Origin of the sequence: Archangium lipolyticum (assembly GCF_024623785.1) — a bacterium.
GTDB classification, from domain to species: domain Bacteria; phylum Myxococcota; class Myxococcia; order Myxococcales; family Myxococcaceae; genus Archangium; species Archangium lipolyticum.
Map to the genome: position 1 here is coordinate 229,158 of NZ_JANKBZ010000011.1, position 115,343 is coordinate 344,500.

The window sequence follows — 115,343 nt, forward strand, 5'->3', positions numbered from 1 at the left end:
ATGGAGAAGATCCCAGGCACCCAGGAGTTGCGGAACATCATCTTCGTGAACCATCCCACGTCGTATCCCGGAGTGCTGTCCATCGGAGACACGAACAGCTCCGCCCTGGCCCTCCCCTGGAGCCAGGCGGGATTGATGAGCGAAATCTCGGGACGGAGCTTCGTGCACGTGAATGACGCCAACCGCGCGCGGCTCAGTCAGCACTGCACCAGCACGCCCCGATGGCCCGACGAGCAGTCCGTGCGCGTGGAAGGTGATACGGTCGTCGTCTGCTTCTGACCTGCTCCAGGTCAGCGCGCCGCCGCATCCACCAGCCGCTGGCTCACCAGCCACTCCAGACACTGCGCCTCTGTCGCCCCCGGCGCCAGGGGCGTGATGTCCCGCGCGTCTCCCAAAAACGAGGTCCTGGCGACCATCACCCGTGCCTCGGGCAGCATCCGGCAGAGCTCCTGCTGCGCCTTCAGCTCGTGATGCGTGCGGAGGGAGGAGAGGTTCGTCACGTAGGTGACGCGCGGGCAGGCCACCGCCTCCGGACACGAGAACTCCTTGGCGAACGATTTCGCCGCCCAGCCCGCGGACATGAAGCTGGGATCCACCCAGTCCCCCATGCGGCTCTCGATGATCCATCGCGGCACGAAGACCACCACGTCGCGTGACTGCCCCTCGCGGGCGAGCTGGCTGCCCATCGCACGCACCTCGCGCTGAAGGGAGAAGACGTCCGTCAGCTCCGCCCGGCGCGCCTCGACGTAGCTCAGCAGCCGGGGGAGCCGCTGATCCAGCTTCCACACGCCGAACCCGGCCAGCAGCACGGCGAGCACGGCGCGCGGCCACGCACGTTGGAGCAGCTGCGTCAGCGCCCCAGCACACCACAGCGAGCAGGCCGTCAGGCCCAGGCCCGCGAAGGCGAGGTGCCGCTCTCCGGCCCACATGTAGCTGAGCCCCGCCAGCACGATGAGGCCCAGCGCCGCGGCGAGGAAGGCGCCCCCCGCGGACAGGGTGATGAGGAAGCGCCGCACGCGGCCGCCCGGCTCCGCGCGCCACACGCTCAGCGCCACCACCCACACCAGCAGGCCCACCGCCAGCACCAGCTCGGAAATCCAATACTCCTGGAAGGTCCGCACGGCGAACGACACCGCGGCGAGCAACCCCGGTCCCGTGCTGTGCTCCAGCAGGTTGAGCGGGCGCGGGAAGAGGAGCTTGTTGAGCAGCCAGTAGCAGAACGGCCAGGCCGTGGTGGCCCCCAGCCAGCGCCAGTCCAGGCGCCGCTGCAGCGCGAGCGAGAACCCGAGTGGGAAGACCACCAGGAGCCCGATCTCCGCGAAGTGGATGCAGCTGATGGCCAGCAGCGACCAGCGGGCATGGTCCCGCCAGGTCAGCGGCCGCTCGGAAGCGGCGCGTTGCCAGGACAGGGCCACCAGCCCCGCGCACGTGCCGAAGCAGAAGAGGAGGTAGCCCGCCGTCTTGAACTCCATGGTGGACCAGACGTACGTCGACACCATCAGGGAGGAGAACAACAGCCAGGCTCCGCTCCAGACGCCGGCCCGCCGCGCCAGGGGCCGGCACAGCAGCACGCCTCCTCCGAGCACCATGGCCAGGGTGAGCAGGTAGAGCGCGTTGACGGCCGTGCGCGACTCGAACCACCAGCGGAAGACCGGTAGCAGGATGAGGTGGTGGATGAAGGCGAAGCGCACGTGCGGCGTGGTGCGCGTCGTGACGATGTCCCCCAGCACCTCCCCCATCGGACGCGAGCGGATGTGCTCGACCATGTAGAAGTCGTCGAGCTTCAGCCACTGCGCGTCGATGAGGGAGAGGAACAGCACGGACAGGGCGCCGATCCCCACGAGCACGCACCCGCGCGCCGCGGAGGTCCCCAGACGCGCGAGCCGTGACGGCGAGGCCGGCTCCACGCGCGGAGCGGAAATGGGGGCGCCCTCATCATGGGCCGGGGCGGCCGGAGCCGTGTCGTTGGAGGCGCTGACAGGTGTCGTGGAAACAGTCATGGGTCGTTCGTGTTCGTCGGTTCAGGCGCGCGCGCGGCGGCGCAGGAGCACCAGCAGGGCCAGGGCTCCGGCGCCCTGTGCGCCGCTCGCTCCACAGCCACACCCCTGCCCCTCGGAGCCCGGGCGCAGGTCGATGGTCACATCACCCGAGCCGGCATGGTGGATGCGGAGCTCGAAGTCATCGGCGTCCAGGGGCCGCAGCGTGTAGCCCTCCTGGCTCAGGTCCTTCACGAGCTGGAGCTCGCGACCCCCGGCCAGGATCCGGCCCGGACGGGTATCCAGGCGCAGCACCTCGGTCGCGTCGGCTTCGAAGGTCGAGTACGAGATCTCCTCGGCCCCATAGGAGATGTGCTTCACCACGGAGCTGGTGCCCAGCAGGTGGCTCTCGCCGGGAGGCGCCCACTCCGGCACGGCGGCCATGCCCGAGAGGTAGTGGCGGATGTAATCGCCGTAGCCGTCGGTGAACCAGGTGTCACCCTCCCCCACCCAGGTCGAGACGAGCCCGGTGCCGTCATTCATGTACGTGGCCCAGTTGAAGGAGCGGAACGCCTTCTCCTTCGCCGCCGTGTCTCCCGTCCGGTCGGACCAGAGCGCGTTGACCGAGGCGTACCGGGCGGTGTGGCTGCCCATCTTGAAGGGGAAGAAGAGCTGCTCGGTGAGGACCTGGGCGCCCCATTGAAGGCCCTTCTCGGTCTCCGTGTCGGCGGCGAAGACCCGCTCGGAGAAGTCGAGCAGCTGCTTCGCGTGCTCCTTCCACTTCACATCGAGATCCGGCCGCTGGAGGAGATAGCGCGCCGTCTCCAGGGCAATGTATTGGTTCGGGTTCTGGTCCGGAGAGGACATGATGGGGATGTCCTCGAAGTACCCGCTCCAGTGGTTGTTGCTCATGGGGACCCGCATCATCCAGGTCCATGCGGTCTGCCGGGCCTCCAGGTAGGCCCGCGAGTCACCGAGCCGCAGCCGGAGCAGCTCGTCGAAGAGCCGGATGGGGCCGATCACATTCGCCCCGTACTCCTCGCGCACCTCGCCCGTCTCGGCGCGGACGCGCATGGGCCAGGGAGACTTCAGCGCATCCCCCGGCCGCACGTGGGCCGCGAGCGCATCGGCGCAGGCGATGGCCACGTCCCGGTAGCGAACCTCGCCCGTCACCTGGAAGAGCCGGAGATAGGCCAGCCCCGACTCGCCCACCTTGTCGGGCTCGAGGACCCCGAGGCCATCGCCCCGCCCGCAGTTCGTTCCGCCCTCGCAGGCCCAGGCATCATCGCCCCCCTGGAAGGTGGTCGCCCCCGGCATGGACGAGGAGAAGGGCACGTTGCCCCACACCCACCCGGACGGAGTCATGCCGTGCTCGAGCTGGTAGTCCATCAGGGAGCGCGGCAGCTCCACCGCCGAGCGGTCACCGGTATAGGCGTGGATGGCGAGGGCGGTCTCCAACAGCATCGCGTTCAGCCCCGCCGGATGGTGCAGCCACTGGAACGCCACCCGCGAGACCGGTGAGAAGCCCGGATAGGTGAAGTAGGTCTTCAACCCGTTGGCCTCGGTGGGCACGCGGGTGTTCAAGAACTCCCAGGCCGTGAGCGCGGTGCGGGAGTAGGCCGTCTCCTGGGGCTGCATCCAGGAGAGGAGCTTCCCGCTCGAGTCGAGTACCACGGGCTTGCCCGCCAGGCTCCGCGGATCCGATTCCTCGGCGCAGCTCACGGACGGCACGAGGAGACAGGGCAACAGCCCCAACAACCCTACGAGGTGACGCATGAGGATTCCCCTACGTGCCAGAACGGCGGGAGCGCTAACCGTTCCCCCGCTCGCTCCCCTCCGGGAGCCACGAGCTCCAGGTCATCGAGGAGGACTGCGCGACGCCGCCCAACCTCCACCAGGTCCTCTGGACGGCGAGCTGCTGGAGCTGGGTGACCACTTCCACGCGTTCCGCCCCGTGCTTCCAGGCCTCTGCCAGCCCGGCCTGCACGAGCGTCCGGTAGATCCCCCGGCCACGCCAACGCGCATCCACCGCGTTGAGGGGCACCTTCGCCACGCCCTCCTTGGGGAGGACCAGGGTCAGGAAGCCCGCCAGTTCCCCCTCCTCTTCCACGACGAAGGTGACGTCCGCGGCTGGACCGCCCATGGAGGTGCGCGCCCAGTACGCGTACACCTCGCGCACGCCCTCCCTCGGCAGGTACGGATCATTCAGGTAGCGGTTGTACGAGTCTCCAGGCGTGCTGAAGCATCGGGCGGAGAGCTCCGCGAGCCGATCCGCGTCCCGCTCGGTGGCGCGGCGTACCCCGGCGGGGAAGGGCTCGGGCCGTGACGGGCGCGTGATGGCCAACGTCACCAGCAGATCCCTCAGGGTGAAGCCAGCCCCCTGCAGCGCGGCGGCACCCGTGTAGTCACGGCTGTCCAGACGGCACGTCAGATGGCGGAGCCCCTGTGCCCTCGCCTTCTCCACCGCGCGGAGGACCAGCTCACGGCCCCCCTGCTCGGAGCGCGCGAGCAGCACTTCCAGCTTGCCCGCCTCGAGCCCCAGCCGATCGCAATCCCACGCCTCGCGGCGCACGGCCACCACGCCGCCCTCGCCCTCGACGAGCTGCCCGGCCTCCCGCCGCCGCTCCAGCTCGCGCACGAGGCGCTCCGCCGCCTCACGCCGAGAGCCTCCCGGTGGCACCGGAAGACTCGCCCACCCTTCCAACCACTCCACCCAGCCCTGGCCGCTCATGATACCGAATCAACCCGGCCGGCCGGCTTCTGCTCCCCTGCCCGCGACCGCTCGACGAGCACGGGACCCGCCCCTCCCGAGGAGCGGATCCAATCCTGTCCCCGTGCGTTGAGCGAGACGTACAGCCGCCCCAGGTAGGTGCTGATGACGCCCAGGAAGGCGAAGAGGAGGCTGAAGAGGAACGTGAGCGCGCAGAAGAGGGACAACCAGCCCGGAGGCGCCTGCCGCTCCAGCAGCACGCGCACCATCTGCCCCAGTCCCAGCAGCAGGCCCAGGCCCGCCGCGGCGAACGAGCCCCACGTGGCGATCTGCAGGGGCAGCACCGTCAGGGTGCTCATGTGCGAGAGCCACAGCCGGAACAGGTCACGGATGCGATAGGTGGACTGCCCCTCGTCGCGGCGGCGGTGGGGCACGGTGACCTCGCCCACCCGGCGGGTGCAGCGGAAGATCATCGAGTCGATGTACGGGTAGACCTGCTCGGACTGGCCCAGCCTGCGGGCCAGGTCTCCGCGGATCGCGCGCACGTTGGTCACCCGGACACCGGTCCGGTTGCCCATGGTGTGCTTGAAGATCCACAGGTTGAGCCGCGAGGCGAGCCGGCGCGGCAGGCTCTGCTCGGTGGTCTGGAAGCGGCCATACACCACGTCATGGCGGCTGCCGCGCAGCGCCTCGGCCACGGCCAGTCCGGCGGCCGGCGGGTTCTGCCCGTCATCGTCGACCGTGATGACGACGTCGCCCCGCGCGATGGCGAAGCCCTTCAGCGTGGCGGCATGCTGCCCGCGGTTGCTGCCCAGCTCCAGGAAGCGCACGCGCGCGTCCTTCTCGTGCAGACGATCGATGACCTGCTGGACGTCATCCGGGGAGCCGTCGTTGACGAGGATGATCTCGAAGGGCCCCTTCGGCTCGAGCGCCTCGATGAGCTCCGTCACCGTCCGCTCCAGATAGGCCTGGGAGCGGTAGCACGGGATGACGACGGACAGCAGACCTTCAGAGGGCACGGAGGAACTCCTGCGTGCGTCCGATGACCTCGTCGCGCTCGGCATCGGTCATGTTGAAGTACAGCGGCAGGCGCACCAGGCACCCCGTCAGCCGCTCGGAGACGGGCAGGCTGGAGCCATCGTGGAACTTCTGCCCCATGGGCGACTGGTGCAGGGCCACGTAGTGGAAGGGCGTGATGATGTCGTGCTTGCGCATGTGCGCGATGTAGCCGGTGCGGTGCTCCGGCGAGCGGAAGACGATGGCGAACAGGTGCTGGTTGCCGGAGATCCGCGGGGAACCCTTGACGATGTATCCGCCCATGCGCTCCACCGGCTCGGTGAGCGCCTCCTCGTAGGCGGAGTAGATCTGCTTGCGGCGGGCCTGGATGCGCGGGAGCGCCTCGAGCTGCGTGCTGAGGTAGGCCGCGTTGAGATCCGACAGCACGTAGCTGGAGCCGATGTCCACCCACGTGTACTTGTCCACGATGCCGTTCTGGAACTTGCGGCGGTTGGTGCCCTTGTCGCGGATGTACTCGGCCCGATCGATGAGGTTGGGGTCGCGCAGGGTGAGCGCGCCGCCCTCGCCACAGCCGATGTTCTTCGTCTCGTGGAAGCTGAAGGCCGAGCACACGCCGAAGGTGCCGAGCGGCTTGCCATCGAAGCTGGCCGCCAGGGCCTGCGCCGCGTCCTCCACGACCGGCACATCGCCGCACAGCTTCAGCAGGGCTTCCATGTCACACGAGTTGCCCGCGTAATGGACCACCAGCACGGCCTTGGTCCGCGGATTGAGCAGCTTCTCCACGTGCGCCAGATCCAGGTTGCCGTGCGCGTCCACGTCCGCGAAGACGGGCTTCGCCCCGCGCAGCGCGAAGGCGTTGGCCGTGGAGACGAAGGTGTACGAGGGGACGATGAACTCGTCGCCCGGCCCCACCTCCAGCAGCAGCGCCGCCATCTCCAGCGCGTGCGTGCAGGACGTCACCAGCAGCGTGCGCAGCCCGAGCATCTGCTCCAGCATCGCCTCGCAGCGCTTGCCGAAAGGTCCGCCGCCCGCGACGTGGCCGTTCTTCAAGATGGCCTCGGCCATGGCGGAGAGCTCGGTCCCCAGATGGACCGGTTTATTGAACGGGATCATGAAACCCTCTCGTGGGCAGACAGAAGAGCAGGCTAGCTAACAGAGCAGCGGGGACTGCGTCAAAAGGAGCAAGGCCTCCTGGCGGGTGGTTGCTCAACCTCGCTCGCGCCGCCAATCCTCATGGAAGCGGGCGAGCGATTCGGCCAGCCCCAGGGGCCGGGCCGCCAGCTCGCGGCGGACCTTGTCCACCCGCAGTCCGGAGCGCAGGGGGCGAGGGGCGGAAAGCTTCAGCTCCGCCATCTTCGTAGAGATCAGGAGCCCCGGGTCGAAGCCGAAGACCTCACACACGGCCTGGCCGAAGCGCACCCGGTTGACCACCTCGGCCCCACAGGTGTTCCAGACGCCCCCCAGCCGGCGCACGGCCAGCTCGGCCACCATGGCGGCCACGCTCGGTGCATGGCTGGGCGAGATGAACTGATCCTCGAACAGGCGGACGGGCTGCCCCTTCTCCAGGTTGCCCACCAGCCAGGCACCGAAGTTGAGCCGTCCCGTCACGGGAGGCCAGCCGTACACCACCGCCGTCCGGGCGATGGCACAGCCGGGCGCGAGCACCCGCGCGGCCTGCTCGCCCATGTGCTTGGTGAGCGCGTACACACCTCGCGGGTTGGGAAGGGCCTCCTCGTCGTAGGGGCCGGCCTCGCCGTCGAAGACGTAGTCCGTGGACACGTGCACCAGGTGCGCCCCGGCCCGGCGCGAGGCCCGGGCCACGAAGGCCGTCGCGTCCACGTTGGCGGCGAAGGCCGACTCCGGCGCCCGCTCGCACGCGTCCACCTCCGTCATGGAGGCGCAGTGGATGACGGCCTCGGGAGAAGCCTCCGCGAAGGCGGCGGACACCTCGGCGTCCCGGGTGAGCTCGCAGGACACGTACCGCCAGGAGCCGGTGGCGCGGCGCTCACCGCGTCCGAGCCCCACCACCACGTGTCCCTGCTCCACGAGCAGCCCGCACGTCCGGCTGCCCACGAGCCCGTTGGCCCCGGTCACCAGGATCCGCATCGGCTCACCCGGCCTGGAGGCGCGTGCTGTACTGCGTGTCGAAGTAGTCCCGGTAGGCGCCGCTCATCACGCGCTGCCACCACTCGCGGTTGTCCACGTACCAGCGCACCGTCTCCGACAGACCCTGCTCGAAGGTGTGCGCGGGCGTCCAACCCAGCTCGGCCTTGATCTTCGAGGGATCGATGGCGTAGCGCCGATCGTGCCCCGGCCGGTCCTTCACGTAGCGGATGAGGGACTCGGGCTTGCCCAGCAGCGAGAGGATGGCCTTGACGATCTCGATGTTCTTGCGCTCGGCCCCGCCACCGATGTTGTAGACCTCGCCGCCCCGGCCCTTCTCCAGCGCGAGCAGCAGCGCGTGGCAGTGGTCCTCCACATGGAGCCAGTCGCGCACGTTGGCGCCGTCGCCGTACACCGGCAGCGGCTTGTCGTGCAGGGCGTTGACGACCATCAGGGGGATGAGCTTCTCGGGGAACTGGTAGCGGCCGTAGTTGTTGGAGCAGCGGGTGACGACCACGTCCAGGCCGAAGGTGTGGTGCCAGGCCAGCGCGAGCAGATCCGAGCCCGTCTTCGAGGCCGAGTACGGGCTGGAGGGCTGGAGCGGCGAGCTCTCCGTGAAGGCGCCGGTGGGGCCCAGCGAGCCGTACACCTCGTCGGTGGAGACCATGAGGAAGCGCTTGATGGTACCGTGCTGCCGCGCCGCCTCCAGCAGCCGCTGGGTGCCGAGCACGTTGGTCTGGACGAAGACCTCGGGGCCGAGGATGGAGCGGTCCACGTGGCTCTCGGCGGCCAGATGCATCACCGCGTCGATGGAGTGCTCACGCATCAGCCGCTCGACGAACTCCCGGTCGAGGATGTCCCCGCGGACGAAGACGTGACCCTTGTCGGACTCGAGATCGATGAGGTTCTCGAGGTTGCCGGCATACGTGAGCTTGTCGAGGTTGACGACCTTCCACTCGGGCCGGACCCGGCGCAGGTACCTGACGAGATTGGAACCGATGAAGCCGCAACCGCCTGTGACGAGGACGTTCATGAAACCTGCCGAAACGACGAAGAGAGGCTCCCGAGTAGCGGAGCCCCCATCGGCCGTCAAGGAGGCCGTACCTCCGCGGAGCTTGTGTGCCGTATGGCCCGGGTTGTAAGGGAGCAGGCGTCTTGAGCCCACCGCGACGAGATATGCGCTCCGCCGCTCCCCCGCTTCGTGCCGTCCATCAACTGGTCCCCCGGCTCGCCTGGGGTGACGCGGTGGGCAACCAGGTCCGCTACCTGCGCGAGCTGCTGCGCGGCTGGGGCCATGCCTCTGAAATCTACGCGGAGCAGTGGGACGAGGAGTGCAGCGCCCAGGTCCGCCCGGCCCGGGATTATCCCCGTGAGGCGGATGAGGACTCGCTGCTGCTCATCCACCACAGCTACGAATCGCGGCTCGTCCCGCTCGTCCGGCGCTCGCCCGGCCGCAAGGCGCTCGTGTACCACAACGTGACGCCCGCCCGGCTGCTCGAGGGCTTCGAGCGCAAGGTGGCGGCCGGCTGCGTGGCGGCGCGCGAGGAACTGCTCGCCCTCCGGCCGCTCGTGGAGTGCGCGTTCGCCTACTCGCGCTTCAGCGCCGAGGAGCTGGTGGCCGGCGGCTTCCCGAACGTCTCCGTCATCCCCTTCGCGGTGGACTGGCGCGCCTTCGACGTGGCGCCCGACCCCACCCTGCGTGCCGAGCTGGACGACGGCCACACCAACATCCTCTTCGTGGGCCGCGCGGTGCCTAGCAAGGGCGTGGATGACGTGCTGCGCGTCTTCACCGCGTACCAGCGTCTGTATCAGCCGCGCAGCCGCCTGCTGGTGGCCGGTTACCTCAATCGCGACTCGGCCTATGGGGCATGGCTGCTCGGGCTGAGGGACGTGCTCGGACCGGAGCGGGTGCTGCTGCTGGGCCGGGTGAGCGCGGCCCAGCTCTCCGCCTGCTTCTCCGTGGCCACCGCGTACCTGTCCATGAGCCGGCACGAGGGCTTCGGCGTGCCCCTCCTCGAGTCCATGTACCGGGGCGTACCGGTGGTGGCCTACGGTGCGGCGGCCGTGCCCGAGACGATGGCCGGCGCGGGGCTCGCCACCTTGTCGGGAGACCCGGTGGAGGTGGCCCAGCTCCTCGCGGTGTTGGAGCGCAAGCCCGATCTGCGTGCCCGGGTGGTGGAGGCCCAGCGTGCCCGGCTGCGGGGTCTCGAGCAGGACTCGGTCGCCACCGCCGTGCACGAGGCCCTGCGCCCGCTCCTCGAGGGAACGTTCACCCGCCCCGCCCCATCCACCACGGGCCATACGGTGGAGCTGGTGTGTCCCGGCTTCTCGGCGGAGCCGGAGGCGCCCATGTCCCAGCTCGCGCGGCGGCTGATGGAGCGGCTCCCGAGGGCTCGCGTGCTGTCGCTCCAAGCGGGCGCGCTGCTGACCGCCACCGCTCCCGCCGTGGACCTCGTTGGAGGGGACGAGGTGTGGCGCTTCAGCCCCGACCTGCCCCTGCCGCGTGGAGCCTCCGGCGAGCTCCCAGGCTCCTCGTCCCTGGAGACCGCCGTGTGCAGCTCGGGGGCACCGGCCCTCTTCCTCGGCGCGGACACGCGGGTGGCCCGCGACACGGTGCCTCGGATCGGCGAGCGCGCGTGGGGTGTCACCTTCTCCTCCGAGCGCCCGGCCGGAGTGCCGGACTACGGCGACCGGTTGATCACCCTGGATGCCGGCCGGCACGACGAGGCCGCCGAGCGCATCATCCATGTCCTCGACACCCGTGGAGGCCTCCGTGCGCGCTGAAGACCTGTTGACCCAAGAGCCCTCCGCCGAGGCCGTCGCCGCGGAGACCGCCAGACTCCCCGCCGCGCCCGAGGCCACGCTGGATGAGGTGCGGCGCCTGCTCGAGGTGTCCGAGCGCGCTCCCTCGTCCCCGGAGTGGCCGCCCGTCCTCCAGGCGCCGAGGAACAAGAAGGACACCCGCTACGCGGATCCGCCCTCCTCCCACCGCCCCGTGGTGGGCCCGGTGCTGGTGACCGCCAAGCGCGCCTTCCGGCTCGCCTTCCAGCCGTTCATCAACGAGATCATGCGCCGGCAGGTGGAGTTCAACGAGGCCATCCTCGAGTCGCTCGCCGTCATCTACGAGCACCAGCAGGAGAGCTCGCGGACCCAGGCCCTCTGGCGGCAGGAGATGGAGCGCCGGCTGGCGCGGCTCGAGGCGGAGCGTGGCGTGGCGGACGCGAAGCCCTCCGACGACAAGCCTCGCGCGTCCCGGAAGGCGAAGAAGCCCAAGGGCGGGGCCCGATGAAGATCGCCTTCCTGGCCGGCGACGTCGGCAACATCTCGGGCGGGGCCAACGTCATCATCGAGTACGCATGGAGGCTGCGGGCGCTCGGCCACGAGGTGGTGCTCGTCACCCACCAGCCGGTGCGCATCTCCTCGCCCCCCTGGCACCCGAGGCTGCCGGAGCTGCGCTTCCAGACCTTCACGGAGGCGGCGCACGAGCGCTTCGACTTCGTCTTCGCCACCTGGTGGCTCACCTGGTTCGACCTGTGGCGCCTGGACAGCGCCGTCTACGGCTACCTGAACCAGAGCCTCGAATCGCGCTTCCGGCCGGAAGGCCACCTCAAGCACCTCAACCGCATCACCTACTCGCTGCCGCTGCTCTTCGTCACCGAGGCGCGGTGGCTCGCCGAGTTCATCCGTACCGTGCAACCGGCGGGACAGGTGCTCTACGTCCGCAACGGGCTGAGCCGCGAGCACTTCCCCTGTGTCGAGGCCCCCGCGCCGCGCACCGGTCCGCTCCGGGTGCTCGTGGAAGGCCCCTGGGGCATCGACTTCAAGGGAGTGGCCGAGACCTTCGCGCTGCTCGAGGAGGCCCGCGCCAGGGTGGAGCTCCAGGTGGGTTGGCTCTCGTCGAGCAGCGGCGGGCAGGTGCCGGTGGTGGGAGGTCGGCCCGTCCAGGTGCACGAGCGCATCCCCATCGACCGCGTCCACGAGGTGTATCAGCGGTACGACGTGATGCTGAAGCTCTCCCGGGTCGAGGGCATGTTCGGCCCGCCGCTGGAGATGTTCTCGCAGGGCGGCACGGCCATCACCTACACCGTCACCGGCTCCGACGAGTACATGGTGCACGGCGAGAACTCGCTCCTGGTGCCTCCGCACGACCGGCGGCAGCTCCCGCGCTACCTGGAGGCGCTGTCGGCCTCGCCCGCGTACCTCGACCGCCTGCGGGCCGGGGCGCTACGCACCGCCCGTGCCTTCCCGGACTGGGAGACCAGCATCGGGCAGTTCGAAGGCGAGCTGCGACGGCTCCACGGAGAGGGCCTGCGCAACGAGCACCTCCGCCCCGCGCTCGCCGCGATGGCGACGATGAAGGAGCACTGGCTCGACGAGGTCCGGCACGTGGCGGAGGTCTCGCTGGACGCCGGCCCTGGCGAGCGGCTGCTGCTCGAGCGCTACCGGAAGCTCAAGAGGAACCCGGGCATCGAGGCCGTGAAGCGGCTGGTGCCGGACGCCCTGAAGCACTCCGTGCGCGCGTTCTTCACCCGGAGGTTGGAATGAGGGTCCTCCCGCCATTGGCACGGATGAAGGTGGCGTTCCTCGGGCGGCCCGTGTTCGAGCCACACGTTCCGCGCACGGCGGAGTGGGCCGAGTTCCGGTTCTTCGCCCTCGGCGGGGACGGTGGAGTCTCGGCCGCGGACGAGGTGCGCGCCTGGGGCGCCGGGGCCTGTCTCGTCTTCGAGCCGCAGCGGCTCGATGGGGCTGTCGTGGCGCGGCTCCCCGGGATGAAGGTCGGCATCGTCCCGGCCCCGTTCGATGGGGTCGAGTCCCTCGCGGTGCTCTCGGAGTTCCGCTGGCTCACCTGGCCCGAATCCCCCATCCCCGCCGGGCTGGCCTCGCTCCCCTGGCTCCAGACACTCCCGCTGCCCGTGGACACGCACCGCTTCACCGGGGGACCCCGGCTGCAACGGACCGGACTTCTCGTCCCGGAGTGGGCCTCGCCTTCCGCTCCCGTGCTCGAGCGGATTCGCGAGCGGGTCCCCGTCGAGCTGCTCCCCAGGGGACTGGAACCCTCCGCGCTGCTGGAGCGACTGGAGGGCGCTGGGGTGCTGCTCCACAGCTCCCACGAGCCGCTCGGCCGGAACGATCCCCTGCCCATGCTGGCGCTCTCGCGGGGCCTGCTGCTCATCGCCGACACGCCCTTCCCCGCCGATTGGTACGTGGAGCCCGAGGACGAGTACCTCCTCCGGAAAGGAGAGGAGCAGGTGCGAGCGGTCGATGAGCTCGCTCGCATGCCCGGATCCTTCTTCGCCGTGCGCGTGCGTGCCTGGCAGAAATCACGCGAGGCCTTCGATGCCTCCGCCGCCTTCCAGCGGCTCTTGCACGATGCCTGTCTGCTGGATGACGTGGAGGGACACCTCGGGCGGATGTCCACGATGGGTCCGGTGAGCGACCCGGCGAGCTGACCGGGCCCCCCCAGAGGGCAGATGGTCGTCACATGGGACAGGCAACACCCTCCCTCCCAGCAAGAATCACCGGTCGACGCGGCAAGCCGTGAGCGGCGGACCGGTGACATGGGAGAGAGACGACATGGCACTGGAGCCCTCGCGAGAGATACACCTGACGGGCGTACACGCCTACGCGGAGAAGAGCGTCTTCGCGGGTGACACCCTCCACTTTCGCGTCAGCAGCAGCGTCCCCTACCGCATCTCCGTCGTCCGGCTGGGCACGAACCCGGACGGCACGTCGGAGGATGTCGAGCTGCTCCCGGCCCAGGATGGCGGCCCGAATCAACAGCCCATCCGCCCTGGCTCGTACGTGAACGTGGACACCGGCCTGCCCGACAAACCCTTCAAGGCCCTGACGCTGGAGTGTTGGGTGCGGCCGTGGGATCTCGACTCCTGGCAGGGAGTGCTGACGCAGCACAGGTTCCCCGATGCGTCCGGCATCGGCCTGTTCCTCACGCCGGCCGGGTACGTCCTCCTCTATTTCGGCCAGGGAACGGACTTCGACGGCTCACGGCTCGTGCGCAGCCCCAGGCCCCTCACGAGATTCCACTGGCACCACCTCGTCGGCGTCTGGGATGGGAGCCAGGTCTCGCTCTGGATCGACGGCCAGCGGGTGGCGGGCCCCTTTCCGCTGACAGGCCCGGTCCGGCCGGGAACCGCGCCGCTGCGCCTGGGCGCCTATGGCGAAGTCATCGACGGTCAGCCGCGGACCTGCAAGTTCCTGAATGGCGATCTGGCCATGCCCGTCATCTACGACCGCGCGCTCTCCGCCGGGGAGATCCAGCAGCGCTACGCGGACAAGGGATTGCACCCGCCCCCGCTCAAGGGGGTGCTCGCCTGCTGGCCCCTGTCCGAGGAGAAGGGGAGCGAGGTCGCGGACATCAGCGGGAACAAGCGTCATGGCCACATCATCAATGAAGGAACCTGGATGATTGGTGGGCCTGGCTTCGATGGCGCGAACGGCTCGCGCTTCAAGAAGGGGTACAATCCCGCGAAGGATGCGACGCGCGGGCACGCCCTGCGCCTGGCCTCCGACGACCTGTACGACTGCTACTGGCAGGAGTCCCACGCCTTCGCCCTCCCGCCAGACCTGACGCCGGGCATCTACGTGGGACGGGTGCGCCACGGGGACGCGTTCCAGCACATCTATGACGTCACCTTCGTGGTCCGGAGAGCCAGGGGTCTGCCCAAGGCTCCCATCCTCGTCCTCTGCGCCACCAATACCTGGCTGGCCTACTGCGGCACGCCGTTCGCGCCCAACCACACGGGGAACGATCCTCGCCAGTTCTGGGGAGTCACGGGACAGGAAGACCCCTCCGAGGCTCCGAAATACAACTTCTACAGCAACCACCGGACCGAGCAGCCCACGTACAAGATGGGGTTGAACCTGCCCTGGCCGGCCGCGTCCCCCTACACCTATTACAGCTCCGCCAACACCTGCTACAGCCACCTGTCCCGTGCCGAGCGCTTCACGCACCTCTGGCTCGAGAGCAACGGCTACGACTTCGACGTGGCCACCGACTTCGACCTGCACCAGAACCCGGAGCTCCTCAAGGGCTACCAGGTGGTGCTCATCAACGGGCACAGCGAGTACTGGTCCATCCCCGCCTACAAGGGAGTGGAGAGCTACCTGAAGCAGGGAGGGAAGGTCATCGCGCTGTCGGGAAACACCATGTTCTGGCGCGTGAGCTTCGACGGCAAGCTGACGACCATGGAGTGCCGCAAGGCCGAGCGGCTCGGGGCCGCGGGAGGGCTGTCCCACGCCATTCCCGGGGAGCTGTACCACAGCAACGACGGGTTGCTCGGCAGCCTGATGCGCGAGAGTGGCCATTCATGCTGGCGCCTGCTCGGACTGGAGAGCGTGGGCTACATCAACAACGACAACTACCTCGCATTCACCTGCGACAAACCGGAGCATCCCTTCTTCGAGGGGACCGAGCTCGTCCAGGGAGCGAAGTTCGCCAGTGACGCCGTGGGCCACGAGTGGGACGTGCGCATCGACCTGCCCCAGCAGCGCATCAACGGGCTGATCCCCAAGCAGGATCTGCCCAAGGGCGTCGTGACGCTGGCGCACTGTCAGGCGACGCGAGACGAAGCCGAGACCAAGGGTGACACCCTCTGGGACTACAGCGGCCAGGAGCTCTCCGCCGAGAGCAAGCAGCAGATCCAGCAGCTGCTCAACAGCCAGATGATCTACTGGAAGCGCCCCGCGGGTGGAGAGGTGTTCTTCGCCGGCGCCATCGGCACCGGCTGGGCCCTGATGAAGTCAGGTGCGGATCCCCGATGGGGAGTCATCCTGCGCAACGTCTTCCAGCACTTCGGCGTGCGGCCCGCGGCCACCCCCATCGTGGAGGAGCACGAGCCGGCCCCCGCGCACGTCTAGCGCACCAGCCGACCCGCGAGGGACTTCAGCGCGCCGTGCAGGCCCGGCACGCGCTCGCGCAAGCGGCTGTTCAGCTCGTCGAGGAATCGATGCCGGAGGCCCTTCGCGCTCGCGCCCTCGGCCCGAGCCCGTACCACCCGCTCCTCGACGGTGCCCAGCGAGGTGAGCATCCGAAGCTCCGGCGGTAGCGCCACCGGCTCCTGCGGGTCAGGGCCGGTGAAGCGCTGCTCGCAGGAGGCGATGCCGCCCAGGAAGGTGGGCTCGAAGAGCGCCGCGAGGCGCAGGGGCAGCTCGGAGGCACGCTCGGCGGCACGCTCCAGGGAGAAGGGCCCCAGCCGCGAGCGATCCACCATCAGGGCGAACAGCAGGGACGGCTCCTGGTACAGGTGTGCCGGCTCCAGGTGCTCACCCAGCGGCAGTGGCCGCTTGTGGGGGACGAACCGCTCGGCGCCCTCCAGGGGCGTCCGCCGGGCGCGAGACACCGCCCATGCGGCCGGACCATCCCGCAGCGTCTGGACGAGCTTCACGTAATGGTCCGGGTAGACGACGCACGCCGCATCGAGGAACGCCAGGTACTGTCCCCGGGCACGGCGGAGCCCCTCGACGAACGCCGCCGGGGCCTGCGCTTCGACGAGGTCGAACGTGTAGCCACCGATGGCCTGGTAGCGCTCCAGCAGCTCACGCGCCGCCTCGTCCCGTGAGGGAGTGACGAGGAGGATCTCCAGGGGATGCTGCTCCTGGCACGCGAGCGAGAACAGGGCCTCGTCGAGCAACGAGCGAGCCTGGGCATCCCCGGCCCACAGCACCACGCTGAGCAGCCCGGGAACGCGCGCTGGCGCGGCCGGCTCTTCCCGGTCACCGGAGGACGTGAGCGCGTAGAACAACACATCCGTCTCCGTCGCCGGGGAGAGCTGGGCGAGGAGGCCCCTCAACGCGGTCTCCGTCCCGGCGGCGAGCGCCGTCGTCCGGGGCTGACAAGGAACCGCGCGCCGCGCCAGGACCTTCAGCCCGAGCGCGGAGAAGCAGCGCGACAGGGACGCCTCGGTGGCGCCGAGGACCGCCGGAGCCTGACCGGAGAGCGTCTCCAACAGCGCGGTCGAGGAGGCCGCGTTGCGCGCGCCCACCAGCAGCGTCGCGGAAGGCACGGCCTCGACGAGGGTCCGCAGCGTCTCCTCGAGGACTGGAGAGGGACCGTCCCCGGAGAGCACCACGTGGCTCGGTGCCAGCCAGCCCAGCATCTCCGCCAACGGGCTGTCCGACTCCGAGGCCCCGGCCATGTCCAGGACGGTGCACCCGGCGGCCACCAGCCGCTCCGCCAGCACCTCGTCGCGCGCGAGCAGCAGCACGCGCGCTCCCCTCCCGACCTGTTCGAGAACCCAGGCGTGCAGTGGCACCTCTGACTCCATGTCGGTGGGCATCTTCACCAGCGCGACCCCGCGAAATCGAAGCCCTGGGAGAAGTCCGCCACCCGGGCGAGCTCCCGGGACGGACGCTCCACGGTGGGCCTGGGGAACGGCGGCCCGCCCAGCTCGCCGTACGCCTTCAGGCAGAGCTCGGCGAACGCCGCGTCGCCGTACTTCGCGCCGAGCAGCGCACCACTGCGGCGCACGCTCTGCTCCCGCCGGGGGCTCACCTCGCGTGTCACCGTGTAGTGGTGGGCCAGCGCCAGGGGCGCCACATGCGTGGAGAAACCCGCCGCCCGGGCACGCCAGGACAGATCCACGTCCTCGCAGTACATGAAGAAGCGCTCATCGAAGCCGCCCACCGCCTCGTACAGCTCCCGGGTGATGAGCAGCACGCAGCCCGAGCACCAGGGCGTCTGGTGCGTGATGGGATCATAGGGCTTGGGGTGCTCGTCCGGGAACATGCGGGCCTCCACCAGGCCCGTGCGCGCGTGGCGGCGCGTCTCGGCCACCAGCTCGCGGACACAGTCCGGGTGCAGCACCGCGTCGGGGTTGACGCACACGTAGTGGCCCACCCCGGGCTCGGCGAAGGCTCGCGCCATCATCCGGTTGTGCGCGATGCCGAAGCCGAAGTTGCCGCCCGAGTGCCGGTAGTCGCTGCCCGGCGCCAGCTCCGCCAGTACCTCGCGCAGCGACTCGTCCGGCGAGTTGTCGAGCCACATCACCTCGAACGGAGGCGTCCCCGGCGAGCGCCGGCCGAGCCCGAACGAGGCCACCAACCGCGACAGCTCGTGATGGGAGTTCCGGTACAGCACGACGCCCAGGCGGACGCCATCGGCTTGCCGCTTCACCTGTTCCTCCCGCCGAGCCTCACGAGGCCGTGTTGAGCAGGGGCTCCGCCTGCTCGATGACCCACCGGTGCGGTGGGCGAACCAACCCCTCGTCCGCGATGGGCGAGCGCACCTCGAAGACACTCGGCTGCCCGCCGGTGGCATGCACCGCGCCATTGGCCGAGCGGGCCGACACGGCCAGGGTGTACCGGCCCGGGGTCAGACCCACGCGCTCGATGACGAAGCGCACCGTCCCACGCTCCGGCAGGGGGCTCGGCAGCTCCACCTTCTCGAGGAAGGTGTTCGTCCCGAACACCTGGGTGCCGCCCTCGCGCCGGATGTCCACCGCGAAGCCCACGTCCGACACGGGCGTCCGGGTGGAGAAGCCGATGCGCACCTCCAGACCCTGCTCGGTATCCACCACCACGCCCGTATCGCCCCGGGTCGCCACCAGGTCCACCGCGTGCAACTCCACCAGCGGAGCCACGGGGGCCTCGTTCCCCGAGGAAACCACGGGGATTCCCGTCGGAGCCGTGTCGGCGCCCTGGAGCGAGGGGAGCGCGCCTCCGCCCGGGCTGAGCGCGGGGGCCAGGAGCGGAGAGCCCTGGGCCTCGGCCAGCCGCAGCGCCTGCTGGTAGTGGCGGATGACCCTCGCGGGCTCGCCCACCTCGCGGATGCGCCCGCCGTCCAGCCACGCCGCGCTGTCGCACCACGAGGCCACCGTGCCCAGGTCGTGCGTCACCAGGACGATCGTCTTCCCCTGCCGCTTGAACTCCGTCATCTTGGCGAGGCTCTTCTTGCTGAAGTGCTCGTCGCCCACGGCGAGGATCTCATCGATGATGAGGATGTCCGGGTCCACGTGCGTGGCCACGGCGAACGCCAGGCGCATGTACATGCCGCTGGAGTAGGTGCGCACCGGCTCGTCGATGAACTCGCCCAGCTCGCTGAAGGCGATGATCTCATCCATGCGCGCGCGTACCTCCGCGCGGCTCATGCCCAGGATGATGCCGTTGATGAGGATGTTCTCCCGCCCGGAGAAGTCCGGGTGGAAGCCGGCGCCCAGGTCCAACAGCGCGGAGATGCGCCCGTTGATCTGGATGGAGCCCGACGTGGGCGCGTAGATGCCGGTGATGATCTTCAGCAGCGTGCTCTTCCCCGAGCCGTTGCGCCCGAGGATCCCCATGGTCTTTCCCCGGGGGATGGTGAGATCGATCCCGCGCAGCGCGGTGATGAGCCGCGCCTCCTCGGACTGGCGCTGCCCGCGCATCCAGCGCAGCAGCTCGGACTTGAACGTCGTGTACTCGCCCCGGATGGTCCGCTTCCGGAAGCTCTTCACGACGTCACGGATGACGATGGCGTCCATGGATTCCTGCATTGGCGACTAGATGGACTCCGCGAATTCCTCGCGGCGGGCCTCGAACAGCTGCGAGGCACCCCACAACAGCGCGAGCGACCCCAGGGCCAGCCCCAGCAGGGGCAACCCGTCCGGGAGCCGGTGTTCGTAGAAGATGGACTGGTACGAAGTGATGAGGATGGCCACGGGATTGACCAGCGTCACCAGCACCCGCATCCGCGGATCGGCGATGGTGCTGGCCTGGTACAGCACCGGCGTGCAGAAGAACCAGAGCGTGAGCAGGTTCTGCACGATGTGCTGCAGGTCCCGGAAGGTCACGTTGATGGCGGAGATGATGTAGACGAGCGCCAGGGTGAAGACGAGCTGGATGAGCACCACCAGCGGGAAGGCCACCACGTGCCACGTGGGCCACACGCCGTAGAAGGCCCCCAGCACCAGCATCAGTGGCAGGGACAGCACGTAGTTGATGAGGTTGGTGGCCACCACCGTGGAGGGCAGCACCTGCGCCGGGAAGCGCACCTTGGTCATCAAGTCCCGCCGGTCGCTGATGGTGCTCGCGCCGGCGCCCACGGAGCTGGTGAACCAGATCCACGGCAGCAGGCCCACGAACATGAAGAAGGCGTACCTCGGGATGTTCTGCCGCATCACCACGGTGAAGAGCAGCGCGTACACCAGCATGTGGAGGGTCGGGTTCAGGAACGTCCAGAAGAACCCGAGGACGGAACCGCGGTAGCGCGCCTTCAGCTCGCGTTGGACGAGGCTGATGAGCAACCCCCGGTATTGGTACAGCTCTCGGAAGTGGCGGAACATGGGGCGGCCTTCATATAGCAGGCCAGAGCCGGTACGCGAGGCAGGCGGACATACGGGGCCCCGCTCCTCGCGATGGCCGGTTCGCTGTCCGAGCCAGGGGCCGGACCTGGAAAAAACAAAGGCCCCCTGGTCTCCCAGGGGGCCTTCTTGTTGGAGCGGGAAAAGGGATTTGAACCCTCGACCCTCGCCTTGGCAAGGCGATGCTCTACCACTGAGCTATTCCCGCATCAGGTCGGAGTATTGGAGCGGGAAAAGGGATTTGAACCCTCGACCCTCGCCTTGGCAAGGCGATGCTCTACCACTGAGCTATTCCCGCTTCTCTCGACTCCTGAAGCCTCTCGCCGGTGCCTCGCGGCGCCGTCGAAAGTGAGGGGGGATATACAGTCCGCTCCCAGGTGCGTCAAGCCTTCTGTGCGTCCGTTCCGCTCCCCCGTCTGGCCAGCATGGCGAGGAAGGCACGGAAGTACACGACGGCGCTCCACACCGAGAACGCCCCCGACAGATAGACCAACAGCTGACCCACCTTGTTGAAGTCCACGGGCGCCGAATAGAAGCCCACGTCGATCAGGTGCTCGTAGTGCACGCAGAGCGAAATGATGCCCACGAGCTGGAGGGACGTCTTCCACTTGCCCTCCTGCCCGGCGGCGATGACCATGCCCTCGCTCGCCGCGATGGTACGCAGGCCGCTGACGATGAGCTCGCGCGCCAGCAGCACGATGACCACCCAGGCCGCGATGCGCCCCAGCCGCACCATCATCACCAGGGCGGCCATGACGATGAGCTTGTCGGCCAGCGGGTCCATGAACTTGCCCACCACGGTGATGAGGTTCCACTGGCGCGCCAGGTAGCCGTCCACCACGTCCGTGATGGCGGCCACCGCGAACACCGCCGCCGCCAGCAGCGAGGAGTACGGGTCCGCGTCGTAGGTGAGCCACACGAAGACGGGGATGAGGAAGATCCGCCCCAGCGTCAGCATGTTGGGCAGGTTCCAGAACTCCTGCACGAGCACGCTGGGCTCGCGCGCCGCCCGACGCCGCGCCCGCTCCTCCTTCTTCTGCCGCTTCCGCAAGGCCCGCTGCTCAGCTCGATCCATGGTGCCGCCTTCTATCGGACTGGGAGGGCGATGAGGGCAAATCCTTCACCGGTCAGCTCCACGGCGATCCGGGGCGGCTCGCCCCCCGGCGCCGGCAGCGGCACCACGCGGGGGGTCACCCCACCCTGCCAGCCCACCAGGTGGGACAGGGGGATCGTCACCGGCGCCTCCTCGGCGACGCGCACCGAGCGCAGCGTCCCGGTGAGGCTCAGCAACACCCGCCCCTGCCCGCGCAGGTGCACCAGGCTCAGGTCCGGCGCCACGTCCGAGGGCACCTTGCCATTCTCGAAGGCCACCGGCTCCTCGAAGGCGAAGACGCACTCCTCCCGGAGGTAGGCGCCCTCGTCGCCCACGTCCACCGCCAGGAAGGAGCACTCCTGCGCCGGCTCGAGGAAGAGCACGCCCGAGCCGCTGACGCGCACCAACTGCTCCGCCCCCTCGCCGAAGGCCTCCTCCGTGGGGAGGCCCCGGTAGCGCTTCATCTCCGGTTGGAACCCGAGCTGCCCGGTGAAGGCCACCAGCCCCTCCAGCCGCGTGAGCAGCTCGCCGTCCACGCGCACGGAGAAGCTGCCATTGCCCACCCGGAAGGGGTTGGCCTGGCTCGCCCCCGCCAGCGCCACCGCCGAGACCAGCTCGGCCAGCACCGGCACGTCCGCGCCCGGCCGGAAGGCCACCTTCGACGGCAGCTCGGGGGTGGCCCCCTCCAGCGTCTGCGGCAACGGCTCGCTCGTCTCCACCGCCGCGGACGTCTCCGCGAAGGTCTCCTCCGTCCGCGCCTCGGCCTCGTCGGACGGGCCCTGGCTCCCCGCGAGTGCACCCGGCCCCTCGTCATCGGTGAAGCGCAGCTCCTCCGAGCTCTCCTCGCCGGCCGGGGACGCCGCGGTGGAGGGGGACTCGTCCAGACCGAACTGGGCACCCCACTCCCCCTCGGCGGGAACGGGAGCGGGAGTGGAGGCGGAACGCGCGGCGGGCGCGACCGCCGGAACCGCGCTCAGCGAGAGCCTCGAGGGCCGGGCGAACGTCTCCCCCGCGATGGCCCTGGCCATCTTCTCCACCATCACGTCGCTGCCGGCCTTGACGAAGTGCTCGCGGGCGCGCCCGTACTCCCCGGCCTGCGCCAGCGCCAGCCCCAGGTAGTTGTGCGCCTTCTTGTGGTCCGGCTGCAGATCCGTCGCGGCCTCGAACTCGCGCATGGCGCGCTGGAGGGCGTTGGTCTTCAGGTACACCAATCCCAGGTTGACGCGCAGCGTGGCGTCCACCGGGTTGTCGCGCACCAGCGCCTCGTAGAGCTCGGCGGCCCGGTCGAACAGGCCCAGCTTGAAGTAGGCCAGCCCGAGCAGGTTGCGGCCCTTCTCGTTCCTCGGTTGGAGCTGATGGGCCCGCTCCAGCAACTGCCGGGCCTCGGTGACCCTGCCCTGCGCCAGCAGCTCTCCACCCTGGTAGAGCTGCTTCAGGAACTCCTCGTCAACGGGGCTCTTCTGCCCCCGTCCCGACACGCGCGTCGTCGCCATCCGGATCCGTCCCGCGAGGCTCGTTCTTCGTGAGCTCTTCGCGCTCTTTGTAATGGAAGTAGAGCTGGAGCACCTTGCGCACGTAGGCCTGCGTCTCAGGGTACGGCGGCACCTGGCCACCGTACTTGCGCACCGCGTCCGGGCCCGCGTTGTACGCGGCCACCATCTTGACCATGTCCCCGTTGTAGAGGTTGGCCAGCACTCGCAGGTAGCGCACCCCGCCCTCGATGTTGTCCCGGGTGTCGAAGATGTCCTTCACGTACATCTCCGAGGCCGTCCCGGGCATCAGCTGCATCAACCCGCTGGCCCCCTTGGGGGAGAGCGCGTTGACGTTGAAGTTGCTCTCCGCGTGCATGATGGCCCGCACCAGGGCGGTGGGAATGCGGTAGCGCGTGGCGGACTGGACGATGTGCGGCTCGAGATCCTCCGGGGTGCGCGCCCGGCCCCTCACGGGGGCGTTGGGCGCGGGCGCCTGGGAGAAGGTGCCCTTGAGCTTGTTCGCCTTCTTCGAGCCGGGAGGTGGAACGTTCGTGTAGACGATCGTTCCATCCTTCTCCACGTACCTGTAGATGCCCTCGGACGCATGAGCGCCCAGGGGGGCAAGCAGCAGCACGGTCAGCAGCAGGACGGGAATGGCTCGCATATCGGCCCCTCAACCTTAGATCCCCGCCCGAAAGTCCTCAAGAAATCGCCTTGTTTCCGGCACTTACAGCCATTAAGGCTCTGACACATGGCCCATAGGTTCGACTTCCTGGTTTTGGGTGGTGGTGTAGCGGGCCTCTCGTTCGCCCTGCAGGCGGCGCGCCACGGAACGGTGGCCGTCCTCACCAAGCGGGAGCGGTACGAGAGCAACACCGCCTACGCCCAGGGCGGCATCGCCAGTGTTCTGTCCCCCACCGACACGTTCGAGTCGCACATCCAGGACACCCTGGAGGCCGGTGCCGGCATCAACCACCTGGACGCGGTGGAGGTGACGGTGCGCGAGGGCCCGGACCGCATCCGCGAGTTGGTGCAGCTGGGCGCGGACTTCAACCGCCGCACCACCGGCGAGTTCGATCTCACCCGGGAGGGCGGCCACTCCGAGCGGCGCATCATCCACTCCGGCGACATCACCGGGCGCGAGGTGCAGCGCGCCCTGCTGGAGGCCTGTGACGATCAGCCCAACATCACCTTCTTCCCCAACACCTCGGCCATCGATCTGATCCTCGACCGGCGGCCGGTGCCGGGGGCCCCCGGACGGTGCCTCGGGGTGTACGCGCTCATGCCCACGGGGAGCATCGACCGCTTCCTGGGCAAGGTGACGGTGCTGGCCACCGGCGGAGCGGGCAAGGTGTACCTCTACACCTCCAACCCGGACGTGGCGACGGGCGACGGCGTGGCCATGGCGTACCGGGCGGGCGCCGAGGTGGCGAACATGGAGTTCTACCAGTTCCACCCCACCTGCCTGTACCACCCGGAGGCCAAGAGCTTCCTCATCAGCGAGGCCCTGCGCGGCGAGGGCGGCAAGCTGCGGCTGCGCAACGGCCAGCAGTTCATGGACCGCTACCACCGGCTGGCGGAGCTGGCCCCGCGCGACGTGGTGGCGCGCGCCATCGACGCCGAGCTCAAGCGCACCGGCGACGACTGCGTCCACCTGGACATGACGCACCTGGGGCGCGCCTTCCTCATGGAGCGCTTCCCCAACATCTACGCCACGTGCAAGGCCTTCAACATCGACATGGCCGTGCAGCCCATCCCCGTGGTGCCCGCGGCCCACTACATGTGCGGCGGCGTGGTGACGGACCTGTACGGGCGCACCAGCGTGCCGGGCCTCTACGCCATCGGCGAGGTGTCCCACACGGGCCTGCACGGCGCCAACCGGCTCGCCTCCAACTCGCTGCTGGAGGGGCTCGTCTTCGGCCACCGGGCCGCCGCGGTGTGTGCCGAGGAGGCGCGTGCGAACGGCAAGCACCATGACGAGCCGCCCGCGTGGGACGAGGGCAGCGCGGTGGCCTCGGACGAGAGCGTCGTCGTCACGCACAACTGGGATGAGATCCGCCGGTTGATGTGGAACTACGTGGGCATCGTCCGCACGGACAAGCGGCTGATGCGGGCGCGCCGCCGGCTGGAGCTGCTGCGCGAGGAGATCCGCGACTACTACTGGCGCTTCAAGGTGACGCGCGACGTGATCGAGTTGCGCAACATCTGCGAGGTGGCCACCCTCATCGTGGACTGCGCCAGTCGGCGCAAGGAGAGCCGCGGCCTGCACTTCACGCTGGACTACCCCAACACGGACGAGCACCACTGGAAGCGTGACACCGTCGTCCGTCGAGAGATCTGACCACCGGATGACCTCCCCCAACGACGAGCCGCGTGACACCTGGGAGCCCGCGGGAGCTCCTGGCCCCGAGCAGCGGCCCACCGAGGCCCCTACCCCACCCGTGCGCCAGCCGTGGCCCCCGGTGTGCGCCACCATCCTCGTGGGCGCGGTGGCCCTGTACCTGCTGGATGCCTTCCTGAGCCCGGAGCAGGGCGCGCTCCTCGTGGGCGCACGGGGGCCCGTCTTCCAGTGGGCCACCCTCTACGGGCCGTACGTCCAGGAGGGCCAGTACTGGCGCGCGCTCTCCTGCATCTTCGTGCACGGCGGCCTGCTCCACCTGGGCTTCAACATGTCGGTGGTGTACTCGCTGGGCATGCCCCTGGAGCGGGGCATCGGCAGCGCGCGGTTCCTGATCATCTCCCTGGCCACCACGCTGGGCGCGTCCGCCTTCGCCCTGCTCTTCAACTTCGAGGTGCCCACCGTGGGGGCCTCGGGGATGATCCTCGGCTGGGGCGGCGCGATGATCCTCATCGCCACGCGCGAGTTCCGCCGCAGCCTGATGTTCTGGCTGGCCCAGGTGCTGGTCATCAGCATGCTGCCGGGAGTGAGCTGGGCCGCGCACCTCGGAGGCTTCCTCTTCGGCCTGCCCATGGGCTTCGCCCTGCGCCTGGGGCCCCGGGTCTTCGTCCGCGCCGCGCCATTGTTGCTCGCCATCACCGTGGCGGTGGTCTACATCGCCGCGAATCCGGAACGTTTCAGGGGAGTACCCTAGATGAGCATCCAATCGGTCTGCGTCTTCTGTGGCTCGCGGATGGGAGCCCGTCCCGAATACCTCGAAGGAGCCAGGGCCCTGGGCGCGGAGCTCGCCCGGCGGGGGCTCGCCCTCGTCTACGGGGGAACCAGCGTGGGGCTGATGGGCGCCATGGCGGACGCGGTGCTCGCCGGAGGTGGCAAGGTGGTGGGCGTGCTGCCCCACGTGCTGGGGGACAGGGAGATTGCCCACCGGGGCCTCACCGAGCTGCACATGGTGGACTCCATGCACACGCGCAAGGCGATGATGGCCTCGCGCGCGGACGCCTTCATCGCCATGCCCGGCGGCGTGGGCACCTTCGAGGAGCTCTTCGAAATCACCACCTGGGCCCAGCTCGGCATCCACCACAAGCCCATCGGCCTGCTGAACGTGGCGGACTTCTACGGGCCGCTGCTGGCGCTGATGAAGCGCGCGGTGGACGAGGGCTTCATCCCCGAGACACGCGCCCAGCCCTTCGCCTGCGAGGCCTCGCCGGCGGCGCTGCTGGATGTGCTCCAGAAGGCCGGACAGCCGCTCGCCCCGGACAAGCAGGTGCTCCGGCCGGAGCAGACCTGACGCGAGCGCCGGGTGCGCGCGTCAGTGCGCGTGCACCCGCATCTCCACCTTGCCGAGCGAGGAGGCCATGCGCAGCACCACGCGCTCGGTGTTCGGGAGGATGACGGGCTTGCCGTCGGGGAACGTGGTGGGGAAGCGCACGCGGTAGCCCACCCAGAAGGTGCCCAGGTACGGGTAGAAGGCCCGCATGTCCTGATCCGCCCGGCCCAGGCGCTCCACGCTGAGGGGCCGGACCTCTCCCTGCGGCGTCACCAGCACCACGTTCCAGATGGACGAGGGCCGGTCGAAGTCCTCGTACCGGTAGTTGTAGACGTGGACGCCGAGGAAGAACTCGTGCGTCTTCACCGCCTCCGCCATCTCCTGCGTGAGCAGCTCCCGGACGCGATCCTGCGTCAGCGCCTTGAAGGTGCCCGTGCGCTGGATGCGGGCTTGGCGGAAGGCCTCCGTCTGCAGGGTGGCCGCGGCGAAGAGCACGGTGTCGAAGCCGCTGTAGAGCTCGTCTCGAGCCGTGTACCGCTCCAGCACCTGCTGGTAGGCCAGCTCCTCCCGCTCGTCCTTGAGCGCGGGAGGGGGATCTCCCAGCGTGGGAGGCGTGGAGACACAGCCCGTGAGCGCCATCAGCAGCGCCCCGAGCCGCAACTGCGTCTTCATGGAATGAAGTCCTTGCGGGTGTACAGGGTGAAGAGCCGGTGTCCGGCGGCCTCGACCGCCTCGCGACCACCCTCCAGTCGGTCCACCAGCGCGAACGCCCCAAGTACCCTCAGTCCTTCCAGCTGCGCCCGCTCGATCGCCTTGAGCGTGGACGCTCCCGTGGTGACCACGTCCTCCAGGATGGCCACCGGCGCACCGGGAGAGAGGGCCTTCATGCCCTCGATCCACTGGCCCGTCCCGTGGCCCTTGGGCTCCTTGCGGACGATGAAGGCATGCACCGGCGTGCACGCCAGGTAACTGGAGAGGCTGACGGCCGAGGCGAGCGGATCCGCCCCCAGCGTCAGGCCTCCCACCGCCACGGCCTCCGAGGCCTCCCGCCGCACGGCGTCCAGCAGCAGCCGGCCGATGAGGAAGTGCCCCTCGGCCAGCAGCGCCGTGCGCTTGCAGTCGATGTAGAAGTCCGACTCCTTGCCGGACGAGAGGACGACCTTGCGCCGCTCGAAGGAGCGCTCGGTGAGCAGCTCCAGCAGGCGGGCCCTGTCACGCGCGAGCGTGTCCACCTTCACAAGCTCTCCAGCCAGGCCACGAGATCCGAGGAGTAGCGCAGCTGCGTGAGCAGCTCCTGCTTCCGCGTCTCATCGAGGTCGGCGAACACGTCCGCCAGCAGCGCCAGATCCTGGTTGAGATCCACCAGCCGCTGGGTGGCCTCCGCGGCCAGCTCGTCCGCGTCGACCTCCTCTTCCACCATCTCCGGCGCCAGCGACTCGTCGTCGGCCAGCGCCTTCTCGAACATGTCCCGGGCGATGGGCGTCAGCCGCCCCTCGGCCTCGAGCTGCGCCCGCTTGGCCTCCAGATCCTCCCGGCTCACCGGCGAGGCATGCATGGCCGAGGCGAGCGCCATGAGCAGCGCGTCCTCGTCCGAGAGATCCGTGTGCAGGCGCGCCAGCACGCGATCCCTCTTGAGGAAGCGCAGCGCCGCCACCCGGCGGAAGCCGGAGATGATCTGGAAGCGATCGGGCGGCTTGAAGCGCACGTCCACGGGGTAGAGCTGCCCCAGCCGGGCCAGATCCGTGGCCAGCGCGGACAGATCCCCCACGGGGCGGATCTGGAAGGTGGTGTCCTCGTCGATCCGCTCCAGCGGAATGTGGGCGGGAGCCACGTGCCCGCGGCGGCGGGGCGCGACGGCCTCCACGACCTCGGCGGGAGTGGCGGACGGCTGGGCCGCGGCGGCCCCGGACGTCCCCTCACCCGCGGAAGCCTCCGCCGCCCCCTCCTGCACGGAGGGAGAGGCTGCGGACCCGGACGCGGCCGACTCGGGAGGGGTCGTCCCAGACGACTCCTCCCCCGGGGTGCTCGGCTTCGCGTCCACCTCGTCGATTCTGTTCTCGGCGCTCATGGCGTTCATCGGCACCCCTGGTATCGACCCGTCCTAGCGCCGCGACGGCGGTGCGGCGGCGCGACGGAACCACCACAACGCTTTAACGGCCCTTCTTCTTCACGACGACCTTCTTCCTGGCCGCCTCCGCCACCGTCGGCGGGACTGGCGCGGCGGGCGGCGGCCGGGGAGGCTCGGGCCGGGCAGGCGGCTCGGCGGCCCTGGAAGCGGGCGGCGCGGGCGGTGCCGGACGAGCAGCGGCGGTCGCTCCCGGAGCCGGCGGCGGTGCCGGACGGGCGGTGGGCGCCGTGGCGGCCGAACGGGTCGGAGCAGCGGCGGCGGGCGCCGTGGGACGCGCGGCGGGCAGCGCCGGACGGGCGGGCACGTTGGTGCCCGGACGCACGGCGGGGCGCACGGCCGTCGGACGCGGCAGCGCCGGACGATCCGCGGGCACGCGGCCCGGCTCCACCTCGCCCATGTCCACGCGGCCGCGGAAGCTCGCACCATCGACGATGATGACGCGCGGGGCATGGATGTCGCCCACCATGCGGCCCTCGCGGGTGAGCTCCACGCTCTCGGTGGCGTTGATGTTGCCCACCACCACGCCGCTGACGATGGCGTTCCTCACCGCCACGTTCGCCTTCACCACGCCCGTGGGCTCCACGATGAGGGTGCGGCTCAGCGTGAGCTCGCCCTCCACGCGGCCGCGCACGGTCAGATCCTCGTCACCCGTCAGCTTGCCGCTGATGAGGATGGACTGACCCACCACGGTGTTGTTGACGGTGGCCCCTGGGGCCAGTTCCTTCGCGGTGGCCAAGGATCAGCGCTCCTTCGGGATGTCCATGTCGACGTTGCCCTTGAAGGAGGCGCCGTCGGCGATGAGGATGCGCGGGGCCTTGATGTCGCCCACCACGCGGCAGTCCGTCTTCAGCTCCACCTTGTCGGTGGCCGCGATGTTGCCCGTGACGCGGCCGGCGATCTCGACGTTCTGCGTCTCGATGTCCGCCTCGACGACGCCGCTGCCCTCGACGTACAGGCTCTCCTTCAGGGAGATCTTCCCCTTCACCGTCCCCTGGATGACCAGATCCTCGTCGCCGGAGATCTCACCGTCGATGACAATGCTCGAACCAATGACCGTATTCGCCATGAGTGTTGTCCACCCCTCCCGGAGGGTTCTGCTGGCCCCAAGGCCCGTTTAGATGTCGTCCGGCAGCTTCACGTCCATCTCGATGGACCCGTTGAAGACCGCTCCGTCCTCGATGACCACGCGCGGCGCCTTGATGTCGCCCGCGACCTTCGCCGAGGCATTGATGGCCACCCGGCCCGAGGCATCGATGTTGCCGCTCGCCTCGCCGTTGATGGTCAGCTCCTCGGCGCGGATGTCCGCCTGGACCTTGCCGGTACCCTCGATGGTCAGGTGGTTCTTCAGGGAGATCTGCCCCTCCACCCGCCCCTCGATGATGAGATCGCCGCCACCCGTGAGGTTCCCCCGGATGACGATGCCCTTGCCGATGATGCCCGTCTGCTCGCCCTGTGCCATGCGGTGACCCTCGGAGGCGTCCTCGCCCATCGAAGTTTGCGCTGTAAGGAATTGGAACCTACGTCAGAGATGCGAAGAGATCCAGTTGCTGATGTCACCCTGGACCTCCTCCTTGCCGAGCTCGTTGAGGGGCTCGTGGCGCATCCCCGGATACACCTTGTACACCTTGTCCTTCGAGCCCACGGCGTCGAAGAAGAGGCGTCCGGCTTCCACGCTCGCCACCCGGTCCTCCGCCCCGCAGAGCTGGAAGAGCGGCACCTTCACCTCCGGAGCGATCGACATCACCCGGGCCTGGGCCTCGGTGGCCTCGATGAACCAGCGCGGCGTCACGATCTGATTGTAGAGGGGGTCCTGACGTGCCGCCTCCTGCACCGCCTCGTCCCGGCTGAGATCCTCCATCGACAGCTCGGTCTTGATGGGCATCCACGGAAGGACCCTGCCCACCGCCCGGGCGGCCACCAGCTTCAGCGCCGGGGGAGTGATGGCGAGCTTGAAATAAGGCGCGGACAGCACAACGCCGCTCACGCCCTGAAGCCCGCCACGCCCCAGCAGGTGGACCGTCATGAGCGCGCCATGGCTGTGCGCGAGCACGAACATCTTCCGCCCCTCGGCCGCGCGGCGTACCCGCTCCCAGAAGGCGGCCAGGTCGTCCAGGTAGTCCGGCCAGGAGGCGCAGAAGCCGCGGCGCCCGTCGGCGCGGCCATGGCCGCGATAGTCGAAGCCATGGACGGCGTAACCCTGGGCCGTGAGGGCGTCGAAGGTGGTGCGATAGCGGCCGATGTGGTCGCCGTAGCCGTGCACCACCGCCACGTGGGCACGGGGTTGCTCCGGCTGCTCGGACATCCAGAAGAGCCGCAGCCCGTCCTTCCCAGTGAAGAAGCCCTCGTCGAGTCGCGCCATGGTCACTGCCGAGGACATTAGCGATCCGCCGCACCGGTGGATAGCAACTTCAGCTTGCGCTCGATGAGGGCCCGTTGCTCGGGCGGCTCGGCGGCTTCCGGATTGAGGGCCAGCAGGTCCAGGGCGCGCTTCCAGGCGCCGGCGGCCTCACCCGAGCGTGACACACGGTGGTAGGCGTCGCCCAGGTGCTCGAGGATGACGGGCTCGTCGGGCTCCAGCTCCGCCGCGCGCTCCAGGGCCTCCACGGCGCGGGGGTAGTCACCACGCTGGTAGTGGATCCACCCCAGCGAGTCGAGGAAGGAGCCGGTATCCGGGCGCAGCTCCAGGGCGCGCCGCACCAGCCGCTCCGCCTCGGTGAAGTCCCGGCCGCGCTGGGCCAGCACGTAGCCGATGAAGTTCATGGCCGCGGCGTTGTCCGGGTCCAACTGGAGCACGCCACGCATCCAGGTGAGGGCCCCGTCCTCGTCCCCCTGCACCAGCAGCACGTTGGCCATCGTGTAGCGCAGGGCCGGCTCGCGAGGGTGCTGCTCGATGGCGTCGCGCAGCAGGGTGAGGGCCTCGGAGGCGCGTCCCTGGCGCCGCAGGGTGGAGGCGAGCGCCTCGTAGAGGTCCGGCTCCTGCTTGCGGCCGAGGGCCTCCTTGAGCACGGCCACGGCGCGCTCGGGCATGCCGCCGCGCTCCAGGGCCCGGGCCTGCTGCACCCACAGGCCCATGTCGTCGGGACGCTCGGCGAGCGCCTCGCGCAGCAGGGCGAGCGCGGTCTCGTGGTCGCCCACCTGGGAGAGGCAGCTGGCGCGGCGCACGCGCGCGTCGAAGAAGAGCTCGGAGGAGACGGGCACCTCGGCATAGGCCCTGGCGGCCACGTCGAAGTGATGAAGCCGCTCGTGCACCAGGCCGGAGTAGAAGGAGACGCGGGGGGAAGCCCCCCTGCCCTTCCGGGCACCATCCAGCACCTGCATGGCGGAGGACATGTCCCGCGCGGAGAGGAAGGACAGGGCCACCCGCACGGCGAGCTCCGGATCGTCGGAGAGCGACAGCAACCGGTCGAAGTACGCCCGCGCCCGCACCGACGAGCCCTGAAGCAGCGCGAGCCGGCCCGCGTTCATCAGCACCGCCTGGCTGTCCGGGTCTCGCTCCAGCGCGCGGGCCAGCGACTCCTCGGCCTCGGAGACGCGGCCGGCCTTCTCCTGGAGCTGCGCGAGCGTGGTCAGCGCCTCCACGTCCCCGGGGTCTCTCTCGATGGCCTTCGCCAGCAACACACTGGCCCGGGCACCATCACCGCGCTCGGCCAGGGCCAGTCCCAGGCGCCGGTAGCCGACGGACTCGCCGGGCAGCGCCGCCGCCAGTTCCTCCACCACCTTCACGGCCTGCTCGTTGGCGCGGGAATCCAGGTAGAGCTGCGCGAGGACGAGGTAGGCCTCGGGCTCGCGGGGCTGGAGCTGGATGGCGCGGCGCAGGTGCAGCCGGGCCCGCGAGGGCTTGCGGGACTCCATCAACACGCGCCCCAGCAACAGCCGGCTGGCGTAGTAGTCGGGGTGTCGCTCCACCGCGCGCCGCAGCTCGCGCTCGGCCCGCTTGAGCTCCCCCAGGCGCGCGTACTCCTCGCCGAGCCGCGTGAGGAGGAGCGGCTCGTTCTCGTCGGTGGCCAGCGCCAGGCGCAGCTCGTCCACCGCGCTCCGGTGGTCCCCCGAGAGGCTCGCCAGCTCCGCCCTCAGGTAGTGCGCATAGCTGGCGGGCGAGGCGGTGCCGACGTCATTGGCCGCCGCGCGGATGGCCTCGCTCATGGCCGACCGGTCCACCGCGGGCCGGCGCGAGGCGGGGGCCGCGGCCGCCCCCAACCCGACGAGGGCCAGGAGGGACACGGCGCGGGTGAGGGTTCGGCTCGGGCGCACCCCCCGAGTCTAACCCGGGGCTACAGCTTCGGCACGGGGGCGGGCGCTCCCAGCCGCTCCAGGATGCGCTCCGCCGGCTCGCTGTCGTGGCTCACGTCCGCCACCGCCGAGCGGTACTCCACCCCTGTGTGCTTCTCGACATCCGGCAGCAACCGGCCGATGACGTTGCGTCCTGCTTCAACATTGCACTCGGGCAGGACGACGGCGAGCACGCCCTCGCCCAGGTGGCCGAGGATGTCCTGGGTGCGCAGGCGGGCGCGCATCACGTCCGGCACGCCGCGCAGCGCGTCGTCGAGCACGTAGCGATCCGGGCGGAGCACGGCGAGGCTCACCGGCCGGCTGTAGCGCCGCCCGCGGCTCACCTCGTGGTCCAACCGCAGCATGAGGCCGCGCCGGTCATAGAGCCCGGTGATGGGATCGTTCCCGCTGCGCCGCATGAGCGTCGAGGAGGCGCGCTCCAGCTCCGCCTCGGCCTTGCGCAGCTTGAGGGCGCGCTCGGTGCGGCCCAGCAGCTCCATGGCGTTGAAGGGCTTGCTCATGTAGTCCACCGCGCCGAGGTTGAGCGCGCGGACCTTGTCGGCCACGCCCTGGTGGGCGGACAGGAGGATGACGGGGATGCTGGCGGTGTCCGAGGAGGACTTGAGGGCCACCGCGGCGTCCAGGCCGTCCAGCTTGGGCAGGAAGACGTCCATCACCACCAGGTCCGGCTTGGAGGTCCGCGCCCGGGCCAGCCCCTCGGCACCGTCGCGTGCCACGTCCACGCGGTAGCGCGAGCGCAGCACCTCTACCAGCACGGCGGCGATCTCCGGCTCGTCCTCCACCACCAGCACGCGCGGCTGCTCGGCCGTCTCCTTGTTGGGGAGGTTGCGCACCGCGCGGCTCACCTCCTGCGCCAGCGGCAGGGTGAAGATGAACGCGGCGCCGCCCTCGGAGGGGGCCTCGGCCCAGATCTCCCCGCCATGCAGCTCCACGAACTCCTTGCAGATGGCGAGCCCCAGGCCCGTGCCACCGCCGCCCTTGGCCCCGCTGCGGTAGCGGTCGAAGACGAGCGGCAGCTCCTCGGCGGGAATGCCCTTGCCGTCGTCCTGCACCACGATGCGCGCCACGTCACCGTCCGGGCGCACCAGCCGCGAGGCCTTCACCACCACCTCGCCCGCGTCCTGCGCGTGGTGGATGGCGTTGGTGATGAGGTTCTGCAGCACCTCGTGCAGCTTCAGCTCGTCACCGATGAGCATCAGGCTCTCGGTGGTCTCCGCCCTCAACGCCACCCCGCGCTCGGCGGCGAGGATCTCCAGCTCGGTGACGCTCTCCTTGCAGAGCACGGAGATGTCCAGCACGCGCGGCTCGATGGACAGGCGCGCCACGTCGCCCTTGCCGCGCTCCAGCAGCGATTCCATCAGGCCGAGGATCTTCCGGCCCTGGCGGATCATCGCCTCGGCGGACTGCTTCTGCTGAGGATCCAACCCGCCCTCGAGCAGCAGCCGGCCATGGCCCAGCAGCACCTGCAGCGGGGCGCGCAGGTCGTGACTGCACACGGCGATGATCTCGTCCTTGAGCCGGTTGAGGTCCTTGAGGCGGCGGTTGGCCTCGCTCAGCTCGCGGTAGCGCTCCACGTAGGCCAGCTCGAGCTCGTCGCGCTTCTTCTTGAGCGCGGTGTGCAGGCGGGCGTTGCGGATGCAGTTGGCGAGCGCCGCCGCCACCGCCTGGGCGAACTCCTGCTCGTCCCGGCCGAAGTTCTCCGAGCCCCGGGAGATGCGCAGGAAGAGGGCCCCGAGCAGCTCGTCCTGGCACACCAGCGGCTGCACGAGGATGCAGCGCACGCCCAGGGACTTGAGGGCGGGGCGCACCTCCTCCATGAGCGGATCCCGCTCGGGCTCGTCCACCAGCACCGCCTGCCGGGTCTCCAGGGCCCGGCGCAGCTCGGGGTAGCGGGCCAGGTCCACATCCAGCGACAGGCCGGGATCCTCGAGCGTGGCCACCACGCTGGCGGTGCGGGCGTTGATGTCCTCCACCAGCACCACGGAGCAGCGGTCCGCGTTGATGACGGAGCCCACCTTCTCCACCGCCAGCCGGAGGATCTGCTCCAGCTCCAGCGAGCTGGTGGCCGCCTGGGTGATCTCCAGCAGCCGCTCCGTGCGGTTGCGGGTGCGCTCCATGAGCTTGCGCTCGCGCAGCACCGACTCCAGCCGGGGCGCGAGCTCCTGGAGGTTGCGCACCCAGTCATCCACGGGCAGCTTGCGCAACACCTCCGAGCGCGAGCGGGTGAGATCCGCCAGCACCCGCACATCCCGAAGCCGGGCATCCTGGCGCACGGCGGCGAGCGCCTCGGCGGCGCGCTTGCCCGTGGTCGCCACGAGGATGGCGTCTGGCTGGAGTGACTCCGCCAGCTTGGACAGCTCCGCCATGTCCTCGGTGATGGCCCACTGGAAACCGCTTTCGGACAGGTGCGCGAGCACGGCGTCGTTCGCCGCCTTGGCACCGATCACCAGGACACGGCCACGTGACCCCGCGAGTTCAGCTCTCAACGAAGTCCTCGCATGCCAGGCCCTGCGTGGCCATGTGGAGAGACCGGAAATATTTCAAGAAAGCGTCAACCGTCATACGCGGGTCCGAATCATGCCGCCGAAGCTGCCAGGGGGCCAGCGTGTCGGACTCGACGGGTCCGAGCAAGAATTGTGAGGAGCCCCCCCCCGCGTATACTCGGCCGCCGTGCGACTTCCGCGACCTTCGCTGTCCTCTCTTCCTCTGAACCCCCTGCTGCTGACGGCCCTCCTGGGTACCGGCGCGGCGCGTGCGGAGGCCCCCCCCGCGTCCACGACGCCCCCTCCGGCTCCCCCGGCCGCCCAGCCCGCGGAGGTGAAGACCCTCGCCGCCCCGGCCGCCCCCCGGACGACCCCATCGGTTGGCTCCGAGGACCTGTTCCACACCCCCGCGACCTCCGGCAATGGCTGGAACTCCCCCGGGAATCTCCGCCGCTCGGCCACCCCCACGGGTGGGGTGGGACTGCTGCGCGTGGCGGGCGCGGACCTCGGGCGCCGCGGGCTGCTGCGCCTGTCGCTCTCCAGTGAGCTCTCCTCCAGCGCCGACTTCCCCGTACAGGGTGCGAAGAACTCCCGCACCGGCGGCACCTTCGGTCTCTCGTACGTGCCGCTGGACTTCCTCGAGGTGGCGCTGGCCTACACGGCCTCGGCCAACAACAACACGCGCTCCTCCCCCACCCTCATCCAGGCGCTCGGCGACGTGACGCTCGGCGTCAGGGCCACGAAGCAGTGGATTCCGGGGCTGTGGGCCGGCGGGGACCTGCGCGTCATGACGTTCTCCGGCGTGGGCAGCCAGGACAAGGTCGCCTTCGGCTTCTCGCCCCGGGCCATCGCCACCTATGACACGGGTGGAGTGCTGCCCCTGCCCGTGGCCCTGCGCGTCCACGCCAACCTCGGCCTGCTCGTGGATGGCACGGGCTCGCTGGCGGACGCCGAGCGGCTCAACGCCGCCGAGGAGTACGCACTGGGCATCAACCGCTACCCGCGCTTCACGGCGGGGCTCGGGGTGGAGGCCCCGCTGCCGTTCGTCACCCCCTTCCTCGAGTACGGACTGGCGTCCCCGCTCGGCGTGGAGGGCGGCCAGCTCGTCGCGCCGGACGGGACGCTCGTGCCCGTGGGCCGGGTGGCGCCGCAGACGCTCGGGCTGGGCGCCAGGATGACGGCCCTGCCGAACTTCACCTTCACCGCGGCGGCCGAGCTCGGTCTCACGCGGCAGGTGGGCCGGGGGGTGACACCCGTCGTGCCCTTCAACCTGGTGCTCGGCGCCTCGCTCAACGTGGATCCGCTGGTGCAGACGGGCGCCGTTCCGCGGGCGATGACCCAGGCGGAGACCCCGGCACAGGTGACACCGGTGACGCCGGTGACGCGCCCGCAGACCGCCGCGGCCGTCCAGACGGCCCAGGTGTCCGGCGTGGTGCTGGACGCGAAGACGCGCCAGCCGCTGCCCGGCGTCCTCGTGGCCATGGTGGACTCGGCGCTGCCGCCGGTGGCCTCGGATCCGCGCGATGGCCGCTTCCTCACCTATTCGCTGCCGAGCGGCCCGGTGAAGCTCGCCGTGCGCAAGGAGGGCTACCTCCCGCTGGAGAAGGAAGTGGTGCTGAAGGCGGGTGAGACGGCCACCGTGGAGCTGGCGCTCGTGGCGGAGGTGAAGCCGGCGACGCTCAACCTCGCCATCACCTCCAAGCGCAAGCCCGTGTCGGCCACGCTGGCCTTCCTGGGCGGCCCCGAGCCCCGGCAGGTGGCCTTCTCCGACGGCAACGCGGCGTCCCACAAGCTGCAACTGCCCGCCGGCCTCTACCGGGTGGAGGTCACCGCCCCCGGCTTCCTGGCCCAGACGCGCGGCGTACAGGTCGCGGACGGCGCCTCGCTGGAGCTGGCCTTCGACCTGGAGCCCGAGCCGAAGCAGTGGCAGGTGAAGCGCGAGAACGACAAGCTGGAGCTGCTCCAGCCGGTCCGCTTCGCGGAGGGCAAGGCCACGCTGCTGCCGGAAAGCCACCCGCTGCTCTCGCAGGTGATGGACCTGGTGGTGCGCACCGGCATCAAGCGCATCCGCGTCGAGGCCCACACCGACAACCAGGGCAACAAGGAGACCAACCTCACCCTGTCGAAGGACCGGGCGCGCGCGGTGGCGGACCACCTCGTCAAGGCGGGGCTGGATCCCTCGCGGATCGAATCCGAGGGCTTCGGCGACAGCCGTCCCATCGCCCCCAACCTCACGCCGAAGGGCCGCGAGCTGAACCGGCGCGTGGAGATCGTCATCCTGGAGCCCTGATGCCGGCCAGGTGGCGCACGGGCTAGACTGCGCGCCACCATGTCAAACCGCTCTCCGAGCCGGGTGCTCGCGCGCCCGGCGCTGCTGCTGCCACTCCTCTCGCTGGCCTGTAACAACCCCCCGCCCGTCACCACGCCCGACCCACCCCAGGTCAGCATCATCGTGGACGAGCCGAGCACCGTGGGGACGAGCCTCAAGCTCTCCGTCTCCACGTCCGGTTGTGACCAGGTGCAGCGCGTGGACCTGCTCGACAACAATGAGCTGCTGAAGCAGGTGGCCTACGCGGGCAACCCCACCCCGGTGGTGCTGGGGATGAGCGAGATCCGCTACTCGCGCGGCATCGCGGCGACCCTGTCGCTCACCGCGCGCGTCACCTGCGCCGACGGACGTACCAACGTCTCCCAGGCGCAGCCGGCCACGTTCCTGCCGGTGGCGGAAGTGGTGGAGCCCACCTCGGCCACCGACCAGGTGGTGCCGGACCTCTTCATCGCCGAGGGCCGGGAGTCCCAGGGGAACGTGGCGTTCATCGGGTGTGCCCAGGAGGGCAACGGACGCTCGGGGCTCTACAAGGTGCCGAGGAGCAACCCGGACAGCACGCAACGCGTGGAGATGATCATCCCGTGCGCCCGTAACACGAACATCACCGACCGGAGGCCCGCCAGCACGGGCTGGCGCTGGGTGTGGACGCCCAACACGGGGTTCTTCTCCGTCAGCCCGCAGTTCACACTGGGCACCGCGGTCCGCGTGAAGGTGGATCGGCTCACGGTGCTGCCCAATGGAGATGCCCTGGTCTGGGACGAGGGCGAGGGTGGCACCCCGAAGACCCTGGCCCGCTACAACCCCGCGGGCACGAAGCTGTGGGAGCTGGCGGGCGGCTCCCCGGACGCGAGCAAGGACATCCCGGGCTTCCTCATCGGCGAGCCGGTCGACCGGGGGGATGGCACCATCGCCGTCCCGGTCCAGAGCGGCATTCCCGGCAGCGAGGCGGAGATCATGGTGGGGTTGGTGTCCAGCGCCGATGGACGGTGGACCAGCTCCTTCTCCCTCATCGACACCCAGACGCCCTTCAACGCCCCGGCGCCGGCGGTCGCGCTCGACTCCACGGGCACGCGGCTCTACATGGCCACGCAAGGCACGAGCGCCGCATACGTGCGCGCCTGCGCCATCACCGGCATCTACGGTGAAGCGGGGCGGTGCGACCCGCCGACCAACCGCAAGTGGATCTCCCCGGATCTGACGGGACAGGTGGCAGCCCTGGTGCCCTATGCCAGTGGCACGCGGCTGGCGGTCATCGCCACCAACCGGACCTGGTTCCTGGACACGGCGACCGGGCAGGTGGTGAACAAGGACAAGCAGCCCCTCTCGCCCACCGGCGCGCTGGTGGCGCAGCAGGTGCTGCCGGGGCTGGACCAGTCCTTCTATCTCTTCACCAGCGGGGTGCCCACGGAGTCTCAGCCCATCCCCTACCCCGTGGAGATCATCGCCACGGACGGAGCGGAGAAGGGCGAGGTGTTCCGCTACCAGGTGCCGGGCGGGAGCATCGCCGGAGCCACGGACGACGCGGGCACGCTCTGGCTGCGCGTGGGCCGCAAGCTGGTGAAGCCGCTCTCGCTGGAGCAGTACCGGCAGGTGCGCTGAGCCGTCTCCCGCCACCTCCCGGCCGAGGGGCTCACGGACAGGAGGTGGCGCCGAAGTCCGCGTCGTAGGTCCCCAGGCAGACATACCTGCCGGTGGAGTTCTCCTCCTGAAGGGCGCGGCCGTCGAGCCGGGTGTGGCCGATGCGCACGTCGAAAGTCCTCGCGCGCCAGATGCTCGCGAACTGCCCGATGAGGATGGAGTTCTCCACGGTGAGGGAGTGGCTCGTGGTGTCACTCGCGGTCACGAAGGTGGAGATGCCCTGGGAAGAGGCCGCATTGCTCCCCTGCAGGCGGCTGTTGCGCACGCTCCCGTTCCCTCCGCTGACGAGCAGCCCGATCGCCAGCTCTCCACCGCTGGCCGAAGCCTGCACGTCGACGAGCGACACCTGGTGATTGCCATCCCTGCTGGCGATGCCCCAATTCCGCGTGCCGTCGATCGCGCTGGCGCTCACGTCGTTCAGCTCGACGCTCCCTCCGGCCAGGCTGATGCCATGGTTGTCGGAGCCGCTCCGTCCCTCGAAAGAGGAATCCCTGAGCGTGACGGCGCAGGACACGCAACGGAACCCGGCGACGTTGCCGCTGGGGGCGGACGCGAGCGCACGGACGTTCTCGAAGCTCCCCTTCCCTCCATGGAGGAAGACGGCATACGTGCGCTCGGTCCCATTCGACGCCTTGGCGTCGATGTCGTGGAAGCCGAAGTCCGTGTTCTCGCTGTAGACGGCCATGGACAGCGCACCGCCACCGGTGTTCTCCACGCTGAGCGAGCTCATCACGGCGCCCGAGGCCCCCACCACGGTCCCCACAGCCGTGACACTGGAGGAGCGAAGCGTGGTAAAGCGCCTGCCGGAACCCTCCAGGTGGATGTTCGGCTTGAGCAGGAGTGGCGAGGCCCCGAGGTCATAGAGACCCGGCTCGACCTTGATCCGCCAGGCCTGGCCATCCGGGATTCCCGCGATGGCGTTGCGCAGCGCGTTTCCACTCTCCAGGGCGGTTCCCGCGGGGCCGACCACCTTCGTGCGCACGTACATCACGCCTGGGGGACCCTCGAGCCCGGTATCGCCCTTGTCGCCCTTGTCTCCCTTCTCCCCCTTGTCACCCGCGGGCCCCTGCGCCCCCGGCTGTCCTGCCGCTCCTTCAGGACCCTGGGGCCCGGGCTGGCTGCTGCAGCCAGCGAGAAAGACGCACAGGACAGCACGAAACACAGAGGCTCTTGGATTCATGGAGGATTCCCGCGAAAAACGAGCCACATACATATCCGAGGAAAAGCACTCGCAGGAAGACCCTCAACCCAATGACTCCTCACGGGGCGCCAGCCGCGGGTGGGCGGGTGCCCTCGCGCAGGAAGGCCAGCGCCGTGTGCACGAAGGCCTCGCGGTACTCCCCGAAGATGGGGCCATGCCCCGCGTTGGGGACGATCCAGAGCCGCGCGTCGGGGATGGACCGGAATAGCTCGAGCGACAGCTCGGGCGGGTACAACGGATCATGGTCCCCGTTCACCACGAGGGTCGGCGCCACGATGGTCGACAGCAGCGGGCCCGTGAAGTTCATGTCGTCGTAGCTGTTGGCGAAGCCGCGTCCGATCCGCCACAGGGCGCGAATCTGCTCATCACCGTGGACGTGGCGGCCCCGCATCTCCGCCCACTCGGCTGGGGACCGGGACTCCTCGGTCATCGCCGCCATCAGTTTTCGTGCCTGGGCGGGGTAGTACGGCGTGGCCGCGGCGATGACCATGCGCCTCACACGTTGGGGGAACAGCGTGGCCAGGTGCAGGAGCGCGTTGCCCCCGAAGCTCAACCCGATGGCCAGCGGCTGCTCGATGCCGAGCTGGTCGAGCAGCGCCAGGACGTCGAGGGCGCACTGCCGTATCGTCAGGGTTCCGGAGGGATTGGTCGACCTGCCGTGGCCGCGCAGGTCGGGGAGGATGAGCTGGAACTCCCGCGCGAGCGCGTCGAGATCGAAGACGTGCCGCCAGTCGGAGCCCGCCCCCGTGAAGCCATGGAGCAGCAGCAGGGGCTCTCCGTGCCCGCGGACCTCGTAGGACAACTCGATGCCGTGAACCGCCAACGACTTCCGCTCAGGTGAGGTGTCGAGCAAGGTCTGCCTCGCATTCGTGGGGCACCCCATGGAGCTTCCACTCCCTCCCATCCGCGTGCAACCTGAGGCCGCCTTCCAGGTTGGAAGAGCCACACACGAGGGGAATCAAACATGAAGCGGACATGGAAGACGGGCCACATCCTGGCAGGCGGATTGTCGATGCTGGGCCTCATCGCGCTCCCCGGCACTTCGCATGCGGCCCTGACGGTGTACGAGCAGGCCGCGGTGGACACGGCCAACTCCGCACCGGCCTGCACGTCACTCGGGGACTTCTACTGGGAGGTGGGGAATGGCACGGCGAAGCGCTTCGGCTTCTCACGAGGCAGCAACGTGTCGGAAACGACGGTGATGCCGCTCGCCTCCGCGAGCAAGTGGCTCTACGCGAGCGCCTACCTGCAGTCCAAGGGCTACGCGAACCTGAGCACGGCCGAGAAGAAGCGGCTCAACTTCACCAGCGGCTACCTCGAGCGCACCGACACCATCTGTGGAGACGCGGGGACGACCGTCTCGGACTGCTACGGTCCGAGCTACAAGGACGTCTCGTACCGCATCCTCCAGGACGGCCACTTCTTCTACGACGGCGGGCACATGCAAAAGCTCGCCCTGGATGACATGGGAGGGAGGACGGGCACGGGACTGGTCAGCGTCATCGACTGGCTCAATGCCCAACTGGGCACCAGCCTGCCGCAGACCCCGAGTGCCGTCGCCGTGGCCGGGGGGTTCTGGGGCAGCGCGGCGCACTACCGCGTCTTCCTCCAGAAACTGCTCGGCAACCAGTACGCCATGTCCGTGAGGTTGAATGCCGATGCCGTGCCCGCCTACCCCGGTGGCCCCGGCGTGACGTATACGCCGTGGACAGCGGCGGGCCAGGCGTATTACGGGCTCGGACACTGGTTGGAGCGCGAGTCCGTGAACAATGCCTGGAGTGTGACGGGCCACTCTTCGCCAGGGATGTTCGGGTTCTACCCGTGGGTGGATGCCGGGAAGAGCCAGTACATGCTCCTGGCCCGCGCCCGCCTGAACACCACCGGAGGCGAAGGCGAGCTGTCACGCGCCTGCGCGCACGAAATCCGCAAGGCCTACGAGCTGGGGGTTCCGCGGCCCTGAGCCCCGAGGTCCGGTGCCGGACGCCCTCCCCCTCTCGCGGCCGGACATCTCAATGGGTGCGCGAGGAGCAGTCCTCTCCCTGTGTCCCCTGACGGGAGGGGCGCGGGCGTTCCGCCGACCGCACACCATACGGTGAGGAAGGCCGATGGACCGGGAGCAGGGGCTGGGGCGGGAAGATGAAGCTGGAGAGGGAGCGGAGGCCACCAGCGAGGACGGCGCAGGCCAGGCGAAGGAATCCCACCGGCGCCAGCCCTCGAGCCCGCACCGCCGCGGAGAGTCCCAGGGAGAAGCTCACCGCCAGGTTCACAACCCCTACCAGGGCGATGCCCAGCACCGCCCAGAGGAAGTCCGGCTCCACCAGGCGCTCGGGCCCCAGCGTCACACCCGCGAAGGAGAGTGTTCCAGCACTGAGGGTGACGTGCCGCACGTCCAATGACAGACCGAAGAAGCGGCACACGGCGGGGGTCATGCCCAGCAACAGTCCGAGGCTGACATTCGCGCCCAGGCCACACGCATGGCGCGCGAGCGCCTCACCCAACCCTCTCGCCCGCGCTCCACCCAGCAGGCCGACCAGGGCCTGGTGACGCGCGAGCGCCTCCGGCAGGCGCCTGTAGTGCACCCAGTTCTCCAACCATCCCCCGCAGATGCTCGAACACCACAACAGCACTCCAGTGAGGGCGGCGAAGAGGAGCGTGCCACTCTTCAGCGGGTGGAGCGAGCGCACCACGTACTCCGCCTCCTTCACGTCCAGCAGCGGCTGGCCCCGGAGCGACTGGAGGACGACGCCCACCAGGGTGACGGTGGCGACCACCGCGCCGAGGTTGCCGAAGACCGAGGCCAGCTGGGAGCGGGTGATGCACGCCAGTTGCTCCACCAGACTGTGCATGCCCTTGTCGCCGGCCTTCACGTCCATCGAGGCCGCCAGCGCCGCGGCCGTCATGGAGGGCTGCTTGGTGGCCAGGGTGAAGCCAAGCAGTTGGATGAGCAGGAATCCGAGGGCGTAGTTGGTGGCGGCCGCCAACCCCTCGAAGAAGAGCGGCAGCGCCGCGAAGGCGATGAGCAGCTTGAACGCCGCGGTGCTCGCGGTGAGCAGCCCTCCACCCGCCGCAGCGCTCACCATCTGGTGGTACTCGTCCTGGGTGGTGGTGATGTAGTGACGGCCCACCTCGCCCGTGTGCTCGAAGATGCGCCGCGAGATGCAGCGCACGCTGCTGCGGAACACCCCCATCACGCTGCGCTCCTGCTCGTGCGCATGAACCAGACAGGAGAGCAACCGGGTGGCGGCTCCCGGCAGCGCCTGGGTGCGATCCGGAGCGAGGAACCACAGCAGGGGCTCCAGCCGGTCCAACGCATGACCGAGCTGCTCCAGCCGGTAGACGAGCTCGGTTCCCACCGCGTGCGCATCCATGTGGCGCAACACGCCCTGCACGGCGGTGCGACAGCCGGAGAGGGCCTCGGCGCAGGCCTCACGCGCCTGCTCCACCGCGAACCCCTCCGGGTCCGCCCGTACCGCCACCCGCAGGGCCTCGCATGCACGCGGAAGGCGGACGAAGGGAGAGCACTCGAGCGGCCCCGGCGGTAGCCTCGCCAGCACGTCGCTCTCCAGACCCAGGGCACTCGCGCGCGTGGCGAGCACGACCACCGCGTCCTCCACCGCCGCCTTCAACGGGGAGAAGGACGGCGAGCGCAGCAGGGCGCAGAGGGCCACCACGTGCTCTTCGGACAGCTCGTCCAGCCAGACCTCCCCTTCCTCACCGGGGAACAGGCGCCATACCAGTGGAGCCAGGTCGTGCTCGTCCGGCGCGGGGGGCACCAGCCGGCATCCGAGCCGCGCCACGGCATCCCCCAGCAGGCTCCGGCCGGCGGACAGGCCCGGCTCGGTGAACAGCCTCAGCGCGGACGTCTCGGCCAGCACCGACGCGACGACACCGCGCAACTTCTCGCACCACGAGGGCACCTCGGCGAGCACCTCCACCAGCAACCGCAGGCGCGCCGAGCCAGAGGACTCCACCGCTCCCAGCCGCCCGCGCCGCGAGGGGGTGGCGCCACGTGTCCGAAGCCAGCGGGCCAGCTCTTCCAGCCACGCCATGCGCTCCGCCAGCGGCGCCCGGGGACGGGCCGAGGACATCAGCGCCTGCAGCTCGCTCAGTCGCTCCTCCGCCTCGGGAGTCTCCGGATAGTGGGCGAGCAGGCGTTCCAGCAGGGATGGGTACGGATCGGGTTCGGAGCGCGGGGCCTGAACGGGGCTGGAGATCATGGACACCGGAATCTTTGTCCCCAAATCAACAAAACGCGAAATGGGGTGGCCAAGCCTGCCTGTCCCGCGGGCCAGCCCGTTACAGCCAGGCAGGCGGAGTCCGGGTCGGCGCTCACGGGAACGTCACGCCCCGAAGGGTGACGGTGCGCAGCCCGTTCGCCTCTCCCAATCTGAGGACATAGGCGCCACGGGCCTGCTCCTCCGTGGCCTCCGCCTCCACCACCACGAGGCCCCGCTCTTTTCCGGGAGAAATGGGCGCTGGTTGCCACACGCGCAGCACCCGCAGCGGCGCGCCGCCCTTCCCCACCAGCGCCGCGCCTTCCGCATCCACCGTCCAGGGCTGCACGCTCGTGTTCTTCACCTCCAGCGCCACCGCCACCCGTCCCTCGGCACGGTAGCTGTAAGCCTTGTTTCTCTTGAGAGCCTCTCCGGGAGGCTGTCGAGTCGTGTCGAAAATGTCCTGTGCCGCGATGCTTCTCGTGCCCTCCACCAGCCCGGAGTCGATGAGCCCGGCAATGCCTCCGGGACTCTTCTGCTCTGTCTGGGTTTGCGCCAGCCACGCTTCGCACCGCTCGGCCCGCTCGTGCTCCTGTCTCGCCTCCAGTTGAAAGGACTCGGCCGAGCGCGGCTGGCGGTACACATTCACCTGCGGCTCGGCCCGGGTGGGGTGCACCACCAACCGGAAGGTGGCGCTCGTCGGCACCGCGCCATCCGCGAAGCGCACCGTGAGGAGTGGTTGCGTCCCCGGTGGCAGCGCCCCCGAGGGCAGGAGCATGACGATGCCCGTGGCCTCGTCTACTGTTACCACCCGGAAACGCTCGCGTGCCTCCAGCACCACGCCCCCGCGCAGCAGCGGCGCGTTGAACACCAGGGTGGTGGTGAGGCCGGGGCTGATGCGCACCTCGTGCACCTGCCCGGAGCTGTCCGCCGTCAGCTCGAGGTGGCGAGCGGTCACGGCGTCCCAGATTTCGGACGGGGGCTCGGCGAGGACAGGCGTCGTGGCGAGGAGCGCCAGCAGCAGGGGGGCGGTGGGCAGCGGGCAGGGCATGGGGCGTACTACCTCCGGAGTGCTCTGGGAAACAAGCACCTCCTACGTCGCCCCTGCTCTTCCGTCCGCCCTTGTCCGCTGCCGGGCCTTCTACTCGAAACGCTCCACCGGCATGACGCCTTCGGAGTATGAAATCAGCGCGGTGCCCGGCTTCTCGCCCGGCTTCACCTGCTTGCCCCCCACCCCCACGTCGCCGCCCCGGTCAACGAGCACCATGCAGATGGGGTACGTATGCCCATCCGGCGTGTGGAGTTGGGTGAAGCGGCCGTAGATGCGGTCCGCGCCGAAGAAGAGCTCTCCGGAGACCACGTTATCTCCCGCGGGCAGATTCGTCCGGGTGGGCTCGATCTCCATCGTGGTGCCTGGCCCCTCGCGCACGGGAACGAATGTCTCGTTCTCGTCCTGGTTGGGGAACTCGGCCCCCAGATTCCTTCCGATGCGCAGGCCCAGTTCCTTCATGGTGCGCAACGAGCCGGGCGGACACTCGGTGGGAGCGGGGAGGGACCGCACCTGGACGGCGGTGGTGGTGGGGCCGGGACAACCGGTGGCGAGGGCGCAGCCGAGGAGGGCCGCCCCCGCCTTCACGGCCGTGGAGCCCGAGTCCATGGATGGCTGCTGCTGGGTGCCCTGGGGATCCTTGCGAAATGTACTCACGCGCGTGTCCTGGGATTGCGTCGCGCTGGCGACGGGCGCGGGGGTTTCCGCCGCTTCGGGCGCCGCGCCGCCGTCACCTTCCAGCCGCCGCCACGGGGGCGCCACTTCCTGGCCACCCGGCTCCAGGGTGATGGGGTAGAACTCCGGCGGTAGGACGGCTCGGGGTGTCCCCACCGGTGAGGTCGTGGACATGGAGGGACGTGGTGGAGAGGGCACGGCGAGCCACACGCCCAGACCCAGAGCCAGCACCGCACTGGCAGCATGGAGCATCCGACGCGAGCGCACGGCAGACGTGTCCGGGGCATGCGGTCGCACCGACGTGTCGGACGGCACGGAGTCCCTCGGGGCATCCTCGTTTGCCAGTGGAACCACCGTGGGGTCGGCTCCAGGCGGCTCCTCTCCAGGCATGCCCTGAGTGGACACCTCATCCGGCGGACGCGGTTTGCCCCTCACGGGCCGCTGCGCGTAGGAGGCCCGGCGCTCGTAGAGTGCCAGCAGGTCCACTCCTCCCCTCCACATGTCCTCCTGCCACGCGGTGGTGGCGTTGTGGTGACTCCAGGCTTCGCACAGCGGCACCTTCCACGTCTCATCCGCCTGCTTCACCACCTCCTCCAGCGCCGCCTCCACCGCCCGTGCGTCCGCGTACCTCTCCCCGGGCTGCTTGCGCAGCATGCGCCAGCACACTTCCCCCAGCACCCTGGGCACTCGCGGGTTGAGCTCGTGCGGCACCCTCGGCTCCTGGTGCAGGATGGCGTGCACCAGCTCGCCCTCTCTTCCCCGGAAGGGCAGCCCACCGGTGAGCAACTGGTAGAGCTCCACGCCCAGGGCCCAGAGATCATCGTCCGGAGTGGCGCGCGAGTCCTCCTCGCCACGCCAGGAGCGCCACACCCGGGGGCTGAGATAGGGCCAGGTGCCCGGGGGCACGGGCCCCGTCACCGTGGGAGCGCCCTCGTACGTGGCCACCCCGAAGTCCACCAGCACCAGCCGACGCTCGCCGTACACCAGCAGGTTGGGCCCCTTCACGTCCCGGTGGACGACTCCGGCCGCGTGTACCGCCCCCAGCAGCCGCGCGGCCTGACGCACCAGGTCCGCCACCTCGAGCGCGTTGGGGTTGTTCTCCCGGACCCACGCGTCCAGCGGCAGCCCGCGCACATAGGGCGTGACGATGAACAGGAAGCGAGGCTCGCGGGCGGGCCACAGGCCATGCCCCTCCAGCGGCAACCCTCCCGCGCGCCACAGCTTCATCATGACGTCCAGCTCACGCCGGGCCCAGGACGCCGCATGCGGCAGGGAGACGAACTTCACCGCGAACAGCAGCTCCTCACGCCGGGCGCGGAACACGGTGCCCTGGCCGCCGCTGCCCAGCGTGGCCTCCAGCCGGTAGCCGGCCACCTCCATCCCCACCTGGGGGAGGTGCTGCTCCAACGCGTTGCACCGCATCCCGAGCAGATGCGGCACCCGCTGCCGCACCTGCGCATCTCCTGGCCGAAAGGGCGGGGCTTCGTTCATGCACTGCACCTCCGAAGTGGTGCAGCGTAACATGACCGCTGGCGACTGGTAGACGTGCGCGTGTGCCTACCGGACGAACACGGGCGCGGACACGTCGACGGAGTACGGCACCACCGCCGCGCCAACGGGCTAGTATGGAAGTCCCCGTTAGAGGCCCCGATGACTTCCACATCGCCGCTGCTGCTGTTGCTGTCCCAGGTGGAAGGGCCGGAGTCGGGGTGGACAATGCGCGCTGAGGCCCGGGCATATCCGTGGGCGGCGGTGCTGCTGGGGGTCGTGCTACTGACGAGCGGCTGCGTCACGCTGGCACCGCAACCCGGTGGGAGCTCCTCTGGCGGCCCGCGAGCCCTCTCCACGATGCGAGAGACGGGGGCGCCGGGCGAGCAGGAGAGGCTGCACCGCCGCTGGGGCGCCCGGGGACTGGGCCCGGACGCAGCCATGGGGAGCGCGAGCGGAGCAGCCTCGTACGCCCAGGGCCCCGCCGCCTGCGGAGGTAGGGCCCTGCCCCCGGGTTGGCCCGACTTCTCCTCCGGCGACAGGGAGGCACTCCTCGCCCCCTTCCTCACGTGCGCCTCGCCCGTCGAATTCCTCGCGCTGCAGGAGCACGTGGACATGCCCCGCCTGGTGGAAGCGCTGGACGACTGGCGCGCCGTGCGGTTGGGAGCCCAGGGCACACCGCGCGAGGATGCCGCCGGCATTCTCAACCACAAGCGAACCTCCCTCCTCCTCAATGCCACCGAGGCTCATGGAACCGTCAGGGCCCAGGTACTCGCCGTCTTCATCGTCGACTCCGCCCATGACGACGACTTGAGGGAGATTCTCTTCCTCCTGGCCCAGCACAAACGGCTGGCGGAAACGCTCGCGCTGCTGCCCGAATTCCAGACGGCACTGGAGAAGAGAGGGCTGAAACCCACGGCCCGTGCGGATCGGGACTTTCAATGGAAGGACCTGGGCCGAGGCCTTGCCCGCGCTGGCAGGGATGCGCTCTCCAGCACTTCGCTCAGCGGTGATGCGAGAGGCTTCAACTTCACCCTCATACGAGGCCAACTTCCTCCAAGCTACCAGGAGGCCCTCGACGAGGCGGAGAGGAAGTGGGCGGCGCAGCACTTCTCCGGGGGCAACGTGGTGCTGGGTGGCTTCGACCACCTCACCTTCGGCGTGCCGTTGGGCTTCTACAGCCTGCTGGCCGGAACGGGCCATGGGGCGTACGCGCTGACACAAGGCAGATACGAGCAGGCCACGCGCGAATTGGCGCCAGCGGCACTCCTGGTGGCGCTCTACGCGGGTGGCAAGGGCGTGCGCTACCTCTCCGAGGGGAGAGGCGCACCGGGGACGGGGCCGCACCTCCTCGGCGGACTCGAGGCGATGGAGCTGCGGCTGCGAGCCCTCGATGAAACGGCGCGGCGATTGGAAGGGCTGCTCGGCCTGAAGGGACTGCGGGAACTGGCCCGGTACATCCAGGCCAGCCGGGAGGCGAGCCGTTTCGTCGCCGTGGGCGGGGTGGACGCCGCGCTGGCGCTGCATGAGGCCCGAGGGGATGTGGCCAGGGCCCGGCCGCTGATGTCCAGCGCCAGGCTCAAGGCCACGGGCTCCTCCGCGAGCAGGAGCGGTGCGGAAACAGGCACCGGGAAGGTGGCCACCGCGGCCGACGAAGCCACACACCGCTCTGGCTGGGTGGCGCGTGAAGTGGAGCGCCCTGGCACCCTGGCCTCGCTGGTGGACGAACAGGCCGGCCACACGCGGGAGGTAGTGGAAGCGAAACTCTCGGCGGTGGAGCTCGAGTCGGCGAGCCCGCGCCTGCCCAAGGACGCGAGCGTGCTGGTGAAGCAGCGCCCTTCTCTCGACGCCCCGCCGCCTGGGGCCCGCGGCAACCCACGCTGGCGCGAGTACGTCGACTACTACGAGAAGCGCCTGGGAGAGGTGAAGGAGGGCAAGGCCGCAAAGGGCCCGCTGCCATGGGAGGCCTACGAGCAGATGCGGGCGTGGTTCGCCCGGGGGCTGGCCTTCGAGCGCGTCATGGTGGCACTGCTGGAGGCCGACGCGCAGCTACCTCGGGCACAGCGCCGCTTCCTCGGGGACTTCGACAAGCCCCGCATTGAAACGAATGTGGGCGTGAGAAAGCCGAGCCCGGGGCTGCGCTACGCGGATGTGCTCGTCATCGAAGAGGGCGGGCTTGCCGGACAGCCACGTCGTGTCGAGACGTTCAGCTTCAAGAGCCGAGACCTCTCGGGGATGAAATTCGAAACCTTGGCGGCCCAGATGATTGAGGACGCAAGGGAAGCTCTGCGGAACTACGGCGAGACGCTGGACATCCGCCGCGACTCCATCCAATCCCTTCTCCCTGGAGGCAGCAAGGTGAAGGTGCCGAGAGTACGTCTCGTTTACGAAGGCGGAGACCTCAAGCCCAAGAATGAGAACGTCTTGACGAGAGCCTTGGACGAAGCCAAGGAAATGGTTCCGGAAGTGGAGGTATCGGTCCAATGAAGGCGCTGAGCGTGCATGATTTGCAGCCGGAGGACAGCCTCTGGCTCGATTTCAAAGGTGCCTTCAACCCGCAGGCGGCACGGGAAAGCGAACTAGAGCCACTCATCGAGGCGATTGAGAAGTACGCCAGCGGGTGGATGCCGGACATCGTCAATGGAAAGCGGCTGCGCAAATACTCTCGTGCTTCTATTTGGAAGGCACTGGACGAGCGACTCGATGGGAACAGTACGGCCCTGGGGCTCTACCGGACAGAGTGGCCCGCGCTGGACAGTCGACTCAGGCTATGGCTTCCACCGCGAGTTCCCGAACTAGACATCATCATCAATGTGAAGCCGCTCTTATTCTTTGCGGAGGAGAAGCGCTGCCGCCATTTTATGGAGATGGTGCGTGAGTGGGCTTCCCATTACCTGGTTCCCCATGCCGTGGCTCACAGCAGTGATGATATGGAGCTGGCTGGTTTCCCCAGCTTTGGCCGCGACGACGAGACTCGAAGAAGAGACGGGTTCGACAAAATCTACGAGGTGTTCTGGCTCAACGTTTTCGGCCCCAAGCTGGTGGAGATAGTCGGTCGCGAGCGCATGCTGTCCACACCGGCCCACCGGGTGGAGGAACTCCCGAATGGCTCCGTCCTCCTGGTGACGTGGCCCACCGTGGCGGATTTCGCCAGCAGGGAGGCACGGCTTGCCCAGGCCCGCGCCCACGCCCACCTCCGGCCGGACCTGGACTTCGACACCGTGCTGCACAACCTGCTCGCGCGCAGTGCGAGGCTCGCCCCCGTCGAGCCCCGCTTCCACCCGGACCTGGCTCCGCTCCTCTCGCGTGTGGTGGACCGCGCCGCCAGTCACGAGCGCCAGCGCAGGATCGCCGAGCTCAACGCCTGGCAGCCGCCCGAGCCCGAGGAGTGGCGCCCCGTCGACTCCGCCCTCCCCTCGGACGTGGACGACGCGGAACGTGCTCGCGAGCATTACAGCACCCTCGCCGAGCACCTCGTGGCCCTGCTGCACACGAAGGTTCCCTCCATCTTCGAGGCGACACCCGAGTCCCTCACGGACGCCGACTTCTACTTCTGGCGCGAGGAGTTCCCGGCGAGCCGCCAGCGGGAAGCCATTGACGAGACCGCCGTGCCCGCCATTGGTGCGTACCTGGGCGAGGTGCTGGTGCGAAATCTCGGTGGCGAATGGATACCGCGCCAGAAGCTCGAGGAGGCGCAAGTGCGCGTAGGCAGCCGCGTCTGGTTGCCCTTCGTTCGGGCGCGCCACTACATGACCTCGCGACAGTCGCTTCTGGACTACTCCCTCACCCGGCTCTATCGCGCGGCCGAGCGGCACCGAGGCTGAGAACGAGGGCGCTACCGGACGAACACGGGCGCGGACACGTCGACGGAGTACGGCACCGCCGCCGCGCCAGTGGCACGGACGCGGACGAAGAAGGGGCCTCCGTGCTCCGCCCGCAGGAGACGCACCTCACCCGCCTGGTGCTGAACGATGTCCCCAGGTGCGCTCAACGGCAGCGGGTTGCCCTTGCCGTCGAGGAGCTCGACCTCCAACGGCCCCAGCGCCGCGTCCCAGCGCACGACCGCGCCAGAGGGGTAGCAGCAGTCGCCATGGGCGTGAATCCAGTCCGCGTCCCCGGGGCACGCCACCCGCCCCTCGAGCTTCAACGGCCCGTGATTGAAGACGTGGGAGACGGCGGGGACGGCCAGCCCCTGCTCCAGCGTGTCGTCGTCCTCCCACGCGTCATCCGTACAGGCCGGACCGTCAGGTGACCCGCTCCCACGCGGGAGCCCACTCCCCTCCCCGGCCGTGCGGCAGGCGCCCATCCCCCACGAGGAGGCCCCCATCAGCGCGAGACACAGCAACCTCATCATCCGGCGACGTGTAGCAGGCATGGGGGTCCTCTCGAGGGTGGCGGGTTGGAGACATGAACAACGCCAGCATTCTTCAGATGGCGTCGAGATCGATGTCGCAGCCGATCTTCTCGCCGAGCGCGCCCAGCTCGTCCCGCATCCTGCGGGCGCTCGTGCCCTGCGGAAGGGTGACGACGCCCTCGAGCACGAAGAGCGGCGTCCCCGCGAAGGGCGCCGACTCGACGCGAGTCTCGAGCTCCTCGACGTTGACGGAGTGCTGGCGGAGGAGCGCGGTCACGCGGGCGGCGATGCCCGGCTGGTCGTTGCTGTAGACCTTGAGGCGGTAGGGAACGCCGCCAGGAGCCCGCGAGGTGCTGGCGGCCGCCTCGTACATCTCGAGACGGAGCCCCATCCCCGAGCCGTCGCTCTCGAGCTTGCGCCGGAGCGAGGCGAGCGCTTCGGAGGAACCCTCGATGAGGGCGAGCAGGGCGAAGTGGCCGCGCAGATTGACCATGCGGCTGTCGGAGAGGCTGGCGCCAACGTCGAACACATGACGGGTGAGGTCGGCGACGAGCCCTGGACGATCGGGACCCACTGCGGTGACGATGAGCTGAGGCATAGGGCCGCCACCATAACAACCCGGCTCGGGCCGCGAACGCACATCCTTCACGGAGCATGGCCGACCTGTCGGAAGCGGACGTTCCGCCGGCGGCGGTACGGGTCACTCCAGGACAACTCCATGGAAATCTCAGTCCATCAAGCCAGCATCCCCACCCTGCTCCGCATGCTGCGGAACCTGGAGCACATCCTCCAAAAGGCAGCCGCCTTCGCGGAGAAGGAACGGATGAATCCGGAGCTGCTCCTGGAGCGGCGCCTCCATCCGGACATGTTCCCGCTGTCGAGACAGGTGGAGATCGTCGTCTCTGGCGCGAAGGGGTGCGCCGCGCGCTTGGCCGGCCGCATCGCTCTGGACGATGAGTCGCCGGAGCTCGCGGTCTTCAACAGGGGCTCCGAGCAGGAGTTCGGCGAGCGGCTGACGTCATTCACCGCGCTGCGGACGCTGATCCAGGAGGCGCTCGGTTATCTGGAAACGATCTCGCGGGAGGAGGTCGACGCCGGGCCGGAACGGCCCATCTCCGTGGCCAAGCCGGGAGAGGTTCGCGTCTTCGAGAACCCCCGGTCGTTCGTGCTCCTCTCCGTCCTCCCGAACCTCTATTTCCACATCACGGTGGTGTACGCCTTGCTGAGATCGGCGGGGGTTCCCCTGGGCAAGCAGGACTTCGAGGGAGCCCCAGCCTATCGAATCCGGCGCCCCGCTGAAGACGCCGGGTGACGTCACCGAGGGGCAGCCCGGCGGACAGGCGCCACCCTCCCCCTCGGCCAGACGAGGCATCACGTTGTCAGCGGGCGCGTCGTGGGCACCTTGCACACGGACAAAGGCATCCCTCTTCCAAGGAGGCGCTCATGGCGCGCATCGCATTCATCGTGGACAAGGATTTCGAGGACTCGGAGTTCCGGGTGCCCTACGACCAGGTGAAGCAGGCCGGGCACGAGCCCGTCATCATCGGTCTGGAAGCCGGCAAGGAGCTCCAGGGCAAGAAGGGCAAGGAGACGATCCGCGCCGACAAGGCGATCCAGGACGTGCGGGCGGAGGACTTCGCCGCGCTGGTGATTCCGGGAGGCTACTCACCGGACCACCTGCGCATGGACTCCCGGATGGTCGGCTTCGTGCGGGACTTCTTCAAGGCGGACAAGCCCATCGCCGCCATCTGTCACGCGCCGTGGATGCTCGTGGAGGCGGACATCGCGGACGGACGCACGGTCACCTCATTCCCTTCCATCAAGACGGACCTGCTCAACGCGGGGGCGCGCTGGGTGGATCGCGAAGTGGTGGAGGACGGCAACCTCATCACCTCGCGCAAGCCGGATGACTTGAAGGCCTTCTGCGCCGCGCTGCTGCGCCAGGTGGACCAGGGCATCGCCTCGCGCCTCGAGTCTCCCCTGGCCGCCCAGTCCACCGCGGCTCCACCGCCCTCGGTGCATTGAGGCCAGGAGGGAGGGGTAGTGCACCTCGGCGAAGACACCGCCGGGGCCCAGCGCGTACTTGAGGGCCTGACACGCCCCGGTCCGCCGGGCTGGTCAGAGAGAGGCTGGGCCGACTTTGTGATGTCCTCACCGTGTTGCAGATTAGATTCATGTAGCGAGGAGGTGTCTCGTCACAAGGGGAGCAGGGAAGCCCATGTCGACAGTCGACGGGCAAGGACGTGAGGCAAGAAGAAAGCCCTCCGTCCCCTCCTTTCCCAAGCTGCTCGTCCTGGTAGGGGCCAGCCTTCACGCCACGCTGATCGTCGACAGCCAGGGTCGGATCGTCCGGGTGGACAACACCCTGGCCCCCGCCGGAGGGTGGGAGCTCGAAGCGCCGCTCGAAGGACGGACCCTCGAGGAGGTGCTCCACCACCACCCCTGGCTCACCCATGCCCTCCGGACGGCCCTCACCGGACAGGAGACGGCCTGCGAAGGCGGCGAGCCAGCCCGGCGGATGAGAGCCCTCGTGCTTCCCATCTTCGGAGACGACGGCCAGTGCCTGGGCGCCTGTGCCCGCCTGAGAGCGAGCGCCCCGCAACCCGAGACGGCCCACCACGAGGCACTGAAACAGGAGCTCACCCGGACCCAGCAACAGTACGAAGAGCTCCTCAACGCCCTGGACTGCATCGTCTGGGAAGCCGACGTGGGCTTCCGCTTCACCTTCGTCAACAAGCAGTCCGAACGCCTGCTCGGCTATTCCCCCCTCGAATGGATACAGGAGCCGGACTTCTGGGAGAACCACGTCCATCCCGAGGACCGAGGGTGGGCCCAGGCCTATTGCATGAAGGCCACCCGGGAGCGCAGGCCCTATGAGTTCGAGTACCGCATGGTGGCCACGGATGGACGCATCGTGTGGCTGCGGGCCCACGTCACGGTGCTCGTCGAGGAGGGACAGCCCCCGAAGCTCCGCGGCATCATGGTGGACGTCACCGAGCAGCGCCAGGCCCGGGAGAAGCTGGAGCGGACGGCCTCCCTGCTGCGCGCCACGTTCGACTCCATCGCGGATGGCGTGATCGTGGTGGACACGAACCAGCGGCTCACCGCCTACAACAAGCGGTTCCAGCTGCTCTGGGGGCTCCCCGATGACGTCCTGCTGGTGAACATGGACATCGCGAAGTCGATCACCGTCGCCGCCCCCCTGCTCAAGGACCCGGAGCGGTTCATCCTGCGGCTCCAGGAGATGTTCGTGGTCTCCGAGCAGGTGTACGTCGATACCATCGAGTTCCTCGATGGCCGCATCCTCGAGCTCACCTCGCTGCCCCAACGGATGGGAAGCACCATCATCGGACGCATCTGGAGCTACCGGGATGTCACGGAGGAGCGCCGCGGCAAGGCGGAGCAGGAGCGGTTGTTCGCGGCCGAGCAGAACGCGCGCGAGCAGCTGGAGGAGTCGTTCGCCCTGCTCGACACCTTCCTGAACAACGCGCCCATCGGACTGGGCTTCCTCAGCCGCGACCTGCGCTTCATCCGGACCAACGACGCGCTGGCCGCGCTCCATGGCAAGACCCGGGAGGAGGAGGTGGGCCGGGAGCTCCGCGAGATGGCGCCGTACGTGGCGAACACCATCGAGCCCCTCATGCGCCAGGTCATGGAGACCGGTGAGCCCCTCATCGGACTGGACACGGCGCTCGAGGTCCCGGCCACCCCGGGCCAGTTGCGGTACTGGCGCGTCAGCTACTACCCCGTCCGGACGAAGAGCGGGAGGATCGTGGGCGTCGGCGCCGTGGTCGTCGAGTTGACGCAGGAGCGCCGCGCGCAGGAGGAGCGGGAGCGGCTGCTGCGCGAGGCCCACGAGGCCATCCGGATCCGGGATGACTTCCTCTCCATCGCCTCGCACGAGCTGAAGACCCCCCTCACGCCCATCAAGCTCCACTTGCAGAGGCTCGAGCAGCGGAGCGCCGCCGGGCAGCCCATCCCGCCCCAGCTCGCGCAGAAGGCACTCGCCCAGGTGGACCGGCTCACCGGGGTGATCTCCGACATGCTGGACTCCTCGCGGATCGAGGCGGGGCTGCTGGAGCTGGAGCGCGAGCCCCTGTCACTCCAGGAGCTCATCCGCGAGGTCCTGGCCGGCTTCCGCCCGCACTGTCTCCATCACCCGCTGGAGTACGAGGAATGCGCGGAGGCGCTCGTCGTCCAGGGGGACTGGAGCCGGCTCGCGCAGGTGCTGACGAACCTGCTGGAGAACGCCCTCAAGTACAGCCCCCAGAAAGGGCCGATCCGCGTCACGCTCACCCGGAGCGGAGCGGAGGCGCTCGTCTCCGTCTCGGACTCCGGAATCGGCATCCCGGCGGACCAGCAGGCGCACCTCTTCGAGCGCTTCTTCCGGGCCCGGAACGCCCCCGTGTCTGGCTTTGGCGGGTTGGGGCTCGGGCTCTACATCAGCCGGCACCTCGTCGAGCGTCACGGCGGCCGCATCTGGGTGGAGAGCGAGTCGGGCCAGGGCGCCACCTTCCGCTTCACCCTCCCGGTCCCCCCTTGAGGCGGGACTACCGTTCCAAATCCCACAGCCGGGCGAGTGACGCCACGCGCTCGCCCCGGCCCGCCACCAACAGGATGTCTCCCGCGTGCAGCATCGCCTCGGGGATGGGCTCGTTCACCACGCCCCGGTGCTGGATGGCGATGACGTTCAGCCCGTGCGTCTGCCTCAGCCTCATCTCCTGCAGACTCCTGCCCGCCGCATGCTCGGGCACCTTCAGCTCGGCCAGCGCGTAGCCATTGGGCAGCTCCGTGCTCGCCTGCATGCTCGAGTGCAGCAGCATCCTCGCCAGTTGCTCGCCCATCTCCGCTTCCGGGTACACCACGCGCGTGGCCCCCGCCAGCGAGAGGATCTTCCCCCGCTGCCAGCTCGAGGTGCGCACCACCACCGTCTTCACCCCCAACCCCTTGAGCACCGCGGTGCCCAGCACCGCCGGCTCGAAGTCCTCCTCGCCCAACGCCACCACCGCCACCTCGGCCTTGGCCACCCCCAGCATGCGCATGGCCTCTTCCGAGGTGCAGTCCGCCCGCACCGCCTGCGCCACCACGTCCTTGAGCGCCTCCACCCGCTCCATCGAGAGGTCCACCGCCAACACCTCCCCCCCCGCCTCCGACAGGCGCCGCGCCACGTGCTCGCCGAACTGTCCCAGGCCCACCACCACGTACTTCTTCATCGTCACTCCTCAGCCCACGACGATCTTGGTCGAGGGGTAGCTGTAGCTCGCGCGCGCCTTGGACAACCCCACCGCGAGCGCGAGGGTGAAGGGGCCCAGCCGCCCCACGAACATGGACGCGCACACCACCAGCTTGCCCAGGGCGGACAACTGCGGCGTCACCCCCGTGGACAGCCCCACGGTGCCGAAGGCGCTCACCGCCTCGAAGAGCAGGTCGCGGAACGGCAGGTGGGGCTCGGCGGCGAAGAGGAGGAAGGCCAGCCCGAAGAGCAGGCCGAAGGAGATGAGCGCCACCGCGCATGCCCGGTACACCGTGGCCGGGGGCACGCTGCGCCCCATCACCTCCACCTCCGAGCGGGTGTTGAGCAGGGCCCGGAAGGTGAAGGCCAGCACCGCCACCGTCGTCGTCTTCACCCCGCCCGCGGTGCCTCCCGGCGAGCCTCCGATGAACATCAGCACCAGGCACAGCAGCAACATGGGCGTGCCCAGCTTCGACAGATCCACCGAGTTGAAGCCCGCGGTGCGCAGGGACACGCTCTGGAAGAAGCTGGCCCACAGCCGCTGTCCCAGCGAGAGCCCGGCCAGCGACTGGTTCCACTCCAGGGCGAGCCAGGCGAGCGCGCCCCCCACCACCAGCACCGCGCTGGTGAGGAGCACCACGCGCGTATGCACCGGCAGGAAGCTCCAGGCACCGCGCGGGCCGCGCTCCCTCCACGTCTTCCAGTCCAGCAGCGAGGTGACGACGGGGAAGCCCAGGCCGCCCAGGGTGATGAGCGCCATCACCGTGAGGTTGACGCCGGGGCTGCCCACGAAGCGCATGAGGTTGTCCGGGTAGAGGCCGAAGCCGGCGTTGCAGAAGGCGCTCACCGCGTGGAACACGGCGTAGAAGGCCCGCTCGGAGGCGGTCAGCGGATGGCCGTCCGGGGCCAGCACCATGGACGGATAGAGGGCCAGCGCGCCCAGCACCTCCAGCGTCACCGTGATGAGGACCATGGAGTAGAGCATCCGCTGGAAGCCCAGCACCGTCTCCTCCTCGAGCAGTTCCTGCATGGCCCCCCGGGTCCGCGCCGAGAGCTGGCTGCGGAAGGCCAGGGCCAACGTGGTGGTAATGGTCATGATGCCCAGACCTCCCACCTGGATGAGCCCCAGGATCACCCATTGGCCAAAGGTGCTGAAGTAGCCGCCGGTGTCCACCACGGCGAGCCCCGTCACGCACGAGGCGCTGGTGGCGGTGAAGAGCGCCACCAGGAAGGGCGCGCCCATGCCGTCGCGCGTGGCCGCGGGGAACATCAACGCCAGCGTCCCCAGGGAGATGGTGAGCAGGAAGGACAGGCACAGCAGCGGCAGGGGCCGGCTCAGCAGGGCCTGGAGCACGGGCCTCGCGGGGCGCCAGGCCACCAGGTCGATGCACTCGCGCGCCAGCAGCCGCAGGGCCAGCAGGGTCGCCGAGGCCCGGGGACCCCCCGCCCCCAGCGAGAGCGCCGCTGGCACGGCGAAGAGCAGGTCCGGCCACCGGTGGCGCCACAAGCGCAGGCGGAAGGCCCAGGTGTCGCGCACCAGTTCTCCGCAGAAGGTGGCCACCACCGCCCCGGCCAGCAGCGCCGCCACCAGTTCCCTCCAGGGGCCCGCCCTGCCGCGCACGGTGAACTCGAAGAGGATCAGGGCCACCACCGCGGCCCTGCTCATCCGGCGAGGCCAGTCACGAGACCGGGAGCGGCGGCGCGGCGCCTCGGGTGGAGGCGGCCGCGGGGGCAACTCGGAGAGGGGCTCGGGCTTCGCTTGGGAAGGGGCTGCGGAGGTCATCAGGGGGTGTGGGGCCGACGCGGCGGCTCAACCCTAGCACCTCGAATGAAGGCGGGAGAAACAAGGTGGAGCGCGGGTAGCACTGTCAGCAAACCCGATTCGAATTCGTGAGCTCCGGTCCTGCCTGGAGCGGGCTCGGGGCTCGGGCTTCCGTTCATCCAACCCATCCCCGGACAGAACGTGGTGGTGTTCGCGGCGACGGACGGCGTCTCCGGCATGGAGCCGTGGCGGTAGCTGCGCGTCACCGCTCGCGTTCTGACACCTTCGAGCGGCTCCGCTGGCGAGTAGCCGAACCCGCTTCGAAGTCGGAGGAGAGTCCGGATACGTTCCCGGCCCATCACATCGTTCGAGGGGAGTTCCGTGCAGCCGGTCATCTCCGTCAAGAACCTCAGCAAGACGTACGCATCGGGTTTCCAGGCGCTCAAGTCCATCGACCTGGAGATCCGGCGCGGGGAGATCTTCGCCCTGTTGGGCCCCAATGGGGCTGGGAAGACCACGCTGATCAGCACCATCTGCGGGATCGTCAGCCCGAGCGGGGGCACGGTGCTGGCCGACGGGCATGACATCGTGTCGGACTTCCGCGCGGCCCGGGAGAAGATCGGGCTGGTGCCGCAGGAGCTGTCCACCGACGCGTTCGAGAGCGTCTGGGCCACGGTGAACTTCAGCCGTGGCCTGTTCGGCAAGCCGCGCAACCCGGCCTACATCGAGAAGGTGCTGCGCGACCTGTCGCTGTGGGACAAGAAGGACGCCCGCATCATGACGCTGTCCGGCGGCATGAAGCGCCGGGTGCTGATCGCCAAGGCGCTGTCGCACGAGCCGAAGATCCTCTTCCTCGATGAACCCACCGCGGGTGTCGACGTCGAGCTGCGCCACGACATGTGGCAGATGGTGCGTGGCTTGCGCGAGAGCGGCGTGACCATCATCCTGACCACGCACTACATCGAAGAGGCCGAGAAGATGGCCGACCGGATCGGCGTCATCCGCCAGGGCGAGCTCATCCTGGTCGAGGACAAGGCGGTGCTGATGCGCAAGCTCGGCAAGAGGCAGCTGACCCTGACCTTGCGCGACCGGCTGGAGCGCATCCCCGAGGCGCTGACCGGGCTCGCACTCGAGCTGTCCGGTGATGGCAACACGCTGGTCTACACCTTCGATACCCAGGCGGAGGAGACGGGCATCGCGACGCTGCTGCGGCGGCTGGGTGAGCACGGCATCGACTTCAAGAACCTGCAGTCCAGCGAGAGCTCGCTGGAGGACATCTTCGTCAGCCTGGTGAGGGCACGGTCATGAACCTGTATGCGATCCGCGCCATCTACCGGTTCGAGATGGCGCGCACCTTCCGCACGTTGATGCAGAGCATCGCCTCTCCGGTGCTGTCCACGTCGCTGTACTTCGTGGTGTTCGGCTCGGCGATCGGCTCGCGCATGGGGGAGATCAACGGCGTCAGCTACGGGGCCTTCATCATCCCCGGCCTGCTCATGCTGTCACTGCTGAACGAGAGCATCTCCAACGCCTCGTTCGGCATCTACATGCCGAGGTGGTCGGGCACCATCTACGAGGTGCTGTCCGCGCCGGTGTCCTACGTCGAGGTGGTGATCGGCTACGTCGGCGCCGCGGCCACCAAGTCGGTGATGCTGGGGGTGTTGATCCTCACGACGGCCCGGGTATTCGTGCCCTATGAAATCGCGCATCCGCTGTGGATGGCCTGCTTCCTGGTGCTGACCGCGGTGACCTTCAGCCTGTTCGGCTTCATCATCGGCGTCTGGGCGGACGGCTTCGAGAAGCTGCAGGTCATCCCGCTGCTCGTCGTCACCCCGCTGACGTTCCTCGGGGGCGCCTTCTACTCGATCAACATGCTGCCGCCCGTCTGGCAGAAGATCACCCTGTTCAACCCGGTGGTGTATCTGGTCAGCGGCTTCCGCTGGAGCTTCTACGGCGCCTCCGACGTCAACGTCACCATCAGCGTCGGCATGACCCTGGTCTTCCTCGTGCTGTGCCTGGCCGCCGTGCGGTGGATCTTCAAGACGGGCTACAAGCTGAAGTCCTGAGGCCCACGCCGTCTCAGGGGGGTCCGTGAAATTGCCATTCACGGACCCGGCCCTGTGCTGCCTGCTAGGCAGAGCTCACCAGCTCAACACGTCGGTCTTGGAAACGCGGCATGTGGTGGTATTCCACTGGCTCGCGCCGTCGTTGACCTTCTTCGACTCACCCTTGTGATCGGTGACGCCGATGAACTCCGTGCAGATCTTCGGCTTGTCCTTCGACGCGTTGTAGCCGCCCTTGACGAAGAGGTTGGTGATCGTGACGGTGTCCCCGTAGTTCTGGTTCGCGCCCGCGACGGCCGACTTGATGCCCTCGAGCTTGACGTTGTCGATGATCAGGTTGCGAGGACCACCGTTGTTCGTGCAGTCACCGCAGGAGCGCCAGAGCTTCCCGAAGTCGCTGATGTAGGAATTCTTGATGATGGTCTTGGAGTTGCCCTTGGCGTTGTGCTGGAACACCTTGTCACTGGCGTGCAGGGCGATCACGTGGTTGAGCGTCATCGTCGCCCCGTCCTTCGTGTTCGTCGCCGCGTCCTCGCAGACGTCCTCCCAGTAGACGTGGTCGAGCGTGCAGCTGCCCAGACAGACGATGCCATTGCCGGCGGCGAGACCGCCCGGGATGATGAGATTCTTGACGGTGACACCGTCCTCGACCTCGAACACCGTCTTCTGGTTTTCACCGTCGCACGAAGCGGTGTTGTTCACGCCAATCTTCTTGTTGGCGAAATCGTAGACATCCGAGCCACCGTTGGCGGCGTTCTTCAACCGGGTCGTGCTGGTCCTGATCTCGCCAGCGCCATTGCTGGGCGTCGGGATCGTGGTCGAAATGGTCTCCAGCCCACCGACCTCCTCGCCCAGGAGCTCTCCGTTGCTCAGGGCCTCCTCTTCCGTCATCCCTCCGCACCCGCTTCCCAGAACACCCATCATGAGCAGAAAGGCAGGGGCACGCAGTTTCTTATGGGTGAACATGGCGTCACATTTCCTTGTTTGTCTGATGGTCCGGGTTCATGGCACGTCCAACTGATTCACATGCGGAATCAGGATTAACGCGCCTTGAACGCCTTCTGTGTACAAGGCATCAGACCGTGAATCCAATGGAATTCAATTCATCCCAGAAGATCTCGGGGTTCCTTGGAAATGAGTCTCACCCCTTCGAGCCGGGCCCTCTCACAGGGCCCGGCGGACGTCTCACTCAGGCCGCGCTGGGGGCCTGGGCCTGCTGCAGGCACTCACGCATGGCCTCTTCGGCCATGTCGATGGTGTAGTCGATCTGCTCAACGGTATGCGCCGCGCAGATGAAGTTGAGATCGCGGCGCAGCAGGATGCCACGGCGCGCCATGCCGGCCTGGAAGGGCTGGGTGAGCTTCGCGTTCTCCACGGGGTTCTTGGAGAAGCGGAACAGGGGGATGGCGTCATAGCCCAGGATGCGCAGCGGCGAGCCCACGCGCTCGGCCCGGGCGTTGATGCCCGTGGCGAGCCGCCGGCCCAGGTTCGCCAGGTGCTCGGTGAAGCCCGGCTCGCGGCTCACCTTGAGTACGGCCTCGCACACCGCCAGTGACAGGAGCTCGCCGCCGAACGTGGTGGACACCTGCAGGTCCGCCAGCTTGCTCAGGTACTTCTCCGGCCCCGCCACCGCCGACAGGGGCATGCCCGCGGCGATTGCCTTGGACAGACAGACGAAGTCGGCGCGCACGTCGAAGAACTGCTGGGCGCCGCCCGGAGCCAGCCGGAAGCCGGTGATGACCTCGTCCTGGATGAGCAGCACGCCGTGCGCCGTGCACGTGGCGCGCAGCTTGTGCATGAACTCGCGGGTGAGGCAGCGGTTGAAGGGCACCGACAGCAGCACCGCCGCGAGCTGGTTCCCCGTCTGCTCGATGCGGGCGAGCAGCGCGGCCTCGTCCGGCTCCTCGAACAGCGGCATGCGCGTGGTGTACTGGGCCAGCACCGCGGGCACGCCCGGCGTGTCATACATGAAGTGATCGTGCCAGCCGTTGTATCCAATGGTGATGAGGTGCTCCTTGCCCGTGACGTAGCGCGCCAGACGCACCGCCGCCGACGTGGCATCCGCCCCCGTCTTGAAGAAGCGCGCCATCTCCGCGCCGGGGATCATCTCCACCAGCGTCCGCGCGGCGCTCACCTCCCAGGCCGTGGGCAGCGAGTGCAGGAGCCCCTCCTCCAGGTGCTGGCGGATGGTGTCCACGACAGCCGGGTGGTTGTGGCCGAGCGAGCTCGCGCCCAGTCCACAGATGAAGTCGATGTACTGCTGGCCGTCCACGTCCTCCACCAGCGCGCCCTGCCCGCGGGCGAGGTAGACCGGGAAGGAGCCGGGGGCGAACATCTCCGGCTTCTTCATCATCGTCTGGGTGAGACCGGGGACCAGCCGCTTCGCCTCGGCCAGCAGACGGTTGGAGTTGGTGAGATCCATCTTGCCCACGATGGGCCTGGGCAGAGACGGGTGCCTTTTCGCGTGTACGTCCATGGGATTCCTCGTCTGAGAGGGGACTGCGTTGGAAGAACTCAGACCGGCACCGCGCGCGCGGCGCCGATGCGGCGGCCAAACAACCAGAGCGTGCAAAGCGCACAGCCCGTCACCCCGGCGGCGATCCAGCCCACCCGGCCAAACCCCGCCAGCGCGCCATCCGGCATCACCGTGAGCAACAGGCCCCCCACCCACGCGCCGAGCCCGGAGGCGCCATCGCTCGCCGCCATGTTGATCGCCATGTAGCGGCCGCGCAGCGCGGGAGGCACCCGGGAGGCCACCAACGCCAGGGTGGGAATGGCCCGCCCGGAGGTCAGCACCATGAACAGCACGAACACCACCGCCACGCCCGGCAGCGGCGACGCGGTCAGGTGCGTGAAGAGCAGGTGCGGTCCCACGGTGCCCACCAGCAGCGCGGCCAGGACGCGAGCCGGACCGAAGCGATCGGCCAGCCGGCCAATCCACCGCGAGCTCAACAACGTGGCGGCGCCGCCCGCCAGATACACCCAGGACAGGTCCGACAGCCGCAAGCCCAGGTTGCCCACCATGAAGGGGCTCAGATAGGGAATGAGCAGGAAGCCGGAGAACACCACGCAGAAGGTCAACACCCACCCGAGCGCCAGGGCGGGTGTCCATTCCGGCCCGGACGAGTCCCCTCCCCTTGCGTCACGGCGCCCGGCCAGGTGCTGGGTGACCGCGGGCAGGGAGAACAGCAGCGCCAGCCACAACCCGCCGCCGAGCGCGCAGATGACCCAGAACGGCGAGCGCCAGCCCCACTGGCTCGCCAGCCACAACCCCAGGGGAACGCCCGCCACCGCGCACAGGCCATATGACGCCATCACCGTGCCGATGGCCTTGCCCCGGCGCTCCGCGGGGATGACATCCCCGATGATGGCCTGCACCACCGCGCTCATCAGCCCCGCGCAGGCCCCCGCCACGGCTCGCGCTCCGAGCAACCCCAGGTGGCTGTCCGAGGCGCCGCACAGCAGCGTCGAGACGATGAACCCCGCGTAGAGCCCGAGCAGCGTGCGCTTGCGATCGAAGCGGTCCAGCCACAGCCCCCCCAACAGCCCCATACCCGCCGAGGCCAGCGTGTACGCGGACACCAGCACCCCGAACTGCGCGGCCGAGATGCCCAGGCGCCGCATGAGCTCCGGCCCCAGCGGCATGACGATCATGAAGTCCAGCAGGTGGGTGAACTGCACGGCCGCCAGCAGCCAGAGCATCCGCTGCTCGGACTTCGGAGAGGGGGAAACGGTCACGACACGCTCCAGGGACACGGCGTCAACCCATGGTCGATAATGATAATGAAAATCAAAATCATCAGACGGGCGCACTTATAGACGACGCGGGGGGCCCTCGGCAAGTCCTCCCTTCCCCGCCGTCCTCGCCGCGCTCGTGCTCGCCGTGGCGCCTCCGGAGGTCCCCCCCTGACCTTCGTGGCTGTCCCCCCCTCGTCTCAAACACCGGGAATGCTGCTCAGGGATTGCCGAGGTGCCGCTCGAGGACGTAGGCCTGCGACAGCCGATTGAACACCGGCTCCAGCTCGTAGGCATTGAGGATGTTGCAGGCGGGCAACTTCTCCCAGCTTCCGGAGGTCCACATCGTCGCGCCCATGCCGATGCTGTCCAGGAAGCCGAGGAACTCCTCACCGTCCGCTTCCCAGGCGCCCTTGTCGTTCGGGTGCATCTGCGTGCTGGGCCAGCCGTACTCACCAATGAAGCCCTGGGTGCCCTGGGCCGCCACCCAGTCGGTGAAGGGCTTCACCCGCGCCACTGTGTACGCGCCCACCGACGCATGACCCTTCTTCCGGGCCTCCGCCAGATACACGTCATGATGGGACCGGTACTTCCCGCCGCCGTCATCCGGGTACTCGGGGTCGTCGAGGGCGTCCATGTAGATGTGCGCGTGATACATGATGTTGTTGTAGCTGTCGGTGATCCACTTGCGCGGGTGGCTCTTCGGCCACAGCTCGGCCGAGCTCCACGAATAGCCCTCCACCATGATGAGCATGCTGTCGTTGTTCGTAGTGCGGAGCTTGTTCACCACCTCCTGCGAGTAGAGCTCCCACTGCTGCGCGGGCTTGATCTCACCGGTCCGGGTGCCCTGGCTCACCTGGTCGACGTAGAAGACGTGCGGGGCGCTGCCATTCGTCCCGTCCACGATGAACTGGATGCCAATGACCTTGTAACTGGCCCACAACGCCTCGTCGGGGTTGAAGTACACCCGGCTCTCGATGCCCTTGGTGATGGGGAACTCATCGCTGAAGAAGTTCGTCGACCAATCCATGGAGGACATCACCATCCGCGCGCGGACCGATCCGGGCGTCGTCGTGGGCACGAAGACCTTCACCTGGAAGGTCCTCCCGTTGGTGATGCTGGTGGACTTCGTGCTCGAGTACAGCCGCGCGCCGAAGACCTTGTTGTCCCCCGTCACGGCAGCGCCGGTGATCTTCATCGAGCCCTGGCCGTTGCGGCTCTCCCGGCCGATGACCTCACTGCTCTGGGCCACCCAGCCCTCGAGGCTCGACTCGAAGCTCGAGATGGAGACGGCGTTCGACAGCGTGCCCTCGGTGTGGGGCAGGTCATGGGGCTCGTTCATGATGTCGTACGCGTAGACGGCCGAGTACGCCCGGGCGTCCGCCTTGATGGCGGAGGCAATCAGGCTCCAGGCCTGCGCGTACTGCTCCTTGGTGGGCCCGCCCGGCTCCCCGAAGGCGCGCTTCACCCCGCTGAGCGACGTGTAGCGGCCGTAGTTGTGCATGTCGACGATGACCTTGAGACCCGCCGTGTTCGCGTCGATGAGCGTCTGCAGCAGCAGGTTCTTGTAGTTCGTGTCCAGCCCCTTGTTCAGGTCGGGCTGGATGCGCTCCCAGATGAAGGGGATGCGCACGACGTCGTGGCCGAGGCTCTTCAGGTACTGCAAGGACGCGAGGGTCGGCTTCGAATACGTGGTCCCGTAGGTTCCGGGCAGCACGCCGCCGGCATTACCCAGGTCCATGAGGTTGATGCCCCGCCGGTAGCGCCTGACGGGCGCGCCATTCACGTGGAACGTGTAGTTGTCCACGACCCTCCCGGCCTGGAAGTAGACGACGGTGCCCGCGGCGTTGGTCGCCTTCGTCATCCAGAGGTAGTCACCCGTGACGAGCTCGGGGGGAATCGTGTAGACCCGGGAGAATTCCTTCGTCTGCCCGGCGCTGAAGTTCTGCCCCGTCAGGACCTGCTTGTGGACCACTGACGGAGAGATACCACCCGAGATCGTGTACGGCCGGACCTCGAAGGTGATGGTGACGTTCGACACGGCTTCTGGCGACTGCATGCCGATGAAGAACTCAACGCGCCCTCCCGAGGAGACGGTCTTCGGCCCGACTCGGGCGCCCAGATTCGAGAAGGTGAGCGCGCTGGCCGGCATCGGCGTGCCCATGAAGAAGAGAATCGCCGAGAGAAGAACCCAATTGATGGCACGCAAATGCAACTTTCCACCTCCATTTTGCCTGCGTTACACCGACGTATGCCTTCTCACCCGTAAAGAAAGAAGGCGCACTTCACTGCTATAGCACGTATTCCATGTTTTTTGAGCCTCTCGGGGTGTTTTCCGTGTTCGAGCGGGAGCAGAGCCGCGAGCGGGTCAACGGCCAGGCCTTGTCTCGATTATCGAGAGAGAAGAGATCAGGTCGTGGAGGGGGAGGAATCGAAGCTCCGCGAAGAGAACCTGCTCCCCGTGTGATCGGGACAAGAATCACTATCAACCGGCACGGGTGAGGCATCGCACGCCATGACAGGAACTACCATCTTACGCGGGCGCCAGTGTTTGTGCGGGTAGTGCGTGCTCGAGAGCGATGCTCTTGTTGAAGGGCTCGTCAGTAGAACCGCTCGTCGAGCTTCTCCGCTGGCTTCACGTTCGGGAAGCGCAAGGTGACCGTGACGTCCACGGGACCACGCTTCGGCGCGTCGCCCATGGCCGTGCTCATGGCGTCGTACGCTTTGTACTGGAGGTGGTGGTGGAGGCAGTTCCTCAGCGCATTGCTCGGCACCGGGTCGAACCGGCTCTTGTCCCTTACCGCGGAGAGCTGCTCGTCGAAGTGAAGGGTGATGCGGTAGCTCCGTGCCGCATCCGGCCGCCGCGCCAACTCCTGGGCCATGCACCACTCGCGCCCCTCTCGCCCATTCGGGACGACCATTCGCGCGGCAAGCCACTCTTGCGGCGTGGTCTTTCGCCTGGGCTTCGGAGGCTGTGGCGGAGCGGGCGGTGGAGGCGCGGGTGGCACGGTGACCGGCGGGACGATGAACCGCGGGGTGGGAGCCGTCGGGGTGGGAGGAACGGCGGTGATGGAGGGAGGCGGTGGAGAGGGACGCCGCGCTGGAGACAGGGCCAGGTAGAGCGAGAGGCCCAGGGTGATGCTTGCCAGGGCTCCAGCAGAGACCGCCAGGAGGAGCTTCCGCCCATCCGGCCGAGTCGGCCGGGCCCCTCCACCGTTCATCGCCTCTGGCTGCGGGGTATAGACGGTGTCGCAGTACGAGCAACGCACCTCCGAGCCAATTATTGGAGGAAGACGTGCTCCACACGAGGCGCATTTCGGGACACGAGGGGCCATGCGGTCCGAATTCTACCAAGCCGCCCCGTCAGAGCCACGGCCTGATTCGGCATCACGGCCGCAGCGACTGAAGTCTCGAGCTCCGCGCCGGCGCGGCGGCAACCATGGCGTCGATCAGCGTGCGCGCCTCACCGGTCCCCTTCTCTCCGAGCGCGGCCAGCATGGGAAGTCGGCTGACCAACCACAGCCCGAGCGTGGCGAAAGGAGCCGGTATCTTGCCGAGGACCGCCACGTTCGAAGGCGTCAACGGATGGCCGAGCGAGCGAACGAGCGCGAGCCCTTCGACCATGCCGGAAGCGATCTCGCGCGATTCATTCCACGAGAGCCCGGACCCGCGCTTGTGAACACGGTCGAAGGCAACCATCATGGGCGCCACCACCGCGGCGTGGGTGCGCAGCCAGCTGTGCATATCCGCTTGCGTGTCGGTGGCGATGCCGGCCTTTGAAAAGGTCGCGGCCCACGCAGGATCCGTGACGATGGTGATCTGCAGGGCGGAGAGTGCGCGAGGAACGACCTGGAATTTGAGTTTGCCGTCCTTGAGCTCGGCGAGGATGGCCGGAAAACCAAAGGCGAAACGGTTGGCCCCCACTGCGTCGCGCAACCGGTCGAGCGGCGCGAAGGTGTTGAACATGAACATCACCTGCTTCGCGGCACTGCGTTGCAACGCGGGCAACACCGCATCGACCTGTGATTCGAGAACGGTGACCAGCACCAGGTCCCACGGGGTGGTGGCATCGAGTGCGGCGCTCACTTCGACCGGCGCGCGCTGAGCATCGGTGGTGACGATGGCGCGCTCCTTCTCGAGCTGAGCGAGGCGTGCACCGCGCGCGACGACCGTCACTTCATGGCCCGCTCGAGCGAGATGAAATGCGAACGTGCTGCCGATGGAGCCGGGGCCGACGATGGCGATTTTCATGGGCGCCCCTCTATAACCAGCGCGTGGTCACGTCGCCGTACGAAATGAGCCGAATCGGGTGCGGCTCGGCCGATATGCCAGGGGACCTTGGTCGTTGAACAGCCCGAAGCCGCCAAACCAGGGGCACCTCACGAACGAGGTGCCCACCACCGGCTCCGCCTCGGAGGTTCCGCCGTGTCTCGTCTTGGTCTCGTAGTCGCCGTGCTCGTCGCGTGCTCGTCCGCACTCGCGTCCCCCCGCACGCTCACCGAAGCCGAACAGCTCGCGTCCGTCAGCGCCCCTTTCGCGGCGACGCGCGAGCACGTCACCGGCGACATCTACCACTATCAATTCGACATCCGCGTCGGGTCCACGCCGAACGCACGCCTGCGCATCCACCGCGTCGTCCGCGAGCTCTCGCCGTGGCGGCCGCGTCCGGCCACGCATGCGGTGATGCTGCTGCACGGAGACTTCGCCAACTTCGTCACGAACTTCGTGCCATCACTCGGCAATCCCACATCGTCGGCCCCTGGGCTCGCCCCGTATCTGGTGTCCCGCGGCATCGACACATGGGGCGTCGATCGGCGCTGGACGCTGCCCACCACCGATGGTGATGTCTCCGATCTGGCCGGGATGGGCGTCAACCAGGCGATCGGGGACACCGCTGTCGCGCTCGCCTTCGCGCGGGCGACGCGGACCGTCACCGACCGCGATCCGGGCCGGATCGCCCTCGGTGGATTCTCGCATGGAGCCCAGCTCACCTACGCGTACGCCGCCGCCGATGGCCGCCACGTCTCGGCGATCGCCGCGCTCGACATCTACTACGATATCGCTCCCGAGGACGCCGACCTGCGGGCCCTGGCGTGCGCCAATGCCGCGGCGGGACGCGACGCTCTGGCCCAGGGGGTGACCGACTCCAGTAACAGCTTGTTCATCACGGCGGGCCAGTTGGCTCGGAGCACGCCCGATGAGCCCTCGCCCCTGTTCCCGTCCTACACGAATCGGGGAGTCGTGCTCACGCTCGCGGGTCTGACCTGGTGGCTCGCGCCGTACACGCCGCTGTACCACTTGAGTGCGCCGGTCCTCGACGCCGAGGGCAATGTCACGGGGTTGAGCGAGTCGTCCGAGGACAGCGTGAGCGCGTGGTTCGCCAGCGCGCCACCACACCAGTCGATGCGCGAGGCCGTGGAGTTCGATGAGATCTGGTGCGGCACTTCGCCGAGGCCTTCACTCGCGAACATCCGCGTCCCGCTCTTCTATCTCGGCGCCGCTGGCGGGTTTGGTGACCACGGTCTGTACTCGACGACAAGGGTCTCGTCGACCGACGTCACCACGCTCGTCATCCATCGGTTCGGGCCAGAGCGAGTCGCCGAGGACTTCGGCCACGGCGATCTGTTGTACGCGGAGGACGCGCCGACACTCGCCTGGGGACCGTTCGCGGCGTGGCTGCTGCACCACTGACAAGAACTCGGCGGGGCGGCGGTGCCAGACACCGCCACCCCGGAAGGAGATGGCCGAGGGTCAGAAGGCGTAGCCGAGCGCGAACCCCAGCGAGATGCCGTTACCGTACAAGAGCTGGAAGGCCTGCCGCTGCGCCTCGTTGGGGGTTCCGGAGACGATTTCCGGATTCCTGGTCAAGGCGAAAGCGTACCCAGCGGTCGCCGAGACGCAGAAGCCTCCATTCGCGAGGAACTCCAGGCCACCGACCACCTGGGCGAAGGGCGCGGGCTTCACCCGGGCGAGCACCCTGTTGTTGTTGGTATCGAGGGAGATGGGCTCGTCACCCGCGCCACCGGTCATCATCATGCCCGCACCCAGGAAAGGCGTGAACTTGGAGGTGAGGAAGTTGTAGCGGAAGCGCGCGCCGCCCTTCCATCCCGATGCCGACAGCCCTCCCGCCATGTCGAGCGAGAGCGAGGGCATGAAGTGGTAGGTGGCCTGCAGCCCCACCCCGCTGAGGGTGTTCCACCCAGCCTCCGCCATGAGCGCGAAGCGGCGCTGCGAACGGATGGGCGTGGAGGAGCCCTGCGGCGTCCCCTCCTGCGCGAGTGCGGTGGACGGAAGCGCGAGGCTCGAGGCGAGGAACGAGACGAACACGAACGAACGGAACATGGACTTCCTGTCGGACAGACACACCGGCTTCATGCACTTCCCCCTCTTGAGTTGAATGCCCTGCATCGAGTCAGAGCCGGCGAGCGGGAGAATCATGCAGGAAATCCGCGGGCTATTTCCGCGTGAGTCTCACCGGGGTACTCGTAGGGGGCATTGTCGCACATCGCTCTCGTTGACGTGTCAGCCCGTGTCAGTCGACGTGTCAGCCCGTGTCAGTCGACGTGTCGGCCATGCGGCACGGGGGAGTCCCTGGGACCGTGTGCGCTCGTGGTGAGGCGATGCGGTCCTCATCGGACACACGGCATGGAATCTGCACCGGCGCGGTGCCATGAGCGTGGAATACAAAATCAAGGTTCGCACGGGCGCTCGTCTGGGGTCAGGGACGGACACCGACATCAGCGTCGTTCTGGTGGGCTCACTGGGAGAAAGCGAGCAGCACGTCCTGAACAAGCGCTTCCACAACGACTTCGAGGCGGGGGCGGAGGATGTCTATACGCTCCAGACCCGGGATGTCGGTGAGTTGCTGCTGCTGCGCTTCACCAACTCCGGGGGTCTGGCGGCTGACTGGCTCCTCGACTTCGCCCATGTCACCTCGGGTGACAAGAGCTGGCACTTTCCACACTACCGCTGGGTCCTGGGCGGTACGACGGTCGAGGTCCTCGAGGGCTCGGCCGTGTTGCCGCAGAACGTGCGTCACGTGCGCACGGTGGAGGCCCGCCGCGCGCAGCTCGAGAACCGCAAGAAGATGTACCCCTGGCGCCCCGCCGAGGCGACCGCCGGGTTGCCCGGCGCGCTCGACATCAGCAAGGAGCGTCCGCTGCCCAAGGACGAGCTGTATCGGAACCTGACCGAGGGCAGCTACGAGACTGTCATCGCCAGGACGATGGCCACGCTCCGGCTGCACCTGCCCCTCCTGGCCGATGCCTGGAATGGGTTGGTGGATACGCTCGGCATTCTCAAGCACCTGGAACTGCCCAAGCTCGCCGAGCGGTGGCAGGACGATCACGAGTTCGCGCGGCAGGCCGTCCAGGGCGTCAATCCGCTCCACATCACGAGCATCACCGCCCTGCCCGAGGGAATGCCGCTCACGGACCACGAGGTCCGGGGCCTTTTGTCGCCGGGCACCTCGCTGGTGGGGGCACTCGAAGCCAGGCGGGTGTTCCTGCTCGACTTCGAGGTGCTCGAGGGCATTCCCATGTTCCGCAAGGTCGACGAGCACGGAGTCGAGGAGCGGCGCTGGGCGCCCGCGTCCCGGTGCCTGCTCTACCTCGAGGATTCCCAGCGGCTGCGTCCGCTCGCGATCCAGCTGGGCCGTGACCCCGCGAAGGATCCCGTGTTCACCCCGAACGATTCCGAGGCGGATTGGCTCGCCGCGAAGATCTACCTGCGTTGCAGCGAGGGCAACGCCCACCAGATGATCGCGCACGCGCTGCGCACGCACTTCGTGGTGGAGCCGTTCGTCATGGCGACGATGCGCAACCTGCCGGATCCGCACCCCATCTACAAACTGATGCGCCGCCACTTCCGCTACACGCTCGCCATCAACGAGGGGGCGCGCAAGGGCCTGCTCGACGAGGGCGGCGTGTTCGACGACTTCATCGCCACCGGTGGTCCGGACAAGGGACACATCAAGCTGGGCCAGAAGGGCTTCCAGCGCTGGAAACTGGCGGACAACAAGCCGCGCCTGGACCTCCAGCGCCGGGGCGTGCTCGATCCCGCCATCCTGCCCGACTACCCGTACCGGGATGATGCCCTGCCGCTGTGGGACGCGCTCGAGGAGTTCGTGGGAGGCGTGCTCGCCCCCTTCTACAAGTCCGACGCCGACCTGGTGAACGACACCGAGATACAGGCCTGGTGGGCGGATCTCCTCGAGCACGGCATCCCCGTCGACAAGATGCCCTGTGCCAGGCTCGAGCGCGTCGCGGACCTCGCCGACATCCTCACCACCGTGCTCTACACGGGCAGCGTCCACCACGCCGCGGTGAACTACCTCCAGTACGAGCACTACGCCTTCGTCCCCAACGCGCCGCTGTGCATGCGCAAGCCTCCCCCGGCGCAGAAGGGCGTGCTGCGCCTGGAAGACATCACCGAGATGATTCCGACCAGATCCCAGACCCTCTGGCAGGTCGCCATCGGACGCGCGCTCGCCAGCTTCGGCGAGGACGAGGAGTTCCTGCTCAACGAGGGTGGGTGGAGGGAGACGTACTTCCAGGAGCCCGGGTTCCTCGCCATCCGGGAGCGGCTCTACGAGCGGTTGCGTGCCCAGCTCGAGGCGGTGAAGGCCCGCAACGCGAAGCGCGACGTCCCCTACACGGTGCTCCAGCCAGACCGGGTCCCTTGCGGCATCACCGTCTGAGTCGTTGCTCCTCCCGCCCCACCCGTGTCTCCAAGGAGTCCATCCGTGCCGAACCCGCTGTCTCGAGGTCTGTTCAACCTGTTCTTCGGCTCCAGACGCCGGGCCTTCGCGTCCCTGCCCGGGCCCGTGCCTGGAATCCTCGGCAACGCCGGAGACTTCCTCGGTGGCGAGAAGCCCTGGAACGTCTGTGCGCGCTACGGCCGTGAGTACGGAGGCGTCACCCTGGTCTGGCTGGGGCCCAAACCGGCCCTGGTGCTCAACGATCCCACGCTCATCGAGCAGGTGCTCGACTCCCGCCGCATGGAGTTCGAGAAGGGCTCGCTCCACGAGCAACTCAAGCCGACCACGACGGAGCACTCGATCTTCATCGCGAACCTGAATGGGGACTGGGCCACGAAGCGCCAGCAGGATCCCTTCGTCCAGTCCTGGTCACCCCGGTGGCTGGCCGCCCAGGTCGCCCCCATGCAGGCGGTGATCACCGAGGCCGTCAACGCCCTCATCGCGAGCGGGAAGACGGTCGATCTCGCGCCCGTGCTCCGCCGGCTGACGTTCGACGCCTTCGCCGTTGCTGGCATGGGCGAGAAGACACCGGACTCGGTGTACGAGGACTTCATGCTGCTCGCCAAGGGGGCGGATGCGCGGCTCCAGTCCAATCTGCCCTTGAGGTTCGTCTCGTTGCCCAAGGGCTTCGAGGCCGCCCGTGAGCGGTTCTACCGGTTCTTCGAGGAGCGTCTCGGTGCCTTGCGCCGCTCCCCCAAGCCGGAGGCCACGGACCTGATGTCATGGATGCTGCGCGAGATGCCCGGCTTCGACGACAAGTGGCTGGCGCGCCACGTCGCGCTGATGTTCTACGGCGGTGTCTTCTCGTCGAGCACCACGCTGGTGGGCGCGTTCCACCAGGTGCAGAAGCACCCCGGCGCCGAGGCGCGGCTCGTGACCGAGGCCGCCACGTTCGCCGGGGGGCCACCCACCCTCGAGCGTTTGAACGACGCGCGGTGGCTCGAGGCCGTCACCCTCGAGGCGCTGCGGATTCTTCCCGCGGTCCGCGTCTTCATCCGCACCCCGGTCAAGGACGTGCAGTTCGCCGGCGTCACGTTGCCGGCGGGGACGACACTCATGATCTCCAACCAGCACCTGCACCGAGACCCCACGCACTGGCCCAACCCGGACTCCTTCGAGCCCGAGCGATGGCTGGACGGAGGCCTGGCGAGAGATCCCATCGGCAGCGGCCACTTCTTCCCGTTCGGCCGGGGCCCGCGCATGTGCGTGGCCACCGACTTCGCCATGGTGTTCCTGCGCACGGCCATCGCGACGATCGCCGCTCGCGCCAGGGTCCAGGTCGCCTCGACGGAGCCCTTCGAGGAGGGCTTCTTCTTCGGCGTGGTCCTCCCCACGAACGTCCACGCGAAGTTCATCGCGCGCTGAGCCGTGGCTCCCAGGCCCCCTACCCCGCCCCTTCTGGGAGGGTGGCCTGGGTCATGGGGCCAGGTGCCCTGGCTCAGCGGTGGAGCGTCCAGGTGCCGCCGTTCCAGTCGATTCCGACGTAGCGCCGATGGTGGATGTCGTACACCACGTGTCTCATGTGGGCCTGCTGCGGGGCCGTCTTTCCCGCGCACCAGTCACCGTCGTAACTGCTGACCACCTCGTTGGCGAAGGCCACGACGTCTCCGTACTCGGTGTCGAAGACCGCTGGGCCCTTATGGGGGAAGGGCAGCTCAGAGTCCTTGGCCTGCCAACCGGAGTCGGTCCACGCGTACCAGTCCCACAGTGGCAGGCCCTGGACGCCAGAGCCCGCCACCAGGAGCAGCTCGCCATGCCGGCAGTCGAAGACGAGTCCAGCGTACTGGCGATGGCCAAACCCAGGCCCCACTTCATCCTTGAGTGACCAGGTTTCATCGAGCTCCCATGTCGCCAGGCCGTCCGCGAAGAAGACGATGCGCTGACGGGAGGCGTCGTACCTCATGACGCCGAGACCCGACGGAGCGCCCTTGGAGCCTGGATCGACCTGGATCTGGAGATTCCGCCAGCTGGTGCCATCCCAGGCGTACGTCTGGGGCCCTTCGGATGCAGCGGTGTCGAGCGCCACCAGCTGTTGCCGACGAGGGTCGAACGTCAGGCTCGAGAAGTCCGCGGGTGTCGTTGCCGCGAGCTTGCTCCATCGGGCTCCATCGAACGTCCACGTGCTGCCCTGGCCCACCGCCACGACCTGGTCCCGTACCGGATCGTAAGCAAGCAGAGAGAAGCCGCCGCCACCCGCTTCCGGGACCGGAACCCAGGTCCCGAACAGGTAGGGCTGGCCACCGTCGGCGAGAACGTAGCCACCCCCGTCCCTGACGTACGCGGGGTCCTTCGGCAGGCATTCCCGTGAGGGCATGGAACGATACGACGGGTTCACGGGGCATTCGCCGTCGAGCTCCACTGGCGGGCCCGCGTCCGGGTCCATTCCCCCATCACGCCCACCGTCATCGGGCGGGCTCCCCGGGCACCCCACGAGGAGCATCATGAAAGCCAGGGCCGCGGCAGCACGTGTCATCATCGTCATGCCGCCGTCATACACCACAACCTCATGGCGCGGTCATCACGGAGACAGGGCCGTGCTGCTCAGGATCTCCGTCCCCACCGGCGCCAGCTCCCCCCGGTGGATGGCCTGCACGCGTTGATGTGTCTTCTTCATCTCCTCGATCATGGCCTCGTAGGGTTGATCCGCCTGGTTGATGAGGCCCATGTTGAAATTCTCGCCATCGGGCAACGAGCGGTGGGTCACGGCCTGGTCGTAGAGCAGGAAGAATCCGAAGCCGATGAACTGCGGCCGGGCGGCGAGCTGCTCCACGTAATAGCGGTAATGCAGCCCGCGCGACCTCTGGTCTGGAGTGGCGGTGGACGCGGAGTGGGCCGTCAGTCCACGCCCGTAGGTCGAGAACGAGAACTCGAGCAGCAGGATGGGCTTGTCATGGAGGAGGTACTCATCAATCCAGGACGGAGACTTCTGGTAGACATCGAAGCTCAGTGCGTCCACGAAGGGCACACTGCCCGCGACCCACTCGGGTGAATTCCTCCATTTGGGAACCAGGGAGCCGCCGAGATAGAGGTGGTTGGGGTCGTACTTCTTGAGAACCCGGCGGACCACCTCGTGGTACTTCGCCGAGGCCCGGACGATGAAGGCGGAGATGTCCGCGTCCAGACCGGACGTCGTCGTCACCGGGGTGCTCTCCAGCAGCGTCCGGGTCGACGTCGCCGGCAGCCCCAGCTTCTGCGCGACGAGGCTCGTACTCCCGCCATTTCGCTCCAGCATGAAGGTGATGAACTCCCGCTTGGCCGGGCTGGTTGCGTCGAGCTTGAGCACGGCCAGCACGACGGAGCGATCCCACCCCCGCTCGTTCTCGAAGGTGTGGCCGATGATGCGCGGCTCCGCCTTCACGCTGTCCAGGTAGCCCTTCAGTTTGCCTTCGATCGTCGGCTCCCAACCCGGGTCGAAGGGATCCACGGCCTTCCAGGGCGTGAGATTGCACATGGTGCAGTTATCGGGAGGCTTGAGCACGGTGATGTATGGGAAGGCGATCCGGTCATCGCGCGTCCACTTCGTATGGGTATTGAAGCCCCAGGCACGCAGCCGCTTGTTCATCACCTGGGCCCAGCGGGAGCCGTAGTCCACACCGGAGCCACCCGTGTCGTACTTCCGCCGGAGATTGGCCGTCAGGAAGCTGACGGTGCGTACACCATTCACCGATGAATAGGCATCGGGGAAGGTCGTGGACGAGGGGAGCTCCTGGAACACCTTTCGCGGCGTGTTGTCCGGGTTGTTCACCGGGGTCGAGTAGCCCCCGTCCTTGAACATCGCGCCATCGACGCCGATGACGAAGAAGGGATCTCCCTGCGGCGAGATGAGCCACCAGCGCTGGTTGATCTTCTCGAGACGGAAGAAGCCCGTTGCCAGGTAGCGAGGCTGGGGCGGAGAGCCAAGGGCCGGGCCCGACGCATCGGATGTGCTCGCGGGCTGCGCCAACCGCTGAGCCTCCGCGGCGGCATCGGCGACCAGCTGCGCGTCGGAGGAGATCTTCCCAGGCCAGTTCTCCCAGAGGAACTGCCCGTACTTGTCCACCATCAGGGTCTCGCGCTTGAACTCCGCCGAGAGGTCGCCAGGCAGTGCCACCGAGCCGGTGGGCAGGGTGTCCGTCGTGTAGAAGCGGATCTCGCTCAGGGGCATATGCACGTTGGAGTGCGGCCGCTTCAAGATGAGGCGGAAGTAGCGCGCCTTCCGGCCCCTCAGGGAGAAGACGAGCGTCTTCCCCGATGCCCAGGGCTGATGCCCGGCGGAACGAAAGAGGGTGTCGCTCGCCGCCCGGTCATGGAGCTGCATGTCCTGGACGCCCCAATAGGTATTGGGAGCCCTCGCTACGACCTCGACCCGGTCGATGGCGTAGTCCCGCAGCAGGTCGAAGACGACGGCCACCTTCGAGGGAACGGGAACGTCCGGCAAGGCGTTCCAACCCACCTCGGTAAGCACCAGGGTGTCGGTGCCGTCGGTGAGCGCCCCCGTCTCGAAGGAGATGGGGGTCGCGGTGAGTGGGGAGCCCGCGTCCGCTGAGGACAGCCTCAGCTTCTCCTCGCCACCGGAGGCCGTGATGATGGCCTGGTTGTATTGGTAGGCGCCGCTCTCCACGAGGGACGAAGCGGCGTGGGCGGAGTCCATGCTCCAGCCAAAGAACACCCAGAACAGGACGAGTGCGAGAGGATGGGAGAGGGGGATGGGTTTCATCGTATGTGCTGAAACACCGGACCCCCTACCCGGTGTCACCCTACCCCACCAACAACCCTGTCACGACGATTCCACATCGGGTGTAACCGGGTCGGCACGCATTGCCGCTACACTGGGAGCCAGGACAGGAGGCGGTATGCGCATCGCGGTCATTTCGGATCTCCACCTGGGCCAGCGGGATGTGGTGGACCACTTCGGCCACGAGGACACGGCGTTCCTGCGCTTCCTGCGCTTCCTCGAGGGGAACTTCGAGCGGATCGTCCTGCTGGGGGACATCTACGAGACGCTGACCTCCCGGGTGCCCAGCAGGCAGGCCGCCGAGCTGAAGGCGGCACGGGAGGCGCATCCGGAGCTGGTGCGCCGCTTCGAGCGGCCCCAGTACCACTACGTCCACGGCAACCATGATCTGATCGCCGGGTGGGTCCTGGCGGCACCCGAGCACCTGATGCTGGAGGCGGATGGGGTGCGGATGCTCTTCACGCACGGCCACCACCACGACTGGATGATCCGCCAGGCCCGCTGGATGTCCGAGGCAGCGGTGTGGGCGGGGGCGTGGCTGCGGCGCTGGGGCCTGGGTGCCGTGTTCCGGGCTTTCGACTCGCTGGACCAGCGGATGCGGGGCGCGGTGGAAGATCCCTCGCGGTGCACCTTCCAGCGATGGGCGCTGGGGCGGGCGTGCCAGAGCGCGGCGGACATCGTGGTGACGGGGCATACACACAAGGGCATGCGAGTGGCGCATGGGGAGCGCCTCTTCCTCAACAGCGGCACGTGCTCGCAGGGGCGGTACTCGTTCCTGAGCCTGGACACGAAGGCCAGCGAGTACGCGCACCACGCCACCTGGTGAGTGCGTCAATCCCCAGCGCTCACGACTGGACCGCGCGGGCCGTGGACCTGGAGCTTCACGCCTTCCGGCGCCGCGCGCGCAGCTGGGAGATGACCTCGTGGGCCTGCTCGAACGTGGAGACGAAATGAAGCCTCTCCGCCGAGCGAGTATCTCCGTGGCCCGTGACCTGGGCAGCCAGCGAGATGCCCCTGGCCAACGCCCGGTGCAGCAGCCGCGCGCCGATATAGATGGTGCCCAGCGACCACTCCGAGGGGACCTTCTCGCTGAAATAACGCCCGGCCTCCGGGTCGAGGCGACCCGCGTCCTTCATCACCGACACGGTGATGAGGGGGTGTGCCTCGCGCATCTCCTGGTAGATGCCCACGATGCGGGTCGCGTGCGCCAGGGTGAGAGGGCCATGGTACGTTGCCCAGAGGACGTCCGGCGGCTCGAAACGGAAGATGTGGCTTCCCACCATCCACTCACGTGGGCCTTGCGTCATGCGTCCTCTCCGCTTCTCCCAGTCTAGCGGTGGAGCGTGGGACGAACGCAGCCCATCGGCAAGGGTCCTCGCGTGCCGGGGTGAGCGGACCTCAACTCTTTAGCAGTTTGCCCCGGCGGTGAATCAGCGGGCCGCGCGATCCCCCGGCAACAGGCGGACCAGCAAGGCCGCCAGCGCCGAGGCGGTCGCCAGCAACGTCACCGCCACCCATCCCCACCGGGCCAGCAGGAGGCTACCGCTCGCCGCGCCGATGGACATGCCGATGAACGTACCGACGAACAGCACGGCGTTGAGCCTGCTGCGTGCGGCCGGATCGATGCCGAAGACGATGGTCTGATGCGCCACGAGCGTGATCTGGACGCCGAGGTCGAAGCCGATGGCGCTGGCGGCGATCAGCCACAGCCGGGTGTTCGGCTCGAGCCACGGCGACACGAGCATCGTGGAGAACGACAGGGCGGTCAGTGCGGCGCCCAGGCGCGTGACCCTTTCGGGGCCGAAGCGATCCGCGAGGCGGCCCGCTACCGGCGCGCCCAGCGCCCCGGCCGCGCCGGCCAGGCCGAATGCACCGGCGGCCGCGCTGCCCAGGTGGAACGGCGCGCCATGCAGCATCACGGCGAGGGTCGACCAGAACGCGCTGAAGCCGACCGAGAGCAGGCCCTGCGCCAACGCGGCCCGGCGCAGCGCGCCGTACTGTCGCCACAGGCTGGCGAGCGAACCCAGCAGGGCACCGTACGTGAGCGTGCTGGTCGGGCGGAAACGGGGCAGGCCGAACCAGGCCACCCCGCCGACGAGGGCCACGCTGGCGGCGGCGATCATGTACATGGCGCGCCAGCCGAAGTGCTCGGCGACCACGCCGCTGACGACGCGAGACAACAGGATGCCGAGCAGCAGGCCCGTCATCACCGTGCCGACCACCTTGCCGCGATGCCTTTCGGGCGCCAGGGTCGCGGCGGCCGGGACGATGTCCTGCGCCAGGGTCGCCGTCAGGCCGACGGCGAAGCTCACCGCCAGCAGCAGGTGGATGCCCGGGGCGATACCGCCCAGCAGCAGCGCCACGCTCAGGAGGGCGGCCTTGATGAGGATGATGCGGCGCCGGTCGAAGCGATCGCCGAGGGGCGTCAGCAGCAGGATGCCCAGCGCGTATCCCAGCTGGGTGAGCATGGGCACGAGGCCCACCGCGGTGTCCGAGGCGCCGATGTCGGCCCCGATCACCCCCAGCATCGGCTGGCTGTAGTAGAGCGACGCCACCGACAGCCCGGCACCCGTGGCCAGCAGCAGGCGCAGGCCCCCCGACAAAGGCTCGCTGTCGCCGCGGCTGGCGGTCGCGGCCACGGTGCTGTTTCCGGCGGTTGTATGTACGGTACGAATGAAGGACATGATGTTCACCCCTGGCGATCGAGTCGAGGCAACTGTGCGCCAGAGGAGTGGGCATCGGTAGTAGCGTGCCTCGCACAGTGGATATACGCTCCGCGTATAAAGCCGCTGGAAGCGAGCCGCCATGCCCCCTCAGTCAAAGCCACCCCGGCCGCGAGTCTCCCAGCGGCGGATGTCCCAACCCGCCGCGCCGGCCACCGCCGACCGGCTCGAGCTGATGCAGACCTTCATCCGCATCGTCGACGCGGGCAGCCTGTCCTCCGCCGCCGCGCAGCTGGGCACCACGCAGCCGACGGTGAGCCGCCGGCTGCAGGCGCTGGAGCGCTCGCTGGGGCTGCGGCTGATCCAGCGCTCCACCCATGCCATGAAGCTCACCGAGGACGGCGCGCGTTGCTATGAGCGCGCGAAGGAGCTGCTGGCCAGCTGGGAGATGTTCGAGGCCGACCTGCGCGGCGCGGGCGACGAACCGGAGGGCACGCTGCGCGTCGTGGTGCCCCACGCGTTCGGGCAACAGTTGCTGGTGGAGCCGTTGACGGAATTCCTGAATCGCCACGCGCGGGTATCGGTCGAATGGCTGCTGTACGACCGGGCGGCGGATTTCATCGCGGATGGCATCGACTGCGCGATCCACGTCGGCGAGGTACATGACCCCAACGTGGTGGCGATCCGCGTGGCCGAGGTGCCGCGCATCGTCGTGGCCGCGCCGTCCGTGCTGGCTGGATTGCCCATGCCGACCCACCCCGACGAGCTCGCACGGTTGCCCTGGCTGTCACTGCGCACGTTCTATCGCAACGAGGTCTCGCTGACCCACGTGACCACCGGCGAGGTCCAGCCCATCATCTTCCACCCGCGCCTGAGCACGGACAGCCTCTACGCCATCCGCAGTGCCGCGGTGAACGGCCTCGGCATCTGCGTGGCCTCGTCCTGGGTGCTCCAGGAAGACATCATGCGGGGTCGACTCCTGCACCTGGTGCCGCTCTGGCGGGCCGCGCCCTTGCCAATGTATCTGCTCTATCCGTATGCGCGCTTCTATCCAGCGAGGCTGCGCACCTTCGTGGAGTTGATGCGGAAAACGATCCCGGCGGCCCTGGCGGTGGCAACGGACGGAGTATGAGCCGGAAAGCATGTTAGCTTGAAACAAAGGAAGAGTGGATATGGCCCCCAGCAGTCCCACGAAAATAGCGGTGATCGGCAGTGGCCTCATGGGAAGCGCACTGGCGCGTGCCTTCGCGGCGGTTGGTCACGAAGTCGCGGTCTGGAACAGGACTCCAGGCAAGGCAAGAGCCGTCGGCGGTGGCACCGTCGCGATGGAGAACCTGATCGAAGCCGTATCGGGACGAGAGCTCGTCGTCGTCTCCTTGTCCAACTACGCCGCCTGCTCCGAAGTGTTCTCCTCGGAGGGTGTCACTCCGGCGCTTGCCGGCAAGACGCTCGTTCAGCTCACCAGCGGCTCACCCGCGGACGCTCGCGAGGCACTGGAGTGGGCGAAGGCGAACGGCGTGGACTACCTGGACGCCGCGATACTCGCCTACCCGGGTTTCGTCGCCACCGAGTACGCGACGGTCTTCTACGCCGGGTCGCGCCCGGTCTTCGACCGGCACCTCGAAACCCTCCAGGCGATCGCCAGGAATTCGATCTACGTCGACGAGAGGATCGGTTCCGCCGCGACGCTCGACTGCGCGATTCTCGAGGCCTACTACGGGGGCTCCCTGGCCTTCCTCCATGCCGCGGCCATGTGCAAGGCGGAAGGTCTCGACCCGAAGACCTTCTTCTCCCACAAGAACTCCTTCCTCGGTCTGCTCTCCGTCACCGCCGACGCCGCGCAGGGCATGATCGAAAGCAACGACTTCTCTGGCGACCAGTGCAGTCTCGATACCCACGTCGCGGCAATCGAGCACATCGTCCGGTTGAGCAGAGACGCCCGCATCAACACGCGCTTCCCGAAGGAGTTGCTCGACAACTACAAGCGAGCACTCAGCGCGGGATTGGGTGGCAAGGAATTGCCAGCCGTGTTCCGTACCCTCGTGCAGGACTGACACATGCAAACGCTGTCCACCACCGTTACTCCCGAGCCCTCTCCCCCTCCGAGCACGAGCGCGCTCCGCACCCCTGGATACCGGACCTTTCTCATCACGTTCATGTTGGCGATGATGGCCGACAACATCGAGCACGTGATCAGCTATTGGGTGGCATTCCAGAAGTTCCACTCGGCGGCGCTGGGTGGGTTCGCGGTGGTGTCCCACTGGCTGCCCTTCCTGATGTTCTCGGTGCCGGTGGGCGCGCTCAATGACCGGTTCGATTCCAGGCGCCTCATCCAGGGCGGGATGGTGCTCTTCATCATCGCCTCGGTGGGATGGGGATACTTCTTCGTCACGGACTCATTGCAGCTGTGGCACGCGATGGTCCTCCTCACGATCCACGGCTGCGCGGGTGTCCTCTGGGGCACCTCCAGCCAGATGTTGCTCTACGACATCGTGGGCGCGGGCGCCCTGCCCAGCGCGGTACGCCTGAACGCGACGGCCCGCTATCTCGGGGTCCTGGTGGGCCCCGGCGTGGGCAGCATCATCATGCGGACGCTCGGGCCTACCCATGGCATCTTCCTCAACACGGTGTTCTTCCTGCCTCTCCTGCTCTGGCTGGTGAGCGCCCCCTATGGCCGGCACTTTCGCGGCGTGACGACGGGCCCCAAGCGTGCCGTCCGGGGCTTCTCCGACATCATCCAGACCATCCGCGACGTGCGCGAGCTGCCCACGGTCGCGGCCATGGTGCTGCTGGCCGGGGCGGCGTCCTTCTTCATCGGCAACAGCTACCATGCGCAGATGCCGGGCTTCGCCCACGATCTGGGCCACGGAGACCCCGGCACGGCCTATACGCTCCTGCTGGGAGCGGACGCGGCCGGTGCCCTGCTCGCGGGCATCCTGCTCGAGACTCGCGGGACCTGGCTGCCGACGACGACAGCTTCCGCGATGAAGATGGCATTGCTGTGGGGCTGCTCGCTCTTCACGTTTTCGTTCATGCGCTCGTATCCGGCGGCGATTCTCGTGCTGTTCCTGGCCGGATTCCTCGAGCTCTCCTTCAGCAGCATGACCCAGGCGCTCGTGCAGTTGAATGCGCCGGACACCATCCGAGGCCGCGTCCTGGGGCTCTTCAGCATGTCGGCCTCCGGCCTGCGGGCGTTCAGCGGCGTGACCGTGGGGCTCCTGGGGAGCGTGACCAACACCCACATGTCGCTCGCGGTGTCCGCCCTGGCCTTCGTGATGGTGGCCACCCTGCTGCTCCTCCGCGGACGCCAGCAGGGTGCATGAGGATGTGGGGTCCGCGTGCCTCTACCGCTCGCGGGTCAGGGCCCGCACCACCTCCTCCGCGAGCCGCGTGCCGCGTCCCCGCCGCATCAGCAACCGGTAGGTCACCGGGGGAAGGCCGCGCACGGAAAGGCGTGCCAGGCCCGGGGTGTCCACCACGTCGTTGATCACCCCCACCCCCACCCCCAATGCCGCGAGCCGGCGGACCGCCTCCCAGCCGGTCACCTCCGCGGCGACCTCGAGCGTCCGTCCCTGGGCCGCGGCGGCGTCCTCCAGGGTTGCGCGCAGGGCGCGGCCGAGTGGAGGCACCAGGAGCCGGTGCTCGAGCAGCGCCCCCACCTCCACCTCTCGACCCGCTCGCGCCAGCGGGTGCTGCCGGGAAGCCACGGCCAGCAGCGCGGCGGTGACGAGCGGCTGCGAGCGCAGCCCCGGGGGACTGGACGCGGGCCCGGCCACCACCGCCAGGTGCGCCGAGCCGCGCTCCACGGCGGCGACCGCGGCGGGGCCATCCAGCACGAGGAAGGAGAGCACTCCGCTCCGCTCGCGAAGGAACGGAGCGATGCGCTCGGCCACCACATGCACCAGGGCCCCCTCTCCGCAGGCGAGCACCACCCGCTCCTCCGCGTGTCCCTGTCGTAGCTCCACGCGCAGGGCGCGCTCGCGCTCGAGGACGTCACGCGCCCAGGCGAGCACGCGCGCTCCATCCGGGGTGAGCTGGAGGCGTCGGCCCCGCCGCTCGTAGAGGGAGATCTCCAGCGCCCGCGCCACCCCTTGCAGCCGCGCATGCACCGCTGGCTGGGACAGCCCGATGGCGCGCCCCGCGAGCGTCAGATTGCAGCCAGCCTCCGCGAACGCCACCAGGGCTCGAAGCCCATCCGTTTCCATGAATGGAACTATCCGCTTCTTCGATAGCTGGAGGAAAGTCCCGATTCGTGGGCGGCGATGGTGTCGGCTAGTGTTCCTCGCGAAAGAAAGGAAGAACGGTCATGGCCAGCTCACACCGCCCGGAGATGAACCCCCAGGCACTCGCCAGGAAATCGAAGAAGCTCTCATGGTTGTTGCGCCATGGCGCCCGGGAGATGGGCCTCGCCATGGACTCCGCGGGCTTTGCCCACATCGGCGAGGTGCTGCGGATGACGGGGCTGTCTCGTGAGGAGCTCGACGAGGTGGTCGCGGAGAACAACAAGTCGCGCTACGAGGTGCGGGGCAAGCAGGTGCGCGCCGTGCAGGGCCACTCGCTGGAGGGCACCCCCGTGACGCTCGACGGGCTGGAACGCAGCTGGGACGAGGTGACCGGAGACGCCCCCCTCTACCACGGCACGTCCGTGGCCGCCGCGCACGCCATCCTCTCCGGGGAGGGCGTCCATTCCGCGGCGCGCACCCATGTCCACCTGGCTGCCGCGGTGGACTCGAAGGTGGGCAAGCGCGCTGGCGTGGATGTGCTGCTGGTCATCTCCCCCGCGCGCCTGCGGGCCTCGGGGCTGCGCATCTACCGCGCACCCAATGGGGTGCTGCTCGCGCGAGTCATTCCCGCCGCCGCCATCGTGGACGTGCTCGCGTGTAATGGCCCGGGACGCTCCGCGCTCGCGGAGCTGAAAAGACGGTTGGTGAAGGACGCCGCCCCGCCGACGCCGCCTCGGGACGGATGAGGCGCGAAGCCTCGACGTCGTACGAGCAACCGTGCTGATGTCATGCTGCGCTGAATTATTTAAGCCGACAGAGGAGCCCAGCATGTCTCGTGAGTCCGGGAGGGTGTTCAACCGCTTCGAGTCCCCGAATCTGGAGAATCCCTACCCTCTCTATCAGCGCATCCGACAGGAGGCGCCCGTCTTCTTCGACGAATCGCTGAACCTCTGGATTGTCTCCCGGCACCAGGACGCGCGCACGGTGCTGATGGACCCGGAGGCGTTCCGTTCGGCCGACTGCCTCCAGAACCCCATCCCGCCGCCGCCCGAGGTCCTGGCGGTGTTCATGGAGGGCTATCCGCGGCTTCCCTCCCTGGTGGATGACGATCCTCCCGGTCACACGCGTGTACGGACACTGGTGAGCAAGGCCTGCGCGCCACAACGGTTCACGGCGATGGAGCCGGACATCCGGGCACTGGCCAGCTCGCTGCTCGACGCGTTCGCCCGCGACGGTCAGGGAGACCTGGTCAAGCGCTTCACCTACCCGCTGCCGGCGATGGTGGTGGGTGGGTTCATGGGCGTGCCAGTCGAGGACATGGATCGGCTCAAGCACTGGGCGGAGGAGTTGACCCGCTTGTCCGCGGGAGCGCTCACGCTGGAGCGGCAGGTGGAGTGCGCGCGGAGTTTCGTGGCCTTCCAGCGCTACCTGGCCGCCCTGGTGGAATCGCGCCGGAAGGTGCCGAAGAAGGACCTGGTGAGCGCGCTGATCGCGGCGCGGCACGGAGATTACGAGCCGTTGAGCGACCTGGAGCTCATCGCCCTGCTGCAGACGTTGCTCTTCGCCGGGCACGAGACGACGACGAACCTGCTGGGCAACATGCTGGTGCTGCTGCTGCGGGAGCCGGAGCGGTGGAGCGCGCTGCGGGCGGAGCCGGGCTTGATTCCCAAGGTGATCGAGGAGTCACTGCGGCTGGACGCACCCGTGCAGGGGATGATGCGGACGGCGAGCCGGGAAGTGGAGCTGGCGGGAGCGCGGATACCGGCGGGGGCGAGGGTGTTCGTCCTGTTCGCCTCGGCCAACCGGGACGAGGCCGTCTTCGCGGAACCGGAGCGCTTCGAGCCACACCGCTCGGATGTCTCCAAGCACCTGGCCTTCGGGCAGGGCATCCACTACTGCATCGGCGCGCAGCTGGCGAAGCTGGAGGCGAGGGTGGCGCTGGAGTTGCTGGGCGAGCGGCTGCCGAACCTGCGGCTGCTGCCGGAACAGGACTTCGACTACCTGCCCAACTTCATGCACCGAGGCCCCAGGCGGCTGCTCGCCGCCTGGGACCCGGTCTGAGCAACGATGCGTACTTCTGCAATCGAATCTGCCTTCTCAGGCGTTCAGCGCGACACCTCCGCGTACAGGGCGCTCACTTCGCTGTCCTCGAGCGCACGGCCGAAGGCCTGCACCTCGTCGATCGACCCGGCCCAGAAGTCGGTGTCGCGGCCGGCGTACTTCGCACGCCCGAGCGCCAGCGGCCCGGTGCTCACCGTTGCCGGGCCCGCCGGTGTGGACGCCACCCGGCGGCCGTCGACGTACAGCCGTAGTTCGGCGCCAGCCCGGACGCCGACGAGGTGGTACCAGCGGCCGAGCTCCGGCGTCACCGCGTACGTGGCGCGGCGCCCTCCGGGAGCGCTGAACGCGAACGAGCCATGCCCGTACTGCAGGTAGAACGGGTTCTCCGTGCGGCGGCCGTCCTGGCTGACCGCCGTGGCGTAGTTGCCCGGCAGCGCGTCGAGCGTCACCCACACCGAGATCGAGTGGTCGCCTCGGGTGTCCAGCACCGGAGCGGCCGTCTCGGCGAAGTCGCCGTTCCCGTCGAAGCGCAGCGCCCGCCCGTGGATCCCGGCCGTCCAGACGGTGTTCCCGTGCAGCGTCACGTCGCTGCGCCCGTCGATGTCGTGGCCCAGCGTGCCGCTGCCCTCGTCGAGCGGCCAGTGCCCGAGTCCGGGGAACGTCGCGTCATCGGCCGCCGCGGCGCCCACGGCGATCACCCGCCGGTTGATCTCGCGCACCGGCTCCGGATCGACCTTCAGCACTCGCCGATCGTAGGTGTAGAAGCCGTTGAGCTCGTTCTCCAGATCGGTGACCTGGGTGTAGACCGAGCCGGACAGCTCCGCCCCGGCGGCGGCCAGGTAGAAGGTCGTGGTGTTCTCGACGTACCTCGCGGTCAGCGCCGCCTTGTCCACCACCCCGCTGTAGATGACCGTCGGCGCGCCCGGCCACATATGGCCCGGCGTGCGCAGGGTGAACCCGCCGTGCTCGCCATCCATCGCCGCGCGCGTGGCGTCCGGGTAGGCCGGGTCGGTGTTGTTGTAGTCGTGGTGGTCGAGGACGTCACCCTTGCCGGAGTCGCCCTTGGAGTCGCAGCAGTTCACGCCGCTGTGCGCATTGACCACTCGCGAGGGGTCGGCGGCCTTGACCTGCTCGGCGATCCGGCCGGTCTCCTCCCGGTTCCACTCGCCCCAGCCCTCGTTGAAGACCACCCAGCCCACGACGGCCGGCGAGTCGTGCAGCTGCTCCATCATGCGACGGCCCTCGGTGAGGAACGCCTGCTGTCCCTGCGTGTTCGTGATGTTCGCGGAGACGAAGTCCTGCCACACCAGCAGGCCGAGCTGGTCCGCGTGGTAGTACCAGCGCGCGGGCTCCACCTTGATGTGCTTGCGGACGGCGTTGAACCCGAGGTCCTTCTGCGCCTGCAGGTCCCAGCGCAGGGCCGCGTCGCTGGGCGCGGTGTAGAGCCCGTCGGGCCAGAACCCCTGGTCCAGCATGGCGAGGGAGAAGATCGGCTTGCCGTTGAGCACCAGCTTCGGGAAGCCGCCGACGTTCTGGATCGCCACCGAGCGCATTCCGAAGTAGCTGTCGACGGTGTCGGTGCTCTGCCCGTCGGTGAGGGTGACGTCGAGGTCGTAGAGGTACGGGTCGTCCGGCGTCCACAGGTGCGGCTGAGGCACTGGCAACGAGAGCCGGGTGTTGGCCGGGCCGGTGATGGTGCCGACCACGCGGTCGGCGGCGTCGCGGGCCACGGCGGTGACGCTGGCACCGGGCGAGGCCGACGCGGAACGGACTTCGACGGCGAGCGTGCCCGCCTGGATGTCCGGCGTGATCACGACGTCGTCGATCGCCACGTCGGGCACCGGCTCCAGCCAGACGGTCTGCCAGATGCCCGAGGACTGCGTGTAGACGATGCCGCCCGGATTGCGCGACTGCTTCCCGATCGGCTGGTTGGGTCCGGTGGTGTCGGTGACCGCGACGACGATCTCCTGGTCACCCGAGCCGCGCAGGGCGGCGGTGATGTCCGCGGTGAACGCGGTGTAGCCGCCGGTGTGCTCGGCGACCTGCTGGCCGTTGACCCACACCCGCGCCTGGTGGTCCACCGCGCCGAAGTTCAGCCGGAGCCGCTGCCCGGCGCCGATCCGCCAGGACTCGGGCACGGTGACGAGCTTGCGGTAGAACATGTGGTCCTCGTGGCGCTCCAGCCCGGAGAGCTGGGACTCCACGGGGAACGGCACGATGATGCGTTCCGGCAGCGCCCGGCCGAACACCGGCTGCTCGCCCGCGGCCGCGCCGGAGAACTCCCACGGACCGTTGAGGTTGAGCCACCGGGTGCGGACCTGTTGCGGCCGAGGGTACTCGGGCAGCGGGTGGGCCGGGTCGAGTTGCTCGCCCCACTGGGTGCGCAGCCGGTGGGTCGACTCGTTGCTGGCTTCGCGGATGAGCTGCGGCACCGCCTCACCCTCCACGGTCAGGCCGCCGTCGCCGTCATAGGCGACACGGACGCGCTGGCCGCGCTGGACTGGCGCGGCGAGGGTGACCACCACGAGGGACGGGTCGTTGGCGGCGACGGTGGCCGAGGCCAGCGGCATCGGGGTGGTGTCGGCCTCCACGGTCAGGTGCGGCAACGGGTCACCGAGCGCGGTGACCGGCTCGGCGAAGTCGAGCGTCAGCCGGCGGCCGTCCTCGCCGACGGTGAGGTCGACCGGGTAGACCTCGAAGCCGACCGGCGGAGTGAACGCCGTGGTCGGAACGATCTGCTTGCCGATGGTGGCACTCGACCACCGCAGGAACATGTTCGCGCCGCCGACGTCCTGGAACATCTCCAGCCGGAAGTCGTGTGCCTCGCCCGCGACGAGGCGCACCGGCGCGCTGCGCTGCTCGACATCCCAATCGCCGACCCAGTGGTCGATCACCGGCGCGCCGTCGATGAACAGCCGGAAGCCATTGTCGCCGATCGCGAAGAACGTGTAGTCGCCGGTCTCCGGTGCGGTGATCCGACCGGTCCACCGGGCCGTGGTGTGCTCGGTGCGGCCGGTCAGCGTCTCGAACGTGGCCGCCAGACCGGGGAAGTTGATGTTCGGATCCAGCGCGACCGCGCCGAGCTGGGTGAAGTCACGGGCGCCGGGCGCCGACATACGGAAGTACTCGCCCTTGAGACCGTGCACCTCATCCGGTGTCGATGCATCCGGTGTCGACGCATCCGGCGTCTCATCCGGGGCTGGTGGCGTGCAGCCGACCAGGGGGTGGATCAGCACGGAAGAGAGTAACAGCAAGACCAGGGGGAGCGACCTGAACTCAGGGCGTGACATGGCGTCCTTCTTGAATTGTCTTGAACTGTCGTTGAGGTAGGGAGCCGGAACAGCTTGAACAGGAAAAGACCGGAATGTCCATCACGAAGACCACGCCCCAGCACATGGTAAAGCCATCAAAGGTGTCAAACAAAGAACGCGAGCGAGACAGCCCGATACGACACGTTGCGTAACGACCCCAGGCGGGGTACGCGCGCCATTGATGAGAGAGAAAGGGTCGAGCCTTTCACGTGAACGCTTCGATTCAATCCTCGCCTCCAACCTTCTACCTCCGATATGACCGACCTGAATCCCATCCCCTTCTGGTTCCTCCGCCACGGTGAGACGGATTGGAACGCCCGCATGCTCTCCCAGGGCCGGGTGGACATTCCGCTGAACGCCGTAGGCCTCGCCCAGGCGGAGCGTGCAGCGGAGGCACTGGTGGGGCGGGGTATCCGCTCCATCCATTCCAGCACCCTCAGCCGAGCGCGGGTGACAGCGGAGATCGTGGCGGCACGGCTGAACCTGCCGGTGAACCTCGATCCCGAACTGCGGGAATGTGCCTTCGGCGTGCAGGAAGGGCAGATGATGTCCGGCTGGTTCGACGACTGGATCGCCGGCATCGCGACGCCCGAAGGCGCCGAACCCTTCTCCGAGCTGCGCGAGCGCGCCGTGAGGGCCATCAACCGCGCCACCGCCCATCCCGGCCCGGTGCTGATCGTGGCGCATGGTGCCCTGTGGCGCGCCGTGCGCCAGGCGGCGGGGCTGGAGGTGAACATCCGCACGCCCAACGCCCTGCCGCTCTGGGTGGAGCCGCCCTCGGGCCATCAGGGCTGGCGCTTCGTCGCGGCGGAGTGGAGCGCCCTCCCCTCCTGAGTCGCTTCCGATACTGGGTGAGAAGCCGGCCTGCCGGGGCTCCAAGTATCACCTCAAAGGGTTCCATGCCCCTTGAATCCGTGATATACGAGGAAAACCCGAGCAACATTGATGCTAGAACCTGCGCAAGCCCGTGTTGCAGGATGACCGGCGCATCTACGTCAGCATCCGGGACGGTCACGTTCAACTCCGGCTCGAACACGAGCGCCCGCCCTCTCCATCCAAAGGCAAAATCCATGTTCAAACCACTGAAGATGATGAGTCTCCTGCCGTGGGTCCTCTGTGCCTGCGGTGGGTCCGAGGTGGAAGTCGAAGGCCGGGAGGAGCCCGCGCCCGTCGCACAAGAGGACTCCGTGAGTCCCACGCTGGCCAACCCCACCGGCCGCTTCTACATCGTGGGCAAGGACATCGTGGATCCGAGCGGGAACAAGTTCTATCCCGTGGGAGCCAACCTGGACGGCTGGGACTTCTTCCAGCGGGACACGGAGAACCGCGCCGCGGCGGCCACCAGCTGGGGATGGAACATCATCCGCATCAACGGGGCCCAGCTGGCGCATCCGGAGTGGAACACGCACGGGCTCGTGTCGGGCGACCTGTCGAAGCCCAACTTCGACAAGATCGACCGCATCATCCAGGCCTACACGTCGCGGAAGATCGTGGTCATGATCGAGTTCCACGACAGTGTGTGGGCGAACGGCGGCATCGACGCGACCCGGCTGGCCCAGACCCGGAGCGCATGGATCTCCCTGTCCAACAAATACAAGACGAACACCTACGTCTGGTTCAACCTGCTCAACGAGCCCGTCTGGGGCCAGCCGGTGAGCGAGTACCTGAGCGTGCACACGGACCTGCGCAACGCCATCCGCTCCACCGGCGCGGAGAACATCATCGTCGTGGATGGTGGAGTCGCTGGTCAGGAGTGGCCCGGCTGGGGCATCCCGGGGAATCTCATCCCGACGTACGGGCCGCAGCTGGCGCAGGGCCAGTGCAACATGCTCTTCTCCATCCACGTGTACAACGCCTGGGCCGAAGCGGGCGGGAGCAGCCCCCATACGTCCGAGTTCATCGCCTATCTGAAGTCGGTGCAGAGCAAGAACCTGGCGCTGATCGTGGGCGAGACGGGCTGGAACTCGAACGACGGTGACGTGGCCCGGTTGAAGGCCGGAAGCATGATCGCCTTCAACAACGCGCCGGCCTACGGCGTGGGCATCATCGGGTGGCACGGAAACCCGAACTGGGGTGACACGTTCAACATGACCAGGCCTGACTCGGGCGCCTCCGGCGGCCAGTTCTACGCCATCGACAACTGGACCCAGCCCACCACGCTGACGGACTTCGGCAAGGTGCTGTGGGACCTCTCGCACAAGAAGCCCCAGCTCGGCGCGTTCACCGGCAGCTACGCGAACAGCAACTGCGCCTCGGCGAAGTAGGTGCTGGACCAGGAAGGGCACATGCTGATGGGGGTGGCCGGCAGGTGCTGCATCACCAGGGCGCGGTCCCTCCCCTCCTGCGGCGGGTTCGTTTCCCGCCGCAGGAGCGCTGGGGACTCCCGGCGGAACTACGGCCGCCAGGTGTAGGGCGGCGCGATCGTGACGTCCGTCGTGTTCGAGGCGGGCGAGGTGCCCGGATCGACGAAACCGAAGTAGGTGCCGCTCGACTTGTTCAGGCCTACGCCCCGGTATTCGAGGTCGCCGATGAGCTGCGCCGTGCCCGACACCGCCTGCTGGCCTTCGTAGAAGCCGAGCGGATAGAAGGTGGAGGCGACCCTGGCCGAGCCGCTCACGCTGAAGCCGTTCATCAGCACCGAGAGGCCGGTGACGGTGCCGCCGGAGACGTTGCCCGACACGACCACCGCGTGGTCCTCGATGCGCGCCGAGCCGCTCACGCTCCCGCCGAGCACCTGGGCGTAGGGGCCGACGTACACGCTCGCCGGAACGCCGCTGACAACACAGCCGCCGCCGTTCGAGTGACGCTGCGTTCCCGAAGGACAGGCGTCTTGCGTGCCGTTCTTGAATCCCTCGGGCCAGGCACTCGTGAGCTGCACCATCCACGGATAGCGATAGATGGTGTTGTACATCTGATCCCAGACGATCTGCTTTTGCACGGAGGGCGTTCCGACCACGACCAGGAAGAGCGCTTCGCCGGGGTTGACGCAGAAATTGAGCTCGCCGTCCGCGCCGCGCTGCAGAGCGCTATAGCGTGGCGTGGTGATGGCGCTGTCCGTGGCGACGAGGCCCCAGCGCCAATCGGAGTCCGCGCCACTCTGCTTCACGCCGCGGAAGGTCACGGTCACGCTCGTGGCGCCCGCGTCCGGGTAGAGCCGCACGATATTGTAGCCCCAGCGCTGCGGCGCCCAGCCGGTCGGCGTCACGAAGCGCCGATTCGTCGCGTAGCTCCCATCCAGCGGCTCGAGCTGGGTCAGCCGGAGGCGCCGCTCCGGCCTCGACTTGCTCGTGATCGAACCGTACTTCGCGCGATAGGTCGGGCCCTGGTTGCCGCCGCTGGTAGGGGGCGGATCCTTGTAATCCCAGGTCACGTTGTGCATCGCCCACTCGCCGAAGAAGTCGTTCATCTGGCTGATGTTCCAGCCGCGCGTCTTCATGATTTGCGAGAAGGGATCGTTGCTCGGGCTGCTCGTCCAGATTTCATTGACCGCGCTGTAGCAGTACTTGTCCTTCAAGAACTCCATGAACTGCCAGTTGCAGTAGCGATCGCGCGTCGAACCCAGATAGACGTGCGGCGCGTTCACGGACATCTCCGAGCAGTGCACCTCGTTGCGGTACTCGGGGAGCTGGTGAGGCATGAAGTTGGCGTGGCTCTCGTAGATCCAGCCGCAGGTGTTCGACTGGTAGCACGACATGCCGCCGCTCACGCTCTGCACGGCGTGCATGAACTCGTGCGCGAGCCCCCAGTGATCGTTGAGCGCGCCGGGTCCGATCCACATCCCCATCCGTGTCGAGCTCCAGGCGCCGCCAGTGAGACCCCAGTTGGAATGAACGTGGACACTGACCTTGGTCTTGTTCGACAGGTTGCAGAGCGGTTCCTTGAAGTAGATCGGCGCCCCGAAGTAGACCTTCCAGACGGTATTTTCGAGCGTATCGAGCGCGGCTTGAGCCGTGGCGCTGGCGATGGCCTCGTCCGAATAGATGGCGAAGTGCGCGGACTCCTTGATCAACTTGAAGTTTGAGTGATCCGGATCCGGTCCGCCCGCGGTCCAGGTACCCGCGGTGCAAGCTGGCGGCGAGGTCGGGCAGTTCGTCGCCCAGGCCGTCGTCGTGGTTCCGGGATCACACGCGGCCAATGCCGCGGATTCACCGCTACCACCGGACCCGCCGTTTTCGCTCGTGCCGCCGCCCCCCTCCTCTGCCGTCATGCCTTCGTCCAGGAGACACCCGGTTCCGAAGACGCCCACCAGGAGCAGCAGGGCGGGAGTACGTCGTGTCTTGTGGGTCATCATGGTTTCTCAATTCCTTGTCTGTCAGGCGATTTGAATCCATGACGCATCCGGCCAATTCACGCGCACAAGGACAGCGGTGCCCTGAACCGAGAGCGTGTTCCAGCGTGGAGCGCTCTGCATAACATTCCAAAACCGGAACTCAATGGAAATCAAACAAGACTAAAGCCAGCTTGGATTTCGCGGATACACACTGATCAATTGATTTCGAAATGGCTGCACTGAATCTCGAGCGCTCTGAATTACAAGAAGACAGGAATCACCCTCTCCATCCAGATGTGACGGTCTCCTTCCAGGAGCAGGTCTCTCACACGGGTTTTCCCTACATCGCTTGACACCCCTGGTTGGCTGGACTAACCCGGTTCCGCTCTTCATCCGACCCTGGGAGGAATAGTCTCGTGAACCCTCGTGAACCCGCCAGCTCGCTGTCCCTCCGGTACCTCATCCCGGCCACGCTGACACTCGCATCGGCTGTCGCTCCCGCGTGCGGCCCAGCCTCCACCACGGATGGCATGGATGCGCCAGTCATGAAGCTCGAGAGGGCGGCGGCCACCGAGCTCATCCAAAACGGCTCCTTCGGAGCGGGCAGCGTCGCCCCCTGGTGGAACGGCGCCAATACCCAGGTGCGCGTCGAGAATGGCCGGCTGCGCGTCGACGTCGCCGCGGGAACCACCAACCCGTGGGACGCCATCATCGGGCAGAGTGGCATTCCCCTGGCGAGCGGGCAGGCCTATACCCTGTCGTTCACCGCCTCGGCCTCGGCGAGCGTGTCGGTGCGCACGACGGTGCAGTTGGAGAGCGCTCCCTACACCGCGACGTTGAACCAACAGCTCTCGCTCGACACCACGTCGCGGCGGTTCTCGTTCCCCTTCACCTCGTCCCTGGCCTCCAACCAGGGACAGGTGACCTTCCAGCTCGGGGGCCGCGCGGGGACCGCCACCATCCTGCTCGACGACATCTCGCTCACCACGAGCAGCACCGGTTCCGGACCGCTCGCGATGACCAGCGGCTTCTACGTGGATCCCAACTCCAACCCCGCCAGCTGGGTACGTGCCAACGGCGGCGACGCACGCGCGTCGCGCATCCAGTCGGCCATCGCGAGCAAGCCGATGGCGCGCTGGTTCGGCAACTGGAACGCGGACATCACCTCGGCGGTGTCTGGCTTCGTCGGAGCGGCCGATACCGCTGACAAGCTGCCGGTGCTCGTGGCCTACAACATCCCCGGCCGCGACTGCGGCAGCCACTCCGCGGGAGGCGCGGGCAGCCCTGACGCCTACCGGGCCTGGATCTCCGCGTTCGTGACGGGCCTCGGAAACCGTCCCGCCATCGTCATCATCGAACCAGACGCCGTGGCCCAGCTGGACTGCCTGCCCAACGACACCGAGCGGCAGACGCGGCTCGGACTGCTGCGCTACGCCACCGAGCAACTGCGCGACCGCGCGCCGAATACCTGGGCCTATATCGACGGAGGCAACGCCGGTTGGATCCCCGCCGACACGATGGCCCAGCGGCTGGAGGCCGCCGGAGCGCGCAACACGCGGGGCTTCGCCCTCAACGTGTCGAACTTCTACCCCACTGCCCAGTCCAGCTCTTATGCCTCGGCGGTCAATGCCGCCCTGTCCAGCCGTTATGGGTACACCCTGCCCTTCGCGGTGGACACCAGCCGCAATGGCAACGGCCACAACGGTGAGTGGTGCAATCCGGCCGGGCGGAAGCTCGGCACTCCGTCGCAGACCGGTGGCGGGGCCGAGTTGCTGCTTTGGGTGAAGGTGCCCGGCGACTCCGATGGCCAGTGCGGAATCGCTCCGGGCATACCCGCGGGCCAGTTCAGCCCGGAGCTGGCGATCCGACTGATCGACGGCACGTGAGCGGAGCCCGAGCCCCGCCCCCAGCGCCCAGGCCTACTTCGGCACGCGGAAGACGCCCACCTTGGGAGCGATCCAGTACACGTGGGTGGCGTCGACGCGGACGGTGCGCACGCTGGCATGGCCATCGGCGACGACCATGGGGGTGCCTCCCGCCTTCGGCATGCGCATCACCGAGCCCAGGGAGAGAGGCACGTTGTCGGGGCGGTCATCCAGCGTCCAGTAGAGGTTCTCGTCGTCCACGATGAAGCCTCCCACCACCATGTTCACGGTCGCGAGAACCTGGAGGGATCCCCCTGTCTTGGGAATGCGCGCGAGGGTGCTGGTGCAGTCCACACACCAGGAGGGGCCATAGGCCACGTACACGTACTCCCCATCCACCGCCAGGCCCTTCGGCTCCTTCAAGCCACTGGCCAGGACCCGCACGCTCCCGCTGCCCGTTGGGCGATGGAGGACTCCACCTTCGATATCGAAGGCATAGACCCCCGAGGCGTCCACCACCATCGCCTCCGGGCGCGCGGCGAATGAGGTCTCACGCGTCGGGAGCGCTCCCCCCGCCGTGGGGAGACTGTAGAGCTCCCAGGCATACGCCCCATCCTGCAGGAACCAGTAGAGCCGTCCGTCGTACAGCGACACCCCTTCCGCCCCCTTGAGCCCCCAGGCCAGCCTGGTGGACTCCGTGCCGCTCGCGAGCGGCACCTGGACGATCTCGGTAGGAGCCGCCACGTACAGGGACTCTCCATCCAGCGCGAGCTGCCCCATCGTGGGATTGGCCAGCACCAACGGTTCCCCTCCGGTCTTCGGGACCCGCTTGACGCCGAAATGGTTGGTGTAGAGCCCGCTCCAGTAGACGTGGCTCTCATCGAGTTGCAGATCATCAATCCAGAAGTCGCTCGTCGCCGTGAGCTGGGAAGGGGCGCACAGGCCGAGCTGGCAGCTCGCTCCCAGGCAGTCATGTCCGCACGCACCGCAGTGCTGCGAGTCCTCCGTCACGTTGACCCGGACGCCGCCGCACGTCCGCCAGTCGGGCTCGGCGCTTCGCTCTCCACGCGGGGCGTAGATGATCCGTCCGGCGTCCCGCGCGGGGCTCACGAACCCCAGGACGTCCTTCGCCCAGACCTGCAGCCTGTAGGTGCCCGGCTCGAGCCCGGTCAGGTACACGCTGCCCCAGGCCTTGGCGGCCCCTCCCGCGGAGAGGGGGGAGGTGAACGTCTCCACGCCCGTGAAGGGCGTGCCTTCCGGGACGAGCTCGGCGAACAGCCGCACCGCATCCCCATCCGGGTCATCGATCTGCGCCGTGACTTTCGGAAACCCTCGAACGGTGCGCTCCCAGATTCCATCGGAGGCCATCTGGGACCTGACGGCCAAGCCGTCCGCGTCCTCGAAGTAGGGGGGCCACAGGTACAGCGGCACGTTGGTCCGTGTAACCCGGATGGTGAACGTCCTGGACGCGGTCTGCGTGCCGCTGGTCGCGGTGACCGTCACGAGCGTCTCGCCGGCGTGCTGCCGCTCGGGAGCCAGGGAGATCACATCTCCAGAGAGCGTGGCGAAGGGAGGCAGGCCCTCGGCGGTGAACTGGACCGGCTCCTCTCCGACTCCGAGCACCAGGAGTTGGATGTCCTTGTGCTCACCCGAGGCGAGGGCGACGTCACCGATGTTCGTCAGCTCGAAGGTGGCGGTCGACGGTGAAGAAGGTGGCTCCTCCGAGCTCACTCCGCAGGCCGCGAGCACGAGGGCCGTGAAGACCGCGGCGACCCCACGTGCAACCGGTTGCACACTCCACGGCATGTTCATTCGAATCATTCGTGTCCCTCTGCGCGAGTCAGACTGCTGCCGAGCACCATCGCGCCTGGCGGCGGGCGTTCAGCAATAACCGCGCCATTCCAGACACTCCGATGCCTGTGCCGTGTCGCCCGGTGAGCCACGCTCGGAGCGCACCCGAGACACCTGGGCCGTGCCCCTTCGAAAATCTGATTGAGACCCGGCCTGCGCCACGTTTCACCACCCGCCCCCTGTTCGCCCTACCCTCTCAAGGCTATTGCGAATTACCGGTTTCTGAATCATATTCACCGCCATGAAGCCCCGCTCAGAACCGCGAAGCAAGCCTCATCCCCTCCGGGAGCGGATGAAGGAGGAGGCCCGGGTGGCCATCCTCGAGGCGGCGGAACAGGTGATCGCCGAGCAGGGCCTCACCGCCACGCGGATGGAGGACATCGCCACGCGGGTGGGCGTCTCGGTCGGCACGCTCTACAACTACTTCGAGGATCGGCAGCGGCTGCTCCAGGCGCTGCTCGACGCGCAGGTTCAGCAGTTGATGGCGGTGCTGGACACGGAGTTGGAGCGCAGCCGGGGCGCCCCCTACCGCATGCGCTTGCATGGCCTGCTGCGCGCCATCCTGGAGCACACCCAGAAGCACTTCCGATTCCTCTCCCTGCTGCTGGAGGAAAGGGTGATGCGCGTGGCCGCCTCGAGCGAAGAGTTGGAGCGTCATCAGCGGCTCTCGAACGCGCTGGCCGAGCGGATCGGCGCGCTCAACCCCGAGGGCCTCGCGCAAGGGGTGCTGCGGCCCGAGGACGCGCCGCACTACCCCATGCTGCTGCTGGGCATGCTGCAGAGCACCCTGCTGCGGCAATTCCTCGATCGCCAGCCCACGCCCGTCGACGAGCAGATCGCGCTACTGCTGCGCTGCTTCCTGGAAGGCGCCAGCCCGCGCCCCGGGTGAGCTTCCGTCGTCTCCCCACAACAACAACCCCCCTCACTGCTCCAGCCCAGAGGATAGCCACTCATGGAACTGTTGAACCGCTTCGACTTCTTCAACCCAGAGGTGATGCGCAACCCCTATCCCTACTTCGCCGAGATGCGCGAGAAGGCGCCCCTGCACTACGACGCGAAGATGCAGGCCCACGTCCTCACCCGCTACGAGGACGTGTCGTACGTCTTGAAGAACCCCGCCCTGTTCTCCTCGGCGATGGTCCGCATCGCCGGCAGGCTCCAGAAGGAGAACAGCAAGGACCTGGAGCTGGGCGAGGTGGACAGCCTGCTCACCACGGATCCGCCCGTGCACACGCGCCTGCGCGGCAAGGTCAACCGCTCCTTCACCCCCAAGCAGATCAATGCCCTGGAGCCGCGCGTGCGCGAGCTGTCGCGCGCGCTCGTCGCGGAGATGACGGCCGGCCCCGAGTTCGAGTTCATGAGCGGCCTGGCCTCTCCCCTGCCCGTCACCATCATCGCGGAGATGCTGGGCGTGGACATCTCCCGCCGCCGCGACTTCAAGCGCTGGAGCGACTCGATCGCCAACTCCGGCAACGCCACCCTCCAGTCGGGCAAGACGCCCGAGGACGTGGTGCGCAACGCCAAGGAGATGCTCGCGTACATGACGGAAGTGGCCGAGGCGCGCCGCCGCGAGCCCCGGGGCGACCTCATCTCCCTGCTCGTGCAGGAGAACGAGGGCCAGGAGGCCCTGACGCCCGAGGAGGTCAACTCCTTCGCCATCCTGCTGCTGCTGGCCGGCAACGAGACCACCACCAACCTGCTGGGCAACGCGCTCACCGCCCTCATCCGCCACCCGGAGGAGTATGAGTGGCTGCGGCGCGACCCCTCGCTCGCCGCCTGCGCCGCCGTGGCCGAGGAGACGCTGCGCTACGACTCGCCCGTGGTGACGGTCGTGCGCCGCACCACCCAGGAGGTGGAACTGAGCGGGGGCAAGGTGCCCGCGGACACCACGCTGTTCGCCCTGGTGTCGGCCGCCAACCGCGATCCGCGCAAGTTCCCCAACCCGGAGCGCTTCGATCCGCGGCGCGACACCGCCGGCCTGATGTCCTTCGGGCACGGCATCCACTTCTGCCTCGGTGCTCCGCTCGCGCGCCTGGAGGCCCCCGTGGCCCTGCAGGAGCTGATGGCACGCACCCCCCGTCTGGGCTTCTCGCCGCGCCAGCCCGAGCACATCGACTACGGCGCCTCGTTCGCCCTGCGCGGCCCCCGCGCCCTCTGGCTCCAGAAGAACTGAGCGCGTTGCTCTCCCGTGGCGGGTGATATGGGTCGACGGGCCACGCGGTCTATGATTTGGGAGAACGGATGCGTTTTTCGTTCTTCGCTGCCCCATCGACACTCGACAAGCTGTACAGCCAACCCCTGGCGAAGGTGCTCCTCGCCAGCGGCTCCCGGGCCCACGATGCCCTCCGGCGCGTCATGGATGCCACCGTGGGGCGGAAGAAGCAGAGGGCATGAGCTCCCCCATCTATACGCTCGTCAGCGGCGCCGACTGGCGGGCCGCCAAGACGATTGGCGCCTATTGCGGCTCGGCCGACGACACGCGCGACGGCTTCCTGCACCTGTCCACGGCCGAGCAGGTACGTGAAAGCGCGCGCAAGCACCGCTCGGGGGAACGTGACCTGTGGCTGGTGGCCGTCGACCCGGCGGCACTCGGCTCCGCGCTGCGTTGGGAGCCGGCCTCGGGGGGACGCCGCCCGGGACTGTTCCCGCACCTGTACGGCCCACTGCCCATGTCGGCCGTGTTGTCGGAGGTTTCGCTGCCGTTGGGCGAAGACGGGCAGCATGTCTTCCCCCACGAGGTGCCGTGAAACCGCGGGGGAGTCTGAATGCTCCCCTCAGCGCTCCGCCGACGGATGCGCTCGCCGCCAGCGCCGACGTGATGCGGCGGACAACGGCAACAGGATGAACAGGAACCCGGCCGTGAGACCCGGGCTGGCGTTGCAGCCCCCGCCCGTGGAGCCCTGCCCATCCCCATCGCCGTTGCCTGGGAGGGGGTGGTCGCCCGGGCTGGTGCCGGCGTCGGTCTGGCCATCGCCGGTCCCCGCATCCGTGGAGGTGCCCCCATCCGAGGCCGTTCCCGCGTCCGCGCCGGTCCCCGCGCCGCAGTCTCCCAGCGAGTGCTCGAGCGCGCCAAGCGTATAGGCCCCTCCCGAGGGACGAGGGCGGGCACAGAAGTCATCTGTCACCGTGGCCCGCGCCTCGGCGGCTCCAATGAGCTGCGACACGTTGCCCTTGAGTCGCAGGTCTCCACTCAGGGGCGACTGGTACCAGGTGGTCCAGGTGCCCGAGGCCACGTTCATCACGTTCGTGCCGGCATTGAATCTGCCGCTGTCACGAGTGCGAACCACCGAGGACAGCACGTTGCCGTGAGCCTCTCCGGTGGAGGAGGCGAAGCGGAAGTCCACGCCCGTGGTGGAGATGATCGTGTTGAACAGCACCTTCGTGTTGGCGGCCTTGTTCAGGTAGATGCCAACGTCCGAGCAGTTGGCGATGACGTTGTTGCGGATGATTCCGTCCGTGTGCTCGGGGTCGCAGGGGACGTTCGCATCGAAGGCGGGCGCACAGAACGCATTGCCCGTTCCTCCGCCGCCGAAGGACAGGCCGATGCGCGTGTCTCCGCCCGGGTAGTCCTTCACGCAGAGGACGCGGTTGCGCTCGAAGACGCCCCGCTTGCCACCGCTCTTCATGAAGGCGCCGTAGGAGATGCCGCCCTTCTTGGAGAAGTCGTGCACGTCGTTGTCGCGGACCACCCAGTCGTCACCGGTGTCGATGTTGATCTTGTTGACGGGTTTGGAGGTCGAGCGCGCGTGCGTGTCGTAGATCTCGTTGCGTTCCACGAGGCCGCGGTGGGGCATCTCATAGACGCCACTGCCGTTCCGCACCGCGTTCACCTTGAGCTGCGCGTTGAAGTCGCGGATGCGGCTGTTGCGAAGCACGAAGTTCTCCGCGTGGCCCGTGACATGGAACGCGTGCTCGCAATTGTCGTCCTGGGGGCAGACACCCTCGATGGTCAGGCCGTCGAAGGTCCAGTACCGGCCCGACACCTTGAAGCCCTCGGGCGCGTTGAACTGGATGCGTGCCGCGTACCGGTTCGCGGCACGCACGGTGATGGGCTGGGTGGCGGTGCCCTCCGCCGCGCAGCTCAGGTTGACGTTCACCGCATACGTGCCATCCGCGAGGACGATTTCATCGCCCGCCCGCGCCGAGGCGAGCGCGGATTGCAACTGGGCAACCGTCGAGACGTTCTTCACCGCGGCCACGGTGGGCAGTGGCAGGAGGAGCAAGGCAAGGGTGGTCATCCGCATGACCCGCGAGACTACCCGAAACCCGCTTGGACGGCAGTGGATCACTTCGAGAGCTGCATGTTCAACATCATCTGATGCTCACCGTTGGAGCCCTTCTGCGCGCAGACGGCGAAGTCGGTCGCACCCGCGGACTGATTCCGGCACAGCCCGAAGCTCATGTCCGACGGCCGGGTGTTCGGCATGCCGACGCTCATCTGGTAGTTGCCAAGCCGGGAGTCCCTGGGCCGGAAGTTGAGATCGAGGCTCAGCCACTGAGCACCGTTCGGCGGCGCCTGGTTGGGAGCCTCCCGCGGGAGAGGAGCCTTCCAAGGCTCGGGCCTCAACAGGGACTGCGCGTCAGCAGTGGCCCCTTTGGGCTCCGCGGCGTACGCCGAGCCCATCGTTCCCAGGAGGAGCAGGCAGACTGCCCAGCGTGGGTGCGTTTGAAACATGTTTTTGTCTCCTGAGATGGAGGGGATGGACAGGCTGCTGGCGGGCGTCCCTTCGCTACGCCCCGACAGACCGATGACGGAAATGCCAGATGTGACGCGCCTTCTCCGAGCTCCCCACACAACGGATGCCCACACGATGAAATTGACTTTGATAATCGATTTCAACTAGAAGGAGCCGTCACTTCGTCCCAGGAGACCGCGCATGCCGCCGTCCGCCTCCCCTTCGTCGCCGCACCAGAAAAGGCCCTGGCGAGTCCTCGCCCTGTCCACGCTGACGTTGACGCTGGCCTGTGCTTCACGGCCCGGAGTCCCCGCCGGGAGCGAGGAGCGCCCCGTGTCCTCCGCGTGCGACCCGGAGCGGGACCGGGCCGCCATCCTCCAGATGGCGGGCAACTACCGGGTCGGGTTCGCCTTCGACGAAACGGTGGGATTCAGCGAGGGCTACACGCTTCATGCGCCCTACCGCGCGAACGCGACGGAGTGGGTGGAGGTGTTGGAGGACACGCCCCGGCGGATATCGCTCCAACATGTCCTGATGGCGGAGCGGGACGGCAAGCGCTCGACCCTGAAGCACTGGCGGCAGGATTGGACCTTCGAGGACACCACGCTGCTGGAGTTTCGCGGGCATCGGACGTGGGAGCGCCGTGTTCTGGCGCCTCACGAGGTGACGTGCACGTGGAGTCAGGCCGTGTACGAAGTGGACGATGGGCCCCGGTACGAGGGCTACGGGCGATGGACCCACGCCCACGGTGTCTCCGCCTGGCAGTCCGAGGAGTCGTGGCGTCCCCTGCCCCGCCGCGAGTACACGAAGCGCAGTGACTATGACGTGCTCGTCACCACCAACCGGCATGCCCTGACGCCCACGGGATGGGTGCATGAGCAGGACAGCCTCAAGGTGGTGCTCGGCCCCAAGCCGCATGCGCTGGCACGGGAGCACGGGCTCAATGTCTACACACGCCAGCCGGCCGACACGGCCTCCACCGAGGCGAGCACCGCCTGGAAGCAGACGCAGGGCTTCTGGAGCGAGGTCCGTGACGGGTGGCGGACCCTCTTCCAATCCCACCCGCGCTTCACCCTGCGGGACAAAGTCGATGGCAAGCCACGCTACGAGCACCTCTTCGAGCTCGAGGAGACGGCGGCCCCCGAGCGGCGTGAGCGGATCCGCACGACGCTCGAGAGCTTCCTCGAAACCGCGGTGAGTACCAGCGCGGCTCCCGCTGGCGAGTAGGCGGCCGTGAAAGGGAACGGGATGCGCGGGTTCGTATGGGTGCTCGGCTGGCTCGTGAGCGCGCCCGTGCTGGCGCAGGGGGACGCGCCCTCGGTGGATGGAGGGGTCGCGGAAGAACCCGCGGCACAACAAACCGTGGTGACGGCGTCCCGCTCCCTGGAGCGGCTCCAGGACACGCCGGTGGCCGTCGAGGTCATCACCCGCAGGGACATCGAGGCAACGGGGGCGCGCGACCTGGCCGAGGCGCTGGGCGCACGTCCCGGCCTGGAGCTCCGGCGTAGCTTCGCGGGAACGGAGCTGCGGGTGCAGGGGATGTCCCCCGAGTACACCCTCGTCCTGGTGGACGGCGAGCGCGTGACGGGGCGGCTGGGGGACGCCCTGGATTTCTCCCGGTTCTCCACGGAGGACATCGAGCAGGTCGAGATCATCCGCGGCCCGTCCTCGGTCCTCTATGGCAGCGACGCCGTGGCGGGCGTGGTCAACATCATCACCCGCAAAGCGCGGCGTCCCCTGGGGGCCACGGCGCAGGTCTCGCTCGGCAGCCTGTGGCAGTTGGAGGTGGACGGCTCCGCGGAGACACGGGGCGAGCGGGCGGGAATGCGGCTCAGTGGCGGATTCCAACGCCGCAATGGCTACGATCTGACCCCTGGCACTCCTGCGACCACGGGCAGCTCGCTCGAAGGCTACCAGGCCTCCTGGCGAGGAGACCTGAGGGCCACGGAGTCCTTCCGGCTCGAGGCGAGCGCCGGGGCGTCCCGCCGGGTGCAGCGAGGCGTCGACGAGGGCGCGGCCAGCGCGCTGTTCGACCGCGCGAGTCAGAACGAGAGCTACGAGGCGACACTGTCACCCTCGCTGGTCCTCTCCCCCACCGGCACGCTCCAGTTCTCCGGCCGCTACTCGCGCTTCCGCCATCGCTATGTGTTGGATCAACGCAACGCCTCCGTCCTGGATCAGGTGGAGGAGACACGCGAGCAGATGGCTCGGGTGGGCGTGCAGCTCGACCAGGGCCTGGCCCAGGCGCATCAGCTCGTGGTGGGCGTGGAGGCCATCGGCGAGACGCTCGACTCCGACCGGCTGGCGGGGGCGGGCCGGCGAGGCCGGGTCTCGCTCTACGGACAGGACTCCTGGAAGACGCCCCTGCCGGTGGCGCTCCACGTCGTGCCCGGCTTGCGGCTGGATGTGGACTCCGAGTTCGGAACGGTGCTGACGCCCCGGCTCGCCGTGCGGCTGGAGCCGGCGGAGGCACTCACGGTGCGCGCCAGCTATGGCCACGCGTTCCGGGCACCGAGCTTCCAGGAGCAGCTCATCGACTTCGAGAACCCGAGCGTGGGGTACGTGGTCGCGGGCAACCCCACGCTGAGACCCGAGCACTCCCGGGGCGCGACCCTGTCCGCGGAGTGGCGGCTCACCAGCCGCGGCCTGCTGTGGACGAACCTGTTCCGCAACGACCTCTCCGACATGATCTCCGTGGTGCAGGACGAGCGCTCCCCTACCCTGCGCTTCACGTACGCCAACATCTCTCGCGCGACCGTGCAGGGCGCGGAGGTGGGGTGGAAGCAGCGGCTGCCCCTCGGGGCCTGGCTGGATGTGGGCTACACGCTCATCAGCGCGCGGGATATCGAGGAGGACAGACCCCTCGAGGGACAGAGCACGCACCGGCTCACCACCCAGCTCGGGATGCGCTACCGACCCTGGAAGCTGGAGGCCTCCCTCCAGGGCTCACTGGTCGGCCCCCGCCCCTACTACCAGGATTCCGATGGGACGGCTCGAACGGTCATGGCCCCCGCCTACGCGACCCTGGACGCACGACTCGCCTACGGCGTGCTGGAGACGGTCCGGGCGTTCGTCGCCGGCCGCAATCTGCTGAACGCGGGGGATGCGCAATACCTGCCCATTCAGCCTCGCGCCTTCCACGCGGGGCTCATCCTCGAATTGTGAGGGAGGACGCATGATGAAACGCATTGCCCTGGTGCTCTGCCTCGCCGCATGCGGTGGAGACATCCAACCGGAGCCGGACCCCGGCACGACGCCCATCGACGGTACGCCGACCGATTGGTTCCGCCACACGCCCCAGGCGGACGGAACGGTGACCACGGTCGTCGATGCCACCGATGGGGCCGCGTGGAGGGCCCTCGACCTCGATACGAGCCAGACCGTGGATGCCTCCACGCAGGCCGCCTGGGATTTGTCCTTCCAGCGCTTCCACATCCGGACACGAGGGGGCGTCAACGGCACGGGAGGCGTCGTGGTGGCGGTGATCGCGGACCCCTTCGAGTCGATCTCCACGGCGCCCGCCGCGGGCTACCGGGAGGATGTCGCGGACGGTGCGGACTCCGACAGCGAACCGGACAACGTCTTCGAAACGGAGGGGGGTTGGTACAGCTATGACGTGACCACCCACACGCTCTCACCGCGCGCCCAGACCTATGTCATCCGGAGCGACGCGGGCCGGTATTTCAAGCTCCAGCTCCAGAGCTACTACGACCCGGCGGGCTCCCCCGCCATGCTCTCTTTCCGGTGGAAGCAGGTGGAGCCGCCGGTCCGACCCCTGACTCCCTGGAAGAACCCCCCATGAAGAACAGTCTCTGGAAGACCACTGTCTTGACGCTCTCCCTGACGTTGGCGGCCTGCGACACGTCGGAGCCCGAGCCCCAGCAGCCCCCGGCCGAGGCCCCACGGTGCGAGGCGAGTCCCGTGCGCTGCGCGGAGCAGGGCATCGACGCGTTGAATCTGCTCACCACGGTGTCCACGGGGGAGATCCGCGAGGAAGGAACGATCCCGGGCGAGTTCCACACCTATGTGGATGCACGGGCGGGAGGGACCTCTCCCAAACAATCCTATACCTACGCCCGCTTCAACCCCGAGGGACTGAGCCGGGTGGAGGTGGATGATCAAGCGGCCCTGGCCTCGACGGATTGGGACATCGCCTTCCGCCGCTACAACATCCGGGTGAACAGCGGTGTGTCCGGCCCCTCGTGCATCGCGGTGGCCCGGACCCCGGCGGGCACGACCTTCGACTCGGTGAAGGCGGTGGACTCCACCTGGGAGTTCCGCACCGAGAACTACTTCACCGAAAGCTGCGAGGTCATCTCCGGAGAGGCGTCCCTCGGCTCACCCGAGACGCTGCTGGGCGGCTTCTGGACATACCAGGCCTGTCTGGCCATGACGGGCGACGTCTTCGTGGTGCGCCTGGCGGATGGGCGGCAGGTGAAGCTGGAGGTGACGCACTACTATGACCCGGAACCGCAGCAGACGTGCAATCAGACGGGCAAGGTGCCCCAGCCCAGCGGGGCGGCCCAGCTTCGCGTCAGGTGGGCCTTCCTGCCGTGAGGCTCTCGCTGTTGCTGCTCCTCCTGGGCGCCGGGTGCGGAGGTCCGAACGGCAATCCCTCCCATGAAGCGCTCGGGAAGGAGCTGGGAGCATTGCTCCAGGGAGGCAGGCCCACCGAGGCCACGGCGGCTCCGCCGCGCTTCGAGCCCGGCGAGCAGGTGGAATCGATGGTGTCTCCCGGAGGCCTCTTCCGGCTCCACTTCTCCCGGAGTGGGCCCAACGCGGTCACGGTGGCGGACGTGGATGGGAACGGCGTCCCGGACTCCGTCGACACCGTGGCACGTACCTATGACGCCGTGGCTGTCTTCTACTCGGGGATGGGCTACCGCCTGCCGCCCCGGGACTCCGGAGGGACTGGCGAGCACGGCGGAGACGAACGCTTCGACGTCTACCTGGTGGACTTCGCCGGACGGGCGGATGGGGCCTTCCGGGTGGAAGGATGTCTCACGACGGACCTGGGTTGTAGCGGGTACATGCTCCAGGAGAACGACTTCGCCGGCTATGGCTATCCCTCCCACGAACACGCCGTGGCGACGCTGGCGAGCCATGAGTTCTTCCACGCCGTGCAGGCCGCCTACCGCACCGGCCTGGGGCGAATGGCGGAGGAAGGCACGGCGGTCTGGGCCTCCGAGCACTTCGCGCCCGAGCTGGACGACCTGGAGCGAGCCGCTCCGGCGTACTTGTCGCATGCGGATCGCAGCCTGGTGGTGGAGCCAGACGGGCCGGCGCAGTCCTTCAGTTATGGAGCCTCGCTCTTCTTCCAATTCCTCAGCGAGCGCCTGGGAGAAGGAGTGGTGTTGTCGATGTGGGAGGAGAGCGTGCACGCGCCCTCCGCCCGCTGGCCGACACTGCTGGAGACGGTCCTGCGCCGTGATTGGGGAATGGACTTCGACACCACCTTCAGCGAGTTCGCGCAGTGGAATCTGGCCACGGGAGAGAGCGCGCGAGAAGGGAGTGGGTACGCACGAGGCGCGGACTACTCCGGTCTCGTTCTCGCGGCCAGGGAGCTCCCGGTGGACGAGCCCGCGGTGCGGGTGGCGGCCGCCTCGACCCGTTACTTCGAGGTGCCGGGCGGCACGGAGAGCGTCTCGGCGTCCTTCGACCCCAGGGAGGGCACGGAGAGCGCGGCGCTCCACCTGCTGGTCGCGGCGGTGAACGAGCACGAGGTGCTGCGGATCGTCCGTGCGGACGGGCCGGGACACCTGTCCGCCCAGGTGTCCGCCCGGGATGCCACACACGTGGTGGTAGCGATGGTGAACGGGCGTCCGGAGGGAGACGGACGGTATGGACGGCTGCGCATCTCCTCCAGGTCTCCGCACGAGGACCCCTCGGGAGGCTGCCAGATCGCCCCGGGGGCACTCCCCTGGGCACTGCTCCTGACCGCCACCGTGTGGCGGCGTTCCCCGAGGCGGCGCACGACCCGCCGCGTCCCGCCCTGATCCAGCCCGTTCCGCAGGCTCCTGCACTTCCACGCCCAACTCAAAAGGATCGGGGCGGCTTCATGCCGCACGGGCACTCGTCTAATCGCCTGCTGAACCATGGACCAGGGGCCCGCCCTCTGCAGCCGGACCTCGGGCAGAACTAACCTGAACAGGAATGGCTTGAACTTCCTCAGGAAGGGGACCCCGAGCATGAAGGTCAGGTTCGCGAAACCGCTCCAGCTTCTCGACACCGTGGATGTCGCCGCCGTCGAGGAACCGAGCGAGCAGACGAATGCCTGGCCGCGGGGTGGGGAGTCGCTCGTGAATGGGTCGGGAACCCATCCCCGCCATCACTCGGGTCACGCATGAGCGGGCGTTCGTCCCATCACCCTGAAACACAGCGCTCCGTTTCAGAGAGGCTGAAGGCCCACAAGGAAACCATCATCCACCAGTGGATGGACCGCGTCCGCCAGGCCATTCCGGCGGCAAGAGCACAGGATGAGTCTCAGCTCCGCAACGACCTGCCGAAGTTCCTGGGGCGCCTGGTAACGGCCCTGGCGCCAGAGCGCTTCCAACCCGTCTCCGATGAGGAACCGAACGACCTTTCCCGAGACCAGGGGCAACAGCGCTCGAACCTCGAGGAGTACTCGCTTCATCAGATGCTCCGGGAGTACCAGTTCCTTCGGGAGGTCATCTTCCAGGTGTTGGAGCGCGAAGGCCCCATCCCCCCCACGGAACGCGACATCATCCTCTCCGCCATCGAGCAGGGAATGGCGGAAGCGGTCGAGCGCTTCATGCAGCTCGTCCAATCCCGGGAGCGAGCAATCGCAGCTCACCTCCGCGAGACCGATCAAATTGAAGCGCGTGGGGCGCTCGAGGAAAGTGAAGCGCGGTTCAGACTGATCGCCAATGCCCTGCCTCAAATCATCTGGACCGCCACGTCTGATTTCTTCGTCGATTGGTACAATGACTGGTGGTTCAAGTACCTGGGACTGCCTCGGGGCACCCGTTGGGACGACCCGGACACCCAGCCCATGCATCCCGAGGACGTGGAACGGACCCGGCCGCGATTGAGGGAGGCCGTGGAGACCGGCAACGACTTCTTCATGGAGCAACGCTTCCGGCGCGGCTCCGACGGCCAGTACCGCTGGCATCTGGTCCGTGGGGTCCCGATTCGCGGTCCTGATGGAAGGATCGTGAAATGGGTCGGTGCCAATACCGACATCCACGACCTGAAGACGGCCACCGCACACCTGGAAGAAGAACGCGACCTTCGCGAGAGGTTCGTCGCCACGCTCACGCACGATCTGCGAACGCCCCTCACCGCCGCGAAATTGAATGCCCACATGCTGGCGCGAAAGGGAAGCGACCCGGCCGTCCTCTACAAGTTGGCGGCGAGGATCAGTGAGAACCTCGACCGGGCGGATCGGATGATCCGCGATCTGCTGGATGCGAATCGGATCCGTGCCGGAGTGGAGCTTCCCCTGGATGTTTCCGAGTGCGATCTGAGCGCATTGGCACGGGAAATACTGGAGGAATTGTCGCTGGTTCATGGCGACCGGTTCGTGCTGAGCGCGCGCCATGCGCTTCAAGGCTACTGGAGCTGCAGCGGGATGAGGCGGATCATCGAGAACCTGTGCAACAACGCCATCAAGTACGGGGCTCGCGACCACCCTGTCACCGTCAGCGTGGCCCAGAACGGGCCCGATGAAGTCTCGGTTTCCGTCCACAACTGGGGACCTCCCATTCCTCCGGAGGACCAGAAGCTCTTGTTTCAGCAGTATCGTCGAATGAACTCAGCCCAGAAGGGCTGGGGGCTGGGTCTGACGCTCGTCGAGGGTCTGGCCAAGGCACACCGAGGCACGGTGCGAGTCGAAAGCACGCGGGAAACCGGAACGACCTTCACGGTCACCGTCGCACGAGACATGCGACGGTGAGCCGTCCCGAATAGAGATAGGCCTTTTAGCATGAGGAGTGTGGGCGCGTGCCACCCGTGCTGCTGGAGCGGTGGGCCAGGTGGGCCGAGGTGGTGGAGGCATCAAGGACAGGCCCTGATTCCGGCCCAGCACCCTTTCCGTTCCAGGTGTGCTTTCGCACGCTGGCAGGAATCATGTCCGCTGCAAAGCTGACGCTGTCTGCCACCGCTCGCGGTGTTATCACCAATCACCTGAATGACCACCGGAGATGGAGAGGCGTATGCGAAAGATGGAACAGCAGGAGATGTCGCCGCAGGGAGCGATGCTGCAGATGATCACAGCCTTCTGGCTGCCACAAGCAATCCACACGGTGGCGAAGTGGCGCGTCCCTGACTTCTTGAAGGACGGCCCCAAGACGGCGGCCGAGCTGGCCCGTGACACACAGACGCATGAGGAAGCCTTGCATCGGGTGCTGCGTACGCTCTCATCAGTCCGGGCAATGCCGGTGCGTCCCGCCTCTTTGCGCCTTGGGCTAGAATTCAGGCGCGAAGGGAGTCAACACCATGAAGCGCATGTCGCTGTTCGAGTTCGAGGACTTCCGCTGGTTCCCAGGCGGCATCCGGGAGTGCCTGACGCTCTACATCGCCGCGATGCACCGCGTGCTCGGCACCGAGCGGCTCCTGGCGCCCCTGCTGGCGCGGGCCCTGAAGGCAGCGGCCACCGATCGGGTCGTGGACCTCTGCTCAGGGGGCGGCGGGCCCATGCTGCAGACCACCGCACGGCTCGCCGCCGACCACGGCCTCCGGCCGAGCGTGACCCTCACCGACCTCTACCCGAACACGGACGCCGCCGCGCGCATCAACGCGGCGGGGGACTCGGCGCAGGTCCGCTACCACACGAGCCCGGTCGACGCGGGCCGGGTCCCCGACGCGCTCCAGGGCGTCCGGACCATGGTCTGCAGCTTCCACCACATGCCCCCGCCAGTCGCGCGCCGCATCCTCCAGGACGCGTTCGAGAAGCGGCAGGCGATCTGCGTACTCGAGATCAGCGACAACTCCCAACCGCGCTGGCTCTGGTGGACGGCCATCCCCGCCGGCGTGCTGATGGTGCTCCTGCTGACACCCTTCATCCGCCCCCTCCGGCTGCGGCAGGTGCTGCTCACCTACGCGCTCCCCGTGCTGCCGCTGTTCATCGCCTGGGACGGGGCCGTGTCGAACGCACGCACGTACACCGAGGAGGACCTGCGGGAGCTCCTGGCGGGGCTGGAGGCGCCGGACTATCAGTGGGAAATCACCCGCCCGCGGGCGCCCGGTGCCCCCGCGACGATGATCACCCTCGTGGGGCTGCCCCGCCCTCCATCAGGGGCATGAACGCGCGAGCTCTGCTTGTTGCCCTGTGTTGGGTGGTGGCCTGCCGCCAAGGAGGCACCTCGAATCCGAGGGCGCCTGGGCTCGGCTGTCAGTCACCGCAGCAGCTCGCTGCGGCTGCGTCACGCTTGAGAGTGAGCATGGACGAGAAGAGTTGATTGGGCCCGGCACGGATCGGCCCAAGCGCCCTGCCCTGGCCTCTCCACCGGCACGGTGCGAAACTCAATCGCCACCGGAGGATTCCGGGTCGTAGGAAGCAAAGGGCCATCATGAACAAGCTGGACAAGAAGGTTGCCATCGTCACCGGAGGTGGCGGCGGTATCGGAGCGGCGACGGCGAAGCTTTTCGTGGAGCAGGGCGCCAGGGTTCTCATCGTGGGCCGCAGCGAGGAGAAGCTGCGCAAGACGATGCAGGACATCAACCACGAGAACCTCAGCTACACGGTGGCGGACGTGTCGAAGGTGGAGGACACACAGCGCTATGTGCGGCACGCGGTGGAGCGCTACGGCGGCATCGACGTGCTGGTGAGCAACGCGGGGACCGAGGGGCCCTACAAGCACATCCTCGAGCACACCGTGGAGGATTTCGACCAGGTGATCGCCACCAACGTGCGCGGCACGTGGCTGTCCGTCAAGTACACCTTCCCCGAGCTCCAGAAGCGTGGAGGCGGGAGCATCATCCTCACCTCGTCCATCATGGGTATCGCCGCGTTTCCGACACACTCCTCGTACGCCTCCAGCAAGCACGCGGTGGTGGGGATGGCGCGCGCGCTGGCGCATGACGGCGCGCCGTTCCACATCCGGGTGAACGCGGTGTGCCCGGGCGTCATCGACAACGACATGATGGCGTCGACCCACCGGCTCTTCGCTCCCGGTGCCGAGGAGCAGTTCAAGAGCACCATCGCAGCGCGCGTACCGATGAAGCGCTACGGAACCAACGAGGAGATGGCCCGGATGTTCCTCTTCCTCGCCAGCGAAGACAGCAGCTACAGCACCGGCGGCGTGTATGTGGCGGACGGCGGCATCACCGCCGGCATCATGTAGACCCGGGTCACCCTTGGAGTCTCCTCGAGGCCACCGGGCAGGAGCCGCATGCCGGGTGGCCCATCCCGCGTGGGCGGGTCGCTCATGAACTCCTGCTTCCGGGCGACCGAGTCCGGCGAGTGGAGCAGCTCCGACAAGACCGCGCTGTCCTACCTCTACTGAGAGCTGGCGCGACAGCCCCCAGGTCCGTCCATGACCCTGGGGGCCCCGCTCCTCGCGGGCACCGTGGCGACGAGAAGCCGCGCGTGCGGCACTTCATCGCGCCGCAGGCGGGCGGTCGAAGCGCCACTACCGAGGCTTTCGCCTTGCCACCGCCGCATAGGCGCTCACCGCCGGCAGGCGCAGCTGCACCTCGGTGCCCGCGCCCACACGGCTCCACAGCTCCAACTGCCCGCCCAGGCGCTGCGCGCGCTCGCGCATGCCCACGAGGCCCCAGTGCCCGGGCCGCGAGCCCCGCGCCAATACCTCCTCGGCGATGCCCGTGCCGTCGTCGCGCACGCGCAGCAGGAAGGCACCTGTCTCGTAGACAAGCTCCACCTCGATGGCCTGGGCCCGCGCATGCGCGAAGGCATTGAGAAGCGCCTCGCGGCCGATGCGGTAGGCCTCGTCGCGCACGGCGCCCGGCATGTCGCGCGGCGTGCCTTCGACGAGCACGCCGAAGCGCATGGAGCGCCCGCGCGCAAGCTCCTCGCCCAGCTGAGCGAAGGCCTGCGGCAGGTCCTGGCCGGCGGTGTATCCGGCGCGCAGGTCGCGCACGCGGTCGCGCGCTTCCACCACCACCTGGTCGGCGCGGTCCAGCACCGCCTCGATCCTGCCGCGCGTGGGGTGTGCTTCGGGCAGCTCGGAGGCCAGTCCCTGGATTTTGAGGATGAGGCCCTGCGTGCCCTGCAGCAGCGTGTCGTGCAGTTCGCGCGCGATGCGCTCGCGCTCCTGCGAGCGCGCCTCCAGCCGCGCGCGCAGCTGCGCGGCCACCTGGCGCAGCCGCAGCTGGTAGACGCCCCACAACAGCGCCGCGGCGGCCAGCGCGCACAGCGCGTAGAACCACGCGGTCTGGTGGAAGGCGGGCAGCACCGTGAAGGTGAAAACGGCGCCGGTGTCATTCCACACGCCGTCGTTGTTGGCGGCCGTCACGCGGAAGCGGTACGAGCCCGGCCCCACGTTGGTGTAGAACGCGCGCCGCCGGTTGCCGGCCTCCTGCCAGCCCTCGTCCACGCCCTCGAGCTGGTAGCGAAAGCGCACGCGCTCGGGCATGGAGAGGCTGAACGCGGTGTAGTCGATCTCGAAGGCGGTGGTGCGCGCCGGCAGCCGCAGGCCCTCGCTAGCCACGTAGGACTTGCCCGCCGCCGTCACCTCGCCGATGCGCACGCTGGGCGCGAGCGGATTGCGCGCGATGCGCCGCGGGTCGATGCGAAAGACATTGGTGGTGGTGGGCAGCCACAGCTGGCCGTCCTCGCCCAGCAGCAGGCTGGGAATGGGGCCGAGCGGCTCGGGTGAGCCCTCCAGCCCGTCGTCCGCGGTGAAGCGCTCCACCTGCACGGCATGCGCGGGGTCGCGCGCGAAGGACTCCACCTCCTCGCGCGGCACGCGCACCACGCCGCCCACGCCGTGGATCCACAGCTCGCCCTCGGCCGTCTGCACGAGGCCGGACACGCCGCGCAAGGCGGGGCCGCTCGCGGGCAT

94 protein-coding genes, 2 tRNA genes and 1 pseudogene (2 of these 97 cut by a window edge) are annotated in these 115,343 nt (G+C 68.3%); 45 read left to right on the plus strand and 52 right to left on the minus strand.

Annotation, left to right across the window (positions count from 1 at the left end; genetic code table 11):
- On the plus strand, positions 1-279 hold the final stretch of the coding sequence (locus tag NR810_RS24295; protein ID WP_257455749.1) for a glucosyltransferase domain-containing protein. Its footprint begins 1,272 nt before the window's first position; 279 of the gene's 1,551 nt are visible here — the last part of the coding sequence; its start codon lies beyond the left edge, outside the window; the stop codon is at positions 277-279.
- Between the two features lie 11 nt (positions 280-290).
- On the opposite strand, the gene NR810_RS24300 is transcribed toward NR810_RS24295, so the two are convergent.
- The 7 genes from NR810_RS24300 to rfbB form a co-directional block, all read right to left on the minus strand.
- The gene (locus NR810_RS24300; RefSeq protein WP_257455751.1) at positions 291-2,000 is read right to left on the minus strand and encodes a hypothetical protein; all 1,710 of its coding nucleotides are present in this window, start codon (positions 1,998-2,000) and stop codon (positions 291-293) included.
- A gap of 21 nt (positions 2,001-2,021) precedes the next feature.
- A complete protein-coding gene (locus NR810_RS24305; protein WP_257455752.1) occupies positions 2,022-3,752 on the minus strand; it encodes a hypothetical protein in 1,731 nt (576 codons plus the stop codon).
- A gap of 34 nt (positions 3,753-3,786) precedes the next feature.
- Positions 3,787-4,707 carry a GNAT family N-acetyltransferase gene (locus NR810_RS24310; protein WP_257455753.1) on the minus strand — a complete coding sequence of 307 codons (921 nt, stop codon included), beginning with the start codon at positions 4,705-4,707 and terminating at the stop codon, positions 3,787-3,789.
- Positions 4,704-5,705, minus strand: coding sequence for a glycosyltransferase (locus NR810_RS24315; RefSeq protein WP_257455754.1), 1,002 nt, complete (start codon positions 5,703-5,705; stop codon positions 4,704-4,706). Before NR810_RS24315 ends, NR810_RS24310 begins: the two co-directional genes overlap by 4 nt.
- Positions 5,695-6,816: a dTDP-4-amino-4,6-dideoxygalactose transaminase gene (gene rffA / locus NR810_RS24320; protein WP_257455755.1), complete on the minus strand. Its 1,122-nt coding sequence runs from the start codon at positions 6,814-6,816 to the stop codon at positions 5,695-5,697. Before rffA ends, NR810_RS24315 begins: the two co-directional genes overlap by 11 nt.
- Before the next feature lie 93 nt (positions 6,817-6,909).
- Entirely contained in the window at positions 6,910-7,809 is a 900-nt protein-coding gene (locus NR810_RS24325; RefSeq protein WP_257455756.1) for an SDR family oxidoreductase, read from the minus strand.
- Between the two features lie 4 nt (positions 7,810-7,813).
- Positions 7,814-8,839 carry a dTDP-glucose 4,6-dehydratase gene (gene rfbB, locus NR810_RS24330; protein ID WP_257455758.1) on the minus strand — a complete coding sequence of 342 codons (1,026 nt, stop codon included), beginning with the start codon at positions 8,837-8,839 and terminating at the stop codon, positions 7,814-7,816.
- 143 nt (positions 8,840-8,982) lie between these two features.
- On the opposite strand from rfbB, the gene NR810_RS24335 reads away from it, so the two are divergent.
- From NR810_RS24335 to NR810_RS24355, 5 genes are all read left to right on the plus strand, one after another.
- A complete protein-coding gene (locus NR810_RS24335) occupies positions 8,983-10,590 on the plus strand; it encodes a glycosyltransferase (RefSeq protein ID WP_257455760.1) in 1,608 nt (535 codons plus the stop codon).
- Positions 10,580-11,095 (plus strand): hypothetical protein, encoded by a 516-nt coding sequence (locus NR810_RS24340; RefSeq protein ID WP_257455761.1) that lies wholly within the window; start codon positions 10,580-10,582, stop codon positions 11,093-11,095. Before NR810_RS24335 ends, NR810_RS24340 begins: the two co-directional genes overlap by 11 nt.
- On the plus strand, positions 11,092-12,351 hold the full coding sequence (locus NR810_RS24345) for a glycosyltransferase (RefSeq protein WP_257455762.1): 1,260 nt from the start codon (positions 11,092-11,094) through the stop codon (positions 12,349-12,351). The genes NR810_RS24340 and NR810_RS24345 overlap by 4 nt, the downstream gene beginning before the upstream one ends.
- Positions 12,348-13,256, plus strand: coding sequence for a hypothetical protein (locus NR810_RS24350; RefSeq protein ID WP_257455763.1), 909 nt, complete (start codon positions 12,348-12,350; stop codon positions 13,254-13,256). Before NR810_RS24345 ends, NR810_RS24350 begins: the two co-directional genes overlap by 4 nt.
- 124 nt (positions 13,257-13,380) lie before the next feature.
- The gene (locus tag NR810_RS24355; RefSeq protein ID WP_257455764.1) at positions 13,381-15,681 is read left to right on the plus strand and encodes a LamG domain-containing protein; all 2,301 of its coding nucleotides are present in this window, start codon (positions 13,381-13,383) and stop codon (positions 15,679-15,681) included.
- On the opposite strand, the gene NR810_RS24360 is transcribed toward NR810_RS24355, so the two are convergent.
- The 9 genes from NR810_RS24360 to NR810_RS24400 form a co-directional block, all read right to left on the minus strand.
- Positions 15,678-17,099 (minus strand): glycosyltransferase family A protein, encoded by a 1,422-nt coding sequence (locus tag NR810_RS24360; RefSeq protein ID WP_257455766.1) that lies wholly within the window; start codon positions 17,097-17,099, stop codon positions 15,678-15,680. The genes NR810_RS24355 and NR810_RS24360 overlap by 4 nt on opposite strands.
- A 2-nt stretch (positions 17,100-17,101) precedes the next feature.
- Positions 17,102-17,935 (minus strand): glycosyltransferase family 2 protein, encoded by an 834-nt coding sequence (locus NR810_RS24365; RefSeq protein ID WP_257455767.1) that lies wholly within the window; start codon positions 17,933-17,935, stop codon positions 17,102-17,104.
- A 19-nt stretch (positions 17,936-17,954) separates the two neighbouring features.
- Positions 17,955-19,289 carry an ABC transporter ATP-binding protein gene (locus tag NR810_RS24370; protein ID WP_257455769.1) on the minus strand — a complete coding sequence of 445 codons (1,335 nt, stop codon included), beginning with the start codon at positions 19,287-19,289 and terminating at the stop codon, positions 17,955-17,957.
- A 6-nt stretch (positions 19,290-19,295) separates the two neighbouring features.
- Positions 19,296-20,078 (minus strand): ABC transporter permease, encoded by a 783-nt coding sequence (locus tag NR810_RS24375; protein ID WP_257455770.1) that lies wholly within the window; start codon positions 20,076-20,078, stop codon positions 19,296-19,298.
- A gap of 151 nt (positions 20,079-20,229) precedes the next feature.
- Positions 20,230-20,304, minus strand: a tRNA-Gly gene (locus NR810_RS24380).
- Between the two features lie 15 nt (positions 20,305-20,319).
- Positions 20,320-20,394 (minus strand) — tRNA-Gly (locus NR810_RS24385).
- An 84-nt stretch (positions 20,395-20,478) separates the two neighbouring features.
- Positions 20,479-21,171 (minus strand): CDP-diacylglycerol--glycerol-3-phosphate 3-phosphatidyltransferase, encoded by a 693-nt coding sequence (gene pgsA / locus NR810_RS24390; protein ID WP_257455772.1) that lies wholly within the window; start codon positions 21,169-21,171, stop codon positions 20,479-20,481.
- Between the two features lie 11 nt (positions 21,172-21,182).
- A complete protein-coding gene (locus NR810_RS24395; RefSeq protein WP_257455773.1) occupies positions 21,183-22,682 on the minus strand; it encodes a tetratricopeptide repeat protein in 1,500 nt (499 codons plus the stop codon).
- Positions 22,636-23,325 carry a lytic transglycosylase domain-containing protein gene (locus NR810_RS24400; RefSeq protein WP_257455774.1) on the minus strand — a complete coding sequence of 230 codons (690 nt, stop codon included), beginning with the start codon at positions 23,323-23,325 and terminating at the stop codon, positions 22,636-22,638. Before NR810_RS24400 ends, NR810_RS24395 begins: the two co-directional genes overlap by 47 nt.
- Positions 23,326-23,412: 87 nt before the next feature.
- Here NR810_RS24400 and nadB point away from each other — a divergent pair, with 87 nt between their 5' ends.
- From nadB to NR810_RS24415, 3 genes are read left to right on the plus strand one after another with little or no spacing between them, the layout of a single operon-like run.
- Positions 23,413-25,002, plus strand: coding sequence for an L-aspartate oxidase (gene nadB / locus NR810_RS24405; protein WP_257455775.1), 1,590 nt, complete (start codon positions 23,413-23,415; stop codon positions 25,000-25,002).
- Positions 25,003-25,009: 7 nt separating this feature from the next.
- On the plus strand, positions 25,010-25,753 hold the full coding sequence (locus NR810_RS24410) for a rhomboid family intramembrane serine protease (RefSeq protein ID WP_257455776.1): 744 nt from the start codon (positions 25,010-25,012) through the stop codon (positions 25,751-25,753).
- On the plus strand, positions 25,754-26,347 hold the full coding sequence (locus NR810_RS24415; protein ID WP_257455777.1) for an LOG family protein: 594 nt from the start codon (positions 25,754-25,756) through the stop codon (positions 26,345-26,347).
- A 21-nt stretch (positions 26,348-26,368) separates the two neighbouring features.
- On the opposite strand, the gene NR810_RS24420 is transcribed toward NR810_RS24415, so the two are convergent.
- The 9 genes from NR810_RS24420 to NR810_RS24460 form a co-directional block, all read right to left on the minus strand.
- Positions 26,369-26,998, minus strand: coding sequence for a hypothetical protein (locus tag NR810_RS24420; RefSeq protein WP_257455778.1), 630 nt, complete (start codon positions 26,996-26,998; stop codon positions 26,369-26,371).
- Entirely contained in the window at positions 26,995-27,564 is a 570-nt protein-coding gene (pyrE, locus tag NR810_RS24425) for an orotate phosphoribosyltransferase (protein WP_257455780.1), read from the minus strand. Before pyrE ends, NR810_RS24420 begins: the two co-directional genes overlap by 4 nt.
- On the minus strand, positions 27,561-28,403 hold the full coding sequence (locus NR810_RS24430; RefSeq protein WP_257455781.1) for a ParB/RepB/Spo0J family partition protein: 843 nt from the start codon (positions 28,401-28,403) through the stop codon (positions 27,561-27,563). Before NR810_RS24430 ends, pyrE begins: the two co-directional genes overlap by 4 nt.
- 73 nt (positions 28,404-28,476) lie before the next feature.
- A complete protein-coding gene (locus tag NR810_RS24435; protein ID WP_257455783.1) occupies positions 28,477-29,190 on the minus strand; it encodes a bactofilin family protein in 714 nt (237 codons plus the stop codon).
- A gap of 3 nt (positions 29,191-29,193) precedes the next feature.
- Complete coding sequence (locus tag NR810_RS24440; protein WP_204227579.1) at positions 29,194-29,520, minus strand: bactofilin family protein; 327 nt, start codon at positions 29,518-29,520, stop codon at positions 29,194-29,196.
- A gap of 48 nt (positions 29,521-29,568) precedes the next feature.
- Positions 29,569-29,913 carry a bactofilin BacN gene (gene bacN / locus NR810_RS24445; protein ID WP_108076791.1) on the minus strand — a complete coding sequence of 115 codons (345 nt, stop codon included), beginning with the start codon at positions 29,911-29,913 and terminating at the stop codon, positions 29,569-29,571.
- 63 nt (positions 29,914-29,976) lie between these two features.
- Complete coding sequence (locus tag NR810_RS24450; protein ID WP_257455785.1) at positions 29,977-30,813, minus strand: alpha/beta hydrolase; 837 nt, start codon at positions 30,811-30,813, stop codon at positions 29,977-29,979.
- Positions 30,814-30,830: 17 nt separating this feature from the next.
- Positions 30,831-32,705 carry a tetratricopeptide repeat protein gene (locus NR810_RS24455; protein WP_257455787.1) on the minus strand — a complete coding sequence of 625 codons (1,875 nt, stop codon included), beginning with the start codon at positions 32,703-32,705 and terminating at the stop codon, positions 30,831-30,833.
- A gap of 20 nt (positions 32,706-32,725) precedes the next feature.
- Positions 32,726-35,191 carry an ATP-binding protein gene (locus NR810_RS24460; protein ID WP_257455788.1) on the minus strand — a complete coding sequence of 822 codons (2,466 nt, stop codon included), beginning with the start codon at positions 35,189-35,191 and terminating at the stop codon, positions 32,726-32,728.
- Between the two features lie 223 nt (positions 35,192-35,414).
- On the opposite strand from NR810_RS24460, the gene NR810_RS52625 reads away from it, so the two are divergent.
- Positions 35,415-37,517 (plus strand): OmpA family protein, encoded by a 2,103-nt coding sequence (locus NR810_RS52625; protein ID WP_257455789.1) that lies wholly within the window; start codon positions 35,415-35,417, stop codon positions 37,515-37,517.
- A 39-nt stretch (positions 37,518-37,556) separates the two neighbouring features.
- Entirely contained in the window at positions 37,557-39,155 is a 1,599-nt protein-coding gene (locus tag NR810_RS24470; RefSeq protein WP_257455790.1) for a hypothetical protein, read from the plus strand.
- 31 nt (positions 39,156-39,186) lie between these two features.
- Here the strand turns inward: NR810_RS24470 and NR810_RS24475 are convergent, their stop codons facing one another.
- Complete coding sequence (locus tag NR810_RS24475; protein ID WP_257455791.1) at positions 39,187-40,356, minus strand: collagen-like triple helix repeat-containing protein; 1,170 nt, start codon at positions 40,354-40,356, stop codon at positions 39,187-39,189.
- 97 nt (positions 40,357-40,453) lie between these two features.
- On the minus strand, positions 40,454-41,248 hold the full coding sequence (locus NR810_RS24480; RefSeq protein WP_257455793.1) for an alpha/beta fold hydrolase: 795 nt from the start codon (positions 41,246-41,248) through the stop codon (positions 40,454-40,456).
- A 111-nt stretch (positions 41,249-41,359) separates the two neighbouring features.
- On the opposite strand from NR810_RS24480, the gene NR810_RS24485 reads away from it, so the two are divergent.
- Positions 41,360-42,355 carry a hypothetical protein gene (locus NR810_RS24485; protein WP_257455794.1) on the plus strand — a complete coding sequence of 332 codons (996 nt, stop codon included), beginning with the start codon at positions 41,360-41,362 and terminating at the stop codon, positions 42,353-42,355.
- A 49-nt stretch (positions 42,356-42,404) separates the two neighbouring features.
- On the opposite strand, the gene NR810_RS24490 is transcribed toward NR810_RS24485, so the two are convergent.
- From NR810_RS24490 to NR810_RS24500, 3 genes are all read right to left on the minus strand, one after another.
- Positions 42,405-44,612 carry a site-specific recombinase gene (locus NR810_RS24490; protein WP_257455795.1) on the minus strand — a complete coding sequence of 736 codons (2,208 nt, stop codon included), beginning with the start codon at positions 44,610-44,612 and terminating at the stop codon, positions 42,405-42,407.
- Between the two features lie 112 nt (positions 44,613-44,724).
- Positions 44,725-45,660 (minus strand): DUF2381 family protein, encoded by a 936-nt coding sequence (locus tag NR810_RS24495; protein ID WP_257455796.1) that lies wholly within the window; start codon positions 45,658-45,660, stop codon positions 44,725-44,727.
- 90 nt (positions 45,661-45,750) lie between these two features.
- The gene (locus tag NR810_RS24500; RefSeq protein ID WP_257455798.1) at positions 45,751-47,823 is read right to left on the minus strand and encodes a serine/threonine protein kinase; all 2,073 of its coding nucleotides are present in this window, start codon (positions 47,821-47,823) and stop codon (positions 45,751-45,753) included.
- Between the two features lie 159 nt (positions 47,824-47,982).
- Between NR810_RS24500 and NR810_RS24505 the strand changes: the two genes are divergently transcribed.
- A complete protein-coding gene (locus NR810_RS24505; RefSeq protein ID WP_257455799.1) occupies positions 47,983-50,307 on the plus strand; it encodes a hypothetical protein in 2,325 nt (774 codons plus the stop codon).
- Complete coding sequence (locus NR810_RS24510) at positions 50,304-51,644, plus strand: hypothetical protein (protein WP_257455800.1); 1,341 nt, start codon at positions 50,304-50,306, stop codon at positions 51,642-51,644. Before NR810_RS24505 ends, NR810_RS24510 begins: the two co-directional genes overlap by 4 nt.
- 11 nt (positions 51,645-51,655) lie before the next feature.
- On the opposite strand, the gene NR810_RS24515 is transcribed toward NR810_RS24510, so the two are convergent.
- Positions 51,656-52,195 carry a hypothetical protein gene (locus NR810_RS24515; protein WP_257455802.1) on the minus strand — a complete coding sequence of 180 codons (540 nt, stop codon included), beginning with the start codon at positions 52,193-52,195 and terminating at the stop codon, positions 51,656-51,658.
- A gap of 52 nt (positions 52,196-52,247) precedes the next feature.
- Entirely contained in the window at positions 52,248-52,772 is a 525-nt protein-coding gene (locus tag NR810_RS24520) for a glycine cleavage system protein R (protein ID WP_257455803.1), read from the minus strand.
- 120 nt (positions 52,773-52,892) lie between these two features.
- On the opposite strand from NR810_RS24520, the gene NR810_RS24525 reads away from it, so the two are divergent.
- From NR810_RS24525 to NR810_RS24535, 3 genes are all read left to right on the plus strand, one after another.
- Positions 52,893-53,486, plus strand: coding sequence for a DUF1993 domain-containing protein (locus NR810_RS24525; RefSeq protein ID WP_257455804.1), 594 nt, complete (start codon positions 52,893-52,895; stop codon positions 53,484-53,486).
- A gap of 131 nt (positions 53,487-53,617) precedes the next feature.
- Positions 53,618-54,199: a type 1 glutamine amidotransferase domain-containing protein gene (locus NR810_RS24530; RefSeq protein ID WP_257455805.1), complete on the plus strand. Its 582-nt coding sequence runs from the start codon at positions 53,618-53,620 to the stop codon at positions 54,197-54,199.
- A gap of 193 nt (positions 54,200-54,392) precedes the next feature.
- Entirely contained in the window at positions 54,393-56,717 is a 2,325-nt protein-coding gene (locus NR810_RS24535; protein ID WP_257455806.1) for a PAS domain-containing sensor histidine kinase, read from the plus strand.
- Positions 56,718-56,724: 7 nt separating this feature from the next.
- Here the strand turns inward: NR810_RS24535 and NR810_RS24540 are convergent, their stop codons facing one another.
- Positions 56,725-57,387: a potassium channel family protein gene (locus NR810_RS24540; RefSeq protein WP_257455808.1), complete on the minus strand. Its 663-nt coding sequence runs from the start codon at positions 57,385-57,387 to the stop codon at positions 56,725-56,727.
- Positions 57,388-57,396: 9 nt separating this feature from the next.
- Positions 57,397-59,073 (minus strand): TrkH family potassium uptake protein, encoded by a 1,677-nt coding sequence (locus NR810_RS24545; RefSeq protein WP_257455809.1) that lies wholly within the window; start codon positions 59,071-59,073, stop codon positions 57,397-57,399.
- 477 nt (positions 59,074-59,550) lie between these two features.
- Between NR810_RS24545 and NR810_RS24550 the strand changes: the two genes are divergently transcribed.
- Complete coding sequence (locus NR810_RS24550) at positions 59,551-60,477, plus strand: ABC transporter ATP-binding protein (protein WP_257455810.1); 927 nt, start codon at positions 59,551-59,553, stop codon at positions 60,475-60,477.
- Positions 60,474-61,235, plus strand: a complete 762-nt coding sequence (locus NR810_RS24555) for an ABC transporter permease (protein ID WP_257455821.1) — start codon at positions 60,474-60,476, stop codon at positions 61,233-61,235. The genes NR810_RS24550 and NR810_RS24555 overlap by 4 nt, the downstream gene beginning before the upstream one ends.
- A 75-nt stretch (positions 61,236-61,310) precedes the next feature.
- On the opposite strand, the gene NR810_RS24560 is transcribed toward NR810_RS24555, so the two are convergent.
- From NR810_RS24560 to NR810_RS24585, 6 genes are all read right to left on the minus strand, one after another.
- On the minus strand, positions 61,311-62,123 hold the full coding sequence (locus NR810_RS24560; protein WP_257455822.1) for a pectate lyase: 813 nt from the start codon (positions 62,121-62,123) through the stop codon (positions 61,311-61,313).
- 298 nt (positions 62,124-62,421) lie between these two features.
- Entirely contained in the window at positions 62,422-63,708 is a 1,287-nt protein-coding gene (gene mxcL, locus NR810_RS24565) for a myxochelin B biosynthesis transaminase MxcL (RefSeq protein ID WP_257455823.1), read from the minus strand.
- Positions 63,709-63,746: 38 nt separating this feature from the next.
- A complete protein-coding gene (gene mxcK / locus NR810_RS24570) occupies positions 63,747-64,970 on the minus strand; it encodes a myxochelin export MFS transporter MxcK (protein WP_257455824.1) in 1,224 nt (407 codons plus the stop codon).
- Positions 64,971-65,187: 217 nt separating this feature from the next.
- Positions 65,188-67,176, minus strand: a complete 1,989-nt coding sequence (locus NR810_RS24575; RefSeq protein WP_257455825.1) for a glycoside hydrolase family 5 protein — start codon at positions 67,174-67,176, stop codon at positions 65,188-65,190.
- 391 nt (positions 67,177-67,567) lie between these two features.
- The gene (locus NR810_RS24580) at positions 67,568-67,888 is read right to left on the minus strand and encodes a hypothetical protein (RefSeq protein ID WP_257455826.1); all 321 of its coding nucleotides are present in this window, start codon (positions 67,886-67,888) and stop codon (positions 67,568-67,570) included.
- A 466-nt stretch (positions 67,889-68,354) separates the two neighbouring features.
- Positions 68,355-69,218, minus strand: coding sequence for a ketopantoate reductase family protein (locus tag NR810_RS24585; RefSeq protein WP_257455827.1), 864 nt, complete (start codon positions 69,216-69,218; stop codon positions 68,355-68,357).
- Between the two features lie 174 nt (positions 69,219-69,392).
- Here NR810_RS24585 and NR810_RS24590 point away from each other — a divergent pair, with 174 nt between their 5' ends.
- On the plus strand, positions 69,393-70,658 hold the full coding sequence (locus NR810_RS24590; RefSeq protein WP_257455828.1) for a hypothetical protein: 1,266 nt from the start codon (positions 69,393-69,395) through the stop codon (positions 70,656-70,658).
- Positions 70,659-70,718: 60 nt separating this feature from the next.
- On the opposite strand, the gene NR810_RS24595 is transcribed toward NR810_RS24590, so the two are convergent.
- Positions 70,719-71,342 carry a hypothetical protein gene (locus NR810_RS24595; protein WP_257455830.1) on the minus strand — a complete coding sequence of 208 codons (624 nt, stop codon included), beginning with the start codon at positions 71,340-71,342 and terminating at the stop codon, positions 70,719-70,721.
- A 295-nt stretch (positions 71,343-71,637) separates the two neighbouring features.
- Here NR810_RS24595 and NR810_RS24600 point away from each other — a divergent pair, with 295 nt between their 5' ends.
- Together NR810_RS24600 and NR810_RS24605 are read left to right on the plus strand one after the other, a co-directional pair.
- The gene (locus NR810_RS24600; RefSeq protein WP_257455831.1) at positions 71,638-73,665 is read left to right on the plus strand and encodes a lipoxygenase family protein; all 2,028 of its coding nucleotides are present in this window, start codon (positions 71,638-71,640) and stop codon (positions 73,663-73,665) included.
- A 45-nt stretch (positions 73,666-73,710) separates the two neighbouring features.
- Positions 73,711-75,090 carry a cytochrome P450 gene (locus tag NR810_RS24605; RefSeq protein WP_257455832.1) on the plus strand — a complete coding sequence of 460 codons (1,380 nt, stop codon included), beginning with the start codon at positions 73,711-73,713 and terminating at the stop codon, positions 75,088-75,090.
- A 73-nt stretch (positions 75,091-75,163) separates the two neighbouring features.
- Here the strand turns inward: NR810_RS24605 and NR810_RS24610 are convergent, their stop codons facing one another.
- Complete coding sequence (locus NR810_RS24610; protein ID WP_257455833.1) at positions 75,164-76,207, minus strand: hypothetical protein; 1,044 nt, start codon at positions 76,205-76,207, stop codon at positions 75,164-75,166.
- Between the two features lie 36 nt (positions 76,208-76,243).
- Entirely contained in the window at positions 76,244-78,421 is a 2,178-nt protein-coding gene (locus NR810_RS24615; protein ID WP_257455834.1) for a hypothetical protein, read from the minus strand.
- 136 nt (positions 78,422-78,557) lie between these two features.
- Here NR810_RS24615 and NR810_RS24620 point away from each other — a divergent pair, with 136 nt between their 5' ends.
- On the plus strand, positions 78,558-79,265 hold the full coding sequence (locus tag NR810_RS24620; RefSeq protein WP_257455835.1) for a metallophosphoesterase family protein: 708 nt from the start codon (positions 78,558-78,560) through the stop codon (positions 79,263-79,265).
- A gap of 55 nt (positions 79,266-79,320) precedes the next feature.
- Here NR810_RS24620 and NR810_RS24625 read toward each other — a convergent pair whose 3' ends face one another.
- Positions 79,321-79,746 (minus strand): hypothetical protein, encoded by a 426-nt coding sequence (locus NR810_RS24625; RefSeq protein WP_257455836.1) that lies wholly within the window; start codon positions 79,744-79,746, stop codon positions 79,321-79,323.
- A 123-nt stretch (positions 79,747-79,869) separates the two neighbouring features.
- Positions 79,870-81,123 carry an MFS transporter gene (locus NR810_RS24630; RefSeq protein WP_257455837.1) on the minus strand — a complete coding sequence of 418 codons (1,254 nt, stop codon included), beginning with the start codon at positions 81,121-81,123 and terminating at the stop codon, positions 79,870-79,872.
- A gap of 121 nt (positions 81,124-81,244) precedes the next feature.
- Here NR810_RS24630 and NR810_RS24635 point away from each other — a divergent pair, with 121 nt between their 5' ends.
- The 3 genes from NR810_RS24635 (at position 81,245) to NR810_RS24645 (ending at position 84,425) form a co-directional block, all read left to right on the plus strand.
- Complete coding sequence (locus NR810_RS24635; RefSeq protein WP_257455838.1) at positions 81,245-82,234, plus strand: LysR family transcriptional regulator; 990 nt, start codon at positions 81,245-81,247, stop codon at positions 82,232-82,234.
- Between the two features lie 70 nt (positions 82,235-82,304).
- Positions 82,305-83,156, plus strand: a complete 852-nt coding sequence (locus NR810_RS24640) for an NAD(P)-dependent oxidoreductase (protein WP_257455839.1) — start codon at positions 82,305-82,307, stop codon at positions 83,154-83,156.
- 3 nt (positions 83,157-83,159) lie between these two features.
- The gene (locus NR810_RS24645) at positions 83,160-84,425 is read left to right on the plus strand and encodes an MFS transporter (RefSeq protein WP_257455840.1); all 1,266 of its coding nucleotides are present in this window, start codon (positions 83,160-83,162) and stop codon (positions 84,423-84,425) included.
- A 21-nt stretch (positions 84,426-84,446) separates the two neighbouring features.
- Here the strand turns inward: NR810_RS24645 and NR810_RS24650 are convergent, their stop codons facing one another.
- Complete coding sequence (locus tag NR810_RS24650; protein ID WP_257455841.1) at positions 84,447-85,307, minus strand: LysR family transcriptional regulator; 861 nt, start codon at positions 85,305-85,307, stop codon at positions 84,447-84,449.
- Positions 85,308-85,408: 101 nt separating this feature from the next.
- On the opposite strand from NR810_RS24650, the gene NR810_RS24655 reads away from it, so the two are divergent.
- Complete coding sequence (locus NR810_RS24655; RefSeq protein WP_257455843.1) at positions 85,409-86,071, plus strand: RNA 2'-phosphotransferase; 663 nt, start codon at positions 85,409-85,411, stop codon at positions 86,069-86,071.
- 82 nt (positions 86,072-86,153) lie between these two features.
- Positions 86,154-87,386: a cytochrome P450 gene (locus NR810_RS24660; RefSeq protein WP_257455844.1), complete on the plus strand. Its 1,233-nt coding sequence runs from the start codon at positions 86,154-86,156 to the stop codon at positions 87,384-87,386.
- Between the two features lie 44 nt (positions 87,387-87,430).
- On the opposite strand, the gene NR810_RS24665 is transcribed toward NR810_RS24660, so the two are convergent.
- Positions 87,431-90,676, minus strand: a complete 3,246-nt coding sequence (locus tag NR810_RS24665; RefSeq protein WP_257455845.1) for a LamG-like jellyroll fold domain-containing protein — start codon at positions 90,674-90,676, stop codon at positions 87,431-87,433.
- 276 nt (positions 90,677-90,952) lie between these two features.
- On the opposite strand from NR810_RS24665, the gene NR810_RS24670 reads away from it, so the two are divergent.
- Complete coding sequence (locus NR810_RS24670) at positions 90,953-91,531, plus strand: histidine phosphatase family protein (RefSeq protein ID WP_257455846.1); 579 nt, start codon at positions 90,953-90,955, stop codon at positions 91,529-91,531.
- Positions 91,532-91,884: 353 nt separating this feature from the next.
- Positions 91,885-92,961 carry a glycoside hydrolase family 5 protein gene (locus NR810_RS24675; RefSeq protein ID WP_257455847.1) on the plus strand — a complete coding sequence of 359 codons (1,077 nt, stop codon included), beginning with the start codon at positions 91,885-91,887 and terminating at the stop codon, positions 92,959-92,961.
- Positions 92,962-93,089: 128 nt separating this feature from the next.
- Here the strand turns inward: NR810_RS24675 and NR810_RS24680 are convergent, their stop codons facing one another.
- A complete protein-coding gene (locus NR810_RS24680; RefSeq protein ID WP_257455849.1) occupies positions 93,090-94,988 on the minus strand; it encodes a DUF6055 domain-containing protein in 1,899 nt (632 codons plus the stop codon).
- A 524-nt stretch (positions 94,989-95,512) separates the two neighbouring features.
- Here NR810_RS24680 and NR810_RS24685 point away from each other — a divergent pair.
- Positions 95,513-96,853, plus strand: coding sequence for a glycoside hydrolase family 6 protein (locus NR810_RS24685; protein ID WP_257455852.1), 1,341 nt, complete (start codon positions 95,513-95,515; stop codon positions 96,851-96,853).
- A 33-nt stretch (positions 96,854-96,886) separates the two neighbouring features.
- Here NR810_RS24685 and NR810_RS24690 read toward each other — a convergent pair whose 3' ends face one another.
- On the minus strand, positions 96,887-98,653 hold the full coding sequence (locus NR810_RS24690; protein WP_257455853.1) for a hypothetical protein: 1,767 nt from the start codon (positions 98,651-98,653) through the stop codon (positions 96,887-96,889).
- A gap of 322 nt (positions 98,654-98,975) precedes the next feature.
- Here NR810_RS24690 and NR810_RS24695 point away from each other — a divergent pair, with 322 nt between their 5' ends.
- The 4 genes from NR810_RS24695 to NR810_RS24710 all read left to right on the plus strand — a co-directional run bounded on the left by NR810_RS24695 (position 98,976) and on the right by NR810_RS24710 (position 101,430).
- Complete coding sequence (locus NR810_RS24695) at positions 98,976-99,572, plus strand: TetR/AcrR family transcriptional regulator (protein WP_257455854.1); 597 nt, start codon at positions 98,976-98,978, stop codon at positions 99,570-99,572.
- Positions 99,573-99,635: 63 nt separating this feature from the next.
- A complete protein-coding gene (locus NR810_RS24700) occupies positions 99,636-100,856 on the plus strand; it encodes a cytochrome P450 (protein WP_257455855.1) in 1,221 nt (406 codons plus the stop codon).
- 68 nt (positions 100,857-100,924) lie between these two features.
- Positions 100,925-101,077, plus strand: a complete 153-nt coding sequence (locus tag NR810_RS24705; RefSeq protein ID WP_257455856.1) for a hypothetical protein — start codon at positions 100,925-100,927, stop codon at positions 101,075-101,077.
- On the plus strand, positions 101,074-101,430 hold the full coding sequence (locus NR810_RS24710) for a DUF952 domain-containing protein (RefSeq protein WP_257455857.1): 357 nt from the start codon (positions 101,074-101,076) through the stop codon (positions 101,428-101,430). The genes NR810_RS24705 and NR810_RS24710 overlap by 4 nt, the downstream gene beginning before the upstream one ends.
- 27 nt (positions 101,431-101,457) lie before the next feature.
- Here the strand turns inward: NR810_RS24710 and NR810_RS24715 are convergent, their stop codons facing one another.
- Together NR810_RS24715 and NR810_RS24720 are read right to left on the minus strand one after the other, a co-directional pair.
- Positions 101,458-102,921: a chondroitinase-B domain-containing protein gene (locus NR810_RS24715; protein WP_257455858.1), complete on the minus strand. Its 1,464-nt coding sequence runs from the start codon at positions 102,919-102,921 to the stop codon at positions 101,458-101,460.
- Between the two features lie 47 nt (positions 102,922-102,968).
- Positions 102,969-103,358, minus strand: coding sequence for a hypothetical protein (locus NR810_RS24720; RefSeq protein WP_257455859.1), 390 nt, complete (start codon positions 103,356-103,358; stop codon positions 102,969-102,971).
- 202 nt (positions 103,359-103,560) lie between these two features.
- On the opposite strand from NR810_RS24720, the gene NR810_RS24725 reads away from it, so the two are divergent.
- The 10 genes and pseudogenes from NR810_RS24725 to NR810_RS24765 all read left to right on the plus strand — a co-directional run bounded on the left by NR810_RS24725 (position 103,561) and on the right by NR810_RS24765 (position 113,825).
- A complete protein-coding gene (locus NR810_RS24725) occupies positions 103,561-104,586 on the plus strand; it encodes a DUF6607 family protein (protein ID WP_257455860.1) in 1,026 nt (341 codons plus the stop codon).
- 21 nt (positions 104,587-104,607) lie between these two features.
- Positions 104,608-106,524 (plus strand): TonB-dependent receptor plug domain-containing protein, encoded by a 1,917-nt coding sequence (locus tag NR810_RS24730; RefSeq protein ID WP_257455861.1) that lies wholly within the window; start codon positions 104,608-104,610, stop codon positions 106,522-106,524.
- Positions 106,525-106,534: 10 nt separating this feature from the next.
- The gene (locus NR810_RS24735; protein WP_257455862.1) at positions 106,535-107,161 is read left to right on the plus strand and encodes an HmuY family protein; all 627 of its coding nucleotides are present in this window, start codon (positions 106,535-106,537) and stop codon (positions 107,159-107,161) included.
- Positions 107,158-107,916, plus strand: a complete 759-nt coding sequence (locus tag NR810_RS24740) for an HmuY family protein (protein WP_257455863.1) — start codon at positions 107,158-107,160, stop codon at positions 107,914-107,916. The genes NR810_RS24735 and NR810_RS24740 overlap by 4 nt, the downstream gene beginning before the upstream one ends.
- A complete protein-coding gene (locus NR810_RS24745) occupies positions 107,913-109,355 on the plus strand; it encodes an MXAN_6640 family putative metalloprotease (protein WP_257455864.1) in 1,443 nt (480 codons plus the stop codon). Before NR810_RS24740 ends, NR810_RS24745 begins: the two co-directional genes overlap by 4 nt.
- Positions 109,356-109,702: 347 nt before the next feature.
- Positions 109,703-111,274 carry a sensor histidine kinase gene (locus tag NR810_RS24750; RefSeq protein WP_257455866.1) on the plus strand — a complete coding sequence of 524 codons (1,572 nt, stop codon included), beginning with the start codon at positions 109,703-109,705 and terminating at the stop codon, positions 111,272-111,274.
- Between the two features lie 301 nt (positions 111,275-111,575).
- Positions 111,576-111,734: pseudogene (locus NR810_RS53035) on the plus strand (methyltransferase family protein); the annotation flags it as partial.
- An 82-nt stretch (positions 111,735-111,816) separates the two neighbouring features.
- Positions 111,817-112,623 (plus strand): class I SAM-dependent methyltransferase, encoded by an 807-nt coding sequence (locus NR810_RS24755; RefSeq protein WP_257455867.1) that lies wholly within the window; start codon positions 111,817-111,819, stop codon positions 112,621-112,623.
- Between the two features lie 266 nt (positions 112,624-112,889).
- Positions 112,890-113,663, plus strand: a complete 774-nt coding sequence (locus tag NR810_RS24760; RefSeq protein ID WP_257455868.1) for an SDR family NAD(P)-dependent oxidoreductase — start codon at positions 112,890-112,892, stop codon at positions 113,661-113,663.
- A 48-nt stretch (positions 113,664-113,711) separates the two neighbouring features.
- On the plus strand, positions 113,712-113,825 hold the full coding sequence (locus tag NR810_RS24765) for a M57 family metalloprotease (protein WP_306818470.1): 114 nt from the start codon (positions 113,712-113,714) through the stop codon (positions 113,823-113,825).
- A gap of 126 nt (positions 113,826-113,951) precedes the next feature.
- Here NR810_RS24765 and NR810_RS24770 read toward each other — a convergent pair whose 3' ends face one another.
- A protein-coding gene (locus NR810_RS24770) for a sensor histidine kinase (protein ID WP_257455869.1) crosses the window boundary here: on the minus strand, positions 113,952-115,343 show its 3' portion. Its footprint extends 1,701 nt past the window's final position; 1,392 of the gene's 3,093 nt are visible here — the last part of the coding sequence; its start codon lies beyond the right edge, outside the window — the gene reads right to left on this strand; it ends in the stop codon at positions 113,952-113,954.

Excerpts from the sequence above, each read along its gene's own strand:
- NR810_RS24440 (WP_204227579.1), bottom strand. The coding sequence starts at position 29,520 with ATGGCGAATACGGTCATTGGTTCGAGCATTGTCATCGACGGTGAGATC.
- NR810_RS24410 (WP_257455776.1), top strand. The coding sequence starts at position 25,010 with ATGACCTCCCCCAACGACGAGCCGCGTGACACCTGGGAGCCCGCGGGA.
- NR810_RS24705 (WP_257455856.1), top strand. The coding sequence starts at position 100,925 with ATGCGTTTTTCGTTCTTCGCTGCCCCATCGACACTCGACAAGCTGTAC.
- NR810_RS24450 (WP_257455785.1), bottom strand. The coding sequence starts at position 30,813 with ATGGCGCGACTCGACGAGGGCTTCTTCACTGGGAAGGACGGGCTGCGG.
- NR810_RS24310 (WP_257455753.1), bottom strand. The coding sequence starts at position 4,707 with ATGAGCGGCCAGGGCTGGGTGGAGTGGTTGGAAGGGTGGGCGAGTCTT.
- mxcL (WP_257455823.1), bottom strand. The coding sequence starts at position 63,708 with ATGGACGTACACGCGAAAAGGCACCCGTCTCTGCCCAGGCCCATCGTG.
- NR810_RS24420 (WP_257455778.1), bottom strand. The coding sequence starts at position 26,998 with ATGAAGACGCAGTTGCGGCTCGGGGCGCTGCTGATGGCGCTCACGGGC.
- NR810_RS24615 (WP_257455834.1), bottom strand. The coding sequence starts at position 78,421 with ATGAAACCCATCCCCCTCTCCCATCCTCTCGCACTCGTCCTGTTCTGG.
- NR810_RS24625 (WP_257455836.1), bottom strand. The coding sequence starts at position 79,746 with ATGACGCAAGGCCCACGTGAGTGGATGGTGGGAAGCCACATCTTCCGT.
- NR810_RS24375 (WP_257455770.1), bottom strand. The coding sequence starts at position 20,078 with ATGTTCCGCCACTTCCGAGAGCTGTACCAATACCGGGGGTTGCTCATC.
- rfbB (WP_257455758.1), bottom strand. The coding sequence starts at position 8,839 with ATGAACGTCCTCGTCACAGGCGGTTGCGGCTTCATCGGTTCCAATCTC.
- NR810_RS24600 (WP_257455831.1), top strand. The coding sequence starts at position 71,638 with ATGAGCGTGGAATACAAAATCAAGGTTCGCACGGGCGCTCGTCTGGGG.
- NR810_RS24535 (WP_257455806.1), top strand. The coding sequence starts at position 54,393 with ATGTCGACAGTCGACGGGCAAGGACGTGAGGCAAGAAGAAAGCCCTCC.
- NR810_RS24655 (WP_257455843.1), top strand. The coding sequence starts at position 85,409 with ATGGCCAGCTCACACCGCCCGGAGATGAACCCCCAGGCACTCGCCAGG.
- NR810_RS24490 (WP_257455795.1), bottom strand. The coding sequence starts at position 44,612 with ATGATCTCCAGCCCCGTTCAGGCCCCGCGCTCCGAACCCGATCCGTAC.
- NR810_RS24670 (WP_257455846.1), top strand. The coding sequence starts at position 90,953 with ATGACCGACCTGAATCCCATCCCCTTCTGGTTCCTCCGCCACGGTGAG.
- NR810_RS24680 (WP_257455849.1), bottom strand. The coding sequence starts at position 94,988 with ATGATGACCCACAAGACACGACGTACTCCCGCCCTGCTGCTCCTGGTG.
- NR810_RS24485 (WP_257455794.1), top strand. The coding sequence starts at position 41,360 with ATGAAGCGGACATGGAAGACGGGCCACATCCTGGCAGGCGGATTGTCG.
- bacN (WP_108076791.1), bottom strand. The coding sequence starts at position 29,913 with ATGGCACAGGGCGAGCAGACGGGCATCATCGGCAAGGGCATCGTCATC.
- NR810_RS24360 (WP_257455766.1), bottom strand. The coding sequence starts at position 17,099 with ATGCCCACCGACATGGAGTCAGAGGTGCCACTGCACGCCTGGGTTCTC.
- NR810_RS24470 (WP_257455790.1), top strand. The coding sequence starts at position 37,557 with ATGTCAAACCGCTCTCCGAGCCGGGTGCTCGCGCGCCCGGCGCTGCTG.
- NR810_RS24735 (WP_257455862.1), top strand. The coding sequence starts at position 106,535 with ATGATGAAACGCATTGCCCTGGTGCTCTGCCTCGCCGCATGCGGTGGA.
- NR810_RS24700 (WP_257455855.1), top strand. The coding sequence starts at position 99,636 with ATGGAACTGTTGAACCGCTTCGACTTCTTCAACCCAGAGGTGATGCGC.
- NR810_RS24760 (WP_257455868.1), top strand. The coding sequence starts at position 112,890 with ATGAACAAGCTGGACAAGAAGGTTGCCATCGTCACCGGAGGTGGCGGC.
- NR810_RS24750 (WP_257455866.1), top strand. The coding sequence starts at position 109,703 with ATGAGCGGGCGTTCGTCCCATCACCCTGAAACACAGCGCTCCGTTTCA.
- NR810_RS24650 (WP_257455841.1), bottom strand. The coding sequence starts at position 85,307 with ATGGAAACGGATGGGCTTCGAGCCCTGGTGGCGTTCGCGGAGGCTGGC.
- NR810_RS24510 (WP_257455800.1), top strand. The coding sequence starts at position 50,304 with ATGAAGGCGCTGAGCGTGCATGATTTGCAGCCGGAGGACAGCCTCTGG.
- NR810_RS24300 (WP_257455751.1), bottom strand. The coding sequence starts at position 2,000 with ATGACTGTTTCCACGACACCTGTCAGCGCCTCCAACGACACGGCTCCG.
- NR810_RS24345 (WP_257455762.1), top strand. The coding sequence starts at position 11,092 with ATGAAGATCGCCTTCCTGGCCGGCGACGTCGGCAACATCTCGGGCGGG.
- NR810_RS24635 (WP_257455838.1), top strand. The coding sequence starts at position 81,245 with ATGCCCCCTCAGTCAAAGCCACCCCGGCCGCGAGTCTCCCAGCGGCGG.
- NR810_RS24560 (WP_257455822.1), bottom strand. The coding sequence starts at position 62,123 with ATGACGGAAGAGGAGGCCCTGAGCAACGGAGAGCTCCTGGGCGAGGAG.
- NR810_RS24540 (WP_257455808.1), bottom strand. The coding sequence starts at position 57,387 with ATGAAGAAGTACGTGGTGGTGGGCCTGGGACAGTTCGGCGAGCACGTG.
- NR810_RS24545 (WP_257455809.1), bottom strand. The coding sequence starts at position 59,073 with ATGAGCAGGGCCGCGGTGGTGGCCCTGATCCTCTTCGAGTTCACCGTG.
- NR810_RS24740 (WP_257455863.1), top strand. The coding sequence starts at position 107,158 with ATGAAGAACAGTCTCTGGAAGACCACTGTCTTGACGCTCTCCCTGACG.
- NR810_RS24555 (WP_257455821.1), top strand. The coding sequence starts at position 60,474 with ATGAACCTGTATGCGATCCGCGCCATCTACCGGTTCGAGATGGCGCGC.
- NR810_RS24500 (WP_257455798.1), bottom strand. The coding sequence starts at position 47,823 with ATGAACGAAGCCCCGCCCTTTCGGCCAGGAGATGCGCAGGTGCGGCAG.
- NR810_RS24695 (WP_257455854.1), top strand. The coding sequence starts at position 98,976 with ATGAAGGAGGAGGCCCGGGTGGCCATCCTCGAGGCGGCGGAACAGGTG.
- NR810_RS24525 (WP_257455804.1), top strand. The coding sequence starts at position 52,893 with ATGGAAATCTCAGTCCATCAAGCCAGCATCCCCACCCTGCTCCGCATG.
- NR810_RS24495 (WP_257455796.1), bottom strand. The coding sequence starts at position 45,660 with ATGCCCTGCCCGCTGCCCACCGCCCCCCTGCTGCTGGCGCTCCTCGCC.
- NR810_RS24595 (WP_257455830.1), bottom strand. The coding sequence starts at position 71,342 with ATGAAGCCGGTGTGTCTGTCCGACAGGAAGTCCATGTTCCGTTCGTTC.
- NR810_RS24335 (WP_257455760.1), top strand. The coding sequence starts at position 8,983 with ATGCGCTCCGCCGCTCCCCCGCTTCGTGCCGTCCATCAACTGGTCCCC.
- NR810_RS24665 (WP_257455845.1), bottom strand. The coding sequence starts at position 90,676 with ATGTCACGCCCTGAGTTCAGGTCGCTCCCCCTGGTCTTGCTGTTACTC.
- nadB (WP_257455775.1), top strand. The coding sequence starts at position 23,413 with ATGGCCCATAGGTTCGACTTCCTGGTTTTGGGTGGTGGTGTAGCGGGC.
- NR810_RS24755 (WP_257455867.1), top strand. The coding sequence starts at position 111,817 with ATGAAGCGCATGTCGCTGTTCGAGTTCGAGGACTTCCGCTGGTTCCCA.
- NR810_RS24715 (WP_257455858.1), bottom strand. The coding sequence starts at position 102,921 with ATGACCACCCTTGCCTTGCTCCTCCTGCCACTGCCCACCGTGGCCGCG.
- NR810_RS24580 (WP_257455826.1), bottom strand. The coding sequence starts at position 67,888 with ATGGTCGTCCCGAATGGGCGAGAGGGGCGCGAGTGGTGCATGGCCCAG.
- NR810_RS24305 (WP_257455752.1), bottom strand. The coding sequence starts at position 3,752 with ATGCGTCACCTCGTAGGGTTGTTGGGGCTGTTGCCCTGTCTCCTCGTG.
- NR810_RS24395 (WP_257455773.1), bottom strand. The coding sequence starts at position 22,682 with ATGGCGACGACGCGCGTGTCGGGACGGGGGCAGAAGAGCCCCGTTGAC.
- rffA (WP_257455755.1), bottom strand. The coding sequence starts at position 6,816 with ATGATCCCGTTCAATAAACCGGTCCATCTGGGGACCGAGCTCTCCGCC.
- NR810_RS24730 (WP_257455861.1), top strand. The coding sequence starts at position 104,608 with ATGCGCGGGTTCGTATGGGTGCTCGGCTGGCTCGTGAGCGCGCCCGTG.
- NR810_RS24370 (WP_257455769.1), bottom strand. The coding sequence starts at position 19,289 with ATGCAGGAATCCATGGACGCCATCGTCATCCGTGACGTCGTGAAGAGC.
- NR810_RS24505 (WP_257455799.1), top strand. The coding sequence starts at position 47,983 with ATGACTTCCACATCGCCGCTGCTGCTGTTGCTGTCCCAGGTGGAAGGG.
- NR810_RS24325 (WP_257455756.1), bottom strand. The coding sequence starts at position 7,809 with ATGCGGATCCTGGTGACCGGGGCCAACGGGCTCGTGGGCAGCCGGACG.
- NR810_RS24520 (WP_257455803.1), bottom strand. The coding sequence starts at position 52,772 with ATGCCTCAGCTCATCGTCACCGCAGTGGGTCCCGATCGTCCAGGGCTC.
- NR810_RS24585 (WP_257455827.1), bottom strand. The coding sequence starts at position 69,218 with ATGAAAATCGCCATCGTCGGCCCCGGCTCCATCGGCAGCACGTTCGCA.
- NR810_RS24645 (WP_257455840.1), top strand. The coding sequence starts at position 83,160 with ATGCAAACGCTGTCCACCACCGTTACTCCCGAGCCCTCTCCCCCTCCG.
- NR810_RS24620 (WP_257455835.1), top strand. The coding sequence starts at position 78,558 with ATGCGCATCGCGGTCATTTCGGATCTCCACCTGGGCCAGCGGGATGTG.
- NR810_RS24685 (WP_257455852.1), top strand. The coding sequence starts at position 95,513 with ATGAAGCTCGAGAGGGCGGCGGCCACCGAGCTCATCCAAAACGGCTCC.
- NR810_RS24400 (WP_257455774.1), bottom strand. The coding sequence starts at position 23,325 with ATGCGAGCCATTCCCGTCCTGCTGCTGACCGTGCTGCTGCTTGCCCCC.
- NR810_RS24355 (WP_257455764.1), top strand. The coding sequence starts at position 13,381 with ATGGCACTGGAGCCCTCGCGAGAGATACACCTGACGGGCGTACACGCC.
- NR810_RS24765 (WP_306818470.1), top strand. The coding sequence starts at position 113,712 with ATGCCGGGTGGCCCATCCCGCGTGGGCGGGTCGCTCATGAACTCCTGC.
- NR810_RS24630 (WP_257455837.1), bottom strand. The coding sequence starts at position 81,123 with ATGTCCTTCATTCGTACCGTACATACAACCGCCGGAAACAGCACCGTG.
- NR810_RS24725 (WP_257455860.1), top strand. The coding sequence starts at position 103,561 with ATGCCGCCGTCCGCCTCCCCTTCGTCGCCGCACCAGAAAAGGCCCTGG.
- NR810_RS24515 (WP_257455802.1), bottom strand. The coding sequence starts at position 52,195 with ATGCCTGCTACACGTCGCCGGATGATGAGGTTGCTGTGTCTCGCGCTG.
- NR810_RS24430 (WP_257455781.1), bottom strand. The coding sequence starts at position 28,403 with ATGAACGCCATGAGCGCCGAGAACAGAATCGACGAGGTGGACGCGAAG.
- NR810_RS24530 (WP_257455805.1), top strand. The coding sequence starts at position 53,618 with ATGGCGCGCATCGCATTCATCGTGGACAAGGATTTCGAGGACTCGGAG.
- NR810_RS24660 (WP_257455844.1), top strand. The coding sequence starts at position 86,154 with ATGTCTCGTGAGTCCGGGAGGGTGTTCAACCGCTTCGAGTCCCCGAAT.
- NR810_RS24690 (WP_257455853.1), bottom strand. The coding sequence starts at position 98,653 with ATGATTCGAATGAACATGCCGTGGAGTGTGCAACCGGTTGCACGTGGG.
- NR810_RS24350 (WP_257455763.1), top strand. The coding sequence starts at position 12,348 with ATGAGGGTCCTCCCGCCATTGGCACGGATGAAGGTGGCGTTCCTCGGG.
- pgsA (WP_257455772.1), bottom strand. The coding sequence starts at position 21,171 with ATGGATCGAGCTGAGCAGCGGGCCTTGCGGAAGCGGCAGAAGAAGGAG.
- NR810_RS24720 (WP_257455859.1), bottom strand. The coding sequence starts at position 103,358 with ATGTTTCAAACGCACCCACGCTGGGCAGTCTGCCTGCTCCTCCTGGGA.
- NR810_RS24710 (WP_257455857.1), top strand. The coding sequence starts at position 101,074 with ATGAGCTCCCCCATCTATACGCTCGTCAGCGGCGCCGACTGGCGGGCC.
- NR810_RS24610 (WP_257455833.1), bottom strand. The coding sequence starts at position 76,207 with ATGACGATGATGACACGTGCTGCCGCGGCCCTGGCTTTCATGATGCTC.
- NR810_RS24415 (WP_257455777.1), top strand. The coding sequence starts at position 25,754 with ATGAGCATCCAATCGGTCTGCGTCTTCTGTGGCTCGCGGATGGGAGCC.